Source organism: Herbaspirillum seropedicae (genome assembly GCF_001040945.1).
GTDB classification, from domain to species: Bacteria; Pseudomonadota; Gammaproteobacteria; order Burkholderiales; family Burkholderiaceae_D; genus Herbaspirillum; species Herbaspirillum seropedicae.
Genome location: NZ_CP011930.1, coordinates 1,358,656 through 1,473,998 on the forward strand (window position 1 = coordinate 1,358,656; position 115,343 = coordinate 1,473,998).

Consider the following 115,343-nt stretch of genomic DNA (forward strand, 5'->3'; position numbering starts at 1 on the left):
CGCAACCATGATCTTCGGCGTCGCCGCTATCGGCATGCAGGGTGCAGCGTTCGCTGCCGACCCGGCGGGCGCTCAGTACAAGGCCGACAAGAAGAAGGCCGATGCCGACTACAAGACCGCCAAGAAGAAGTGCGGTCCCATGAAGGGCAACGACAAGGACGTCTGCGAGAAGGAAGCCAAGGCCGCCCATGAGTCGGCGCTGGCCGACGCCAAGGCCAAGCGCAAGGGCGCTGAAGCCGACAAGGACGCCCGCAAGGACAAGAACGACGCCAACTATGACGTCGCCAAGGAAAAGTGCGACGCCATGAGCGGCGATGCCAAGGATCAATGCGTGGCCAACGCCAAGTCCAAGTACGGCAAGTAATCGCGGCGCCCCCTCGTCACTGATTTGTTGCGATGCGCGGGCGGCTGACCTGCCGCCCGGATCGCTTCCCTTTTTACTTCTTTAGGAGATCATCATGTCCCTGACCAAAATGTCCCTCACCAAGCGTTTCATCGGTTTCTTCCTGGCACTGTTCATGGTGTCGCTGGTGGGCTGCGCCTCCGGCCCGAACAAGGAAGGCACCGGCGAATACGTCGATGACGCCGTCATCACCACCAAGGTGAAGGCCGCCATCTTCAACGAGAAGGATCTCAAGTCCACCGAAATCAACGTCGAAACCTACAAGGGCGTGGTCCAGCTCTCCGGTTTCGTCTCCAGCTCCACTGCTGCGGCTCGTGCGACCGAACTGGCGCGCGGCGTCAAGGGTGTGGTCTCGGTGCGTAATGACCTGCGCCTGAAGCAGTAAGGGCAGGGAACTTGTGAGCGCGCAACCGGTCTGTTGACCGGTTCGCGCTTGTCTACTTCCAGAGCGCGGCGACCGCGTGCAGGCGAGCCGGTGCGTTCCGGAAGCAGACAGGTCAGGGGCAGTCAGGTATAGTGACAAGCCTACGCCACGGGCACTCGCAGGGAGTCCGCCCGCCTTGGAAGGGGCGGACCAGGGAGTGCAGGAAAGTGCAGCAGCAGTGAGGCGCCCCGCTTGCCGGCGCCGGTCTTCCGGGACCCGACTGGCAGCATGGCGGACCCATAACACAATAAAGTACTACCCAGGATAGCAGGCGGCGTCACAGGCGCCGGTATATCCATTCACCGCTCAAAATTGCCATGACAAAAATACTTGTAGTCGATGACCACGCGGTCGTACGGGCAGGTGTGCATCACTTCATTTCGGAAATTCCGTCGATGGAAATCGGTGGCGAGGCCAGCACGGCGGAGGAAGCCATCCGCCTGGTCCGCACCCAGGACTGGGACATCGTCCTGCTCGATATTGCAATGCCCGACAAGAGCGGCGTGGAGGTGTTGAAGCAGATCAAGCGCGAAAAGCCGGAGTTGCCGGTGCTGATGCTGTCGATGCACCCCGAGAGCCGCTATGCGGTCCAGGTGCTGCGCAGCGGCGCCTCGGGCTATGTGCAGAAGGAGGCGCTGGCCACCGAGCTGGTCAACGCCATCAACACCATCCTGCGCGGACACAAGTACATCAGTTATGGCGTGGCCGAGCTGCTCACCAGCGAGCCGGTGGATTCGGAAAAGCCGTTGCACGAGACCCTTTCGCAGCGCGAGTACGAGATCTTCTACAAGCTGGGGCAGGGCCAGGGCGTGACGCAGATCGCTGACGAGCTCTGCCTGTCGGTGAAGACCGTGAGTACCTACCGCTCGCGGGTCTTGCAGAAGATGAGCATGACCAACAATGCGGACATCATTTATTACGCGATCAAGAACAACCTGATCGACTGACACCCGGCGCATCCGGGCGGATGCCTGCCCGGCAGGTACGCCGGGCCCAGCAAGGAAACGTGGTACGGCGCATCATGGACGATACTCTCAACACCAGGCCCCAGCGCGATAGCGAAGGGACGCCCTTGCGCATTTTCCTGGTCGAGGATTCGGAAGATGTGCGGGACCTGATCGTGGAAAGCCTGGCCGAGATCGGGGGCGTGCGCCTGGTGGGTTATGCCGAGACGGAAATGGACGCCTTGCGCCATCTGCAGCAGCACAGCTATGACGTGCTCATCCTCGATATCCAGTTGAAGCAGGGCAACGGGATGAGCCTGCTGCAGGCGCTGGCGCGCTCCAATACGCGGCGGCAGAGCGAGATCAAGGTGGTGTTCAGCAATCACGTCAGTCCGACATATCGGCGGGTAGGAGTGCAATGCGGGGTTCAGCATTTCTTCGACAAGTCGTCCGAATTGCCCTTGCTGTGCGACCTGCTCGAAGAGCTGGCGCAGCAGCGGGCGGGCAAGGCCGGACGTACTTCATCGAGCAACAACTCGCCCCAGGGGCCGGCCCAGGCGGGCGGGATTTGAGGGGTGTAGCGCGTATGCGCTGCCCCATGTCGCGGCGCCAGGGCGGTTCGGCGCGCCCGCGATGACGCAGACCATCAGAAGCAGAGCCGGTGCTGGCGTGCCGCAGCGGCCGCACTAGAGGCACTAGAGCAAGGGATTTCCGACGATGCAGAAGAACAACGACGGCCTTCGTCCGTCCTCCGCCGATATCCAGAACAGCGCATCGGTCGAGTATTTCGCCGCGTCCCACGCGCATTACAGCAGCATGGCCACGCTGGCCATGGGGCTGGCCATGGCCGTGATCCTGCTGGGCCTGGTAGTGCTGCTGGCCAGCCTGCTGGGCGAGGAATACCGGCGCCTGCTCTCGGGCCTGCTGGAAATGCGCGAGATGACGGCGGTCGGCCTGATCCTGGGTGCTTCGGCCCTCTACCTGCGCTGCATCCACGGCGGTGCGCGCCGCTCCGGCTTGCGCCGCGTCGCCGCCGGCTTGTCCTGGATGCTGCTGGCGCTGGGGCTGGGAACGCTGGCGCATGGACTCATGTATGCGCTGGGCTGGCTGCCCATCGACCAGAACCATCCGCTGTCGCCCTTGGTGATTCCGCCCTTGCTCTCGCTGGGCTTCGTGGTCATGGCGGCGGTGCTGCTGCTGCAGGACTGGCGCATGCTGGGCGGCTACTATCCGGCTGAATATCTTTCCTTTGCACTGATCGGCCTGGCGGCCATTCCGCTGGTGGGCTACCTGTACGGGGTGAGTCAGTTCGTCTACCTGGATTTCCCCTTGCCGGTGTCGCTGCTGTCGGCGCTGGTCATGGCGCTGCTGGCCACGGCGCTGCTCATGGCGCGGCCGGCCCATCCGCTCATGGCCATCATCACCCGCATCGCCCCCGGTGGCCAGATGTTGCGCCACCTGCTGCCGCAGACGGTGTTCCTGCTGCTGGCCTTCAGTCTCTTGCTCAACTGGGGCATGACCCATGGCTGGATCCTGCCTGAGCTGCTGCTGCCGACGCTGACCCTGATCAATGGCGTCATCGTGCTGTTCATCTTCTGGGGTTCGGCCAGCCGTCTCGATAGCGAATACGGCGAGCGCACCCGCAATGCCCAGAAACTGGCCGAGACCAGCGCCTTGCTGAACGCCGTCAGCGAAAGCACCAGCGACCCCATCTTCGTGAAGAACCGCCAGGGCCTGATGATCTTCGCCAATCCTGCCACCTTGCACAAGCTGGGCAAGACCTGGGAAGAGACCATGTACCGCTCCAGCCGCGAGCTGTTCCTGGTGCCGGAAGAGGCCGATACCATCGATCGCGATGATCGCCGCGTGATGGCCTCGGGCAAGCCCGAGAAGCTGGAGCAGACCCTGCATCTGCCGGAGGGCGTGGTGACCTTCCAGACTGCCAAGGTGCCCTGGTTCGGCAAGGATGGCAGCGTCCAGGGCGTCATCGGCATCAGCACCGACATCACCGAGCGCAAGCAGGCAGAGGACGAATTGCGCCAGCGCGAAAGCCAGCTGGAAAAGACCGTCATCCAGCGTACCGCCTTGCTGCGCGAGCTGACCAACCACCTGGAGACGGTGCGCGAAGAAGAGAAGCGCGCCATTGCCCGCGAGCTGCACGACAACATGGGCGCCTCGCTGACGGCCTTGTCGATGCATCTGGAGGGGGTCTACCAGATCCTCCCGCCGGATGAAAAGTGGGCCGACCGCAAGGTCCGCATGCAAGGCCTGATGAAGTCGCTGGTGGCCACCACACGGCGTATCCAGACCGAGCTGCGGCCCAATACCCTGGACCTGTTCGGCCTGAAGGCAGCGATCTCCGAACAGCTCGATGAACTGCACGAGCGCACCGGCATTGCCTGCCATGCCAGCCTGCCCGATGAAGACGTGGAGGTGGGACATGAAATGGAAATTGCCATCTACCGCATGCTGCAGGAAATGCTCAACAACGTGACCAAGCACGCCAAGGCCAGCAAGGTGGACGTGATCCTCGATATCGATGAAGACCACGTGGCGTTGACCGTGCGCGACGACGGTGTGGGCATTCCCGAAGAGCGCCGCGACAACCACAAGACCTACGGCCTGCGTGGCCTGCGCGAACGCGCCACCTTCTTTGGCGGCGAGGTCGATATCCGCTCCACGCCCGGCAAGGGCGCGCTCATCACCATCAGCTTGCCGATCCGGCCTGAGTTGGTGCCCAGCGAAGCCTGAAGCTGCAAAGTCGCAAGTCGTTTCATCCTGCAAAGCCGCCTCAGGGCGGCTTTGTGCTTCCTGGCGGGGCGCGACGCAAGCGCCATTTTCCTTCATCCCTTTTCGATTATTCCTACGCCGGAAAGGGCGAAGCGCTGATGGGCCGCGCCCAGGCTCATCGCTACCATGGACTCATCGTCGCAGGACCCGCAAGGGCGCGGCGAGGGCCGATGGACGGGCATGGCATTGCCCCGGCGTCGCGCCTCCATTTTTCCTTTATCAGGCAGTCCAACCCCTACAAGGAGCGATCATGAACAAGGATCAAGTCAAAGGTAGCTTGAAGGAAGCCGCAGGCAAGGTGCAGGAAAAGACCGGTGAGCTGACCGGCAACAAGAGCCAGGAGCTCAAGGGCGCTGCGCGCCAGGTGGAAGGCAATGTGCAGAAGACCTATGGCGATGCCAAGGAAGCCGCGAAGGACTAAGGCCGCGCCAGGCTGAGGTGGCTGTGTAGGAAAAGTCCTACACGAGAATCGGAAAGCGCTGATTTTGTGGCGCAGCAATTTCCGCGACCATGTGCGCAATGGTGTGATAGAGCCGCGAAACGCAAAAGAGTTCTCGACTTGTCACACAATTTTTTGCTCACCGCCAAGAAGGGACCCCTGAAAGGGCAGACCATGAAAAAAATAGTCGGTATTTGCATGCTGGCCGCCACCTCGGCCTTCGCCCCCCACGTTTTTGCAGACACTGCGCAGACGGCCACCAGCGCCTCGCGCTGGTCGGTCCCGTCGATGGACCGGCACATGCCGGTGGATGCAGCCCGTTTGCACAAGCAAGGGCAAAAGAAATTCCGATACATGGACATGGCCCAGGGCAAGCGCTCCCGGTCCCTGCACAATGCCGTACTGGTGTACGGTGCAGGCGGACGGGACCAGGCAAGCGCCACGGCGCCGGTCTATCGTGATCAGCAGGAGCCTGCGCAGCGACCGCGCGTGATCATGCGCCCGTCGACCTGAGCGGTCCCTTGTCCGGTGCAGCTTGCTCGCGCCGACTCAACTGGATAATGAGGAGAGCTTCATGAAAACAATTCAAAAACTGGCGGTGACTTCGCTGGCCATCTTCGCTTTCTCGGCAATGACCGGCTGCAGCAACATGTCGCAACGTGACAAGAACACCGCCATCGGCGCCGGCGCCGGCGCCGTGGGCGGCGCTATCCTGACGGGTGGCAGCGGCCTGGGTACCGTGGGTGGCGCAGCAGTGGGCGGCGTGATCGGCAACCAGGTGGGCAAGTAAGCCCAGCCCCCAAGGTTCTGCCAGAACGGGAACCTGACTTATCGACCTGATCGGCTGCGCTAGGGCGCGGGCGGGCCAGATGTCAAATGAATAACGCCGCGACGAAGCAATTCGTCGCGGCGTTATTCATGTCGGGCCGCAGGATCAGGAGTCGTCCTTCAGGCTGCGCTCATAATCGTCATGGATACGCTTGGCGCGTGCGGTATCGTCCTTGCGGGCTTGCTGTGCTTCGTGACGGCAGGCGGCGGCCTTTTTGCCCTTGAGTGACTTGCAGGCAGCCAGGGCTTCGGCGTAGGCCGCAGCAGTTTCCTGGTTCAGGTTGCGCAGGCGCGCCTTGGGCGTATCGTCGGCTTGGTACCAGCGTGCAGGATCCGGGCTAGCCTGAGGCGTATCAGCAGCGTGGACCGCAGCTGTGCTGGAGAGGCCCAGCGTGGCCAGGCAGGACAAGAGGACCGGGGCGAGGAGCTTTTTATTCATCTGCTTGGGACTCCATTCACGTTACGGAAACGGCATCCCTGCAGGATGCCCAAAAAGAACACGGCGCGGACGGTGACCAGGCACCGTGCGCGCCGTGCTCCCCCCGCAACCCGGATGTTATCAGGCTTGCGCGGTCACGGGCAGGATTGATCCTGCCTATATCTTCCCTAGCAACAGCAGGATCAGCAGGATGATGACGATGGTGCCAGCGATACCGCTGGGACCATAGCCCCAGTTGCGGCTGTGCGGCCAGGCTGGGATCACGCCCAGCAGGATCAGGATAAGGACGATGAGCAGGATGGTGCCGAGGGTCATGGACGTTCTCCTTTGTTATTGATGGGTACGTTGGCTCGCCAGGCGAGCGATAGTGCTGAAGCATCATAGGTCCGGCAGGCCCACCGCCACGATCAGCGTGCATCGCAAGATGCTGTAGGAGAACGCGGCAAGTGCAGGTAGGCGGGCGGCGCGGGCAATACCGGGGGACGCCGCCATCTTGGTGCATGGCACAAATGAAGTGCGCAGCACGCCCGCGCAGAGCGCGCGCACCACGCGGGCGCGGCCCCGCGCCAATTTCCTGCGAACCCCTGCGAGCCACTGCGGGCGCGGCTTTGCGCCGGTCCGTCGGCTACTGGCACGCTCTTTGCTGAAAGGTGGTCAGAGCGCAGATAGTGCGCAGCAGGTGTGACCAACGGCGGTCGCGCCGTCCAAGACAAAGGCGTCTTCCGGCAAGGGTCCTCCATGCTGGAACACGCCTTTTTTCATTGTTGGCTTCCGATAATTCGACACGCATGGGGAAGGTTGCTATGGAATTCAAGGCTCACAACAAGGCTCACGACGAACCAAAAGATGCGGCTGGGATGGCGCGCGGCGAGCAGGTGGATGGCAAGCGCCGCACCCTGATACAGGGCGCAGGCCTGGCCGCCACCGGCGCACTGGGACTGGCCGGCAGGGGCGCCTGGGCCGCGGGTTCGGACAAGCCCGAGAAGGAGGAGGTGAAGATAGGCTTCATTCCGCTGACCGACTGCGCCTCGGTGGTGATGGCCTCGGTGCTGGGCCTGGACAAGAAATACGGCATCAAGATCATCCCCAGCAAGGAAGCCTCCTGGGCCGGCGTGCGCGACAAGCTGACCAATGGCGAACTCGATGCGGCCCATGTGCTGTACGGCCTGATCTATGGCGTGCAGTTGGGCATCGGCGGCCAGAAGAAGGACATGGCCGTGCTCATGGGCCTGAACCACAATGGCCAGGCCATCACGCTGTCCAGGAAGCTGGCCGACAAGGGCGCCGTCGATGGCGCATCGCTCTACAAGCTGATGCAGACCGACAAGCGCGAATACACCTTCGCCCAGACCTTCCCCACCGGCACCCATGCGATGTGGCTGTATTACTGGCTGGCCGCCAATGGCATCAACCCGATGAAGGACGCCAAGGTCATCACCGTGCCGCCGCCGCAGATGGTCGCCAACATGCGAGTGGGCAACATGGATGGCTTCTGCGTGGGCGAGCCCTGGGGGCATCGCGCCATTGTCGATGGCGTGGGCATCACGGCCACCACCACCCAGGACATCTGGAAAGACCATCCCGAGAAGGTGCTGGGCAGCTCGCTGGAATTCGTCAAGAAGTATCCCAATACCTGCCGCGCCATGATGGCGGCCATCCTCGAGGCCAGCAAGTGGATCGACGCCTCGTTGACCAACAAGAACCGCATGGCCGAGGTGATCGCCGACAAGTCCTACGTCAACACCAGCAAGGACGTGATCGACCAGCGCATCCTGGGCCGCTACCAGAACGGCCTGGGCAAGACCTGGGATGATCCCAACTACATGAAGTTCTACGAGGATGGCCAGGTCAACTTCCCCTTCCTCTCCGATGGCATGTGGTTCATGACCCAGCACCGCCGCTGGGGCCTGTTGAAGAGCGATCCCGACTATCTCGCCGTGGCCAAGGCCGTCAACCAGATCGATCTCTACAAGCAAGCCGCCGCCATGACCGGCACGCCCCTGCCCAAGGACAGCATGCGCAGTTCCAGGCTCATGGATGGCGTGGTCTGGGATGGCAAGAATCCAGCGGCCTATGCGCAGTCCTTCAAGATCAAGGTGTAACAGGGGTAAGGACGGGCAGGGCAGGTCGGGCGCGCCCAGGCGCGCGCCTCACAACGAAGTGTCATCAGCAAGGGGAAAGCGATGAGTGCAGTCGTCGAAAGCATCATGGGCGAGAACGCCAAGCCTGCCGGTCCTGCCGGCAGCCACCCACCGGCCGCCGTCAACAGCCAGGCGCCGGCCTCGCCGCCGGCCGCCATCCCAGCACGCAGGGCCAAGAAGCGTCTGGCCAGTGGCGGACTTTTCATGCGCGTGGCGCCGCCCTTGCTGGGGTTGGCCCTGCTGGTGCTGGTGTGGCAGATCATCGCCTTGAAGACCAGCAGCTTCCCCACGCCGTGGGTGACGCTCAAGGAAGCCGGCGTGATGTTTGCCGATCCCTTCTATCGCAACAGTCCCAATGACCAGGGCATAGGCTGGAATGTGCTCGCTTCGCTGCAGCGTGTCGGCACGGGCTTTGGCCTGGCTGCCCTGGTCGGCATTCCGCTGGGCTTCGCCATTGGCCGGGTGGAGTTTTTGGCGCGCATGTTCGGTCCCATCATCAGTCTCTTGCGTCCCGTCTCACCGCTGGCCTGGCTGCCCATCGGGCTGCTGGTCTTCAAGTCCGCCAATCCGGCGGCGATCTGGTCCATCTTCATCTGCTCGATCTGGCCGATGATCATCAACACCGCCGTGGGCGTGCAGCGCGTGCCGCAGGATTACATGAACGTGGCGCGTGTGCTGAACCTGTCGGAGTGGAAGGTGCTGACCAAGATTCTGTTCCCCTCGGTCTTGCCCTACATGCTCACCGGCGTGCGCCTGTCCATCGGCACCGCATGGCTGGTCATCGTGGCCGCCGAGATGCTGACCGGTGGCGTGGGGATCGGCTTCTGGGTCTGGGACGAATGGAACAACCTGAACGTGCCCCACATCATCATCGCCATCGTCGTCATCGGCGTGGTCGGCCTGGTGCTGGAGCAATTGCTGGTGGCGCTGGCCAAGGCCTTTACCTATGAGCAGGTCAACAACTGAAGCAGGGGATGAACATGGACAACATCAACGGCAAATTCATCGACATCCACGGCGTGGAGATGCTGTTCCACACCAAGAAGGGCGTCTTCCATGCGCTGCGCGAGATCAACCTGACGGTGGCCAAGGGCGAGTTCGTGACGCTGATCGGCCACTCCGGCTGCGGCAAGTCAACGCTGCTGAACCTGATTGCAGGTTTGTTGAAACCCAGCGAAGGCGTACTGCTGTGCGCCAACCGCGAGATCGGCGGCCCGGCCCCGGAGCGCGCAGTGGTGTTCCAGAACCATTCGCTGCTACCCTGGCTGAGCTGCTATGAAAACATCTACCTCGGCGTAGAGCGCGTCTTCGGCGCCACGGAAAACCGCACCCAGCTGCGCGACCGCACCCGCGCCGCGCTGGCGCTGGTGGGCCTGAGCGCTGCCGAGAACAAGCGTCCTAATGAAATCTCCGGCGGCATGAAGCAGCGTGTGGGCATCGCCCGCGCCCTGGCCATGGAGCCCAAGGTGCTGCTGATGGACGAGCCCTTCGGCGCCCTCGACGCGCTGACCCGCGCTCACCTGCAGGATGAATTGCTCAAGATCGTGGCCAAGACCGACTCCACCGTGGTCATGGTGACCCACGATGTGGATGAGGCGGTGCTGCTGTCGGATCGCATCGTGATGATGACCAACGGCCCCGCCGCGACCATCGGTGAAGTGCTGGAAGTCAAGCTGGCGCGCCCGCGTGATCGCGTCGTGCTGGCCCAGGACCCGGAGTACGGCCAGTACCGCACCGCCGTGCTGGAGTTCCTCTACCGCAAGCAGGCCCACCCGGCGCGTGAGGCCGCCTGAGTTGTCCCCGGTGGTCTGATGCCTGCAGCAATCCAAGCCAGTCTGAAGGAGCATGTCATGTCCAGCCCTGCCGTGATCGAGGCCATGCCTGAGCAGGCCAGCAGCACACCGGAAGCGGCCCCGTTGTCGGGCGAAGTCTTTGGCGCCCTGATCAATCTTTCCGGACGGCGCCGTTTCACCTCGCAGCGCCTGGTGCTGTATGCGGTGCTGGCCGCACAGGGCCAGGCCGGAGCCTGCAGCACCGCGCGCGAAGCGCTGGCGCTGTTTCGTAGCGCCCACAGCGCCTTGCTCAAGCGCTCGGGCGACTTGCCGGGGGTGTTCTGTCCGGAGCTGGAGGAAGTCTATTTCGGACGCCGTGGCGGTGACGCCCGCATCACCGCCTTCGCCGAACTGGCGCAGCGCACGCTCAACGCCATCGAAGACAGGCTCAAGAGCGCGCCCACCCTGCTGGCCGAACTGGTGCAGGAGACCACGCCGCTGCTGGCCGTGCTCAACGAGATCACGGCGGTCTATGAGGCGCAGTCGAAGAAGCATGCGCAACTGATGCGCCACCAGTTGCGCGGCATCATGACCGACATCGAGACCATCGCCCGCGAAGCCAAGATGGTGGCCTTCAACGCCCGCATCGTCGCAGCCCGTTCCGGCCAGGCCGGCAAGGAATTCTCGGTGGTGGCCGGGGTGCTCTCCAGCATCACCGGCGAGATCGACGAGCTGGTCAAGCAAGCCCTGAGCGGCGCGGCGACGTAAGGACGCTTACTTCGCCGGTTGCTTGCACGCCGCCCACGCCACCAGCAGCCACGCCGCCAGGAAGCCCACGCCGCCAAAGGGCGTGATGGCGCCCAGCATGCGCGTGCCGGTCAGCGCCAGCAGGTAGAGGCTGCCGCTGAAGACGACGATGCCCGCCAGCATCAGCACACCGGCCCAGCGCAGCGCCGCCCCGCCCAGGCGCGGCATCAGCAGGGCCACCGCGATCATGCCCAGTGCATGCATGACCTGGTAGGTCACGGCGGTATGCCAGATGGCCAGCATCTCTTCGGAAATCATTTTCTTCAGACCATGTGCGCCGAAGGCGCCGCAGCCCACGGCGATGAACATGTTCAATGCGCCCAGGGCGATCAGGGTGCGTTCTTTCATGGTGTTTCCTTCCGGGTTGGAGCGGCTTCTGTTGGCACGGAAGCCAGGTTCAGGCTGGCGCAGGGGCTGGCGATCAGAGGGGAGGGCGGCAGCGCTCGTTTAGGGGATCAGTAGGTGCGCAAGGCCTTGCCGAGACGGTATTCGTGCCTGAGCACGAACTGCGAGCTGGCGATCAGCCCCGACAGGCCCAGGATCAGCTGCGTGAGCGTATCGGGCGGCAAGACCCAGACGCTGCCCGCCGGCGCCGCCACATTGGCCGCTGCGCTGATGACCGGCGCGGCCCAGGAGGCTTCTTCGCTCACATCCAGCAGGATCTGGCCTTCAGGGGTGGTATGCAGGTAGATCTCGCCGCCCAGTTCCAGCGTGAAGCAGATGCCCTGGCCGGCGTTGACGGTATTGATCTTGTGGCGGAACACCACCGCTTGCAGTTCACGGTTATAGGTATCGATCCAGGTTTCCACCTCGTGCACGTTCTGCAGCACGATCCAGGGACGCGGTGCGGGGATGGTATCGCCAGCGACGGCGTCTTCGGGGAAGAGGGGTTCGGGGGCTTGCTCGGACATGGTCTATGTGGAGCCGGGCTTGGGGCTGGGGCTCCGGGTGGGTAGGGGGAAGGCAGCAGTATATCGGATCGGGATACGGATCACTGCCGCTCGTACCTTTGGAGGAGCGCCAAAGCGCGTGGCTCCAGCTGGCGAAGGGTATTGGTGGCGCCTCCATCCTTGCGCCGCGCGCACGGATGGGGCGTTCATTTGTCCGCTTATCGGGTCAGGGCGAATTCTGGATAGGTGATCTGGGCGTCGCCTTCCTTGGTCATGAGGGCCAGGCCCAGGTCTTGCAGGAAGGCATATTCTCTTGGCGTGCCGCCCTCTTGTGTGCAGGTCAATGTCGTGGCGCTGCCAGGCAAGGAGCGGTGAATCTGGTTGGCAGGCACTGTTGCGCCCGTCGTGCAGGTTTTGCTGATGGTCACCGGTTTCGCTTTCGGGTCATTTGTCCTTTGTACGCTGCTGCGTACGTGGAAGGTCTGGCCGGGGTCCAGGGTGGCTGGCAAGGACAGCGAGAGTTCGGTCGCTGCCAGTGGCGGCATGGGCGCCTTGTTCAGGTAGATCTGCGAGCCCAGTTCGGCCAAGCCGGACAGCGAGATGCGTTCCACATAGGACGAGGTGGTGTAATGCTCGCGGACGTGCAAGAGACCCTCCACGTTGTCGATTTCGATGATCGTCTTGAAGGGTTTGCTTCCCCCGTAGGAGAGCATGGTGACGATCTTGCTGAAGCGCGGACGCCAGACCGAACCCTGCGGCGCAGCCGCATCGACGGCGGCGATGACATTGGCGGGTGGCTTGCCGAGAACGGCCGGCGGGGGCGGTGGAGCAGGGAGTTCATCGGGCCCGAGATCGGGGCGTTCGGTCTTGAGTACCTGGGCGCTGACGCTGCCTTGCAAGGAGCAGGAGACGCGCGTGGCGTTCTTGTTGTTCTCCATGGGCTCCACGATGAAGGCACGTTCGATGGTATTGGCTGTAGGGACCGTGCCGGACCCGGTATGGACGGCACGCCAGCCCGAGTTGCCCGACCTGAGTTCGGTGCGCGCATAATCCGAGCCGCTGCCGCGCAGCCGGTCGGCGTCGCTGACCAGAGGACGTAGATTGCCGATGACGTTTTCGACGCTGCCCTCCACGACAAAGCCCCAGTAGTAATAGTGGCCCAGCTCCTCCATATCGCTGATCTCATCGAAATAACCGAGCAGCTTCAAGCCGCCGACGGTAATGGCCGGGTTGAAATCGACATGGTTGGCGGGAGCGTTCTTGCGGTCCTTGACTTTGATCCAGGCGATACCGTCCTTGCGTTCCACAGGCCCTATCGCCTGCTGGGTTGCTGTATCGCTGGCCAGGGCGCTGAAGAAGCTGCTGTTGCAGCGGGTGAATTCACGCAGGGTGTTCTCGGCCATTTGCGCTAAGGCTGGCGGGGCTAGCAGGCTGAAGGTGGCCATCAGTACTGAGGCCGCAAAAATGAAGCGTTTGGATGATGCAGACACGATGTTCTCTCCCCGGATGGGTTGTTGCTTTATGGAAATTCAAAACCTTACCGGATGAGAACGTGTTTTGCAATTGCTTGCACTATCTCGGATTGCGCACCATTGATCTATAGGTTTCAACGGGGCGGTCAGTATGTGTAGTTAACAAAATACACTTAACAAAAAATCAAATTCATATATCCATGAAATGCCCGTTCCCAATCATCAGTCGATCATGCTCCCTCTTCTCTGTTTAGCCGGCGTCTACGCGATCAAGAAAATCGATTCTGATTACTTCGACGGTGAGTAGCCCGTCCTTGATCTAGCGAAAGCTGTTGGCTGGCTTACCGAGTGTTGTATTTCGGTTTGCTATTAGAAGCAACGCACTTTGCAAATGCTTCATATTCAAGATATGCGACCCAGCCCATTTTAATGAGGTCTTGTTTGGATGGAGATACAACATTACATTCGATTGGCATTGCGGCGACAAACAGCTTTTTGTCCCACTGGTCGTAATGTTTGAGGTCGTCGAAAACGGCGTTGCCGCCACTATGCCCAGGTGTGCCTCGAATTGAGTTAAAGAACTGCTGCCAGCGCCCTATCAATCCCTGACGTGAATTGGTCATGCCGATATATGAAACATCTTTCCAGTCTGGTAATGATCCGGCTAGGTTCTTTTTTGTGATTGAGAGAAGGTAAATTCCCGGCATTTCAGACAGAGGAATATCCTTTCGATCCTCCCAAGAAAACCATGGGCAGAACTTCATTCTAGGGACTTTAATAGATCTCACAGAATTTCCTCTGCCTAATATTTGCGCCAATAAAAAATTAACCGATTATTTCAGTTTTTCCTTCTGACCGATTGCCCCGCACTTTAAACACTTCCCTGTTTTGAAACACTGATTTGAGCAAGGAGCTCCAGGAAGCCTATGGAGAAGTCATGCTGGAGCTGCGCGCCGGAAAAAATTGGCGTCCCTGTTGGGCGAGAATGCCCCGACCCAGTGACTGAAAGCTCTTGCTATTCACCTTCGAAATAGTCGGAGTCGATCTTTTTTATTTCATAGAGGCCGACTTGGGCGACGCCGACGTTGTGGTCGACCATCAGCTTTGCGAGTTGTCGTCCATCCAGCAAGATTATCTTGGAGCTGATGATGTTTGTGTATTCTTCAGCTTCACTTGAAAAGCTCGATGTCGTAATGAACACCCCTTTGTTTGCACGTTGTCCTTGGAGTGCACCCGCAAACTTCTGAATTTCTGGTCTGCCGACCGTTCCTTCCCATCGCTTCGCTTGAACGTAAATGACGTCGAGGCCCAAGCGGTCCTCTTTAATAATGCCGTCAATTCCGCCATCGCCGCTCTTTCCGACAGCACTCGCGGCATCCTGCCGAGAGCCCCCGTACCCCATGGACACCAGAAGATCAATGACCAGCCGTTCAAAAAAGGCAGGCGACATGGACCTCACCTGATCCAGGAGTTCTGCCTCAAGATTGCTGCGGAGGGTTTGGTAGGCAGCAGCCAAAGCATCTTCCGGAGTCTGGTCAGTGCTTGCTACTGTAGCGTTTGGAGCATCTGGTGTGTCGACCTCCTTCGTTCTTCGCCGCACTTGGAACTCACGGAACTCTTGGTATCGGCGCAGAAACTCGACATCGATTTTTACCGGTGGCTTAGATAACAGGTCGCTACCTCGTTCAGTGATCTGAAGTACTCCCCGTTTTGCCGATTGAAGTAGCCCTGCTTGTTTTAAATAAGTTCTTGCCCATCCGGCTCGATTATCGAAGAGTGGGGCGGTGCCACTTGGAAGCATTTCCGCACGTTGCGCATCGGTGAGGGAAAACTCGTCGGCTAACTGCTCTACCAGATCTCTGAATCGATGCTCTTTAGTATCGCCTGTTAAGCGAAGGAGGGGGAGCATGATCGACTGATAATCGGGAATGGTCATTTGTGAATATTATTGGGTTTGATTTCTAATCAATTGTAGCAGTGCTCTCTGCTCCCCCTCCGGCTCTTCATTGCCATCGCTAGAGCATGAGGCTTGGGTATCCATATGAGAATTCTATGCTGCGGACGGGCCCAGTCTCGCTCTCAGTAGCTGCACCGAATCGGCCGGAGCTCTGGGTATTCCAGTACCAAAATATCAGGTCCATAGAAGTCATGATGAACGGAGGGAGGAGGGAGCTGGATGCCTCGATGTCGCGCCAGATGGCGGATCACTAGCAAGCAAGCCGATAAGGAAAAACAAAAAGGGCTCCAGCGAACTGGAGCCCTTCTCATGTACTGCTGAATTTCTGGTAGGCCGTGCGGGACTCGAACCTGCGACCAACGGATTAAAAGTCCGCTGCTCTACCAACTGAGCTAACGACCCGAAAGACCGCTATTATAGGCAAACGCTATTGGCGCTGTCAACACATAGCCGCATGGTGATCACGGTCCCGCATCACCCGCCCAGGCAGCGCCTCTGCCAGCCCCTTACTTCAGCGACGCCATCCGTTCCTTGCCGGTCTGCGCGGCAGGGGTGTTGGGATACTTGGCGATCAACTGTTCCAGCGTCTTCTTGGCGGCGGCCTTGTCTTTCAGCTCAGCCTGCGAGCTGGCGATGTTGAGCAGGGCGTCAGCGGCCTTGGGATTGTCCGGATAGTTCTTCACCACCACCTGCTGCGCGGCAATGGCGCCCTTGTAGTCGCGCTGGGCGTACAGGGAATTGCCTTGCCAGTATTGCGCCGAAGGGGCGTAGCCGGACTGCGGATAGCGCTTCAGGAAGTCGGCAAACGCATTGGCCGCTCCCTTGTAGTCGCCACCCTTGAATTGCGACAGGGCCGCGTCATAGGCCTGCTGTTCGGAAACGCCCACGGCCACGGTCTGGCCATCCACTTGCACCTGCTGCGGCTCGAGCTTGCGCAGGCGTGCGTCCAGGTCGACGTAGAAATCCTTCTGACGTTGCTGGGCGTTGGTAATCTCGTTGGTCAACACTTCGATCTGGCCGCGCAGGGCCGCAATCTGCGATTGCAGGTTGTCGTTGCGATCGGAAAGCGTCAGGACACTGTTCTTGTCAGCCTTGTTGGCGACGTCGCGTTGCAGGGCTTCGATCTTGGACCGGATGTCCAGGATGGCCTTGCGCGCCTCGTCATCATCAAACAGGCCGGCACGGGCGGTAAGCGGTAAGAAAGCCGTGGCGGCCAGCAGAGCCGCCACGGTTACCGATTTCAGTTTGAAAGCGGTATGCATGACAATCACTGGTAAGCGATGTCAGCGCGACGGTTCTCGGCGTAGGACGCTTCATCCTGGCCCAGTGCCTTCGGCTTTTCCTTGCCGAAGGAAACCGCTTCCACCTGTGCGTCGGACACGCCCAGCAGCACCAGCGCCTTGCGGACGGCTTCAGCACGCTTCTGACCCAGGGCCAGGTTGTATTCTGCGCCACCGCGATCGTCGGTGTTGCCCTGGATGATGACCTTGCGATCCTTGTGCGCCACCAGGTACTTGGCGTGGTTCTCGATCACGGTACGGTATTCCGGCTTGACGGTGTAGCTGTCGTAGTCGAAGTACACGCTACGCTTGGCCAGCACGCCTTGCGGGTCGTTCAGCGGATCCACGGAGCCGGCGTTGACGGTGCCCACGGTACGGGTGTCAGCGCCGTTGCTTGCGCCGGTCTGCACGGGCGCGTTGGCCTTGTCGTCCAGCTTGGTCGACGAGCAGGCGGCCAGCAGAACAGCGCTGGAGACGATGAGAGCGAAGGTACTGATAGTGCGCATTTTGGATTTCTCCTTGTCGTGATGAAAGCAATACTGAATGGTTTTGTTGGACTTCTTTATTTCATGAACGGACCCCAGGTCGGCTCCCTGATATCGCCGGCCTGCGTCGTCAGACGCTGTTTGATGCGGCCATCGACGGAGACGACGGCCAGGGATCCGCGACGACCTGCTTCCGTCGCGTACATGATGTATTTGCCGTTGGGCGCAAAGCTGGGCGACTGGTCGCGGCTACCGTCGGACAGACGGATCTCCTGGCCATTGGTCAGGTCCAGTGCATACAGCTGGAACTGGCCATCGCGGCGCGAGATGAAGGCCAGCGTCTTGCCATCGGGCGAAATGCGCGGGCTGATGTTGTAGCTGCCGTTGAAGGTCACGCGCTGGGGCGAGCCGCCATCCAGGCCGACCTTGTACACCTGCGGGCCGCCGCTGCGGTCGCTGGTGAAGTAGATGCTGCCGCCATCGGGCGAGAACTGCGGTTCGGTATCGATGCCGGCGCTGTTGGTCAGGCGACGCAGGCCCGAACCGTCGGCATTGATCACGTAGACCTGGGTGAGACCGTCGCGGGTCAGGGCCACGGCCAGGCGCGAGCCGTCCGGCGACCAGGCGGGGGCGGAGTTGCTGCCCTTGAAGTTGGCCACGATGGAGCGCTGGCGGGTTACCAGGTTCTGGATGTAGACCACGGGCTTCTTCATCTCGAAGGAGACGTAGGCGACCTTGGTGCCGTCAGGCGACCAGGACGGCGAGATGATGGGCTCGTTGGAGCGCAGCGCCACCTGGGTGCCTTCACCGTCGGCGTCAGCCACTTCCAGGCGGTATTCGCCGCCGGACTTGGTCACGTAGGAGATGCGGGTGGAGAAGATGCCGGGAATGCCGGTCAGCTTCTGGTAGATGTCATCGGCGATCTTGTGCGCGGTCAGGCGCAGCAGTTGCGGCTGGGCGCCGATGGACAGGGCCGAGAGCTGGCTCGACTGGACCGTATCGAAGAGGCGGTAGCGCACGTCGAAACGGCCATCGGCCAGGCGCGTGACGCTGCCCACGGCCAGGGCGTTGGCGCCGCGCTTTTGCCAGTCGGCATAGTTGACGGCCGAGGAGTCCGAGAGTGCATCGCCATTGTCGATGAGCTTGAAGACGCCGCTGCGGGCCAGGTCCGCCTTGACCACCGAGGTGATCTGTTGCGGCGCCGACTCTTCACCGGGGAAGGCGGTGATGGCGATGGGAATCTGGGAGGCACCCACGCCGGTGATCTCGAAGCGGATCTGCGCCTGCGAGGCCGGGGCGAAGGACAAGCCGGCCACGGCGGCGGCCGTGGCGGCGAGGCTGGTCAGGTAACGGGCTTTAATCATCGTCTACTGATCTTTCGGATAATGGGTGAAAGTGAAGCTGGACGGCACCTTGTTGTCGGTGTCCGGCGGGAACGGCTGCGACTTCATGACTGCCGTACGCACCGCTTCATCAAAGCCGGGGACGCCCGAAGGCTTGTTCACGCGCACGCTGCGCACGGTCCCGTCCGGGAACAATTCGACAGTGTACTCCCCAGCAGGGTTTCCGCTCACGCCACTGTTGTCGAAGACCGTGTTGCTGCGGATCTTGGCGCGCAACTTGTTGGCGTAGTTGGGGCTGCCCTTGGGACCTTGCGACTTCTCGGCCGTGCCCGTGCCGCCGGTGGCGCTGGTGGCCTGGCCCATCATGCGTTTGAGGTCTTCCTGGCGACGTGCTTCAGCGGCCTTGGCGTCGGCGGCAGCCTGCTGCTGCTTCTTCTTGTCGGCAGCCTGCTTCTCGGCGTCGGCCTTCTTCTTGGCCTCGTCTTCCTTCTGTTTCTCTTCCTTGAGCTTCTTCTGCTTGTCGGCTTCGAGCTTTTCCTTCTTCTCGCGCTCGGCCTTCTCCTTCTCAGCCTTTTCCTTCTCAGCCTTGAGCTTTTCGGCCTTTTCCTTTTCCAGTTTCTCCTGCTTTTCCTGTTCTTCCTTGCGCTTCCTTTCCTTCTCCTTCTGCAAGGCGATATCGGGCTTCTCGACCTTGGGTTCGTCGATCACCTTGGGCGGGACAGGCTTGGGTTCCGGTTGCGGTTGCGGCTTGGGCGGCTCGACCACGGGCTGCGGTTGCGGCTCGGGCGGGGTGGGCAGCGGGGCGGCTTCCTTGTATTGCGGATCCCAGATCTCGGCTTCCACCGTCAGCGGTGTTTCGCTCTGCCAGCGGATGCCGATCCAGAAGAACAGGAACAAGGCCACGTGCATCACCAGCGCCAGCGTGATGGCGCGCCAGCGGCCGGGAGCCTTGGGGATGTTGTAGGGTGCGTTATCGCTCATATCACTCGGGTGTGCGCTTACTTGGTGGCCAGGCCGACCCGCGCAATGCCCTGTTTCTTGGCTTCCGAGATCACTTGCACGACCTCGTCATACTTGATGTCCTTGTCAGCCGAGATCATCACGGCCAGCTCGGGATTGTCATCGTGCAGCTTGCGCAGGCGCTCCGACAGGTCGGTCTTGCCAGTCACCGTCTCGGCCTTCTTGCCGCCGCTCTTAGGGCCATTGATGCGGATGGTGGCCTGGCTGTTGGGCTTGAGGGCGATCTCGATATAGTCCGAAGGCGGTTGCGTGGACTTGCCCGCCGTGGGCAGGTTGATCACGCTGGGGTTGGTGATGGGCGTGGCCACCATGAAGATGATCAGCAGCACCAGCATCACGTCGATGTAGGGCACGACGTTGATTTCTGACTTGAACTTGCGGGGACGGCCCCCGCGCATTGATGACCCAGCCATTAGCGTGCCTGACGTTGCAAGATGTTGGAGAACTCTTCGATGAAGCTTTCGAAGCGGATCGCCAGACGGTCGATGTCGTGCGAATAGCGGTTGTAGGCGACCACGGCCGGAATGGCGGCGAACAGGCCAATGGCGGTCGCAATCAGCGCTTCGGCAATGCCGGGAGCAACGGCGGCCAGGGTGGCCTGCTGCACATTGGCCAGGCCGCGGAAGGCGTTCATGATGCCCCAGACGGTGCCGAACAGGCCCACGTAGGGCGAGACCGAACCGACCGAAGCCAGGAAGGCCAGGTGCGATTCCAGTGCATCCATTTCGCGCTGGTAGGCCGCGCGCATGGCGCGGCGGGCGCCATCGAGCAGCAGGCTGGGATCGACGGCGCCGCCACGGGCCGCCACCGACGCCTTGGCCTTGGTGAATTCACCCATGCCGGCCTGGAAGATGCGTTCCAGCGCGCCGCCGGCACCACCGGCCTTGCGGCGGTTGGACAGGGCGTCCTGGTACAGCGCCGAGAGGTTGCCGCCGGACCAGAAGACGCGTTCGAATTCCTCGGTCTGCACGCGGGCGGCGCGGATGGTGAACATCTTGCGGAAGATGTAGGTCCAGCTGATGATCGAGGCCGACAGCAGCAGCAGCATCACCAGTTGCACCAGGACGGACGCGTTTGCGATCAGCGAAATGAAGGACAGGTCTTGTGTGACATTCATGGGAAAGTGTGGCGGCTTGGAGGCGGCGTTTGGATGGAAAGTCGAGAGTTAAAAATCTTTTGTTCAGTGAGCCTGCGGGCGATACGAAACAAAAGACGGTAAATAGAGACAGAAGTTTTCCCTGCGGCAGATCGTCCCAGCTGGCGAGAGGGGCCTGCAAGCAGGCGCGAATCTCTGAGCCATAAAGGCTCGGATGAGCTTTTCCGTTGACATCATGTGGTCTTCTTGAGGCAAGTCAGCAGTTCGTCAGGAATCGGGCGCGGCCGGAACGTGGCCTGGTCCACGCAGACGACGGTGATGCTGCCGCGGGCCAGCAGCCTGGGTTCGCCGTCCCCCGACGGCAGGCGCCAGGCCTCCTGGATGAATTGCATGGAGGCATTTCGAAGTTTTTCGACCACGACGGTCAGGCGGAGTTCATCGTCCAGGCGGGCCGGCGAGAGGTAGTCGACGTTGGTGTTCTTGACCACGAAGATGGCGCCGGTGGTCGCGGCAAGCTGCTGTTGCTGGAAGCCGAAGGAGCGCAGCCATTCGGTGCGGGCGCGCTCGAAGAACTTCAGGTAATTGGCGTAGAAGACAACGCCACCGGTATCTGTATCTTCGTAATAGACCCGGATCTTCCAGTCGAATGGACTACTGGCGGCACTCATATGCTTCTTGTTATTGGGAAATCTGCTGTGGCAGCGGAAATGGAGACAGAGGAAAAAGGATCAATCAATATTGCACTATTGCAATCACGCCCGTGACGACCGCAGACTTCTTGCGGCAGTCAGCAGGAAAGCAGGAAAGGGCAGAAGAGGCGTTCCTGCGGCACCGTGGCGGTTCCGGCAAAAACGCCATTCTACCTCATCCCTTATTGTTTGCGCTTGATGTTGAAGGGGCTGAAGCCCTGGCAGGTCGGCATCAGCTCCATGTAGTTGATGTTCACATGGGCCGGCATGGTGGCGACCCAGAAGGCTGCTTCCGCGATATCGTCTGCCGTCAGGGGCGTGGTGCCTTCGTAGACCTTGGCCGCTGCGCCGTCGTCGCCCTTGAAGCGCACGTTGGAGAACTCGGTGCCGCCGCACAGGCCGGGGGCCAGGTTGGTGGCGCGCACGCCGGTGCCGACCAGGTCGGCGCGTAGGTTCAGCGTGAACTGGTCAACGAAGGCCTTGGTCGCGCCGTAGACGTTGCCGCCCGGATACGGATAGGCGCCGGCCACCGAACCCAGGTTGATGATGGTGCCGCGGCCGCGCTTGACCATGTCGGGCAGCAGGGCGTGGGTGATGGTAACCAGGCCCTTGACGTTGGTGTCGATCATGGTTTCCCAGTCCGACAGCGCCACTTCATGGGCTGGGCCCAGGCCCAGCGCCAGGCCGGCATTGTTGATCAGGACGTCGACTTCCTTCCAGGCGCCGGTGAGGCTGGCCAGGCCGGTCTCGATGGAGGATTTGCTGGTCACGTCCAGCACCAGCGGCAACACCTTGTCGGCGCCCAGTTCCTTGACCAGGTCGTCCAGGCGCTCCTTGCGGCGGCCGGCGGCGATGACCTTGTGGCCATTGCCGGCGAATTTGCGCGCCATGGCGGCGCCGAAGCCTGCGGTTGCTCCCGTAATCAAGACGACCATCTCTTCAATCTCCTGTTGGTGTGGCGATGTGGCGTGGAACCGGCGCAGCCGGAAAGAAAAGGGAATTGTAGCCCAAAGCCGCTTTTTACGAGGGCGGGCTCGCTTTTCCCGCTGGTTTCGCTGGCATGGCGGGGTGTTGTCAGGACCGCAGGGTTCTTGCCCAAATCGCCTCGTTTCACTACAATGCGCTGACCATTTCGTCTCACGTGACTGGCGAAACGCCGGCAAAAGCCGGCCAAGATGGGGATCCATCGGGAAGCGTGAGATTTCAACAGCCGTGCGCCTGGGCAGCCGAATGGACAGTACGACTGAGGCTGCCCGCAATCCCATTCTATTTTCTGGCCCTCATTCGATTTCGGAAGTCGAGCTACCGGCATGTCCGCATCCTGCCGGTGACGCGATCTTCGGCCGCAGCTCATCAATTTGGAGAAATACCATGTTTGACAAGAACCAGACTCTCGCGAAAGTCGATCCCGACCTGTGGTCTGCCATCCAGAAGGAAAACGCACGCCAGCAGGATCACATCGAGCTGATCGCTTCTGAAAACTACACCTCGCCGGCCGTCATGGAAGCGCAAGGTTCGCAACTGACCAACAAGTACGCCGAAGGCTATCCGGGCAAGCGCTACTACGGCGGCTGCGAATACGTGGACGTGGCCGAGCAACTGGCCATCGACCGCTTGAAGGCCCTGTTCGGCGCCGAAGCCGCCAACGTGCAGCCGAACTCCGGCTCCCAGGCCAACCAGGGCGTGTTCTTCGCCATGTTGAAGCCGGGCGACACCATCATGGGCATGTCGCTGGCAGAAGGCGGCCACCTGACCCACGGCATGGCGCTGAACATGTCGGGCAAGTGGTTCAACGTGGTTTCCTATGGCCTGAACGACAAGGAAGAGATCGACTACGAGGCCATGGAGCGCCTGGCCCGTGAGAAGAAGCCCAAGCTGATCATCGCTGGCGCCTCGGCTTACTCGCTGCGCATCGACTTCGAGCGCTTCGCCAAGATCGCCAAGGAAGTCGGCGCCTACTTCATGGTCGACATGGCCCACTACGCCGGCCTGATCGCCGCTGGCGTCTATCCGAACCCGGTGCCCTTCGCCGACTTCGTCACCTCGACCACCCACAAGTCCCTGCGCGGCCCGCGCGGTGGTGTGATCCTGATGAAGGCCGAGCACGAGAAGGCCATCAACTCGGCCATCTTCCCGGGTATCCAGGGTGGTCCGCTGATGCACGTCATCGCGGCCAAGGCCGTGGCCTTCAAGGAAGCGGCTTCGCCGGAATTCAAGGCCTATCAGCAGCAAGTGGTGAAGAACGCCGACGTGCTGGCCAAGACCCTGATCAAGCGCGGCCTGCGCATCGTCTCCGGCGGCACCGAGTCGCACGTGATGCTGGTGGATCTGCGCCCGAAGGGCCTGACCGGCAAGGAAGCCGAAGCCATCCTGGGTTCGGCCCACATGACCTGCAACAAGAATGGCATCCCCAACGATCCGGAAAAGCCGTTCGTGACCTCGGGCATCCGCCTGGGCAGCCCGGCCATGACCACCCGTGGTTTCAAGGAAGCCGAAGCCGAGAAGGTCGGTAACTTCATCGCCGACGTGCTGGACAACCCGCATGACGCGGCCACCATCGAACGCGTCAAGGCCGAGGTGAAGAAGCTGACCGACGCTTTCCCGGTCTACGGCTGAATCCCGGCCTGAGCCCAGGCAGGCCGGCGCAGTGCCGTCGCGCCAGCTTGCCGGGGCAGCTCGATGTATTACCGGAAGGCGCCCGTTGTTGCGGGCGCCTTCGCGTATCTGCCTCTCGGTACACTGGATTGACCGGCGCGTTGGTGTCATCGTGCCTACCCCGGTGCCGCTGCCGGCAGGGCGGATCTGGTCAGGTCTGATCTGATCTGATCAGTCCGTCACGAAGTGCGAGGGCGCCGCCCTCTTTGTCTAGTCCAAGGGATTTATCGCCGCCATGAAGTGCCCATTCTGCAATCACGAAGACACCCCGGTGCTGGACACGCGCCTGTCCGAAGACGGCCACTCCATCCGCCGTCGTCGCCGCTGCGGCAATTGCGACAAGCGCTTCACCACCTATGAGCGCATCGAGCTGACCTTGCCGGTGATCGTCAAGAAGAATGGCAGCCGTACCGAGTTCGATCCGGCCAAGCTGCGCGGCAGCCTCATGCTGGCCTTGCGCAAGCGCCCGGTGTCCGCCGAGGCGGTGGACATGGCGATCCAGAGCATCCAGGACAAGCTGCTGCAGAGTGGTGAGCGGGAAGTGATGTCGGGTCAGATCGGCGAGCTGGTCATGCGCGAACTGAAGCGCCTGGACAAGATCGCCTATATCCGCTTTGCCTCGGTGTACAAGAGTTTCGAGGACGTCGCCGAATTCCAGGACGCCATCGCCGAGGTAGGGCAGGAGCGCAAGGGCGCCAAGCGACGCGACGATTAGCGTGCGCGGAACCCATCAATGAGAGAAGCGCACCCTTCTTGCGGTGCGCAGGCATAAAAAAAAACGGCTGCATATGCAGCCGTTTTTCTTGAATCAAGCCCCGCCTGTGCCGCTGTGCCGGCATCCTGAACCTGACGGTTCAAGTTGGTTGCAGTAGTTCAATTTCGGGTTCATCGGACTAGCGACGCTCACGCCCATCAAACGATCCCACAACCTATGCTCGTAAATGGTTCAAGGAATATATGGCAATCGCGAACACGGCAGGAGTACGAAGTCTAACGCATTCGCTGCCACGATCCAAGGCCTGTGTGAATTTTTCCCCGAGGATTTTGTAACTAGAACCTATTGAACCTATTGATGAAATGGGTTCTGGTTTTTCCTGCACGTCGCACCATGAAAAAATGGCTGCCCAGGGCAGCCATTTTGCATCGCCGATACCGATACTGACACCGGATGTCGCTGATGGGTCAGAACAGTTTTTCCTGCGGGGCAAGCGCCTGATCGACCACCTCGGTGATCGTGGCGATCTGCTGCTGCCACTGGGCCAGGGTCATGCCGGCGAACGGACCTTCATTGCGTTGCATGCTCAGCAACTCGGCAGCGATGCCCAGGCCCGCCATCACGGCAATGCGGTCGGTGCCCTTGATGCGCCCGGCGTCGCGGATGGCGCGCATCTTCTGGTCGAGATAGGCGACGGCGTGGTGCAGGGCGGCCTGTTCGCCCTCCTGGCACGCCAGGGTATAGGACTGGCCCATGATCATGGCCTGGATCTGGATGGTGCTCATGCGGCCTCCTCATTGGCGGGCGCCGCTTCTTCCTCGGCCACCGGCAATTGCGCCAGGACGGCAGAGACGCGCCGGTAGGCTTCGTCCACGCGGTGGTTGAGCGTGGCGTTGTCTTCGGAAAGTCCTTTGACTTTCCGGCGCAGCTCGGCGTTTTCCTCGCGCAGGCGTTGCGCCAGTTGGGCCAGCTGGGAGACTTTTTCAGCCAGTTGCAGGAATTCGGAACTCATGTGTTGAATGTTCGCAGGATGGGAATTGTGCTGACCGGCCTTATCGGTGTGGTCAGCAATCTTCAATTATAAGCCCATTGCACCGCGCCCAGAACAAGAAGGGACGCCAGGGCCGGCCGGAAGAGCTTGGTCCACGGTCAGCCGCATTGGTTCCTCCCGGATGCTGACGCGATGTCGCTCACTCGCCCCTGCGCACTGCCTGGCCATGCAGGCGCATATAGCCCTGCTGCAGCACGAAGTTGTCGAAGGCGGTCAGCAGCGGGTGGTATTTCTCGCTGTTGCGCTCCAGTTGCATCAAGGCATAGCCCACGGCTTCCAGCGTCGAGAGTTGTTCGGGCTTGTGCGATTTGCGGATGGTGTAGCGCGAGGCCGGCGTGTCGGACAGCACCAGGCGGGGCAGGGTTTGCAGGATGGGGTTCTCGAAGAGCATCTTGCGGCTTTTGCGCCAGGTGCCGTCGAGGATCACCAGGCGCACGCGCTGGAATTGCTCCTGTCCTTCCACCCTCATCGTGCGCGCGTCGAAGTAGGTGGTGGCCGAGGTGCTGGCGTCGTCCGTATAGAGCAGCACCGGATGGACCTTCTCGCTGGGGCTGACGTTGCGCAGCCGGGAAGGGCCATGCAGGAGCGCCTCCAGTTCGTCCGTGTCGAAGACCGAGCCGACCACCAGCTTGCTGGCCGGCAGGCTCAGGTGCAGCAGGCGCACGCTGTTCTTGGCATTGCCCACTTCCAGGGGATGTTGCAGGATCAGCACGTCGAACGCATGGTCGATGGGCGAGGTCCAGTGGCAGATGCAAGCCGTCATGGCGCGCTGGCAGATCGGGCAAAGCAGTCTGCGGGACGCGGGTTGAGCGTGTTGATCGAGCGGGGAAACCAAAATGATGGGCCTTCTTTAGGGTGCGCAATGGTTCATCTTGCTGCCGGCGAGCCCCTATTTGCGCTTTTCAGGCCACCGGCACGACAGTTCATCTCGGTAGGCTAGATTGATCCCTGCATCGTTCGACGTCAATCGACATTAAGCGAAGATACTCTCGATTTTTAGGGATATTGAAATGCAATTTTAACCAGAGTGAAGGCCGGCCCTTGTCGACGTCAATCGTTTGATACAAGCTGTAAGGCTTTGTTGACGCATAACACGCCTCACCCCTTACACTTTGAGATAATCTTCCCGTCCTCCGAGCCAGCGGGCCAGATGACGATCGACGATGTCCGGGGCGTGCTGGAGCAGCGCCTGGGCCGTATCGCGCGCCTTTTCCACCAGCCACTGGTCGGTGGCCAGGTCGGCGAAGCGCAGCATGGCTTCACCCGACTGGCGCGCACCGAGGAATTCGCCGGGGCCGCGGATGTCCAGGTCGCGCCGGGCGATCTCGAAGCCGTCCGTGGTTTCGCGCATGGTGGCCAGGCGCTGTTTGGCCGTGCCGCCCAGCGGCCCCTGATAGAGCAGCAGGCACACGCTGGCCGCCGATCCCCGTCCCACCCGCCCGCGCAACTGGTGCAGCTGCGACAGGCCGAAACGTTCGGCATGTTCGATCACCATCAGCGACGCATTGGGCACATCCACGCCCACCTCGATGACCGTGGTGGCCACCAGCAGATGAATGGCGCCCCGGCTGAAGCCTTCCATGACCATCTGTTTTTCCACCGGTTTCATGCGGCCATGCACCAGGCCGATCTGCAGGTCGGGCAGGGCGGCCGAGAGCGCCGCATGGGTGTCGGTGGCGGTCTGCAACTGCAGCGCCTCGGATTCCTCGATGAGCGGACAGACCCAGTAGATCTGCTTGCCTTCCAGCGCGGCGGCATGGACCCGTTCGATCACCTCGTCCCGGCGGTTCTGGTCGATCACGCGCGTGACGATGGGTGAGCGGCCTGGCGGCAGTTCGTCGATCACCGATACTTCCAGATCGGCGTAATAGGTCATGGCCAGGGTGCGCGGGATGGGCGTGGCCGACATCATCAACTGGTGCGGCACGGCCGGCGAGTCGTGATCGGCCGGGTTGAAGCTCTTGTTGCGCAAGGCCAGCCGCTGGCCGACGCCGAAGCGGTGTTGCTCGTCCACGATCACCAGCCCCAGGTTCTCGAATTGCACCGTGTCCTGGATCAGCGCGTGGGTGCCGATGACCAGCCGTGCCGCGCCGGACTCGATGTGCGCCAGCGCCTCGGTCTTTTCCTTTTTCTTCTGGCTCCCGGAAAGCCAGGCCACGCCGACATCGAGCGGCTCCATCCAGGCAGCGATCTTGCGGAAATGCTGCTCGGCCAGGATTTCAGTGGGCGCCATCAGCACCGCCTGGCAGCCGCTGTCGATGGCCTGCGCCGCCGCCAGCGCCGCCACCACCGTCTTGCCGCTGCCTACGTCGCCCTGCAGCAGCCGCTGCATCGGGAAGGACTGGCGCAGGTCGGCGCGGATTTCTTCCAGGACGCGCTGTTGCGCCCCGGTCAGCTGGAAGGGCAGGAGCCTGGTCAGTTCCTCGGTAATGCGTCCAGTCACCGGCAGCGCGCGCGCGCTCTTGGCGCGGCGCGCCGCCTGGGCGCGCTTGAGCGAGAGCTGCTGGGCCAGCAGCTCGTCGAATTTCATCCGTATCCAGGCCGGGTGGGATTTCTCGATGAGCGCATGTTCATCCACGTCCGGCGGCGGGTTGTGCAGCAGGCGCACCGAAGGCTCGAAGGCGGCCAGGTTCAGCGTGGCCAGCATCGAGGGCGGCAGCGTATCGCTCCAGTCCAGCCGGCTCATGGCGTTGGCAATGGCCTTGCGCAGGTAGGCCTGGGACAGGCCCTCGCCGGCCGGATAGACGGGGGTGAGCACGTCCGGCAGCGGCGCGCCCTCGTTGACCACCTTGTAGGAGGGATGGACCATCTCCGCGCCGAAAAAGCCGTGCCGCAATTCCCCGCGCACCCGCAGTCGCGTGCCTTCGGCCATTTGCTTGGTCTGGCTGCCGTAGAAGTTGAGGAAGCGCAGGGTGAGCTGGCCGCTGTCGTCGCCCACGGTCACGATCAACTGCCGACGCGGGCGGAACTGCACCTCGCAGGAGCTCACCACGCCTTCCACCTGCACGGTCTGCAAGCCGCGCATGGAGGCTTCGGCGATGCTCATGAGGCTGGTTTCATCCTCATAGCGCAGCGGCAGGTGCAGCACCAGGTCCATGTCGTTGTGCAGGCCCAGCTTGGCCAGCTTGTTTTCGGGCTTTGCAGCCGGCTTTGCAGCCGATTTTGCGGCGGTGGCCTTTTTCTTCGGGGCCGGCGGGCTGGTTTTCTTCGCGGTAGCGGGCATGCGGTCGGCGTTGGTTGGACGAGGAGCCATTGTGACTAGTCGCACGCGCATATGGGAAAAACGCGCAGACAGCGTAAAATAGCGGGTTACGCTATTTTACTGTGAATATTTACAGTATCAATCCCGCCGGCAACACTTCTTGCCCGGGAAGCGCCCTGGCGCAGCGCCACGAGCGCCGCCGCGCATCGCCTCCACCCATATTTTGCACGCATGTACTCTCTTTCCGACTTCGATTTCGAGCTCCCCCCCGAGCTGATCGCCCAGACTCCGCTGGCCGAGCGCAGCGCCTCGCGCCTGTTGCAGGTGCAGGGTGCGCAACTGACCGACCGCCGCTTTTCCGACATCGTCGATCTGCTGCAGGCCGGCGACCTGCTGGTCTTCAACGATACCCGCGTGATCAAGGCGCGCCTGTTCGGCGTGAAGGAAACCGGCGGCAAGATCGAGGCGCTGGTCGAGCGTATCCTCGATCCGCGCACCGTGCATGCCCAGGTGCGCGCCTCCAAGTCGCCGCCGCCCGGCACCCGCATCCGCCTGGCTGACGCCTTCGAGGTGACCGTCGGTGAGCGTTTCGGCGAGTTCTACACACTGCACTTCCCCGAGGATGCCTTCGCGCTGCTGGAGCAATACGGCAGCCTGCCGCTGCCGCCCTACATCGACCACGAGGCCGACGCCTACGACGAGACGCGCTACCAGACCGTCTACGCCAAGGAGCCCGGCGCGGTGGCCGCCCCCACCGCCGGCCTGCACTTCGACCAGGCCTTGCTGGAACAACTGGCCGCACGGGGCGTGCAGCAGGCCTTCGTGACCCTGCACGTGGGCGCCGGCACCTTCCAGCCAGTGCGGGTGGAAGACCTGTCGCAGCACAAGATGCACAGCGAGTGGTACACCATCCCGCCGGAAACGGTGGAGGCCGTGCGCGCGGCCAAGGCTGCTGGCCGCCGCGTGATCGCGGTGGGCACCACCAGCATGCGCGCGCTGGAGTCGGGCTCGCAGAGCGGCGCGCTCAAGGCCGGTAGCGACGACACGCAACTCTTCATCACCCCCGGCTATACCTTCAAGACCGTCGACCAGCTGGTGACCAACTTCCACCTGCCCAAGTCGACCCTGCTGATGCTGGTGTCGGCCTTTGCCGGCTATGAGCTCATCCGCGCCGCCTATGCGCACGCCATCGCGCAGAAATATCGTTTCTTCAGCTATGGCGACGCCATGCTGCTGACCCGTACCTGAGCAACCTGAACAAGAAACCCGAGAGCACCATGCTGGAATTCACCCTGCTGAAAACCGACGGAAAGGCCCGCCGCGGCCGCGTCAAACTGAACCACGGCACCGTCGAGACGCCCATCTTCATGCCGGTGGGCACCTATGGTTCGGTCAAGGCCATGTCGCCGCTGGAACTGAAGGAGATCAACGCCCAGATCATCCTCGGCAATACCTTCCACCTGTGGCTGCGCCCGGGCCTGGAAGTGGTCAGCAGGTTCGGCGGCCTGCACAAGTTCATCGGCTGGGACAAGCCCATCCTGACCGACTCCGGCGGCTTCCAGGTGTTTTCGCTGGGAGAGATGCGCAAGATCACCGAAGAGGGCGTGCATTTCGCCTCGCCCATCAACGGCGACCGCCTGTTCCTCTCGCCGGAAATCTCCATGCAGATCCAGCGCGTGCTCAATTCCGACATCGTCATGCAGTTCGACGAATGCACCCCCTACGAGATCGATGGCCGCCCCGCCACCCGTGAAGAAGCCGGCAAGTCCATGCGCATGTCGCTGCGCTGGGCCAAGCGTTCCAAGGATGAATTCGATCGTGGCGAGAATCCGAACGCGCTCTTCGGCATCGTCCAGGGCGGCATGTTCGAAGGCCTGCGCGATGAATCGCTGGCCGGGCTGGAAGAATTGGGCTTCGACGGTTTCGCCATCGGCGGCCTGTCGGTAGGCGAGCCCAAGGAAGACATGATGCGCGTGCTGGAACACGTGGGCCCGCGCCTGCCGGCCGACAAGCCGCACTACCTGATGGGCGTGGGTACGCCGGAAGACCTGGTGGAGGGTGTGGCCAATGGCGTGGACATGTTCGATTGCGTCATGCCCACCCGCAATGCCCGCAACGGCTGGATCTTCACCCGCTACGGCGACGTCAAGATCAAGAACGCCAAGTACAAGAACGATGACCGTCCCTTCGACGAGAGCTGCGACTGCTACGCCTGCAAGAACTTCTCGCGGGCCTACCTGCATCACCTGCATCGCGCCGGCGAAATCCTGGGCGCGCGCATGAATACCGTGCACAACCTGCACTACTACCTGCAATTGATGCAGGAGATGCGCGACGCCATCGACGCCGGCACCTTCCAAGACTTCGTGAAGAAATTCAAGGAAGACCGCGCCCGCGGCGTGGACTGATGAGGGCCAGCTGGCGCTGGCGCTAACGCGGGTGGGCCTGCCGGGCTTGCCCCGACAGGCGTTGCAACTGCTCCCACAATTGCGCCGGCGCAACCGGCTTGTGCAGCATCGGAATGCCGCTCTCGGCGGCCTCGCGCAGCCGCGCCGGCGCGGTGTCACCGGTGATGAGCAGGGCGCTGACCGGCTTGCCCAGCACGCGCCGCACGACAGCGATGGCGTCGGTGCCGTTGCTGTGCTGGCGCAGGCGGTAGTCGCTGATGACCAGCTCCGGCAGATGTTGCTGCGCCAGCGCCTCGGCCTGTTCCAGCGACTCGGCGCAGTGACAGCGGCAGCCCCAGTGTTCCAGCAGTTGCGCCATGCTCTCGCGCACGCGCTGGTCATCGTCGATCAGCAAGACCCGCAAGCCATGCAGATCATGCCGCACCGGCGGCGGTAGCGGCCGCAAGGCCGCCGCCAGGGAGGCGTCGTCCTGGCGCGCCAGGGGCAGCGTCAGGCGGAACACGCTGCCGCGTCCCGGGACCGATTGCACGCTCAGCGTAAGCCCCTGCAGGCGCGCCAGCCCTTGGGCGATGGCCAGGCCCAGCCCGAGACCCTTGCGATGGTCCCGCTCGGGATTGCCCAACTGGCGGAACTCTTCAAAGATCTCTTGCTGCTGGGCCGCAGAAATGCCGGCCCCGGTATCCCATACTTCCAGCCAGGCCTGCCCACCGCGCTGGCGGCAGGCCACCAGGATGCCGCCACGGTCGGTGTAGCGGATGGCGTTGGAAACCAGGTTGCGCAGGATCAGTTCGGTCAGCGAAGCATCGGCGCTGACCACCGCCCGGCTCTCGCGGCAGCGAAACACCAGCCCCTTGGCTTCGGCCTGCGCGGCCATTTCCTGGCTGATGCGGCCGACCAGCGCCTGTACCCTGAAGCGGGTGACCTGAGGCTCCACCACCCCGGCTTCGATGCGCGAATAATCCAGCAAGGTATGCAGCATGTCAGCGCAGTTGTCGGCCGCACGGCGCAGCTTGGCGACCACATCGCGCTGCATGGGGTCCAGCGGCGTCGTGTTGAGCACCTCCAGAAACAGGCCCTGCGCGTGGATAGGCTGGCGCAGGTCGTGGCTGGCCGCCGCCAGGAACTTGGACTTGGCCGCATTGGCCTGCTCGGCCTGGGCCAGCGCTTGCTGGGTCCTTTCGGATTCGTGCTGGAGCCGCCGGATCAGTTCGGTATTTTCATAGCGCAGCGTGATGGCCGCCTGGGCTGCACGCGCGCTGTTGCGCGCCTGCACCAGCAGCGAGGCCACGTAGAGCAGGGCCGCCGCGCTGAGCACCTGCAGCGAGGGATCGTGCATGATCCATACCCAGCCGGCCAGCATGCCCAGTTCCACGATGCAGAATGAAATGAAGACCGGCAGCACCGGGGAAAGGATGGACATCGAGTTGCCCGCCACCCCGGCCAGCACGCCGATGGCCAGGATGCTGCCGCCGGGACTGCCGGTGTCCAGGGCCACCGCCGCCAACGCGCCCCATGCCGCGCCGTCCAGGCCATGCAACAGCATGAGCCGGCGGCGCACCGCGCCGATCTGCTGCGGTGTGATGCTCATGGCCAGTATGCGCCGGGCATCGGCAAAATCGATCAGCTTGGAGACGATCACTCCGCCGGCCCAGGCCAGCAGCGGCCACAGTCCAGCGCGCTCGCCCAGGGCATAGACGATCAGCAGCGCCACCAGGATGCCGGGCACCACCGAGCTGCCCAGGTTGCCGCACAGCAGCCGGATCTGTTCCACCTGGATCTGGTGCGCCACGGCGTCTGGCGCAAGGGTGCCGGGACGAGGCGGGGAGGACGCGTCCATGGCCTCAGCTGACCAGGCCGCGCCGGCGCGCTGCGAAGGCCGCCTCGGCGCGGTTGTCCACGTCCAGCGCCAGGAGGATGGCCTGGACGTGGCCGCGAATGGTGTTTTCCGACAGGTTCAGCCGCCGCCCGATGGCCTTGTTGGTCAGGCCCTGGCTCAGCAGCCCCAGCACCTCGTACTGGCGCGGCGTGAACTGGGCCTTGTCATCGGGCTGGTCGCCGCGCAGGTTCTGGCAGGGCGTGAGCCCACCGCCGACCTTGGCGATCACGGCCATGATGTGTTCTGCCGTGGCCGCCTTGGAGACGAAGGCCGATGCGCCGCGCTGGAGCGCCTGGCGAACCGTATGGTCGGTGTCGTCGGCCGACAGGATGATGGCGGGCACGCCCGGCCATCTGCGCGCCAGCACGGCCATGCCGTCGATGCCGTTGAGCCCGCCCAGCTGGATATCGATCAACAGCAGGGTGGGCGCGTCTTCCTCGTCGCCTTGCAGGTGCAGCGCCTCTTCCAGCGAGGCTGCTTCGGACAGGCGCGCCTGCGGCAGGCTGTTTTGCAGCACCAGGCGCAGGCCGCTGCGAAACAGGGCGTGATCATCAATGATGAGGAGATGAGGCGTGGACATCGGCAAGGCATCCTCCCACAGTCCTTGTGACGGACTGCCGGTATGGTTGGGATTTTTATGCCGCGATTCTACGCCTTAATTCCGGCTGCCAGCTGTCAGCTGTGAACTGCCGACGGCCTCACATGATCTGGCGCAGCCGGCGGGTTTGGCGGCGGGGTTCAGCAGGGAGCGCCGCCTTGGGCGCGCTGACGGAGGGTTTCAAGGGATCGTGCGTCCAGCGCCTGCCAGGGAGAGGTCCCGGCGATGCGCATGGTCTGCGTCCACTCCTGCCAATCCTGGCCGGCCTGCTGGTACAGCACTAGCAGGTCGTGCGGCGCCAGTTGCAACTGCGCCAGCGCGGTCCCGGCCCGGGCTAGCGCCGCCTGGGCCTGCTGCGCCGGGCCGCAGCCCAGCTCAGCCATGGCCTGCGCCAGATGCAGGGTCCAGACGATCTCGTCCTGGCGCGTGGCGGCGATCTCGCCGATGACCACGGGGGTTTCATAGTGCAGCACGGCGTCGCAGAAGAGGTCGGGAATCTTCCAGTCCTGCATCAGCGCGGCGGCGATGTTGAGATGGTTGAAGCCGAACAGTGACTGTTCCATTGCCCGGCGGGCCGGCGCATCCAGGGCGCGCGTGAGCAGCGCCGAGTAGCCGGTCGGCTGCGCGGAGGCCAGGGTGAGCTTGCCGATGTTGGCCAGCAGGCCGGTGGTGAACATTTCGCCCAGCGGCGCTACGCGGAGCTGGCTGGTGACCGCCTGGGCGCTGCAGGCCATGGCAAAGCTGTGCGCCCAGAAGGCGGGCAGGCTGAAGTTGGCGCAGGAGGCCGGCGCCCGGGTTTCGGCCAGCGATAACGCCAGCGCCAGCTGGCGCACCGCCTGCAGACCCACCAGCAGGAGGCTGTCCATGCTCACCGAGGCAATCGGCCGCACCCGCTGGGCGTTGAGCACGTTGACGATGCGGATGATGCGCCCCGATAGCGCCGGATCGGCCTGCACCAGGTGGATCAGTTCGGCCATGTCCGGATTGTCCTGGGCGCACAGCCGCATGATGGTCAGGCGCACCCCGCCCGGTGACGGCAGGGCCTGGGCGCTGCGCAGCTTGTCAAACAGGGTCGGTTCGATGAAGGTCAGCATTCACTTTCCTTCCTGGTAGCGATTGAAAATCTCCAGCACCTCCTCCCACCCGGCGAAGAAAGCTTCCACGCAACGTGGGTCGAAATGGGCGCCGCTCTGCTCGCGCAGGTACTGCGAGGCCCGCTCCAGGCTCCAGCCCGGCTTGTAGGGGCGCGACGAGGTCAGGGCGTCGAACACGTCGGCCACGGCGACGATGCGACCGTAGAGCGGGATCTGTTCACCCTTGAGGCCATTGGGATAGCCGCTGCCATCCCATTTTTCGTGGTGGGTAAGGGCGATCTGCGAGGCTGTCTGCAGCAGCGGCGAGGGACTGGCCACCAGGATGTCGGCGCCGATGCGCGCATGCATGCGCATGACCTTGAGCTCCTCCTCGTCGAGCCGGCCCGGCTTGAGCAGGATGTGGTCGGGAATGCCCATCTTGCCGATGTCGTGCATGGGCGCGGCATTGAGCAGCAATTCCTGCTGCTGGCTGTCCAGGCCCATCCGGGCGGCGATGATCCTGGCGTAGTTGGCCATGCGCGTGAGGTGTTCGCCTGTTTCGGGATCGCGATAGCCGGCCGCGCGCGCGAGCAGATCCACCGAGTCCAACGCCAGCGTGTCGCTGTGGCGGACCTGCTGGTCCACTTGTTCGGAGAGGGTGTCGATCTTCTGGCTCATGGCCAGTTGCGACCTGCGCATGGCCAGCATGTTCTTGACCCGCGCCAGCAGCTCCACCCGGTTGACCGGTTTGGAGAGGAAATCGTTGGCGCTCATCTGCAGGGCGGTATGGCGCACCTGCAGGCCCATGTCGGCGGTGATCATGATGACCGGGGTCATTTCCTGCCCGGGCATGGCGCGAAAGCGCGAGAGGAAATCCAGGCCATCCATGCCGGGCATCATGTAGTCCAGCAGGATCAGGTCCGGTGCATGCTCCTGGCACCAGTCCAGGGCCTGGCGCGCATCTGCACAGGTGTCGATACGGGTTTGCGGCACTTGCCCCAGCATGTGCGAGAACAGGGACAGATTGGTCTTGTCGTCATCCACGATCAGGATGTTCATATTGCTCATAGGCCCCTCGTCTGGCTTGCTTGCAGGTGTTGGCACAGTTGTGCGAATGTCGCGGCGCAGGCCTGTGCCCGCGTGCGTGTCTGCGCCAGATCTCCCTGGCGCGCCGCCATTTCCATTTCCCGTCCCAGCTGGCCCAGCGCATCCAGGCCCAGGTTCATGCAACTGCCCGCCAGCCGGTGTCCCAGCGCCTGCACCTCGTCCAGTGCGGGTTCTTGATCCTGGCAGTGCGCCTGCAGCTCCTGCATCAGCGGGCTGGTGTGCTCGACAAACATGGCCAGCATCTCATGGGCCAGGGCGCGGTCTTGGCCAAACAGTTCCTGCAGACGGTCTTCATCGATCAGTTGCGGCGCCGCTGGCGCACTACCTGCCGACGCCGCGGACGGCGGCAGGTAGTGCGCCAGCATGGCCGACAGCTGCGAGCGCAGCAGGGGTTTTGTCAGGTAATCGTCCATGCCTGCTTCCAGGCAGCGCTCACGATCACCGGCCATGGCATTGGCAGTCATGGCCACGATCGTCGTATGGGCCAGCTCGCCTTGCATGCGACGGATGCGGCGCGTGGTTTCGTAGCCGTCCAGCAACGGCATCTGGCAATCCATCAGGACCAGGGCATAGCGGTGGCGCGCCAGCCGTTCCAGCGCCTCCAGGCCATTGGCGGCGATGTCGGCCGCATAGCCCATGGCGTTGAGCTGGTACACGGCGACCTTCTGGTTCATCACATTGTCTTCCACCAGCAGGATGTCGCGCTGGCCGGAGTGGCCCTGACGTGGCGTTGCCGGCGCGGCCATCCGGGCGTGCGGGCTGGTCTGGGCCTCCGCTGCGCTGTCGGTCACGCCTAGGGCGCGCAGCAACTGCTGCTTGCGCAGCGGTAACTGCAAGACTTCATGATGGGGTTTGCTGCCCGTATCCAGTCCATGCACGCCATGGTCAAGCAGCACCCGGCGCAGCGCCGGCCGTTCGGCCTGCAGCCGCGCCATGACCGAGACCGCATCCAGGTCCTGGACCTGGGTGCTGACGATGACGGCATCGATGCCGCTGGCGCTCGCGCCCGGGCCGGTCAGCGCCGCCAGTGCATCGCTGGCGCTGCCAAAGCGCAGGGTTTCCAGGGCGGCGCTGCGCAGGTATTCGTGCAGCATGGCGGCGCTGGCGTCATGCGGTTCGACCAGTGCAATGCGGCGCGGCCGGTCGGCGGCCGGCGGTTCGCTGCGGATCATGCCCGGGCCCGTCGTCACCGGGATGCCCAGTTCGAACCAGAAGCACGAGCCCGTCCCCAAGGCGCTTTCCACGCCGATGCTGCCGCCCATCAGTTCCACCAGGCGCTTGCAGATCGACAGGCCCAGGCCGGTGCCGCCATATTGACGGGTCACCGAGCTGTCGGCCTGGGCGAAGGGGGAGAACAGCCGACGCAGTGTGTCCTCATCCATGCCGATGCCGCTGTCGCGCACCTCGAAGCGGACGCGGCAGTGATCGCTCGTCACCTGCAGCGCCTGCACCCGCAACAGCACTTCGCCGGCGTGGGTGAACTTGAGCGCATTGCCCAGCAGGTTGAGCAGGATCTGGCGGATCCGTCCCGGATCGCCCACGAGTCGGGGCGGCAGGCGGCTGTCCAGATGGGCCAGCAGGCGCACCCGCTTTTCCCTGGCCTTGAAGGAGAGTGCTTCGGCGCTGGCCTCGACCACCTTGGCCAGGTCGAACTCGACCACGGCGATGTCCATCTTGCCGACGTCGATCTTGGAAAAATCCAGCACGTCATTGACGATGCCCAGCAGGGCATGGGCGGAATCCTCGATGGCCTTGGCGAACTCGGCCTGCTGGGTATCCAGGCGCGTCGAACGCAACAGGCCGGCCATGCCCAGCACCGCATTCATGGGCGTGCGGATCTCGTGGCTCATGGTGGAGAGGAAGGCGCCCCGGGTCAGCATGGCATGGTCGGCGGCTTCCTTGGCCTGTACCAGCTTCTCGGCAGTGCGCGCGTTTTCCCGCAGCAGCCGCAACAGGGTCAGCGCATGGATGCCCCAGATGGCCGCCAGCACCAGCTTCTGCCAGGCCGGCAGGGCGCCCTGTGCCAGTGCAACTGCCGCCAGCACGGCAAAGCAGGTCTCTGACACGATGAGCAACATGCGCCCCTGGCGCGCAGCCCTGCCGCCCGGACTGCCCGATGTGCATCGCATCACAAGATTCTCCCCATGGTTCCTCCCCCGTTGGCATGGGCATTCCGTGTGGTCCGGATGCCTGTTGCAATCAATTATAACGAATAATATTTATAATTATCGAAATTGGTTTATTTGTTTAGTGTCCATCAGGTCAGGGTGTCGGGAAAACCACGCGTATGACCGCATGCTGGTGATGCGCATCGTCCCGCCGTCACGACGTTTGCTACGGATTCCCGCTGACCGTTCTGGTTACAGTGACAATCTTACCAGAGAATGATAATAAATTAATTAATTTGTTTTATTCGTTTAAATCACTTAATATGGCTTCAGGATGTAAAACAAGGCAACGGCCACAACCACAACAATTCCCAGGAGCCGCCAATGAAGCGTGATTTCTCTTTGATATTGCCTGTTCGGCCTGCGCGGTCCGAATGGATCCGCTTGACCGGTCTGCTGGCCTTGCTTCTGATGAGCGCCCTGGCCTGGCAGCGGCCCCATGCGGCCACGGTCGGCAAGTTGACCATGTCGGCGCTGGTCTTCACGCGTTGCCAGGTGCGCGTCAATGTGGTCGATGGCATGGCAGCCGTCTCCAATCTCTGTGGCGCGGTCCCCAACGGCGCCCAGGATGGCCGCGCCTTCCTGCTGGTGGACCAGCAGGCGCGCTCGGTGCTGGTAGTTTACTAGCCTAGCCGGCCAGCCCTGGCAGCAGCACCGCCAGCACGACCAGCAGCACCACGGCCCAGGACGGCATGCGCAAGTACACCAGCGCGGCCAACGCGGCCAGCGCCACCAGCAGGTCGCGCAGGCTATGGATGGCGCTGGTCCAGACGGGCTGGTAGAGCGCTGCCAGCAACAATCCCACCACCGCCGCATTCACGCCCGCCAGCGCAGCTTGCATCGGGCCGTTGCGGCGCACGCTGTCCCAGAACGGTAGCAAGCCGATCACCAGCAAGAACGAAGGTGTAAAGATGGCCACCAGGCACAGCAGTCCACCGGCCACGCCATTGGGCCAGGACGACATCACCACGCCCAGGTAGGCGGCCAGCGTGAACAAGGGGCCAGGCACCGCCTGCGCCGCGCCGTAGCCGGCCAGGAAGACATCCTTGTCCAGCCATCCCGCAGGCACCAGCTCGGCCTGCAATAAGGGCAGCACCACATGGCCGCCGCCAAAGACCAGCGAGCCCACCCGGTAGAAGATGCTGGTCAGTTGCAGCCAGGAAGCCGGATGCCAGGCGGCCAGCGCAGGAATGCCCAGCAGCAGCCCCAGGAACAGCAGCAGGCAGGCGGCGCCCACGCGCCGGTTCAGCGTCGGCGGCAAGTCGTCCAGGCGGGCTGTCGGTACGCTCTTGAGCAACAGCCAGCCGGCCAGCGCTGCTGTGACGATGATGGCCAGTTGCGCCAGCGCCCCGCTCATCAGCAGCGCCGCCAGCGCCGCGGCCAGCGTGATCACTTGCCGCTGCAACCCCCGGCACAGACTCCCGGCCATGCCCCAGACTGCCTGGGCCACGATGGCCACGGCCACGATCTTCAGGCCATGCACCACTTCTGCCGAGAGCCAGTGCGCCTGCTGCAGCACCGACAGCGCCAATCCCATCAGCAGCAGCGCCGAGGGCAGGGTGAAACCCAGCCAGGCCGCCAGCGCGCCACCATAGCCCGCGCGCAGTACGCCGATGGCCATGCCGACCTGGCTGCTGGAGGGGCCGGGCAGGAACTGGCACATCGCCACCAGATCGGCATAGGCCGCCTCCGACAGCCAACCGCGCCGCGCCACGAATTCCGTACGGAAATAGCCCAGATGCGCCGCCGGTCCGCCAAAGGAGGTCAAGCCCAGGCGCAGGAAGACCAGGAACACCTCCCAGCAAGCCCCTGGCGAACCGCTTGCACGGGGTTGGTTGGCGGTAACGGAGTGGGGAGGCTGGGCGGGCATGGGCAGGGCCAAGGCGAAGTGGAGGGGGCGGATAGGGGCGGATATGGGCGCTATCTTAGAAGCGAGCACACGGAAAATGAAGCATTTTTCAGCAGCGGCGCAGGACCTGCAGCCCCCCGGTCCGGACAAAAATCCCCAATTTGCCCTTGATCTACGGCAAGCTGTCCCGATTTGGCGGTATAGCGCCTGCGCAATGCTAGAATGCAGGGCTATTTTTCAATCAACCTTTGGAGCCTTACGTGTTTATTTCCGACGCATACGCGCAAACGGCCGCAGCAGCCCCTGGTGGCGCGATGGGCAACCTGGCCAGCTTCCTGCCGATCATCCTGATGTTCGTGGTCCTGTACTTCCTGATGATCCGCCCGCAGATGAAGCGTCAGAAAGAACAGAAAGCCATGATGGACGCACTGGCCAAGGGCGACGAAGTCGTCACTTCCGGCGGTATGCTGGGCCGCATCACCAAGGTGGCCGATGGCTACATCACCATCGAAGTGTCGGAAGGCACCGAGATCATCGTGCAAAAGGGTGCGGTCACGACCCTGCTGCCCAAGGGCACCATCAAGGGCCTGTAAGCCGGCCTCACCGGTTCGGCCGGCGTGATCCGGCGAACCCATGGGCGCATCGCTGATGCGCCCATGTTGTTAGAACGGCGCGCAGGAACCTCGGGTTCCGTGCGCCGGTTCTGAACAGGGCGGCAGGTCCCTGCCTCCCTCTCCCGCAAGCAAGAAGCACAAGACCATGAATCGTTACTCTCTCTGGAAATACGCACTGATCGTCCTGGCCCTGCTGTTCGGCGTGATCTATACCGTCCCGAACTTCTTCGGCGAATCTCCTGCGGTGCAGATCAGCAGCGCCAAGTCGACCCTCAAGGTCGAGCCTGCCGTGGCTGGCCGTGTCGATCAGATCCTGAAACAAGGCAATCTCGGCGCAGAGAGTGTGGCGTTCGACAACAGCGGTTCGCAGCCCTCGGTGCGCGCCCGCTTTGCCACCACCGACATCCAGTTCAAGGCCAAGGCCCTGCTGGAAAAGGAACTCAATACCGACCCCAGCGACCCGACCTACATCGTCGCCTTCAACCTGCTGCCCAACACCCCGCAATGGCTGCAGAGCCTGCATGCCTTCCCGATGTACCTGGGCCTGGACTTGCGCGGCGGCGTGCACTTCCTGATGCAGGTCGACATCAAGGCGGTCCTGAACAAGCGCCTGCAGGGCATGCAGGCCAGCGTGCGCAGCCTGCTGCGTGACAAGAACATCCGCCACAGCGGCATCAGCCGTTCCGGTGACAGCATCGAGATCTCCTTCCGCGATGCCGACACCCGCAACAAGGCCCGCGCCGCCCTGGGCGAGCTGCAGGAAATGCTGCTGACCGACGCCGGCAGCGGCGATGACCTCAAACTCATCGCTACCCTGCGTCCCGAAGCCCTGAAGCAGACCCAGGAAGACGGCGTCAAGCAGAACATCAGCACTCTGTCCAAGCGCGTCAACGAGCTGGGCGTGGCCGAGCCGCTGATCCAGCGCCAGGGCGCCGACCGCATCGTGGTCGAGCTGCCGGGCGTGCAGGACGTCTCGCGCGCCAAGGACATCATCGGCCGCACCGCCACGCTGGAAGTGCGCATGGTGGACGAAAGCGTGGTGCGCGGTACCGAAGAAACCACCGCCATCCCCTTCGGTTCCGAACTGTTCAAGATCGGCAAGGGCGCGCCCGTGGTCCTGAACAAGGAACCGGTGCTCACCGGCGACTACATCTCCAACGCCTCGGCCAGCTTCGATGAAAACCACCAGCCGGCGGTCAGCATCGACCTGAACGGCGACGGCGGCCGCAAGATGCGCGAAGCCACCCGCGACAAGGTGGGCAAGGCCATGGCCATCGTCCTGTTCGAAAAGGGCAAGGGCGAAGTCCTGACGGTGGCCACGATCCGTTCCGAACTGGGTTCGCGCTTCCAGATCACCGGCATGGGTTCGCCCGAAGCCGCCAGCGACCTGGCCCTGCTGCTGCGCGCCGGTTCCCTGGCCGCGCCCATGGACATCATCGAAGAGCGCACCATCGGCCCGCAACTGGGCGCCGACAACATCAAGAAGGGCTTTGACTCGGTGCTGTATGGCTTCCTGGCCATGGCCATCTTCATGGTGATCTACTACCAGCTGTTCGGTTTCTTCAGCGCCCTGGCGCTGTCGGTGAACGTGCTGCTGCTGGTGGCGCTGCTCTCCACGCTGCAGGTCACGCTGACCCTGCCCGGTATCGCGGCGATCGCGCTGGCGCTGGGTATGGCGATCGACTCCAACGTGCTGATCAACGAGCGCATCCGCGAAGAACTGCGCGCCGGCAATTCGCCGCAGGCCGCCATCGCCGCCGGTTTCGATCGCGCGTGGGCGACCATCCTGGACTCCAACGTGACCACCCTGATCGCCGGCCTGGCGCTGCTGATCTTCGGTTCCGGCGCCATTCGCGGCTTTGCCGTGGTGCACTGCCTGGGCATCCTGACCTCGATGTTCTCGGCCGTGTTCTTCTCGCGTGGCGTGGTCAACCTCTGGTATGGCCGCAAGAAGCGCCTCTCCAGCCTGGCCATCGGCCAGATCTGGAAGCCCGAGGGTGAGGTGCTGACCACCTCCGGCAAGGCTTCGGCCAAGCGCGACGGCAAGTAAGCCGCGGTACGACGACATAGCAGCACAGCCAGAATTGAGCCGGCCTCCCCGATGATCGCGGGGCCGGCACCGAAAGGATAGTGATGGAATTTTTCCGCATCAAAAAAGATATTCCCTTCATGCGTCATGCCCTGATCTTCAATGCGATCTCGGCACTGACCTTCGTGGCCGCGGTGTTCTTCCTGTTCTCCAAGGGATTGCACTTCTCCATCGAATTCACCGGCGGCACGGTCATGGAAGTGGCCTACAACAAGCCGGCCGACCTGGAGAAAATCCGCAAGTCCATCGAAGGACTGGGTTACCGCGACACCCTGGTGCAAAGCTTCGGCACCGCCCAGGACGTGATGATCCGCCTGCCCGCGCAAGCGGGCGTGAATGCCAGCCAGCAGACCGAGAAGGTCAATGCTGCGCTCAAGGCCGATGATCCGGACGTGCGCCTGCAACGGGTGGAATTCGTCGGTCCCCAGGTGGGTGACGAGCTGGCCCACGATGGCCTGCTGGCGCTGGGCATGGTGGTGCTGGGCATCGTGATCTACCTGGCCTTCCGCTTCGAATGGAAATTCGCGGTGGCGGCGGTGATCGCCAACCTGCACGACATCATCATCATCCTGGGCTTCTTCGCCTTCTTCCAGTGGGAATTCTCGCTCACGGTGCTGGCCGCCATCCTGGCCGTGCTGGGCTACTCGGTCAACGAATCGGTGGTGGTGTTCGACCGCGTGCGCGAAGCCTTCCGTGACCGCCGCTTCGGCAAGCTTTCCCCGCCGGAAGTGCTGAACCATGCGATCACCAGCACCATGTCGCGTACCGTCATCACCCACGGCAGCACCGAAATGATGGTGCTGGCGATGTTCTTCTTCGGTGGCCCGACGCTGCACTACTTTGCGCTGGCGCTGACCATCGGCATCCTGTTCGGCATCTATTCCTCGGTGTTCGTGGCCGCGGCCCTGGCCATGTGGCTGGGCGTGAAGCGCGAAGACCTGATCAAGCCGGTCAAGGTCAAGGACGAGAACGGCGGCGCAGTGGTCTGATCCAGCGCTTCCCGCACGACGATGAAAGGGCCGCCGCGTACATGCTGCGGCCCTTTTTCATGAGAGGCCTATCCCGACGGGGCAGGCCGGACAACACCGCACTGAAGTATCGAACATGAACGCATCCATCGACCTCAACGACATCGACTATGAACGCCGCTTCGGCGGCGTGGCCCGCCTGTACGGCGCCGCCGCCCTGCAACGCTTCCGCCAGGCGCGGGTGTGCGTGGTCGGGGTCGGGGGCGTGGGCTCGTGGATCGTCGAAGCGCTGGCGCGCAGCGCCATCGGCCACCTGACCCTGGTCGACCTGGACAACCTGGCCGAATCCAACGTCAACCGCCAGATCCATGCCTTGACGACCACCTTGGGCCAGGCCAAGGTCACGGCCCTGCATGAGCGTATCCGGCAGATCAATCCCACCTGCGTGGTCACCGAGGTGGAGGATTTCGTCGATCCCGACAATGTGGAAAAGATGCTGGGAGGCGAGCGTTTCGATTACGTCATCGACGCCATCGACAACGTCCCGGCCAAGGTCGCCATGATCGCCTGGTGCCGCAAGAACGGCATGCCCATGGTCACCATCGGCAGCGCGGGCGGGCAGATCGACCCGACCCAGATCGAGATCCGCGACCTCTGCCGCACCGAGCAGGAACCGCTCTTGGCCAAGGTGCGCAAGCGCCTGCGCGCACAGCATGGCTTCCCGCGCGGGACCAAGAACAAGTTCCATATCGACGCCGTGTTCTCCACCGAGCCGCTGCGCTTTCCGGAACTGGCCGAGGGCGAGGCCTGCGAGATCGCCCCGGCGGAAGACATAGATGTCGGCGAAGACGCTGCCGACAGCACCCAGGCCGGCGTGACCGGCCTGAACTGCGCCGGTTTCGGTTCGGCCATGGTGGTGACGGCCAGCTTCGGCCTGGTGGCCGCTGCGCACGTCCTCAAGAAACTGGCCGAGCAGGCTGCTGCCCAGCCTTGAGCAGACGCTGGTTCAGTGGCCGCCGCCCTCATCGATGCGGTGCGCCGACACGCACAGCAGCACGCTGGCGGTGACCAGCACCATGGCGGCGATCTCCAGCAGGGTGGGCCAGCGCTGTTCCCACAGGAAGCCATAGAGCAGGGCGAACAGGGTTTCGAAGAGAATCATCTGGCCGATCATGGTCAGTGGCAGCAGGCGGCTGGCCTTGTTCCAGCAGGCATTGCCAAACAGCGAGGCGCAGATCGCCACGCCAGCCGACACCGCCGCGAAATGCAGCCAGTCGTGGCCCGGATGAGGCTGCAGCATGACCGTAAAGGCCGGTACGGCCACGAACAGCGAGAGCAGGCCCGTCACCACGCCGATCAGCAGATTCCAGTCATGCGCCGAGATGTGGTGCAGGCGCGCCAGCCAGCGGCTGTTGCCCACCGCATAGGTGGTCCATGAGATGAGCGCGGCCAGCGCGCAGAAGAATCCGATCACGCTATCCCTGGCTTGGCCCGCTGCCGACACAGAGAGCGATTGCCAGGCCACGCAGGCAATCCCGGCCAGCCCCAGCGCCAGCGACGGCACCAGCTTGCGCAGCGGGACTGCGCCTTCGCCCCGGCTGCCGATGATGCTCACCGCCACCGGCAGGAAGCCGATCACCAGCGAGGTCATGGCCATGCCGCCCAGTTGCACCGCGCTGGCCAGGAAGACGTAATACACCACATTGCCCAACAGGCTCAGCCACACCAGGGCACGCCACTCGTCCCGCCCCAGGTGCGGCAGCAGCCGGCGCAGGCGCGGTGCGATCAGCACGCCAGCGAAGAGGCCGTAGGCCAGGTAGCGCCCGGCGGTGAGTTGCCAGGGCGAGAAGCTGCGGGTCAGTTCAGGTGCAAGGAACACCAGGCCCCAGGCAGCGCCAGCCAGGGCGCTGTAGAGGATGCCTTGCAAGATCATGGGGGAACTCATCGGGGAGGGCCGGACAGCACCGGTCGCAATACTGGAAAGCGCGCAGTATGCCGCAGCATGCGCGGCCCGGCTTGTTGCAGGCTACGGAAATGTTGATCGACGCTACGGCGATGCGCCCATGCCGGCGGCGCTTGTCTGGGCGCCAACAGCAACGCCGGCACTGGGCCGGCGTCGTGTCTTTCGCTGCGCCAAGGACGGCGCCAGTGCAGGTCAGATGACGGTGCCGAACAGGCCCGCACCGATGAAGGCCAGCGCGACCACGCCGATGCCCATGGAGAGATAGGCCAGCACCGCCACGCCGGTGATGATGGTGGCCGAGGCCAGGACGATGGCCACTTGCAGCATGCCGGCGGCCATTTCCATCTTCTCGTACTTTTCCATATAGGCGTGGGCTTCGTGTTCCGCCTCGCGCGCCTTGTGGGCCAGCTCCTTCTTGCCTTCGCCGGACTTCTCGTCGCTGTCGTAGTGGGCGATGGCGTCGTCGAGCTTGGCGATGGCCGCATTGACGCGCTCATCCTTGGGGTTGCCCAGCAGGGTCAGCTGGGTCTTGGCCAGCTGCGCCGCATTGCCGCGCACCGACTTGGCCTGGAAGAAGGACCACAGGTTGGCCGCTTCCTGATGCTTCAGGATGACTTCGGTCTGGTAGGACTTGGACAGGGTTTCGGTGATCGCCAGCACCAGCGCCAGGATGGCGATGAGCAGGGCGAGCTTCTTGTTGCCGGAAGCGTGGGCATGCTCGGCGTGTTCCAGGTTTTCGGTGGTTTCCGTCATGGTGCTTTGTTGTGGTGTGAGGAAATAAGGGGTGGCCGCGCTGTGGCCAGCGAGTCATCAACGATTCAGATCGCGATCGGTTGACCTGAAGCATCACCGGACTCGTATTTTCCTTCTGATGATGGAGCCCGGATATATGCCGCCCAAAAGGGAAATTGTTCCCTCCCTGCAGGAAAATTCGCATTTCCTCACAAGCCTCCCTGACGGCCTGGTGCGCCGCAACGATGCAGGCTCATCTGTATTTGTCTACACTCCTTAGGCACAAATTCTGAACAGATGAGATTGTTTTTATCGACTGCCGTTATACAAAAAGACAATCACATAATGGTTTTTGATGAATTACATTAATGGTTCTTCGCAACAATGACCGGGACGCGACGAGGCAGGCCCCGCAGCACGGCGTCATGACGCCGTAGCAGGACGCAGCCAGCATATCGTCGCGACAAGCCGGCCGCGCATCAGGGAAGACGGTGTGCGCAGCCATCAGAACATGCCCGTTTCCCGGTCCGGACATGATGACCCCCGGGTCGAACAATAGGAGAGAACGTAATGTCGAACGAAGCCAAGTGCCCCTTCAACCATACCGCCGGCAGTGGCACCAGCAACCGCGACTGGTGGCCCAAGCAGCTGCGCGTGGACCTGCTGGCCCAGCATTCCTCCAAGTCCAACCCGATGGGCGAGGATTTCGATTACGCCGAGGCCTTCAAGAGCCTGGACCTGGCGGCGGTGAAGGCCGACCTGGCCAAGGTGATGACCGATTCCCAGGACTGGTGGCCGGCCGACTTCGGCCACTACGGCCCGCTGTTCGTGCGCATGGCCTGGCACAGCGCCGGCACCTACCGCATCGGTGATGGCCGTGGCGGCGCCGGGCGCGGCCAGCAACGTTTTGCTCCCCTCAACAGCTGGCCCGACAACGTCAACCTGGACAAGGCGCGTCGCCTCTTGTGGCCGGTCAAGCAGAAATATGGCAACAAGATTTCCTGGGCCGACCTGCTGATCCTGACCGGCAACGTGGCGCTGGAAACCATGGGCTTCAAGACCTTCGGCTTCGCCGGCGGCCGTGCCGACGTGTGGGAGCCGGACCTGGACGTGTACTGGGGCACCGAGAGCACCTGGCTGGGGGGCGATGACCGCTACGGCAAGGGCAAGGGTAGCAGCAGCCAGGGTGAGATCCCGGCTGACGCCCATCGCCATGGCCAGGAGCAGGCGCGCACCGCACCGGCTGGCCGCAACCTGGAAAACCCGCTGGCCGCAGTGCAGATGGGCCTGATCTACGTGAATCCGGAAGGTCCGGAAGGCAATCCCGACCCGCTGGCCGCCGCCCATGACATCCGCGAGACCTTCGCCCGCATGGCCATGGACGATGAAGAAACCGTGGCCCTGATCGCCGGCGGCCACACCTTCGGCAAGACCCACGGCGCCGGCGACGCCAAGCATGTCGGCCGCGAACCGGAAGGCGAGGACATGGACAGCCAGGGCCTGGGCTGGAAGAGCAGCTTCGGCAGCGGCGTGGGTGGCGACACCATCAGCTCCGGCCTGGAAGTGACCTGGACCCAGACCCCGGCCCAGTGGAGCAACTACTTCTTCGAGAACCTGTTCAAGTATGAATGGGAACTGACCAAGAGCCCGGCCGGCGCCCACCAGTGGGTGGCCAAGGGCGCCGATGCGGTGATCCCGCACGCCCACGGCGGCGCACCGCTGTTGCCGACCATGCTGACCACGGACTTGTCGCTGCGCTTCGATCCGGCCTACGAAAAGATTTCGCGCCGCTTCCTGGAACATCCCGAGCAGTTCGCCGATGCGTTTGCCCGCGCCTGGTTCAAGCTGACCCATCGCGACCTCGGTCCGCGTTCGCGTTACCTCGGCCCGGAAGTCCCGGCCGAAGAACTGATCTGGCAAGACCCGCTGCCTCAGGCTGAGGGCGCCCAGATCGATGCGGCGGATGTCGCCGCGCTCAAGGCCAAGGTGCTGGGCTCGGGCCTGTCGGTGCCGGAACTGGTGGCCACTGCCTGGGCTTCGGCGTCCACCTTCCGTGGCGGCGATATGCGCGGCGGCGCCAACGGTGCACGCATCCGCCTGGCCCCGCAAAAGGATTGGGCCGCCAACCAGCCGGCGCAGCTGGCCAAGGTGCTCAAGACCCTGGAAGGCATCCAGTCCGCCTTCAACCAGGGAGGCAAGAAGGTCTCGCTGGCCGACCTGATCGTGCTGGCCGGCAGCGCCGCAGTCGAGAAGGCTGCCCAGGATGCAGGCGTGGCCGTGGCCGTGCCGTTCCGCGCTGGCCGTGTGGACGCCTCGCAAGAGCAGACCGATGCAGCGTCCTTCGCACCGCTGGAGCCCATCGTCGATGGCTTCCGCAACTTCCAGAAGCAGCGCTATGCCGTGCGTGGCGAAGACATGCTGATCGACAAGGCGCAACAGCTGACCCTGAGCGCGCCGGAAATGACGGTCCTGGTCGGCGGCCTGCGCGTGCTGGGCAACAATGTCGGCGGCAGCACCAAGGGTATGTTCACCGACCGTGTGGGTGTGTTGTCCAATGACTTCTTCGTCAACCTGCTGGACATGGCGACCGAATGGAAGTCCACCTCGCCGGCGCAGGAAGAGTTCGAAGGGCGCGACCGCAAGACGGGCGCGGTCAAGTGGGCCGGTACCCGTGTCGACCTGGTGTTCGGCTCCAATGCCGTGTTGCGCGCCCTGGCCGAAGTCTATGCCAGCGCCGATGCCAAGGAAAAGTTCGTCAAGGACTTCGTGGCGGCCTGGGTCAAGGTGATGGAGCTGGATCGCTTCGACCTGAAGTGAGCTCAGGCAGGGCTTGAAGCTTGAGTGAAGCAGTAGCAGACGGCGGACCGCGAGGTCCGCCGTTTTTGCTTGGGCGGCAGGATCGATGCCGGCTGATGTCATCGGCGTGTCACGGGACAGACGCTATAGTGGCCGGCTTGAATCCTGTCTTCATCATTGATACGCGAGGCGCTTCATGGCCCTGAGCCTGGACGATGTGGCGGTGCTGTTTGCACGGCATGGTCATACCCAATACGCCGGTGAGCCGGTCACCCAGCTGGAGCACGCGCTGCAGACGGCCTTGCTGGCCGAGCAGCAGGGCGCATCGGCCAGTCTGATCGTGGCCAGCCTGCTGCACGACCTGGGGCATATGCTGGAAGACCTGGGCGATACGCCCACGCTGTCGGGTGTGGATGACTTGCACCAGTGGCGCATCCAGCCTTTCCTGCGCGGCCTGTTCGGCGACGAGGTGCTGGCGCCCATTGCCCTGCACGTCGATGCCAAGCGCTATCTTTGCGCCACCGATCCGGGCTACTTCGGCGCCTTGTCGGCGGATTCGGTGCGCAGCCTTGCCTTGCAGGGCGGGATCTTCGACGTCGAACAGGCGGCTGCTTTCATCGACCGGCCCTATGCCCGTGACGCGGTACGTTTGCGGCGCTGGGACGACCAGGCCAAGACAGCGGGCCTGGCCACGCCGGACTATCAGCACTTTTCCCAATACTTCCGGCACTGCCTATGCCCAGCCAGTGGTGCGGCGGCAGCTCACTCCAGATAATTCTTGCGATAGGACGCCGGCGTCACGCCGCGCAGTCTGCGCATGGCGTGCGTGAGCGCGCTCTGGTCGGCGTAGCCGCAGCGCTGCGCCACCTGGGCCAGCGGCAGGGCGCTGGTGCGCAGCAGCTGGCAGGCCTGGGCCATCCTGACCTCGGCCAGCCAGGCGCGGGGCGAGCTGTCCAGCTCGGCGCGGAACCACTCATGCAGGCGGCTGGGCGAAATCGCCGCCGCCTCGGCCATCTGCGCCACGGTCCAGGGATGGGCGACCTGCGCCTCTACCTGGGCCATCATGCGGCGCAGCCGCGAGAGCGCCTGCGGGGTGCGCTGCGCCAGGGTATCGAGCAGCAGCGGCACCCAGTGCTGTAGCATAGCCGGACTGCTGCGGGCCTGCGCCAGTGAGACCGCCATGAATTCCACCAGCTTGCCCGCGGCCACCGACAAGGGCAGGAAGGGGCGTTGCGCCAGTTGTTCCAGCTGCAGCGCGTTCACCGTCGCCGGCGCCAGGTCCAGCACCAGCGAACGGTTCTCGCCGCCAGCGCGGGTGGCGTGGCGCGCCCCCGGTTCGACGAAGGCCCCGGTGGCCGCGTCGGCCCGGCCCTCGCGCCCGCCGATGTCCAGCGCCAGATGGCCCGCCAGCGGCAGGACCAGTTGCGGGAAGTCATGGCGATGCGCCAGCGATTCGTCGCGGTAGCTGCGCAGGTGCAGCTGCGCCAGGGGAGGAGCGAGGTCAGGATGCGGCAGGCTCGGCAGGGACATGGCGCAGGCAGGGCAATCGGGATGCCGCCATGATAGCCGAGTTCTACAGACGGATCTGGTCGAAGCTGGTGATCCGCTGGCGCGCCTCGCCCACCTGGGGCTGCTGGCCGGCGGCGATGGTGTCGGCTTGGCGCACCAGCTTGCCGAAGTCCAGCCCGGTCATCCGCTCCACCTCGGGGACGGCCACGCGCCAATGGTTCACCTCCACCGAGGGCAGCGCCTGCGGCGCACCCAGGCTGTGCCGACTCTCCGACAGCAGCGCCGATTGGTCCGCCACCAGGGCGACCGCCTTGAGCCCCTGCTTGCCCTTCCAGACCACGATCTTGAAGAAGGACGATGGGATCTGCACCTCGTCGGCCCACAGGTCGACCTGGTCATTGAACACCGGTCCCTGGAAGACGCACAGCCGCCCCTTGGTGCTGCTGGCCAGCACGCCGTTTTCCAGGACATAGCGTTCCAGCCCCTGCCAGTAGACCGCGCTCTGGTTGAAGCGGAAATGCTGGGGCGAGCAGTTGGTGAAATGGAAGGTATCGGCATTGGCCCGCTCGGCCTCCTCGGGCGAGCCCCAGCTGGGATCGGAACGGCGCGTCAGATGACCGCGATCGAAGTAGTTCGACCAGGCGCCGTAGAAGTCCTGTTCCAACACCGCGCCGACGGGCACGCGCGGGTCGCGGAACCAGGCGTCACCTTCGGCGCCATTGACCCGGCCACTGCCGCGATCGACCTCCAGATAGCGCGCACCATCGATATTGGTGGCGGTGAAGGCGGCCAGGCGGCGCGGCTTGAGCAGCTTGATGCTGAAGTGCTCGTACTTCAGTTCGCCGTCGCCGTGGACGGCATCCTCAGCCAGCAGGGGGACGATCTGCGCGGCCAGCGTACCGTCCGGTTGAGGCAGCGGCACCTGTACGCCGGCGATGAAGGCAGGATCGTAGCCGCTGCGCTTGCTGTAGTCCGGATCGATGCGCAGGGCTTCCTGGGCATGCGTGGGGCGGGGAGGGGAGAGCCGACGGGCCTGCGGTTGCGCGGGGACGGGAGTGGATGGCGCTGCCGGTGATGACGCCGCCGTCGCCGTTGCGCCGGCGACCCTTACCGTGATTTCCAGGGGGATCGTCAACGTGGCGGCCTGCGCGTCCACCCCGGTGCGGGCGTCCGCGCCGCTGTCATTGCCTGTGCTCATGCTGGTCTCCTCTCTCGTGTCGGAAGCGGCTGCCGACGGCCAGGCCACAGCGGTGGCTGGCGTAGCAGCAGTCTGGTAGCTGAGGGCTTCCTGCAGCAGCGGCCGGGCTGCCTCGGGCAAGGTCGGCAGACGTTGCAGCAGGTCGCGGTAGATGGCGCTGATGCGGATGCCCTCGTTGACCTTGCGCGGCGTGTCCTGCGCCGAGGCGGCGTCGCGATAGGGCTCGCCCCAGTGATGCAGGGCGACCAGTTGCCAGTCGTCATTGAAGACCGGCGAGCCGGACGAACCCTGTTCGGTATCGGTTTCATAGAGCAGCGTGTGCTCGGTGCGGGCGGTCACGGTATTGTTGCGGATGCTGATCATCTTCAGCCAGCCGCCGGGGTGCTGGATGATGTTGGCGTTCATGCCGATGACGTGCTTGTCGGGCTGGTCCGACAGGGGGCAGAAACCGAGCATGTCGGCCGTGGCCGTTCCCGACTGGCGCTCACCCAGGGCGATGAGGGCATAGTCGAGCTGGTCACTGGCGGAAAACAGGGCCAGGCGCTGCGGCGCCAGCAGGAAGCTGGTGCTCGCCCGCGGCACGCCGCGTTCGTCCAGTTCGCGCAGGAAGCTCACGCGCGTGCCCCGCGCCGCAGCCAGGTCGGCGATCACGTGCTGGTTGGTCAGGAACAGGCGGGGACTGACCATGAAGCCGGTGGCGACCTCATTGACCTGGCCGCTGCTGACTTCGACATAGGCCACGGCGCGCGCCACCGCCGCGCCTTGCGCCAGGAAGCTGGCCCGCAGGAAATCCTCGGTATCGCCGATGATGGACTCAGGGCCGCCGCGCGCCCCCAGGTTGCGTTGCCGCAGGGCATAGGCGCGGGCGCGTTCGCTGTCGGGCTCGGCAGTGCGCCACTGGCCGCAGGCGACCAGCTCGCGCACACGCTGGCGCTGGCTGGCCGTGTCGGCTACGCAGGCGCGGAAATCCTTCAGGGCTCGCTCATCCATTTCGTCTCCAGAGACCGGCTTGGGGCGGGATGACCTTATGCCCTTCATATGACATCGGCATGACGTGAAGACGTCAATTTGTCGCCAAATGTAAGCGCAGGTGAGAGCACAAAAAAAGCCGCCCCGGTCTGCACCGGGGCGGCTGTACGCGTTGCGACTATGGTTGTCGCAGCGGGCGCGGCTTACTGCATATGCCAGCCGTGGCTGACCACCACCGACTGGCCGGTCAGAGCATTGGTCGGGAAGGCCGCCAGGAAGACGGCGGTTTGGGCCACGTCCTGGGTGGTGGTGAATTCGCCATCGACGGTGTCCTTGAGCATGATCTTCTTGATCACGTCTTCTTCGCTGATACCGAATTCCTTGGCCTGCTCGGGAATCTGCTTTTCCACCAGCGGGGTGCGGACGAAGCCGGGGCAGATGACATTGGTGCGGATCTTGTCCTTGGCGCCTTCCTTGGCCACCGTCTTGGCCAGGCCCAGCAAGCCATGCTTGGCCGTGACATAGGGAGCCTTCAGCGGCGAGGCCAGGTGCGAGTGGACCGAGCCCATGTAGATGATGGAGCCGCCGCGGCCCTGCTTGATCATGGCCTTCATGGCCGCGCGGGTGGTCAGGAAGGCGCCGTCCAGGTGGATCGCCAGCATCTTGCGCCAGTTCTCCAGCGACAGTTCGGCCACCGGGCTGATGATCTGAATGCCGGCATTGCTGATCATGATGTCCAGCCCGCCGTAGGTGTTGACCGCATCGGCCACACCCTTGTCGACCTGGGTTTCATCGGTGACGTTCATGGCCACGGCCATGGCGGTGCCGCCTTCCTTGACGATTTCCTCGGCGGTGGCCTTGGCGGCTTCCAGGGCCAGGTCGGCGATGACGACCTTGGCGCCCTGGCGGGCGTACTCGACGGCGATTTCCTTGCCGATGCCGCTGGCCGAACCGGTGATGAGAGCGACTTTATCCTTGAGTAGCATGATCTTCCTTTATTTTCGTTTGACGGACATTGCAAAGCGTAGCCGCCACCCCTGCTAGCGCTTCTTGCGCTTGGTCAAGGGTGGCGGCCATCGATCCATGGTTCGATGAAACCCTCATCGAAAGATTCCTCGGGGTGCTGGCCCCGCTTTCCTGTACTCGTGCAACGCCGTATCTCCTGATGGAGCGTCTCCGGGCGTGGCTTTGTCACGCCATTGTAACGCTGGGGCGCAGGTTGTTGCTGCGTCGCCAAAGTGACGGTAAAGGTCATGTTCGTGAAACATTCACTGGTTAGTCTGTGCAGCGTTATCCGGGGACATGGCCGTTTCCCGCGTTCCGGCGAGCAAGGTCTCGATTTGTTTCGGGGACGGCCCAGTTTTGAAGGAGAGCACAAGACAGGTCGGCAAGGTCCGGGGTAGCGTTTCCTGGCCGTGCCTGACGCCAACTGGCCGGCTCCTTCACTAAACCACCATAAAGGACCATGCATGAGACTGCTTACCATTCCTGCCGATGCCAACCCGAGTTTTTCCAAGCTGAGCTTGAGCCTCGCGAGCACCCCGGAAGAAGTGCGCGAAGTGCAGCGCCTGCGCTACAAGGTCTTCATCGAAGCGATGAACCTGTCGGCGCTGGCCAACCCGGAAGGCCTGGACAAGGATGAGTTCGACGACTACTGCGACCACCTGATCGTACGCGACAGCAAGACCCTCTCGGTGGTCGGCACCTATCGCGTGTTGAGCCCGCACGGCGCGCGCCGCATGGGCAAGTTCTACTCGGAACAGGAATTCGATCTCTCGCGCCTGGACAACATCCGCGGCGTCATCGCCGAAGCCGGCCGCGCCTGCATCCATCCCGACTACCGCAGCGGCGGCGTGATCATGATGCTGTGGGCCGGCCTGGCCGCCTACATGCGCAAGGAGCGCTGCGAATACCTGATGGGCTGCGCCAGCGTGAGCCTGGCCGATGGCGGCCACAACGCCGCCGCCCTGTACCACGCCTTCCGCGAAAAGAACATGGCGCCGCCCGACTACCGCGTCGCGCCGCTCTTGCCCTTCCCGCTGGAAGACCGCCAGACCGGCGTCGAACCGCAGATCCCGCCGCTGTTGCGCGGCTACCTGCGCAGCGGCGCCTGGGTGTGCGGCGAGCCGGCCTGGGATCCTGATTTCCACTCGGCCGACTTCTTCCTGCTGCTGCCGCTCTCCAAGCTCGACAGCCGCTACGCCCGCCACTACCTCAAGGATTCGAGGACTGCATGAAGCCACGCGAACAGTTCATGGAAAAAGCCCAGGGGCTGTTCGCCGACCTGGGCCCCGACCAAGACGCCGGTGACGAGGAAGCCAAGCGCGATCCGCTGCGCTTTCGCACCATCTGGATTTCCGATATCCACCTGGGCACCACCGGCTGCCAGGCCGAGCGCCTGCTCGAATTCCTGCGCGCCACCGAGTCCGATACGCTCTACCTGGTGGGCGACATCATCGACGGCTGGCAATTGAAGCGTCGCTGGTACTGGGACCAGTCCCACAACAACGTGGTGCAGACCGTGCTGAAGAAGGCCAAGAAGGGCACCAACGTCATCTTCGTGCCCGGCAACCACGATGAAGTGATCCGCCAGTTCATCGACCTCGACTTCGGCGGCATCAAGATCCGTGACGAGCTGGTGCACGTCACCGCAGAAGGCAAGCGCATGCTGGTGCTGCACGGCGACCGCTTCGACGGGGTGATCGCCTGCGCCAAGTGGCTGGCCTATGTGGGCGACACGCTCTACACCATGATCCTGAAGTTCAACCAGTGGTTCAACAGCTGGCGCGCCCGTGCCGGCCTGCCTTACTGGTCGCTGTCGCAGTACCTGAAGTCCAAGGTCAAGAACGCAGTGAACTACATCAGCTCCTTCGAGGATGCGCTGGCCGATGAGGCGCGCAAGAAGGGCCTGGACGGCGTCATCTGCGGCCACATCCACAAGGCTGAAATCCGCGACATCGGCGGCGTCACCTACTGCAACGACGGCGACTGGGTCGAGAGCCTGTCGGCCCTGGTGGAAGAACCCAGCGGGCAGTTGCGGCTGGTCTCCTGGCAGGAAATCATGCAGCTCAAGCGCGCCGGCAAGGAAGCCCGCACGGCCGCCCGCGAACTGGCCACGGCCTGAGCGCGATCAGGCCGGGCCAGGCCCGGCCGGCGGCGCAACCGTTTTATGTTTTATATCGTTTAAATTATTTATGCGCATTGCCATCATCAGCGACGCGGGCGAACCGCAAGTCAACGGCGTGGTCAACACGCTGCGCTCCACAGTGCGCTGCCTGCGTGCGCTGGGGCACGAAGTGTTGCTGCTGTCGCCGCGCGACTTCCGCACCTTTGCCTGCCCGACCTATCCGGAAATCCGGCTGGCCTACCAGCCCTATGCGCGCATCGCGTCGGCGCTGGAGAGCTTCCAGCCCGACTGCATCCACATTGCCACCGAAGGCCCCATGGGATTGGCGGCGCGGCGCTATTGCCTGCGCCGCAAGCTCAGCTTCACCACCGCCTATCACACCCGCTTCCCGGAATACCTGGCCGCGCGCAAGCTCTTGCCCAAGGCGCTGACCTACCGGCTGCTGCGCTGGTTCCATGGCCGCTCCGAAGCCATCATGGTGCCCACGCCGGCGATGAAGACGGCGCTGGAAGAGCAGGGCTTCAACAAGGTCGTGCTGTGGGGGCGCGGCGTGGATACCACGCACTTCCGTCCGGCCGTGGAAGACCACGCCTGCATCGACCGGCCGCTGTTCCTCTACGTGGGACGGGTGGCGGTGGAAAAGAACATCGAAGCCTTCCTCAAGCTAGACCTGCCCGGCACCAAGTGGGTCGTCGGCGACGGCCCGCAACTGGAAGAGCTGACCCAGCGTTATCCGGAGGTGCGCTTCCTCGGCGCCAAAGGGCAGGACGAACTGCCGGCCTACTACAACTGCGCCGACGTGTTCGTCTTTCCCAGCAAGACCGATACCTTCGGCCTGGTGCTGCTGGAGGCCATGGCCTGCGGCGTGCCGGTGGCGGCCTATCCGGTGGAAGGGCCGATCGACGTGGTCGACAATGGCGTCTCGGGCATCCTGCGTCACGATCTCCGCCAGGCTTGCCTGCAGGCGCTGACGCTGGATCGCCAGGCCGTCCACGCGCACGCACGTAGCCGTTCGTGGGAATCCGCTACCCAGCAGTTCCTGCAGCACCTGCATCTGGCGCGGCGTCCGGTGGCCGACAAGACTGCCGTCATCAAGCCACTGCGCGAGACGCACTGATACCTCCCCAGCCCCAAACGGCTGCGGCGGGTGTTCCGCTTTACACCAGCTCTGCAATGAGCGCATCGATGAAGGCCTTCCCGTTGCCGGGAGGGCCTTTGCTGATCCTGCGCATCTTTCCCGGCGATGCTTGAGCTTTCCTGAGCTTTACTGACCTTTACTGACAGAGGTCATACCATCTCCAGTTTCCCCGTTGGGCGGGACGCGCCCATGGCATCATCCGCATCCGTCGCCACTGCCGCCGGGTCGGTGGCGAAGTAATGGAATGGATTTTGCTAAACCTCAAAAGCAGCACTGATCACAGCACCTATAGTTGTGAATGCGCGCCGGGGGGGGGCGTTGCCATCAACGTCGGCAGAGACAGTAACAACCATAAGGGGGAATCATCATGGGGCAATTGTTGGCCAATCTGAAACTGTGGCAAAAGTTTGCCTTGCTGGGACTATTGGGCCTGGTGTTGTTCGGCGTGCCGACGACCTTGTACTTCAACAGCACCGAGCGGGTCATCCGCTTCAAACAGCAGGAAATCGCCGGCGTCGAACCGGTGCGCCGATTGCTGCGCAGCGTGCAGCTCATGCAGCAGCATCGCGGCATGTCGGCCGTCATGCTCAATGGCGCGGCCGACATGGCCGGCCCGCGCCAGGCCAAGGCTGCCGAGGTCGACCAGGCGTTGGCGGCGCTGGCAGGGGCGCTGGAAGAAGTCGGGCGTGACGACACCCGCATCCCGGTGCTGTTCAAGAATCAGCTGGCCGCCTGGACCAAGGTGCGCGACGCCGTAGCGAGCCGCTCGATCACACCGCCCGAGAGCTTTGCCGCCCATAGCGCGGCGATCGCGGCGCTGTTCGATCTCAACGAGCGCCTGCTGGACTACTACCACTACACCATCGATCCCGACTTCGACAGCACCCAGCTCATCAATGCCGCCTTCATCGCCATGCCGGCGCTGACCGAAGACCTGGGCCGGGCGCGCGCCCGTGGCGCCAGCCTCTTGCTCAAGAAGGAACTGAAGCTGGAAGAGCGGCTGGAACTGGTGGCCATGCTCGAACGCGCGCAGGAGCGTCTCAGTTCGGCGCGCAAGTCCTTCGCCAAGGGCGTGGCCGCCAATGCCGAGATCGGCGTCAAGCTGGGCAGCACCTTCGAGAAGGCCGATCGCCTGGGCAACGAGGTCATGAAACTCACGCGTGAACAGGTGCTGCTGCCGCAGGAGCTGAGCTTCCCGCCGGACGCCTACTTCAAACAATTCACCCTGGCCATCGATGAACAGTTCAAGGCCATCGGCGAAGTCACGGAAGTGCTGGCCGGCCAGCTGGATACGCAGAACGCCGCCCTGCGCCGCGAACAGCTCACGGTGCTGGGCGCCATCTTCGCGCTGGCCTTGCTGGTGGCCTGGCTGGGCGTGATGATCACCCGCTCGGTGACCCAGCCCATCCTTGCTTCGGTGGCCATGGCCGGTCGCGTGGCTGACTACGACCTCACCGCGCGCAGCGTGGCGCAAGGCCGCGACGAATCGGCCCAGCTGCTGGGTTCGCTCAACGCCATGACGGCCAGCCTGGGCGGGATCGTGGGCCGCGTGCGCACCAGTATCGAAGTGATCCAGCACGCCTCGCGCGAGATCGCTACCGGCAACGCCGATCTGTCGCGCCGTACCGAATCGCAGGCGTCCAGCCTCGAAGAGACCGCCAGCGCCATGGAAGAGCTGACCTCGACGGTGCAGAACAATGCCGAGAACGCCCGTCAGGCCGACCAGCTGGCAGGCTCGGCGTCGCGCCTGGCCGAGCGTGGCGGCGAGGTGGTCAGCAACGTGGTGCAGACCATGGACGAGATCAAGACCAGTTCGCGGCGCATCGTCGATATCATCAGCGTCATCGATGGCATCGCCTTCCAGACCAACATCCTGGCCCTGAACGCCGCCGTGGAAGCGGCCCGTGCCGGCGAGCAGGGGCGCGGTTTCGCGGTGGTCGCCTCGGAGGTGCGCTCGCTGGCCCAGCGCAGCGCCAGTGCGGCCAAGGAAATCAAGGAGCTCATCAGTGATTCGGTCGACAAGGTCGACGCCGGTGGCCGCCTGGTCGATGAGGCCGGCATGACCATGGGCGAGATCGTCAATTCGGTCCGCCAGGTGGCCGGCATCATGAGCGAGATCACCCAGGCCAGCCAGGAGCAGAGCACCGGCATCGGCCAGGTCAACGACGCCATCACCCAGATGGAAGCCATCACCCAGCAGAACGCCGCGCTGGTGGAAGAGGCCGCCGCGGCCGCCGAAAGCCTGCAGCAGCAGGCCGAGATGCTGTGGGATGAGGTTGGCGTCTTCAAGACCGAGGGCGCCGCCGGCGGCGCACCCGATGGCTTGCCGCCTGTTGCCCCCCGCTCTGCTGCACTGAGGCTGGCGCCCGCCTGATGCCCTGATGCACCGCGCTGGTGAGTGTGGCGCGACGTTGGCGATGCTCCCCCCGGCCTGTCCGCCGGGGTGTTTTCCCTGGTGGTGCAGCAGGTCATCGACACGCCCCGAAACGGGGCGTGGTCATTTTCTTAAGTATGCAAAACAAACATGAGTGCATGCCCACAAAGCATTGGCTCGCCCGCGCTCCGCTCTTCTAATATGCGCCACGCCCGCTTGCGCTGAGCATCCGATTGCGGCTCCGGCAAGGCAGACGACTGCAAGTACCCTGCGCCGGCAAGCTGGACCAGAACAACAATAGACAAGTCGGAGAAGCGCCTGTGGCCCGCATCGGATGGGGATCCTGTGCAGGGTGCTTGCCTTTGCTGCGGGACTGCTGAGAGGGCTTGGGGGCGAGCGGCGCGCAGCGGGCATGAATCATGCTGAATCACTGCCACAGGGAAACAAAAAGAGACGCACCGGCCGGCACGACCAGCCGGCACAACAAGCACACACACCAGACGCGTAGCGATACGGAAGAGCACACCCATGATCCAACGTTTGAAGATCGGCAGCCGCCTGGCCTTCGGTTTTTGCCTCATCCTCCTGCTGGCCACGGCCATCCTCCTCATCGGCCTGTGGCGCATGGCCGAGCTGGAAGCGGCCAGCGAATATGTGATCGACGAGAAAGTGGCCGCCATGACGGCCGCCCTGAACATGCGCGAAGCCGGCAGCCAACTGGCGCTGGCCCTGCGCAAGGTGGTCACGCCCACCGACGCCGCTGAAGGCAAGGCCGAGGATGCGCACCTGAGCAAGATCCTGCAAGCCTATGCCGGCTTTGAAAAGCAGATCACCGAGCTGTCACCGGCTGGGCGGGGCAAGGAATTGCTCACCGCCGCCAGTGGCCAGAGCAAGCAACTCTTCCCGATCGTCGAGACGATCCGCCAGCAGGTCGCCAGCAACAACTACTTCGATGCCGCCCAACTGCTCAAGAGCGATTTCCTGCCGGCCCATGACAAGTGGATGGCCAGCGTCGGTGCCTTGGCGGCGTTCCAGCAAGAAGACATGAAAGCCGCCCATGCCGAGGCCAAGGACAGCTACCGCAAGGCGCAGATCGGCATGCTGCTCATGGGCGTGCTGACGCTGGGTCTGGGCTTCTTCTTCACCTTCGTCATCACGCGTTCCATCGTCGGGCCCTTGAAGCGCGCCGGCAATATCGCTGAGACGATTTCGCGCGGCGACCTCACGCAAGACTTCCACGATCACGGTCGTGATGAAGCCGCCACCATGGTCAACGCCCTGGAGGCCATGCAGACCAATCTGGCCGCGACCCTCAACGAGGTCAAGGAGAGCGCCGCAGTCATCGCCGTGGCCTCGCACGAGATTGCACGCGGCAACGTGGACCTGTCCAACCGCACCGAATCGCAGGCCTCCAGCCTGGAAGAAACCGCCAGCTCCATGGAGCAGCTGACCTCCACCGTGCAGCAGAACGCCGAGAATGCGCGCCAGGCCAACCAGCTGGTGGTCTCAGCCTCGGACTACGCCACCAAGGGTGGACGCGTGGTGGGCGATGTGGTCGCCACCATGGGTTCGATCAAGGAAAGCTCCAGCAAGATCGTCGACATCATCGGTGTGATCGATGGCATTGCCTTCCAGACCAATATCCTGGCGTTGAACGCAGCGGTGGAAGCGGCACGCGCCGGCGAGCAGGGGCGCGGCTTTGCCGTGGTCGCCTCGGAAGTGCGCGCCCTGGCACAGCGCAGCGCGGCTGCCGCCAAGGAAATCAAGGGCCTCATCAGCGATTCGGTGGAGAAGGTCGATGCCGGGGGCAAGCTGGTCGATGAAGCCGGTGCGACCATGAGTGAAATCGTCACTTCGGTCAAGCACGTGGCCGACATCATGGGCGAGATCACCGCCGCCAGCCAGGAGCAGAGCGCCGGCATTGCCGAAGTCAATCACGCCATCACCCAGATCGACGAGATCACCCAGCAGAACGCCGCCCTGGTCGAACAGGCTGCCGCCGCCGCCGAGAGCCTGCAAGAGCAGGCCGATGTGCTGGCGCGGGCGGTGGCGGTATTCCGTCTGAAGACCGCGCAAGCGCAGGGCAGCATCCCGACGCCGCCGCCCGTGCCGGCGCCGCCTGCGCCCCTGCGCACCGTCAATACGCCAGCGGCGGTTACCGCGACCCGTCCGGTGGCCAGCCTGCCTGCGGCCGCACCGGCCAAGCGCAAGCCTGCGGCGCTGACGCGGGATGATGAGTTCGAGGAATTCTGATTGGGCCGGCTGGCGTTGATGTGACCGCCAGCTCGCCAGAGACAGAGATCGGCAAGCAACGCCACCGTCCCCAGGACGGTGGCGTTTTGTTATCTTGCTGACCGGCAAGCACAAACGGTGAGAATTTAAGATAATCTGCAAGTTGCCGTTAAGCTATACCAATTGCAGCAGACGGGTCGCATCATTCCGGAAAAGGGGAGGAAGGGCGACAGTCTGCGCGGCCAGGGGAAGAGCATCGCGTCGGGGGCTGGGCAACACAGAGAGCCTCGGATGACGAGCGTGCGCCAAGACATGCGCCCTGGGAGAGCCCTATGGCACATCCTCTTCATCCACCGGAATCCATCCATGTCCATCAAGAACCTATCGATCAAGGCGCAACTGGCCATTGCCATCCTTGTGCTCGCCGCCCTGCTGGTGGCCATTGGCGCCTCGGGCCTGCTCGGCATGTCGGCCGCCGTCAGCATCAACGCCCAGCTGTCCCAGGAGCGCCTGCCCAAGACGGTGGCGGCCGACAACACGCTGATCTGGATCGGCCGCCAGCGTACCTCGCTGGATCAGGCCGCGCTCACCAATGATCCCGCCTGGGCCGAACGCATGTATGGCATGGACGCCAATGCGCGCAAGGAAGCCCTGCAGTGGTGGGGCAAGTACACTGCGCTGCCCCAGACGGAAGAAGGGCGCGTGCTGGTCAAGAAAGTCTCCGACGGCATCGACAAGACCGAACAGGAACTGACCCGCTTCGCCGAGGTGATCAAGGCAGGCGACCGCCAGGCCATCGCCGACCAGGCGCGCAAGGTCGGCACCATCTATACCGCCATGCAACTGGATGGCCAGGCCTTGAGCAAATATGAGACCGAGCAGGCGGCCCAGAGTGCAGGCGCATCCATGGCCCGCTACGAAGCCTCGCGCAACTTCTCCATTGTCGCCATCGTGGCCGGCCTGCTGCTGGCCTTCTACAGCTGGTGGTCGCTGCGCCGCGCCATCGGCGAACCGATGCAGCGCGCCCTGCGCCATTTCGACGCCATTGCTTCGGGTGACCTGACCGAGGCGGTCCACGTCCATTCCCGCAATGAGATGGGACAGCTGCTGGAAGGCCTCAAGCGCATGCAGGAAAGCCTCTCCCGCACCGTGCAGGCGGTGCGCAGCGGCAGCGACGCCATTTCCACCGCCACCCGCGAGATTGCCTCGGGCAACCTGGACCTGTCCTCGCGCACCGAACAGCAGGCGGCCTCGCTGGAAGAGACCGCATCGAGCATGGAAGAGCTGACCAGCACCGTCAAGCACAACGCCGACAACGCCCGCCAGGCCACCACGCTGGCCGTCAACGCCTCCACCATCGCCGCCGATGGCAATGCCGTGGTCGGCCGGGTAGTGCAGACCATGGAAGAGATCCGCGCCAGTTCGGCCAAGATCACCGACATCGTCAGCATCATCGATGGCATCGCTTTCCAGACCAATATCCTGGCCTTGAACGCAGCGGTGGAAGCCGCGCGCGCAGGCGAGCAGGGGCGCGGCTTTGCCGTCGTCGCCACCGAAGTGCGCGCGTTGGCGCAGCGTTCTTCCAGCGCCGCCAAGGAAATCAAGGAACTGATCATGCACTCGGTCGACCGCGTCCAGGCCGGTTCGGAGCTGGTGGGGCAGGCCGGTGACACCATGAGCGACGTCATCAACGCCGTGCAGCGCGTGACCGACATCATGAGCGAGATCTCGGCCGCCTCCAACGAACAGAGCGCCGGCATCGACCAGGTCTCGCACGCAGTGACGCAGATGGATGAAGCCACCCAGCAGAACGCTGCACTGGTGGAGCAGGCCAGCGCCGCGGCCAAGTCGCTTGAGCAGCAGGCCCAGGCGCTGATGCAGGAAGTGGCGATCTTCCGCGTCAACGGCGCCGGGCCGACGGTAAAGCCGCCTGCGGCTGCCGCGTCCAGGGCGACGGTCAAGCCGGCCGCCAAGCCTGCGATGAAGCCGGCATCGGCAGCGCCAGCGGCGCCTGCCACACCCACTGCACCCGCCGCGCCCGTGGCCAAGGTTGCCCCCGCAGTGAAGCGCCCGGCGCTGCCAGCGGCGCCGGCGGCTGCCAAGCCGGCCGGCCGTGGCGTTCCGGCCGGGGATGAGGGAGATTGGGAAACCTTCTGATTGCTCCGATTTTCCTGAGTGTCCTGAGTGTCCTGAGATTGCGCGGCGGATGAACATCAGTCCGCCCGGAAACAAATAAGAAAAATAAGAAAAATAAAAAAATAAGAAATCAATAAGATAAAAATGAAAACCGCCGCGACCAGCCATGCCGGTCGCGGCGGTTTTGTTTGTGCCGGGAGGGTGGGGAAGCAGCGTCCCGCTCAGCGCGGGTGATGCTTGCCGCTGGTGGCCAGCAGCTCGGGCGCGATCACGGCCTTGAGGTAATTGGTGGTCACGTCACCACGATCACGCTGGGCGATCCACCAGACATTGGCCTTGCGCAGCGACCATTCCTGCGGCTGGCCGCCGATCAGTTGCGAGGCGACCAGGCCCAGCGTGGGCTGGTGGCCCACGATGAGCACCGGTTCGCGACTTTCGGGCCAGTTGGCTGCGCGCAGCAGATCCTCGGCGCTCATGTTGGGGGCCAGGTCGGCCACCACCTTGTACTTGCGCTTCAAGGCTTCCACCGTCTGCAAGGTGCGGGTGGCCGGGCTGACCAGGATGCGGCAACTTTCCGGCAGGTTGCGGTCCAGCCATTCCGCCATCTTGGCGGCCTGCTTGTGTCCCTTGGGGGTGAGGGCGCGTCCCTCGTCAGGTTCGCCCAGTTCGGCTTCGGCATGCCGCCATAGAATCAGGTCCATCTCAACTCCTCAGGTAAGCCGCCATGGCGCCGCCGGTCCATCGTTCACTCTTCCGGCGGCGTAGCCGGGATGCCCAGCGTGTTCATCAGGTATTGCTGGGCGTTGAAGGTCTGCTGCCTGCTGCGTGGCTTCTTTTGCGTATAGACGCCGTTGATGTCCAGGTGCCAGGAATGCGTATTGTCTTTCAGGTAGGGATTGAGACCTTCGGAAATGACGCGTTTCTTCAGGCTCTTGTCCAGCACCGGGAAAGCCACTTCGATGCGGCGGAACAGGTTGCGGTTCATCCAGTCGGCGCTGGCCAGGTAGACATCATGCGCCAGGTCGTTGCGGAAATAATAGATGCGCGAGTGTTCCAGGTAGCGACCGATGATGGAGCGCACCTTGATGTTCTCGGACAGGCCCGGCACGCCCGGACGCAGGGCGCAGGCGCCGCGCACGATCAGGTCGATCTTCACGCCATCGGCCGAGGCGGCATAGAGGGCCCGGATCACCGACTCGTCCAGCAGCGCATTCATCTTGGCGATGATGCGCGCCGGCCGTCCCTCGCGGGCGATCTGTCCTTCGTTGCGGATGGCGCGGATGATCTCCTTCTGCAAGGAGAACGGCGCCAGCCACAGATGGGTCAGGTTGCGCGGCTTGGTCAGGCTGGTGAGGTGAATGAAGACCTCGTTGACTTCGGCGGTGAGCTCCTGGTTGGAGGTCAAGAGCCCAAAGTCGGTATAGAACTTGGTGGTGTTGGGGTGGTAGTTGCCGGTGCCCAGGTGGGCGTAGAAGCGCAGGCCCTGGTCTTCATCACGGCGGATCACCAGCGCCAGCTTGGCGTGGGTCTTCAGCCCCACCACGCCATAGACCACCTGGGCGCCCGCCTGCTCCAGCTTGACCGCCCAGTTGATATTGGCCTCTTCATCGAAGCGCGCCATCAGTTCCACGATCACCGTCACTTCCTTGCCGTGCTGGGCCGCGTAGATCAACGCCTCCATCAGGTCCGAATTCATGCCGGTACGGTAGATGGTCTGCTTGATGGCCAGCACGCCCGGATCGTGGGCCGCGGTGCGGATGAAGTCGACCACCGGCTGGAAGGACTGGAAGGGGTGGTGCAGCAGCACGTCCTTCTTGTCCAGCGCAGCGAAGATGTTCTCGCTGGCCAGTTGCGGCGGCAGCGTGGGCGAGAAGGGCGGGAAGCGCAGCTCCGGCTGGTTGACCAGGTTGACGATCTCGCCCAGGCGCACCATGTTCACCGGGCCTTGCACGGCGTAGAGACGGTTGCGTTCGATATTGAACTGGTTCAGCAGCAACTGCGCCAGGTGTTCCGGGCAATTGGCCGCCACTTCCAGGCGCACGGCCACGCCGAACTGGCGGCTCTGCAATTCGGTCTCCAGCGCCTGGCGCAGGTTCTTGACCTCTTCTTCATCGACCCACAGGTCGCTGTTGCGGGTGACGCGGAATTGCGAATAGGCGGTGATGTCGCGCCCCGGGAACAGGTCGGCGATATGCGCGTGGATGACCGAGGAGAGCAGGCAGAACGACGACTGCCCCTTGGCCGAGAGATGGTCCGGCAGCTTGATCACTCGCGGCAGCACGCGCGGGGCCTTGATGATGACGATGCCGGTGCCGCGTCCGAAGGCGTCCTTGCCCGAGAGCTCGATGATGAAATTGAGACTCTTGTTATGGACCTGCGGGAAAGGGTGGGCCGGGTCCAGCCCGATGGGCGTCAACAGCGGCCGCACATGCTGTTCGAAATACTGTTTCACCCAGGCGCGCTGGGCGTCGTTGCGGTCATCATGACGCAACAGGTGGATGCCGTTGGCGGCCAGCTGCGGCAGGATTTCCTCGTTGAGCAGTTCGTACTGGCGCGCCACGATACGGTGGCATTCGGCGCTGGTGCGCTCGAGCGCCGCGCGCAGCTCGGGCGGGTCGATGTTCTCGCCCTCGATGCGGTTGGCCAGCAGGCTGGCGATGCGCACTTCGAAGAATTCGTCCAGGTTGCTGCTGCAGATGCACAGATACCGCAGGCGCTCCAACAGCGGCACGCTGTCGTCCTCGGCCTGGGCCAGCACCCGGCGGTTGAAGGCAAGCTGCGAGAGTTCGCGGTTAAGGTAGATCGTATTAACGGGAAGATCAGGTTGGGTACTGCTTTCCGGTTTTACTTTTCTGGTCATCAAGAGTCCCTGTCCATCCAGTTTGAGCGGGCAGTGTATTGAGGAGGTATGACGAGTTTATGACAAGTATTATGACGCTTTGTCATTTTTTCTCAGCAGAAAATATCATATTTTCGATGCAATGAATGCAAGATCCCTGTCCCCGTCAGCTGACTGACCAACGCTGCAACAGAACTGTCAGGAAAGCCCCTCCAGCCCCAGCCTGCGCCCCTTTCCGAGCTGCTTGATGGTGCTCGGAATACTTTCCTGCAGGAAATTATGACCTGCCCGAAGATGACAAGTTTGGGTCATAAACTCGTCACATTAGCTGGTTAAAGTTCGCCCTGTCTCAGAAGTCATCCCTCCCACCGTGATGTTTCTTGCTGACGTCCTCTCTCAAAATCATAGGAGTAGTTGAAATGGGGTTTAACCAACTGATCAAATCTGTTGCAGTCGCAGTGGCCGGCGCTTTCGCTTTCAGCGGTGCCGCTCATGCAGCAGAAATCACCGGCGCTGGCGCCTCCTTCCCGTACCCGGTCTACGCCAAGTGGGCTGAGCTGTACAAGGCCGCTACCGGTAACAGCCTGAACTACCAGTCCATCGGTTCCGGTGGTGGTATCAAGCAGATCAAGGCCAAGACCGTCGACTTCGGCGCTTCCGATGCACCGCTGCCGCAAAATGAACTGGCTGAAGCCGGCCTGACCCAATTCCCCGCCGTGGTGGGTGGCGTGGTCCCCGTGGTCAACCTGGATGGCGTGACCCCGGGTCAGATCAAGCTGTCGGGCCAAGTGCTGGGCGACATCTACGCCGGCAAGATCACCAAGTGGAATGCTCCCGAAATCACCGCCCTGAACCCGGGCGTGAAGCTGCCTAACGAAGACATCACCGTGGTCTACCGTTCGGACGCTTCGGGCACTTCCTACGTCTTCACCTCCTACCTGTCCAAGGCCAACGCCGACTTCAAGAGCAAGATCGGCGCCGGTACTGCAGTGAAGTGGCCCACCGGCGTGGGTGGCAAGGGTAACGAAGGCGTTGCCGCCAACGTGCAGAAGGTCAAGGGCGCCATCGGCTACGTCGAGTACGCCTATGTCAAGAAGAACAAGCTGAACTACACCCAGCTCAAGAACAAGGACGGCAACTTCGTCTCCCCGGACGATTCCTCCTTCAAGGCCGCGACCGCCCACGGCGACTGGGCCAAGACCCCGGGTTTCGCTGTTGACTTCACCGACGCTGCCGGCAAGGAATCCTGGCCGATCTCCAGCGCCACCTTCATCCTGCTGCACAAGGAACAGGCTGGCGATGGCGCCAAGGGCAAGGAAGTCCTGAAGTTCTTCGACTGGGCCTACAAGAACGGTGGCAAGGTCGCCGCTGACCTGGACTACGTGCCGCTGCCGGACTCGGTCACCAAGCTGGTGGAAGATTCCTGGAAGAGCAACGTGAAGGACAGCAGCGGCAAGGCCATCTGGTAATCCAGTAGTGCCCAACCGCGCCGGGCTCGCGGGGCCCGGCCAAGCAAGCCTCTCCCCACGGAGCATTCGGGTCATCGCAGCGAAAACGAGCAACTCTGGAGATCAGAGCATTCGCGGCGATGGCCCGTTTTAATGGTGAATTCAAATGAGCGCTAATTATTCCACCACGGCAATGTCGAACACCGAAGTCAAAAAATCCACGACAGATACGGAAAGCGCACAGGTCGCGCGCGAGAAGTTGATGGCCGTCATGCGCCGCCAGCGCTTGCAGGATTTCTTTTTCCACAAGATCACCCTGATCTTCGCCCTGTCCGTGCTGCTGATGCTGGGCGGGATCATCGTTTCCCTCATCATCGGCGCCGCCCCGGCCTTCCAGGCCTTCGGCCCAGGCTTCATCACTCGCGTCGAATGGGATCCGACCAATAACGAATTCGGCGCCATGATCGCCATCGTCGGCACGCTGTCGACCTCGATCATCGCCTTGCTGATCGCCTTTCCGGTCAGTTTCGGCATCGCCCTGTTCCTCACCGAGATCTGTCCCGCCAAGCTGCGTCGCCCGCTCGGTACCTGCGTGGAACTGCTGGCCGGCGTGCCTTCCATCATCTACGGCATGTGGGGCCTGTTCGTGTTCGCGCCGCTGTTCTCCGAATACGGCCAGCCCTTCCTGAAGGCCACGCTGGGCCAGATCCCTGGCATCGGCGTGCTGTTCTCGGGCCCGACCATGGGTATCGGCATCCTGACCGCCGGCCTGATCCTGTCGGTGATGATCATCCCCTTCATCTCCTCGGTCATGCGCGACGTGTTCGAAGTGGTGCCGGCAGTCCTGAAGGAATCGGCCTATGGCCTGGGCTGCACCCGCTGGGAAGTGGTGCGCAAGGTGGTGCTGCCCTATACCAAGACCGGTGTGGTCGGCGGCGTCATGCTGGGCCTGGGTCGCGCGCTGGGTGAAACCATGGCGGTCACCTTCGTGATCGGCAACTCGCACCGTCTGTCCTGGTCGCTGTTCTCGGCCGGCAATTCGATTGCCTCCACCCTGGCCAATGAAATCGCCGAAGCCTCCAGCAAGCTGCACGTGTCCTCGCTGTTTGCGCTGGGCCTGATCCTGTTCGTCATCACCTTCATCGTCCTGTCCGCCGCCAAGATCATGTTGATGGGCATGACCCGCAAGGAAGGAGCCAAATAATGAGCCAGACCGTACAAGCCGGCGTACAACACGCCGATCAGGCGCAAGCCATGAACCCCGTCTACCGCAAGCGCCTCATGCAGCATCGCATGGGCATGCTGTTCTCCTTCCTGGCCATGGGCCTGGGCCTGTTCGTGCTGGCCTGGATCCTGTTGACCCTGGTGTTCAAGGGGGTGGCTGCGCTGAACCTGGGCCTGCTCACCGAAAACACCCCGGGTCCGGGTGACGCCGGCGGCGGCCTGTTGAACCCCATCGTCGGCTCGCTGATGATGGTCGGTATCAGTACCCTCATCAGCACCCCCATCGGCATCCTGGCCGGCGTCTACCTGGCGGAATATGGCGAGGAAAGCAAGCTGGCCCAGGTGACCCGCTTCGTCACCGACATCATGCTGTCGGCGCCGTCGATCGTCATCGGCCTGTTCATCTACGCGATCTATGTCGCCAACGTCGGCCACTTCTCGGGCTGGGCCGGCACCTTCGCCATCTCGCTGATCGCCATTCCCGTGGTCGTGCGCACCACCGACAACATGTTGAAGCTGGTCCCCAGCGGCCTGCGCGAAGCGGCCTTCGCCCTGGGCGCTCCGCGCTGGAAGGTGGCCATCATCGTGCGCCTGCGCGCCGTCAAGGCGGGCGTGGTGACCGGTGTGCTGCTGGCCGTGGCGCGTATCTCGGGCGAGACCGCACCGCTGCTCTTCACCGCCCTGAACAACCAGTTCTTCAGCACCAACATGAACCGTCCGATCGCCAACCTGCCGGTGGTGATCAACCAGTTCGCCATGAGCCCGTATGACAACTGGGTCTCGCTGGCATGGGGCGGCGCCTTGCTGATCACTTTCAGCGTGCTGCTGCTCAACGTGCTCTCGCGCACCCTGTTCAAGCAACAAATCCCCGGCTAATTCTCCAAGTGACCGACATGACTACTGCTCATCAAATGGCAAGCCACGCTTCGACCGCACCCGCCAACGCCGCTGCACCCCAGAAGGCCACGCTGGAAGTCTCGCAACTCAATTTCTACTACGGCGGATTCCAGGGGCTCAAGAACATCAACCTGAACATCTACGAAGGCAAGGTGACCGCCTTCATCGGTCCCTCGGGCTGTGGCAAGTCCACGCTGCTGCGCACCTTCAACCGCATGTATGACCTCTACCCCGGCCAGCGCGCCGAGGGCAAGATCATCTACGCCGGCAACAACATCCTCGAACCCGGCCAGGACCTCAACATGCTCCGCGCCAAGGTCGGCATGGTGTTCCAGAAACCGACGCCGTTCCCGATGTCGGTGTACGACAACATCGCCTTCGGTATCCGCCTGTATGAAAACCTGCCCAAGGGCGAAATGGACGAGCGCGTCGAATGGGCGCTCAACAAGGCGGCCTTGTGGGGTGAAGTCAAGGACAAGCTGCACAAGAGCGGCCTGTCGCTCTCTGGCGGTCAGCAACAGCGTCTGTGTATCGCACGCGGTGTGGCGGTCAAGCCGGAAGTGCTGCTGCTGGATGAACCGACCTCGGCGCTGGACCCGATCTCGACGGCCAAGGTGGAAGAGCTGATCGGTGAGTTGAAGAACGACTACACCATCGCCATCGTGACCCACAACATGCAGCAGGCGGCGCGCTGCTCGGATTACACCGCTTATATGTACCTGGGCGAACTGGTGGAGTTTGGCGAGACGGACCAGATCTTCATGAATCCGGTGCGCAAAGAAACCCAAGACTACATCACCGGCCGCTTTGGCTGATCGAACCGTCGTCTCGGCTACTGCGCGCTCCGATTTCGCGTCTGCGATGCTCGCCGTACGCCTGTACGGCTGCGCTTCTCGACGCGAACTCGAAGCGCTCGCTACGCCGATACGACGATTCCACAGAGTAGTCAGGGCACATATTTTTTTAGAAATTCTTTTTAGGGACGTCATATGACCGGCGATCATTCCTCCAAACAGTATGACCAGGATCTGGAGCAGATCCGCTCCAAGGTGCTTGCCATGGGCGGCATGGTGGAACACCAGTTCCAGGACGCGATTGCGGCTTTCCGTAGCGGTAACCTCGAAGTGGCCAACCGCGTCATGAAGGACGATGAGGCGGTCAATCGCCTGGAAGTCGAACTCGATGACGCCTGCAGCCACCTGATCGTGCGCCGCCAGCCTACCGCCAATGACCTGCGTACCGTCATGGCGACCATCAAGATCATCACCGACCTGGAACGCGTGGGCGATGAGGCGACCAAGATCGCGCGGACTGCGGTCCACCTGCACAAGCGTGGCATCGGCCTGATCTCGCATTACGAAACCGTGAGCCTGATCGCCGAACAGGCCATGGACCAGCTGCGCAGCGCCCTGGATGCCTTTGCCCGCCTGGATGACCAGCAGGCGCTGGAACTGATCAAGGCCGATGAACGCATCGACCATGGCTTCCGTTCCATCACCCGCAGCCTCATCACCTTCATGATGGAAGATCCGCGCACCATCTCCGGCTCCATCGATACCCTGTGGGTGGCCAAGGCCATCGAGCGTATCGGCGACCATGCCAAGAACATCGCCGAATACGTCGTCTACGTGGTCGGCGGCAAGGATATCCGTCATACCGACTTCGGCTCGGCCAAGGCGGTCCAGGAAGAAGACTGAGCACGACGGCGCCGGTGGGGGCAGCAGGGGAATGCTGCCGCTACCGGATTGCGGAGGGGAGACCCGCGATACTGCTATAAGCCCTATACCCATGACCACTATCCTCATCGTCGAAGACGAACCCTCCATTGCCGAACTGATTGCCTTCACGCTCAAGGAGGCAGGCTGGTCCAGCTTCGTCGTCTCCAATGCGGCGGCGGCCTGGGACTTCGTCCAGCATCGCGCGCCGCAATTGGTGCTGCTGGACTGGATGTTGCCGGACCGCAGCGGCCTGCACCTGCTCTCGCGCATCCGCGCCGACCGCCAGCTGCAGCAGCTCTCGGTCATCATGCTCACCGCCAAGAGCATGGAAGAAGACAAGATCGCCGGCCTCGACAATGGCGCCGACGACTACATCACCAAGCCCTTCTCGCCGCGCGAACTGACCGCGCGCATCAAGGCGCTGCTGCGCCGCAAGAGCCCCGAGCACGCGCAGGAAGTGATGTCGGCCGGCCCCATCACGCTCGATCCGGCCAGCTGCTCGGTGAGCCTGTCGGGCGCGCGCATCGATATCGGCCACGCCGAATACAAGCTCCTGAAGTTCTTCCTGGCCCATCCTGACCGCGTCTTCTCCCGCAGCCAACTGCTGGACCGCGTCTGGGGCGACCATGTGGTGATCGAGGAGCGCACCGTGGATGTCCACGTGCTGCGCCTGCGCAAGGCCCTGCGCGATGCCGAGTACCTCATCAAGACGGTGCGCAGCGTGGGCTACATGCTCTCCACCAAATAAGCCCGAACACGACCCAAGCCAAAGCCAAAGCCGCCCGCATCAGCCATAATCACGCGACAATTACAAATTCGGCGCGCGGGCGCTTGCAAGATCTAACTGCCAAATCAATGAGTCCTCAACTATTGTTCTGGATTCCCGCTGTATTGCGCCTGGTGCTTTGCCTGGCCGGTGCGGGAGTCGTCGGTTTCTTTTTCGGTCCCATCGCAGGCCTCGTGACAGCGGTGCTGGGGGTGGGCGCGATGATGATCACCCATCTGCATTACCTGTTGCGCCTGTCCACCTGGCTGGATGATTCGGGCCAGTCGCGCCTGCCCGACGGCTGGGGCGCGTGGACCGACGTCTATGCGCGGCTCTACCGCATGCGCCGCGACGACGAAAAGAACCAGGCCGAACTGGCCGAGTGGCTGGCGCGCTTCCGCCAGGCCATGAGCCTGCTGCCCGATGGCGTGGTGATCATGGACGATGTGCTCTTCCTCGAATGGTGCAATCCGGCCGCCCAGCAGCATCTGGGCCTGAAGCTGGACCGCGACAAGGGCATGCGCGTGACCAACCTGATCCGCAATCCGGCCTTCATCGACTACATCATCCTCGGTCGCTACGAACAGCCGCTGACCATGACGCTGCATGAGCGCAAGCTGATCATCCAGATCATCCCCTTCGAAAACCGGCGTCAGATCCTGGTCACCCATGACGTGACCGAGTCGGAGCGTATCGACATGATGCGCCGCGACTTCGTGGCCAATGCCTCCCATGAATTGCGCACGCCGCTGACGGTGATCAATGGTTTCCTGGAGATCGCCCTGGCCCAGCCCAATCTGGAAGAGGGCACACGCATGGCGCACCTGAAGTTGATGACCGAACAAGGCCAGCGCATGCAGAACCTGATCGATGACATGCTGACCCTCACGCGGCTGGAGTCGATCGACTATCCCCTGCGCACCGAGGTGCTGCGCGTGCGCCCGCTGCTGGAGCGCATCGCCGAGGAAGGCCGCGCCTTGTCGGCCGGCAAGCACGAGATCGTGCTGACCATCGACGGTCCCGACCTGAAGGGCAATGCCGAGGAATTGCGCAGCGCCTTCACCAACCTGGTCACCAACGCCGTGCGCTATACGCCCGAGGGCGGCCGCATCAGCCTGCGCTGGCAGAGCGATGAGCAGGGCGCGCATTTTGCGGTGCAAGATACCGGCATTGGCATCAGCCCCGAGCATATCTCGCGCCTGACCGAACGTTTCTACCGCGTCGACAAGAGCCGTTCCCGCGAAACCCAGGGCACCGGCCTGGGCCTGGCCATCGTGCGCCATGTGCTGCTGCGCCACCATGCCACGCTGGAAATCGCCTCCGTGCCAGACCACGGCAGCACCTTCACCGTGCATTTCCCCTCGACCCAGACCATCCAGGACTATGCCCAGACGCCCTGATTGTGGATGCCTGACCACGGCCCATGCGATTTAGAAAGGATGCTTCGGCATCCTTTTTTCTTCTTTGAAGCGGTGTTGGGCGCGTAATAATGCGCTGTATCGTAATACTGACGCCTCGTCAGTAAGTACAAATACGAATGCCTTGCCAAGGTGCAAGTAGGAACAATATCGCACCGCAGGAATCGGCGCCGGCCACCGGGAATCAACGGCGCCTTTTCTTCAAGCTGTCTTCTGACACCAGCAGTTTTTTTCGCATCGACGAAATGAGGGATGTCTGACATGAAGCACGGCCATCTATCCAACCGATCAACCGGTCAACCGATGACTTGACGGCGCCGCGCTCAGGAAATCCCTGATCGCGGTTCCTGACATGTGCTTGCACACTCAGCGTACGCCCCCCTGTTGCCTGCGGGCAGCCGAGGAGCCTGCGCTCGTCGCCGATCAGTATTTTTGCCCAGAGAGAAAAAAATGCGCTACTTCGCCAACATGAAAATCGGTCGCCGCCTGGCCCTGGGTTTTGCCGTCATCCTGGCCGCCGCCAGCGTGGTCGTGGCCCTGTCGATCTGGCGCCTGCAAGGCATCGCCGCCGCCACCGACGAAATGATGCACGAACCCCTGACCAAGGAGCGGCTGGTCTCGGACTGGTACCGCACCATCCACACCAGCGTGCGCCGCACCACCGCCATTGCCAAGAGTTCCGATCCCAGCCTGGCAGCCTTCTTCGCCGACGATGCCGCCGCCGCCAGCCGCATGTCGACCGAGCAGCAGAAGGCCATCGAAGCGCTGATCGAGTCGGACCAGGAAAAGGCCGTCTTCACCAAGCTGGGCGAGGTGCGCAAGGATTACATCAAGTACCGCGACGCCATCTCCAAGGCCAAGGCCGAGGGCCGCACGGAGGAGGCCGCCCAGATCCTGGCCGGTCCCTTCGATGTGGCCGGCAAGGGCTATCTCGACCTGCTGCAGCAATTGCTGACGCTGCAACGCGCCAATATCGACCAGGTCGCGGCCCACATCCAGACGGTCTACCGCGAGAGCCGCAACCTCATGCTGGCCCTGGCCTTCTTGCAGGTCGTGCTGGGCTGGTTGTTTGCCCGCACCCTGGCGCTGGGCATCACCCGCCCGCTGGAACAGGCGGTGGAGGTGGCTGAAGCCGTGGCCGCCGGAGACCTCACCCATCGCATCGACGAGCGCCTGGCTGCGCGTGGCGATGAGACCGGCAAGCTCATGCATGCCCTGCACGCCATGACCGGCAATCTCGCCCGTATCGTTGGCCAGGTGCGCGGCGGCACGGATGCGATTGCCACCGCCTCCAAGGAAATCGCCACCGGCAACCTCGACCTGTCGGCGCGCACCGAACGCCAGGCCGGCGCGCTCGAAGAGACCGCCTCGGCCATGGAAGAACTGACCTCCACCGTATCGCAGAACGCCGATAACGCGCGCCAGGCCAACCAGCTTGCCGCCTCCGCCTCATCGGTGGCGCAGCAGGGCGGGGAAGTGGTATCGCAGGTCATTTCCACCATGGGCTCGATCAACGAGTCCTCGCGCAAGATCGTCGACATCATCAGCGTCATCGACGGCATCGCCTTCCAGACCAACATTCTGGCCCTGAATGCCGCAGTGGAAGCCGCCCGCGCCGGCGAGCAGGGCCGGGGCTTTGCGGTGGTGGCCTCGGAAGTGCGCTCGCTGGCCCAGCGCTCGGCCTCGGCCGCCAAGGAAATCAAGGCCTTGATCGACGACTCCGTGGCCAAGGTGGGCTCCGGCAGCGAACTGGTCACCCGTGCCGGCAGCACCATGGATGAAGTGGTGGCCAGCGTGCGCCAGGTCGCCGACATCGTCTCCGAAATCAGCGCCGCCAGCAGCGAGCAGAGCGATGGCATCAGCCAGGTCAACCTGGCCATCACCGACATGGACCAGACCACCCAGCAGAACGCCGCCCTGGTCGAAGAAGCAGCCGCTGCCGCCGAAGCCATGCAGGAACAGGCGGCGCGCCTGTCCGAGGTGGTCAGCCAGTTCAAGCTGCTGGGGCAGGACCAGATCGCCTACGCCCCCCGCAGCGCGGTCGATATCACGCCGCCCTTGCCGGCCTTGCGCTGAGCCGCCTTCGGTAAAAAAATTACCCGCCTGTGTGGCGGGCAATTTTTTTCCGGAAGCAATCCGGCAGTTGCACAAATGATTTATATCATTTGCGCTCGATGCAGCGATTGCCTCAGTAGGTCGCGCGACCGCCGGAGAGATCGAACACCGACGCCGTGGTAAAGGAATTTTCTTCCGACACCAGCCAGGCCACCATGGCCGCCAGCTCCTCCACCTTCACGAAGCGCGCACGCGGGATCTTCGAAAGCATGTAGTCGATATGCGCCTGGGTGCACTGTTCCAGGATGCGGGTCTGCGCCGCCGCCGGGGTGATGGCGTTCACCGCAATGTTCTTGGTGGCGGTTTCCTTGCCCAGGCTCTTGGTCAAGGCAATCATGCCAGCCTTGGCCGCGCTGTAGGCCGAGGCGGTCGGATTGCCTTCCTTGCCGGCGATGGACGCGATATTGACGATGCGTCCATAGTTCTGCGCGATCATCCGTTGCACCACTACCTGGTTGACGTAGAACGCGCCATTGAGGTCGATATCGATGACGCGGCGCCATTCCTCCGGGGAATACTCCGCCACCGGATTATTCTGTCCAGCAATACCGGCGCTATGCACCAGGATATCGATGGACTGGGTCAGTTTCTCGGTGGCCTCGATGGCTTGCTGCACCTCGGCCTGGCTGGAAATATCGACCTTGACGGTCTCCACATTGCCCAGTGATTCCAGCTTGCGGCGCGCCTCGGCCAGCGCCTTCTCGTCCATGTCCCACAGCACCACCTTGGCCTTGCCCTGCAACAGGCGCTCGGCCACGGCATAGCCAAAGCCCTGTGCACCACCGGTGATGATGGCGCTACGGCCCTGGAAATCGTAGTGATTCATTGTCTCTCCTTCCCTGGTTCGGTCATTGGATGGCGCAGGCCGCGTGGGCCTGCGCATTCTTGTTCTTGTTCCGGATGGGTGACGCAGCGCTGCCGCAGGGGCAGCGCCAGGCATTGCGCCTGTGCCAATGCCTTATGCGTCGATGGTCTTCTGCTCTTGCTCGCCCAGACCGTCGATGCCCAGACGAATGGTCTGGCCAGCGCGCAGGTAGACCGCTTCCGGCTTGACGCCCATGCCCACGCCCGGCGGCGTGCCGGTGGAGATGACATCGCCCGGCTGCAGGCTCATGAAGCGCGACAGGTAGGACACGATATGCGCCACGTTGAAGATCATGGTGCTGGTATTGCCGTTCTGGTAGCGCTTGCCATCCACTTCCAGCCACATGCCCAGCTTCTGCGGATCGGCCACTTCATCGCGGGTCACCAGCCAGGGCCCGATGGGGCCGAAGGTATCGCAGCCCTTGCCCTTGTCCCAGGTGCCACCGCGTTCGATCTGGTATTCGCGCTCGGAGACGTCGTTGACCACGCAATAGCCGGCCACGTGGGACATCGCATCCTTCTCATCGATATAGCTGCCGCCCTTGCCGATGATCACGCCCAGTTCCACTTCCCAGTCGGTCTTCTTGGAGCCGCGCGGGATCTTGACGTTGTCATTGGGGCCGACCACGGCCGAGGTCCACTTGTTGAACACCACCGGTTCGGCCGGGATGGGCAGGTTGGATTCGGCGGCGTGATCCGCGTAGTTCAGGCCGATGCAGATGAACTTGCCGATATTGCCCACACAGGCGCCGATACGGGGATTGCCTTCCACCACCGGCAGGGTGTTGAGGTCGAGCTTGCGAATCTTTTCCAGCGAGGCATCGTCCAGCACGGCGCCGTTGACGTCCTTGATATGCGCCGACAGGTCGCGAATCTTGCCAGCCTGATCCAGGATGCCGGGCTTTTCCTGCCCAACCGGGCCGTAACGCAGTAATTTCATCGTGTTTCCTTGAAGAAAGGGTTGTCTCGGATCGGCGCCGATGCCGGCTTGCGGCTGGTGCAGGTGCTGCAGCCAGGGCACGCAAGGGCGTGGGGTCGCCTGTCGTTTGGAAGTTGGATATTACCAGTTTATTGGTAAGACCAATAGGCCAATGGGTGAGTTTTCAGGTCATGCGCCGTGCAAGCTTGGTTGATCTGCCCTGGAAACTTCTCCCACTTTCGGAGGGCGAGGGCACCCCAGCATGCCATCACCGTCATGTTCCAATGCTGGCCGGCGGCCAACCACTAGCGCTCCGTGCATAGGATGAAGTGCGCTTGACGTCTTCTGCACGACATCGCTAATATGATGCTCATCATGCAGAGCAAGCCTACCCGCAAACAAGTCAGCCACGACCGTATCGTCGATGTCGCCTCGCGCGCCATCAGGCGGGCGGGCGCCAATGGTGTCGGCGTGGCGGACATCATGAAGGAGGCTGGCCTCACCCATGGCGGTTTCTATGCGCATTTCGAATCGCGCAACGCCTTGGTGAGCGAAGCGATGAGACATGCCTGGCAAGACACATCGCAGGCGTTGATGAACGCGATGGCGCGGCGGGTGGCGGCGGGCGAAAGTCGTTTCGCAGCGCTGGTGAATTGCTATCTGCATGACAGTCATCTGGAGAAAGTCGAACAGGGTTGCGTGATCGCCGCCTTGTCTTCTGAAATGACGCGTCTGGATGAGGCGGCTCGCGGCGATGCCAAGCGGCTCGTCGCCCAGTTGATCGCGCTGGTGCGTTCATGCTTGCCGCCAGGCTGCGATCCGGCTAACGGCGCAATAGTGGCCTCAACCATGATGGGGGCATTGCAATTGGCGCGGACCTTGGGCGGCAAGCAAGGGCGTGAGTTGCTGGCGCTGGCCAGAAAGCAGTTGATAAATCAGTTCGATCCGGTTTTGTCTTGATCCGTCGCCTTCACCTTGACGACGCATCCCTCCGTTGAGTTTGTCCTCTTTGTCGCTGACAGCCTCATTTTGCTTATAAATATGATGGTCATCATAAAGGTCTGATTCATGAAAATCGCTGACTCCACCGTTCTCGTCACCGGCGCCAGTCGCGGCATAGGTCTTGCCCAACATCGCGGGAATTGCCGCATCTGCATTCAATAGGAGATACCAGTGACACAGCCGATGTTTGTCCTCGTGCAGTTCGATGTAAAGGACTTCCCCACCTATTTCGAGCAATACGGTTCCCTGATGAAGGCCGAGGTGGAGAAGTTTGGCGGAGCGTTTCTTGCCGCCACAGGGGATGCCGTGGCGCAGGAAGGCCAATCCAGCGGCAACTTCACCGCCCTCATTCGCTTTCCTTCTCAAGAAGCTGCGGCCGAAATGTATGCGTCGCCAAGCTATGCACCATTGAAGGCCAAGCGCATCAACGAGCTTACGAATAGCGGGAATGTGATTTTCCTGCCGGGACTATGAAAATAGTGTCTCCGTTCAACCCGCTATCCCAACCCTGACCATCAGCACGAGAGAGGAAGACATGGACGCCGAAAAACAAGCCAGTGTATGGACAGATCAGCAGGCCGCCGCACTCCAGCGCGAGCGTGACGGCGGCGGCGCGCTCGGCGTGGCCCGAATGGAACAGATCGCCGGCAAGAGCGGGATGGAAATCCTCAGTGCGATGATGTCCGGAGCGCTGCCGTCGCCGCCGATGAACGAGACCATGAACATGACCCTGTTGGAACTTGACGAGGGTAGCGCCGTATTCCAGGGCATCCCGCTGCTGCGCCACTTCAACCCGATGGGGACGGTGCATGGCGGCTGGTTTGCCACGCTCCTGGATTCTGCGCTGGGTTGTGCTGTGCAAACCACGCTGCCGGCCGGGCAGAGCTATACGACGGTAGAACTGAGCGTCAATATCGTACGGGCAGCTTCGCAACAAACCGGACCGCTCCGCGCGGCTGCCAGGGTCTTGCATCGGGGCAGTCAAATGGCCACAGCAGAAGCGAGCATCAAGGATGAGAGCGGCAGGTTGTACGCCCATGCAACCACGACCTGCTTTGTATTCAAGGCTCCCGTAGATTGATTGCAGCTGCAGCGATCCGCGGGCTGATGTTGCGTCGATATCACCCATCTTCGAAGAGCATGCGGCTGTCCTGCGGGGGGGGGCGGCTTATCTGCCCCTCCGCCAGATTCATGGGTTTCACTCAAGCTTAAAGCAGTTCATTCGAAGGCAACCATTCAGGTTCATACGCCCCCAGTGCGCGCGCCGGATAACGCCATGCCAGCGGCGCGCCCTCGATCTGCACCGGTGGCAGCAGTCGCGCCGCCGGTCCCCACGACGTCGGTTCGACGTGCGCGCAGCGATCAACTGGCGTTTCCGCCGCGAACCCGCTCACCTCGCGCATGGGCTCCGTGCGCAATTGCAGGACCGCTGCAGTACGCGCCAGCGAGGCGCGCACTTCGATTCCCACCCCTCGCGTCATTCTCAGCGTCAATCCCCGCAGCGCTGCGGCCGCCATCAGATAGCCCGTCGCATGGTCGATGGCCTGGACCGGCAGATTGACCGGTGCAGCGCTGCCCATCACTCGCATGCCGGCCTCGGCGATGCCGGTGCTCATCTGGATGAGGCTGTCGAAACCGCGCCGGCACTGCCATGCACCGGACCAGCCATAGGCATCGAGCGAGACATCGATCAGTGCGGGATTGAGTTCGCGCCGTTGCGCAGCGTCCAGGCCGAGCTTGGCGAGCGCATCGGAACGATAACCGTGGACAAGGATATCGGCATGGCCCATCAATCGCCGCAGCGTATCGAGGTCGGCCGGGTCTTTCAGATTCAGCCGCGCACAGCGCTTTCCCAGGACGACTTCCGGCACCGTGTTCGGTTCTTCCCACCCATAGGGATCGATGCGCAACACTTCGGCCCCCAGGCCGGCGAGGAAGCGGGTGGCGACAGGACCGGCGAGAATGCGCGTGAGATCGAGCACGCGGATTCCACGCAATGGCCGATCCCGCGACGGCTCCCATGCGCGCGTACTGACGCGGGCCCCGGTCGCGACATGCAGCAAGGGCTCGGCGGCGACCGCCTTGCCTTGCGGGTGCGCGGCCCATTCCTCGCGGGAATACATCACAGCAGCACAACCACCGCGCGCGACAATGGCCGCTTCCAGCGTGTCGGCGTCCCAGCCTGCCACCGCTTGCCGCACCGATTCCTGATCCGCCGCGCAGTCGAGCACGGACAGCGCGGCCTGGCGGTGATGCGGCGCATTGGTGTGCAAGCGGATCCAGCGATCACGCGCCCGATAATTGCCGGCGATCGCGTCCCATAGCGGCGGCATCGTCCATCCCAGCGGATGCAGCGACGCGCCAAACCAGAGCGAGGCCATGCGCCGGTCGACGTGAACCGCCGGCAAGTGACCGGTCGAGGCCTGCAGCAACTCGGCTGCCGCCGTTGCGGCCGCGCCAATGGCCGCTGCGGCCAGGTCGGTTACCCGGAATGCGGACACCAGCTCCCCGGTTCCACCAAAGCCGCACGTCGCGGCCAACGCGGGAGCGCCTCCCAGGGCTGTCCAGAATTCCCGCAGATGCTGCGACGCAGCTTGTGTCACTTGATCGTTCTCCATTTTGGCCTCGACTGGTTCAGGTGTGACAAAGATCGGATCGTTTGAATTTGCTGTCAACGTTGATTATCCTGATCAACCAATCAAACGATTCCCGTCCCTCACGATGTCGAACTACCTCAACTCGACCGAAGCCGCTGCACGGCTCGGTGTGTCCCGGCAAACGCTGTACGCCTACGTCAGCCGCGGCCTGCTGCACGCGGAGCCCGGCGCCACGGCGCGCGAGAGCCGCTATTTCGCCGCCGACGTCGAGCGCGTCGCGGCACAGCGCGCACACGGACGCAAGCCCAAGGAAGTGGCGAAGGCCGCGCTGAACTGGGGTGCTCCCGTGCTCGAATCGAGCATCACCTTGATCGATGGCGGACGGCTCTTCTATCGCGGCGTGGATGCACTCAGCCTGGCTGAGCATGCCAGCCTGGAGGAGGTGGCGGCCGGCCTCTGGCAATGCGACAGGCGGACTGCCTTTGGTCCTCACGGCGCCGCCTCTCCAGCAGTCTTGCGAGCACTCTTCCGGCACTACGGCGATCAACGGGCGGAGGAAGTCCTGCTGCCGCTTTTCGCCGTGGCCAGCGACGATGCCTCGACCGCCATCTGGCAGAAGGCGGTCGAGCGCCAGGCGCAGGGCTGTGGCGACCTGGTGCGGATTCTGGCGGCATGCCTGCTGCGGACCCGTCCCGACACCAGCCCGATCCACGTGCAATGTGCGCGGGCATGGGGCGTGGGGCGTGCGGGGGGCGAGCTGATCCGGATGGCGCTGGTGCTCTGCGCCGACCACGAGCTCAATGCGTCCAGCTTCACCAGCCGCTGCGTGGCCTCGACGGACGCCAGTCTGCGGGCAGTGGTGATCGCCGGCCTGGCAGGGCTGTCTGGCGGACGACATGGTGCGACTACGGGTCGCGTAGAAGCGTTATGGGATGAACTCGGCACGCGTGACGTCGACAGGAAGATGCGCGAGCGGCTCTCGAGAGGGGACGATCTGCCCGGCTTCGGGCACACACTCTATCCGGATGGCGATCCACGGGCGAGCTATCTGCTCTCCCAGATCCTGCCGCGCCATTCTCCCTGGGCCGCCATGATCGACGCCGGAATCACCCTCACGGGCCAGAAGCCCTCGGTGGATTTCGCCCTGGTGGCGCTGCGCAGGCATCTGAGGCTTCCGGTGGGTGCAGCGTTCGGCCTGTTTGCGCTCGGTCGCTCGATAGGGTGGATTGCGCACGGACTGGAGCAGCGCGAGCAGCACCACCTGATCCGGCCCCGTGCGGTGTACATAGGACCGCAACCTGAAGATGGCCAAGCCGAGCCAGGGCGGCCGCGATCACGCGCACGCTCGGCAGGCCGGCAAACACAGCAAGGCAGCGTGCCGAAAGGCGATCTGCCTGCTGGCTTTTTCAAGACCCGATAGGGCTCAACTGCCACCTGTCACCTGACACCTGACCACTGAAAGGGATAAGGAAATGGAACGCTGGATCCTCTATGCATTTGTTTCAATGGCTTTCGCGGGTTTCACCTCGGTGATCGCAAAGCTGGGATTGACGGGCATCTCAGCCGATCTAGGCTTGGCGATCCGGACCTGTTTCGTCTTTGTCTTCGTATTGCTCTTTGCCGCTGCCGTTGTGCCGACATCCCAGCTGGACATGCTGACGTGGAAGAACTTCTTCTGGCTCGGGCTGTCGGGCGTCACCACCGCAGCTTCGTGGGTCTTCTATTACAAAGCCATCAAGTTGGGAGACGTCTCCACAGTAGCGTTGATCGACAAAGGGAGCGTAGTCGTCGCTGTGCTGCTGGCCTGCTGGATACTCAATGAAGCGATCACACCCGCGAAGCTGGCAGGCGCTGCATTGATTGCCGGTGGCTTGTTGGTGATCGCTCGCGGCTGAGCCCGGTGTCTGAGGACAGCACCAATCCAACCTGACCTGCTGCCGGCGCTGGGAGATGATGCCATCGTCCTGGATTGATATTCTTGCTGCTTATGGGAAGCTCAAATAAGTCATTTGAAATCAGCCCACAGCACTGCTTCAATACCCTTCATGGAAGCCCCCATGACCCAGGAGAAGCAGATGAATTCAGAAAGTGGATCGGCCGCCCTTCGCATTCAGGAAGCTGATGCCAGCCGTGGCGTCCATGCGCGCCTGAGCTATCTGTCCAGCCATTCGCGCGACCCGGTCAGCTATGCATTCACGCCACCGCCCGGCACGCCCTGGGAAAGCGCGCAATACGACCAGCAAGAGTGCTTCATCGCCGATGCCGGCGTCTATTCAGGACTGGGCATCGACACCAACGGCTTTGCGCTGTTGGATGCGCCCACCGCCTTGCGCAACCCGGACGATGCCGACGAGATCACCGCCCTTTGCTATGCCGAGGCCATCGAGATCGCGCTGGCGGTCACCGGCGGCACCCATGCCTACGTCTTCGATCACCTGGTGCGCGAGCGCGACCCGGTGCGGGCGCCGCTGAACTTTGGCCGCACCACGCGGGGCGCCACGCCAGCGGCCAATGGGCGCATCCACAATGACTATACCGAGGTGTCAGGGCGGCGGCGTCTGTCGATGATCTTGCGGGATTCCGACCTGATCCCTTTCGTCCAGCATTTTTCCATCATCAACATCTGGCGCACCCTGCGCGGCGTGGTCGAAGATACACCGCTGGCGCTGCTCGATGCGCGCAGTGTGGCAAGCCAGGACCTGGTGCGCGGCGAAGTGCGTTATCCCCACCGGAACGGCGAGATCTATCTGGTGCGTAACAATCCCGCACACCGCTGGTTTTATTTTCCACAGATGGATCGCAGCCATGCCCTGGTGTTCAAGCAATACGATTCCCGCACCAGCGGCGTAGCGCGCTTTATCCCACACACGGCCTTCGATCTTCCGGCCATCCCTGCCGATGCGCCTTTGCGCAAGAGCCTGGAGATGCGCTGCCTGGTGGTCCACGCATGAACGGCCCCGCCAAGCTGATTGAATACTGGTTCGACTTCGGCAGCAACTACAGCTACCTGAGCACCATGCGCATCGAGCAGGCGGCGCAGCAGGCCGGTGTACGGGTGGTATGGCGTCCCTTCCTGCTCGGGCCGGTATTCCAGGAACTGGGCTGGAGCACCTCACCGTTCGTGTTGCAGAAAGAGAAGGGGGCCTATACTTGGAAGGACATGACGCGCCAGTGCAGGAAGTACGGTTTGCCGTGGACCATGCCCAGCCGCTTTCCGCGCGCGGCGGTGCTGGCGACCCGGGTGGCGCTGAGCTTTGAGGATGCGCTCTGGATGTCCAGTTTCTGCCGCCTGGTCATGCACCTGAACTTCGCCGAGGATAGGGATATCGACAGTGTCGAGACGATCAGCGAAGTATTGCAGGCGCTGGGCCTGCCATTTGCCGAGATCATCGCCGAGGCGCAATCGGAACCCAATCGCGCCCGGCTGCGCGAACAGACCCGACAGGCCCGCACACTCGGCATCTTCGGCGCACCGACCTTCTTCGTCGGTGATGAGATGTTCTGGGGTAATGATCGCCTCGACGATGCCTTGGCCTGGTGTGCCGGCGATGCGGGTGTCAGCCGATGAGGCTGCGGCCGGCCCTGGCCTGCGCGCAGATCCAGTTGGCGATCAACTGCACCTCGCGGCGCGGCGATGGCTCTGCCTGGATCAGCCAGTAGGCGTAGCCGTCGTCGCCTTGGGTGCGTGGATCAGCCAGCAAGACCAGTTGGCCGCCCTCCAGCTGCGGCGCGATCAGTTCCAGCCGCCCCAGCGCCACACCCTGGCCGGCGAGGGCCGCCTGGATCACCATGTCGTACTGGTTCAGGCGCAGCATGCGCGCCTTCTTGCTGATCGTGCCGAGCTTGCCAATCTTGCCGGCCTTGCCCAGGGATTCATGGTCCAGCCAGGACTTCCAGCGCAGGTGCGGGTTGGCCTGGTCGAATTCCAGCAGCGTGGCGTCGGCAGGCAACTTGCCGTTCTTGAGCAGCAAGGGATGGGCTACCGGCGCCACTGATTCGCCGAACAGGCGGATCGCATCGGCGGGGGCATGGACGCGCCTGGTATAGCGCAAGGCCAGATCGATGCCTTCGTGGCGCAGGTCTATCGTGCTGTCGCTGGCGGCCACGCGCACGTCCACGCCCGGGACTTGCTGCTGCAGCCGCGACAGACGCGGCAAGAGCCACAGTCCGGTCATGCCGATGCTGGCGGTGATGGTGACCGGCCGCGCCGCCTGGGCCGCGCGCAGCTCGCCCAGACTGTCCTGCAATTGCAGCAGGGCGGCGTCGGCGCTGCGGAAGAGCCGTTCGCCCATGGGCGTGAAGGAGATCGAACGATGATGTCGCTGCAGCAATGGCGTCTGCATGTACTGCTCCAGCAACAGCACCTGCCGACTGACCGCCGATTGCGTCAGGAACAGGTCTTGCGCGGCCAGCGTGAAGCTCATGCGGCGACCCACGGCGACGAATCCGCGCAGCAGATCCAGGGGCGGCAGCTTGGCAAGGGGAAGGCTCATGGCAGTCTCGGCAGGGCAGGGAAGAGCTGCTATTGAAGCATAGTCCCGGGCTGGCGTGAGAGCGCCGGCGGAAATTTTTCACATGCGTAGCGGGAATGTGAGGTTCTACCGAATTCACTTGAGCCTGCGCCCGCCACGTAGTCAAATTCAGCATTCTTTCTTCATCGGCTCCTTTACGAGATAGGCCTTCCATGCGTATTGCTACTGTCAATCGAAAACCCTGGCTGGTGGTGCTGGCCGGCGCCGCCATCATGATTCACTTGAGCCTGCGCCCGCCACGTAGTCAAATTCAGCATTCTTTCTTCATCGGCTCCTTTACGAGATAGGCCTTCCATGCGTATTGCTACTGTCAATCGAAAACCCTGGCTGGTGGTGCTGGCCGGCGCCGCCATCATGAGCATGGCGTTAGGGTCGCGCCAGACCTTTGGCCTGTTCATCAGCCCCTTGTCGTATGACCATGGCTTGCCGGTGACCCTGGTGGCCTTTGCCATCGCCTTGCACAACCTGGTTTGGGGCGTCGCCCAGTCGCTGGCCGGGGCCCTCACGGATCGCCATGGACCGGCGCCGGTGGTGGCGTTCGGGGCAGTGTGCTATGCCATCGGCCTGGCGCTGACGGCGCTGGCGCCCAATGGGGCGGTCCTGGTGCTGGGCATGGGCGTGTTCATTGGTGTGGGGATCAGCTGCACCAGTTTCGGCGTGGTGTTGCCTGCGGTCGGGCGAAGCGTGCCCGCTGAACGTCGCAGCAGCGCCATGGGCCTGGTCAGCGCCGGTGGTTCGCTGGGCCAGGTGCTGATGCTGCCGTTGGTCCAGGGGCTGCGGGCCACGTCGGGCATGAGCCTGGCCTTGATGGTCCTGGCCTTGTTGGTGCTGGCGGTAGCGCCGCTGGGCCTGGCGCTGGCCCGCACCGGCCCGGTCGCAGCCGACGCGCCACGATTGGATTACTCGGTGCGCGAGGTGATTGCGCAGGCCACCGCCCATCGTGGCTACCAGTTGCTGACGCTGGGATTCTTTGCCTGCGGTTTCCAGCTGGCCTTCATCGCCACGCATCTGCCCGGCTATCTGGAACTGTGCCACATGCCCATGGGTCTGGCGGCGACCGCGCTGGCGTTGATCGGCCTGTTCAATATGGCCGGCAGTTGGGCCTGCGGCTGGCTGGGTGGACGTTACCGCCCGCAGCGGGTGCTGGGCTGGCTGTACCTGGTCCGCAGCACGGCCATCGGCCTGTTCTTCATCGCGCCCAAGAGCAGCCAGTCGGTCACCCTCTTTGCCGCCGTCATGGGACTGACCTGGCTGGGGACGGTACCGCTCACCACCGGTCTGGTGGCGCGCCTGTTCGGCACGGCGCACATGGGCACGCTCTTTGGCGTCTGTTTCCTGAGTCATCAGGTGGGTTCCTTCCTGGGGGCATGGCTGGGCGGATGGATGCTGGAAGTGACGGGATCGTATTCCCTGCTGTGGATGGCGACCTTCGTGGTGGGCATCGTGGCGGCGCTGCTGCACTTTCCCATCGAAGAAGCCGATGGACGCCGAGGGGGCGGCCGCCTGGCCAGGCATTGATATTGATATTGATGCGCTGGTCCGGCGCTTCCGGCAGATCGAGCGCATCGTCATTGGCCGGCCGGCCTGACACCCTTCGGTAGGCCGTGCGCCTGCCGCATCGGGCGAGCCTATCTCGTCTCAAAAAAATACGGAGGTGTTGTAGATAAATCATTAGGTATATCGAAATACGTGCGTTTGTTATTGCAAATCATTATCATTCGTAATTCTTCGGGTGTCGTCCTGAAGATTTCCCAATTTTTAGAAGAAATAAACGGCGGAGGTTCGCCAGTATTTTTATTGGACCGAATGTAATGAAGACCCATCAAGCCCCCTCGCTCTTTGTGCGCGACCTGCGTATCACCACGACCGCTCTTGCCTCGCTGGCGATACTGGCTTTTCCCGTAGCAGGCCTGGCCCAGCAGGCAAGCCCATCGGATGGACAACCCGGCCTGGAGCCCATACAGGTCAGCGGAGACTGGCTTGGCACTGGCCTGGAGAGTAGCGTTAAGACTTATCCGGGAGCGCGCACCGTGGTGAAGAAGCAGGAGATCGAAAGCACCGGCGCTGTCAGTATCGGTGACGCGATGCGCCGCATTCCCGGTGTGCAGTCCAGCGACAACTCTGGCACCGCTGGCAGCGCCATCGCGCTCAACATCGGTGTGCGCGGGCTGGCCGGGCGCTATTCACCGCGCTCCACCATCCTGCTGGACGGCATTCCCATGGCGGTGGCGCCCTATGGTCAGCCGCAACTATCGTTCGCACCACTGAGCCTGAACAATATTGAATCGATCGACGTCGTCCGTGGTGGCGGGGCCGTGCGCTTCGGTCCGCAGAACGTGGGCGGCATCATCAATTTCAAGACGCGCTCCATCCCGACGACGCCCGGCATTTCCGGCGACGCTGCGGTGCGCTACAACAGTTACGGCCAGGGCGGCGGCAATACGCAGTACACCGCCTTTGCCGGCGGTCAGGCGGAGAACGGCTTCGGCATGGCCTTCCTCTATTCCGGCCAGGAAGGAAGTGGTTGGCGCGACAAGAGCGATGAGCACCTCAATGATTTTGCGCTGAAGATGCGTTACGAGATTTCGCCGACCTCCGAGCTCTACGCCAAGATCAACTACTATGACGTGCTCAGCCGCACGCCCGGCGGGCTCAGCGTTGCCCAATACGCCGCCGACCCGTTCCAGAGCACACGCCAGCGCGACAATTGGGGTGGAACCCGCAAAGGCTTTGATGTGGGCTATCTCAACACGATATCGGATCGCCAGGAATTCGAGATCCGTACCTACTTCAGCCAGGCTACCCGCCAGAGCACGTTGATCAATCCGGCCGGCACTCGCCTCTCGCATCAACCGCGCAACTATGAAACGCTGGGCATCGAGCCGCGCTACACGCAGCGCTTTGCATGGGGCGGTACCACGCACGATGTCACCGTGGGCTATCGCTATGTCCGTGAGCGCGGCGATGACAATGTCTATAGCGAAGCCGTCCTCACTGGCGTGCTCAGTGGATTCACCCAGTTCCAGAACAGCACCGATGCCCATGCCGGCTACATCGATGACAAGATCGCCTTCGGCAAATGGCGCATTACGCCGGGCCTGCGTTTCGAGCATGTCCAGTCGACCCGCTATGACGTAGCCAATAACGCTTCCTACCAGGTGTCCAACAACAAGCCGCTGCCCTCGATCAATGTGGCCTACCTGCTTACCGAGCAGTTGACCTTGTTCAGCAACTACAACACTTCCTTCGGTGTGGTTCAGAATTCGCAACTCAACACCATGTCATCGGCCAATCCGCTCTCGCCCGAGCTGGCCAAGACGATCGAAGGAGGGGTGCGCTGGAAGAGCGCGCGGGCATCTGCAGAAGCGACGGTGTTCCATATCGATTTCGACAACCAGATCGTCTCCGTCCAGGGTACGAATCCAAGCGTCTTCCGCAACATCGGCAAGACCCAGCATGACGGTATCGAACTGGCGATGGACTATGCCTTTGATCAGCAGAGTGTCTTGAAGGGATGGTCGGTCTACGCCAACTACACCTACACCCGCGCCTTGCAGAAGTCGGGTGCAAATCCGGGCAAGGACTTGCCGTTCTATGCCCGCACTACCGACACAGTGGGCACGCGCTTCAAATCGGGACCGTGGGGTTTCAATCTGTCGACCACCCATCAAGGCCGTCAATTTTCCGATGAAGCCAACACCATCGCCGAAAGCGCCGACGGCAGCATCGGGGAAATCCCTGGTTTCCGCCTCTGGAATGCCCAGGTGGATTGGAAAGTGCCGGGCACGAAGGGCTTTGATGTCTTTGCCGGCATCAATAACCTGACCGACCGTCGCTATTTCACTCGGACCACCGATAACAACCTGGGCAAGCTGGTGGGCGCACCGCGTACCGTCTATGTGCAGGGGCGTTATTCATTCTGATCCGCGGCCCGCAGAGAAACGCTCAGGACGTCGCCGCTCTCCCGAAGGCGTGGGAGCGGCGAATGGTCTGGGATGGCAGTTCGCAGAACAAGGCCCGGTAATCCTCTGCAAAGTGGCTCAGATGAAAGAATCCCCAACGTGAGGCGATATCGCCTATCGTGATCTGTTCCGCAGAGGTCGACATCAATGCCCGTCGTACGCCGTTGAGCCGCACGCAGCGCAGATAGTTGCGGGGCGTCGTCTCGGTCACGGTTTGAAAGCTGTTCTGCACCGTGCGCCGGCTGACCTGCATTTGCTCGCACACCTCGAAGATGCTGGGAACATTGATGGCATCGTTCATGGTCTGCCGATGCAACTTGTCGACGATGTAGCTGCGTATCGTGCTGATCTGCCGGCTGGCGCCACAGTCGGGCGCCGACAGCAGCGCCAGCAATTCGGCCAACAGGGAAAGCTCCAGTTCCTGCTCGTGTTGCGGGTGCTGTCCGTGTCCATCCTCGATGGATAGCATCGCCCAATAGAATATGTTCAGCAGCCGCTCGCGGCAGGCGTGCAAGTCCTGGGAGGCGACTTTCACGACGGGCTGCTTCATCAGCGCAACAATCCGTTCCGGACTTGCCGTGTGCTCAAGCTGCGCCTCAAAAAGCGCGCGGTCGAAGGTGATGGCGAACAAGTCCGTGTCGATGGGCAGGTGACACATGAACTCGTCTCCCCCCCTGCAAGAACAGCATGCAGTGCTCATCCACCTCGCGGCCCTGTACATGCGCCTTGCCGGGCGCTGCGACAGGAAAGGCAAAGCACACCTGCTCTCTGGGCGCTTCCCCCTGCTGCACCACACGCTGATTGATGCGCTCGCGAAAGACGTGGCAGCGGGGCGTGGACAACTGCAGCAGCGAGCTTTCCACCTTGCCCGCCGAAATCTGCGCATAGTGCAGATTCCATGGACTGATCGCAGCGGCGTGCTCATGCACATCCTGAAAACGAAGAACGCTTTGCAACATGGTCTCTCTCCAAGGTGAGCAGCGCCTTCATCGATAAGCGCAGCCCAGTCTCCTAGCATCTAGCGTGCCTGATCTTATGCATGGCGTCGATGACGGCGGGCTGCGAGCATCGGCTTGCCGTCACCCATCACCACTCATTCCGCAATCAAGCGGGAATGACGTCATTTTTTTTGCGACTTTATCTCAAAGCAAAAAAACAGCAAATAATTTTTTACTTATTTGTGTTTTTTATTGCTTCTTTTGATCTTGGTGCAATCTTTATTTTTTTGCACAAGTTTGATGCGGCTGCTGTTTTTAGCGCCGTGCTCTTGGCCGCCCGGCATTTGCGGTGGCCTGTTTCATATGCCGATTGGGGTTACCCCGGCGCAGTCGCCAGGGCCAGAATCCAGCTATCCATTTTTCTTCACTCCTTCTGGATCACACGCCAATGAAGACTACTTCGGACGGACATCACATCAAGGCCGGATGCGCACCCATTCACGGCCTACCTTCCCCGGCTGCCTTGAGCAGCAAGATTCCCGATGGCAATGCCTACGATGTGGTCGTCGTCGGTGCTGGGTTTGCCGGACTGACCGCTGCCCGCGAACTGGGGTCCAGAGGCCTGCGAGTGGCCATTGTCGAGGCGCGTGACCGCATAGGCGGGCGCACCTTCATTGCCGAGCAGAATGGCCAGAAGTACGAAGTAGGGGGCACCTGGGTGCATTGGGGCCAGGCTTATGTATGGAATGAACTCCATCGCTATGGACTGGGCATCTCCGAATCGATCAGCGGCACGCCTGAGAGCATCAGCCTCTTGACCTCCCAGGGATTGGAAACGGATAGCGCCGAAGCGATGGGAAAGGATCTGTCTGCGGCCTTGCAATTGTTTTGCGATGTCGACGGCGCGCGTGGCGAAATCGCCTTCGCCAATCCACATTGTCCGGACCCGGTCGCCGATCGCTTCGACAGCATCAGCCTGGCCGAGCGGCTTGCGCAGATCGAGCTGTCAAGCCGCCAGCGCGCACTGCTGGAGGCATTTGTCACCATGAATGCGGCGACCGATCCTGCCAAGGGCGGCTTCTATGATCAGCTGCGCTGGTGGGCGCTGGGCGAATATTCCACGGAGGCGCTGCTCAAGCGTCTGGGACGCTACAAGATCGCCAAGGGAACCTCGGCGCTGGCGCTGGCCTTGCTCAAGGATTCCAAGGCCGATCTGTTCGTCGGTGAGCCAGTCTCCGAGATCACGGCGAGGGCCGATGGCGTACGGCTTCAGGCCAGGAATATCTCGCTGCAGGCCAAGTCCCTGGTGGTGGCCGTTCCCATGAATGTACTGGGCGACATCCGCTTCACCTCCGGTCTTCCACAGGCCCGTGAGCAGGCGCATCGCCAGCGCCATGTCTGCGCCGGCACCAAGTTCATCGCGCAGGTGGACCGCAATGTGGGGGCCTGGATCGGCTTTGCGCCGTATCCCAATGCGCTGACCATGGTCATCTCTGACCGCGTGATCAACGGAAAGTCCCTGCTGGTCGGATTCGGCCCGGATGACAAGATCGATCTCACCGATATCGGCCAGATCCAGAGCGAGCTGCGCAAGTTTCTGCCGGACATCAACGTGACCGAGGTACTGGCGCACGACTGGATCAATGACCCTTATGCCAAGGGTGGATGGACCTGGTTCGCGCCCAACCAGACCACCCGTCACCTGGCGTCGCTGCAGGCCTCGGCGCCGCCGCTCTTCTTTGCCAATACGGATTGGGCCAGCGGCTGGCGCGGCTTCATTGACGGGGCCATCGAAGAGGGTATCCGGGCCGCCCGCGAGGTAGGAGAGTTCCTGTCTCCGCAGGCTTGAAGCTAGGCAGTAGTGCGACATCCACTTTACTTTGAAAGGAATGACATGAACCTGAATCTGAACCTGAACCAGGCCATCGAGAAGCTGCAAACCTTGTGCCGTCAAGGAGATGCCGCCGTACTGCATCGCGAGATGTTCTGCGCGGACTGCAGCATCAACGGGGAGGGCACGCCGGTCATCACCGTTGGCGGCGACTTGCTGCCGATGCTGACCGACATGCTCAAGATCACTCCGCACCTGTCCATCCGTTCGGTGCGCACGGTGGCGATCAATGAAGGCGCGGCCATCACCTGGCTGGAATGGACTTCCCCTCCCGCCGGCGGCGCCGGCGATCAGATTGCGATGCGTTCCTTGACGGCATGGCGCAAAGAGCAGGATGGTTGGCGCATTGCGGCCGATATGTATGGTTTCGGGCCGTTTGCCGGCAACTGAGCAAGCTCAGCCAAACCGAGCCAACCACGTTTCTTGCTTGCCGTTTCAAGGAGTCCCGGATGTCTGCACCAGCCCGTTCAACGCCTGACCACACCGGTCTGAAGAAAGATGCCATCGGCTGGTTCGGCATCTTCCTGATGGTGATCACCACCAATGGTCCGCTTACCTCGATGGGAGGCGGCGTACCAGTGAGCATCACCCTGGGCAACGGCATCGGGCTGCCGGGTTCCTACGTCGTCGTGTGTCTGGCCTACCTGCTCTTCGCCATCGGCTTTTGCGCGATGACGCCTTACGTCGAGAATGGCGGCGCATTCTATGCCTACATCACCAAAGGTCTGGGCAGCGTCGCAGGAGTAGGCAGCGCCTGTATCGCCGTGTTGTCCTATATCTCCATCCTGCTGGCCTGTTATGCGATGCTGGGGCATTTCATGCAGGTCATGATGGCCGCGATGGGCATTGCTGCGCCATGGTGGATCTGGGCGCTGGTCTGCGCCGTGCTGGCCCATCTGCTATGTGTACGTGGCATCGAGTTCAGCGGACGCCTGCTGCTGTTGTTGATGTTGTGCGAGGTGGGCGCCATCCTGGGCGCGGATGTGCTGGAGCTGTTGCGCCAGCACTTCACTGGCGCCGTGGTTTCCTTTGCTCCGTTCTGGCCGCAGTCGGTTTTCACGGCGGGCTTCGGACCTTCCCTGATCTTTGTCGTCGCCTCCTTCATGGGATTCGAAACGGCCGCGATCTATGCCCAGGAGGCGCGCGATCCGCAACGTTCGGTGCCACGCGCGATGTACTTTTCGATCGTCTTCATCGGCGTGTTGTACGCAGCGTCCATCTTCCTGATGCTCAATCATTTTGGCGTGGATCACGCGGTACAGGTCGCGGCAAATGACCCCGGAGGAATGTGGCTGTCCATGTTCCAGACCCTGGCAGGACCGACCGCCGCCAGGATCGGCGCGGTCCTGGTCATCACCAGCCTGTTCGCTGCGGTACTGAGTTTTACCAACGTGGTAGCCCGTTACTGGCATGCCTTGTCGATGCGCGGGCTGGTCTGGACAATGCTGTCCAGGACGCATCCACGCCATCGTTCGCCCTATGTCGCCTCGGCCATCACGATGTGCATTTCCTGTGCCTTGATCCTGATGTGCGCGATGGCCGGCTTGGACCCGATGCTGCAGGCATTGCCATGGGCCAGCGTTCCATCGGCCATCGGCGTGTTGACTTGCCAGGTGCTGGCTGCGCTTGCCGTGGCCAGTTTCTTCAGACGTCACCAGAGCTCCGTATCCGCCTGGCGCGGCCTGGTTGCGCCAGTGTGCAGTGCCGTGGTGCTGCTGTATTTCCTGTGGCAGATGATCGCCCATGTGCAACTCCTCTCGGGTTTGCCTTCCGTTCCCAGTTACCTGCTTGCGGTGAGCATCCTGATCGCCGGAGGGCTGGCTTCCTTCTATGCCTGTCGTCTCCGGCGAAGCTCTCCGGACGTATTTGCACGACTTTCGGAATTGGTGAAGCAGCAGTAGATGGGCTCTTGTTCAGATCCGGAGGACCCTTTGAAACTCAGAAGCTATGCCGTATCCCCGCCATCATCCCGAACTGGTTGCCGCCCGGTGCGGGATTGGCGGTCCCCACGCTGCCGCCGGCGCTGACGGAAAGATTGGATTGGCCGCGATTGTCGATGAAGCCGCCGGTGAGATAGAGCGCAGTGCGAGCCGACAGTGAGTAGGTGGCCCGCAAGGCGCCCAGCCAGGCCTTGTTGGCGCTGTCGTCGTAGTGCAGGTAGTAGAGCTGGCCAGCCAGGTTCAAGGTTGGCGTCAGGTCATAGGACAGGCCGGCGTAGTACAGCTGGCTCTTGGACAGCGCGCTGCCCTGGTTGTGTCTCAGCGAGCCGCCGATGCCGACCTTGAGCCGGTCGGCCTTGATATAGGCGCCCAGCAACATGCGGCTGTCGCTCAACTGGCTGCTGGACAGCCCCGCCGCCGCTCCCTTGCCGCCGCGCAGCGTGTCATAGGCCAGCGAAGCGCCCCAGGCGGCGGTGTCGTACTTCACCATCAGCGACCACTCGCGACAGGCCAGACTGTCGCCCGCCTGCTCGCCCGCACAGTTGGTACCGGCCGGATTCTGGCCGGCGTTGACGGTGTCGCGTCCGAAACTGTAGGTCCCGCCCAGCGTGAAGGCGCCGAAGCTGCCCCGGTAGGCGATGGAATTGTCTGCGCGCGCGTTGGGACGATAGTTGTCCAGTGCATTGGCGCCATAGACATTGGCGCCCAGGATGTCGGAGTCCAGCGTGGCCCACAGCAGCATGGTGGCCTGCCGACCGAAGCTGACCTGCCCCCAGTGATCGCTCAAGCCCACGTAGGCAATGCGTCCGAACATCCGGCCGCCCTGGTTGAGTGCTCCCGAATCGGGAGCGAATCCCGATTCCAGCATGAACACGCTGCGCAGGCCGCCGCCCAGGTCCTCGCTGCCGCGCAGCCCGATGCGGGAGGGCGTGGTTGCGGTGAGATTGGGGACGCGTAGCAGGCCCTGCTGGCCTGCGCCGACGTTGCTGACGTTGCTGACGTATTCCACGCCCGTGTCGATGATGCCGTAGAGCGTCACCGACTGTGCCTGGGAGAGCGTTGCGCTCATGGTTAATAGCGCAGCGATGATAGCCTTCAATGCCTTCATGAATTCCTCCTGATGGATGTGCTTGGTCTTGTTCAGATGCGAGGATGCGGGCTGGCACGCAGGCGTTCGTCCTGGCCGGGCGTGAGCGTGCGCGGGCCGCGTGCTGTGCGGGCCGTTGCCAGCAAAAAATGGGGATGGTCAGCGTCAGGGGAGGGCGATCCGATGGCGACGCAGCGCCTCCCCGGTGCTTGCAGACTAAGGGGAGATTTCTTCCAGCGAGCGGTTGGTGGTCTCGATCATTCGCCACGCCGCCAGCAAGCCAAGGACGGTGACGCCGGCGAACATCAGGAACACCGTGGCAATGCCATGTCCGGCCAGGACCACCCCGACCATCGCCGGCGCCGCTGCAGAGGCGGCGCGCAGCCAGGAGGTCGCCAGTCCGGTGCCGATGGCGCGCATGCGGGTCGGATAGATTTCGGGGGTATAGAGATACAGCAGCACCGTCGTCGTTCCCATCACCGCATAGGCCGAAGAAGCCAGGAACATCACCGACCAGGCGCTTTCGGCCTTGAGTACGCCCAGCAAGGCCAGTAATGCGCCACTGAGGATGAAGCTGGCAATGGCCCAGCGCCGGCGGCCCACGCGGTCGATCAGCAAGGCGCAACCCAGCACCGCACAGGCGCTCAGCACATTCGATACCGAGGCCATGCGCAGCGACTCCTGCAGCGGCAGGTGATAGACGGTCTTGTAGAGGCTGGGCAGCCAGTTGTTGATGCCATTGGCCACGAAGTAGGAGCTGGCCCACAGCAGCCAGACGATGATCGTGCGACCGCGATAGACCGGAGAAAACAATTCCTTCCACGAGCCGCGCTGGCGTTTTCCCGCGCCGGCAGCCAGTGCGTTGATGCGCTGTTCGATGGCTTGCTTGTCGGTCTGCGCATCGAGGTTGCGTTTTGGGGTGCTGGCCTCGAGTGTGCGGATGAGCTTTTCTGCATCATCCAACCGGCCACGCGCGATCAGCCAGCGCGGCGATTCGGGCAGGCGCGTGATCAGCAGGGCCACCAGGATGCCGGGGATGCCGCCCACCAGGAACATGTATTCCCAGCCAAAGCGCGGCACCAGAAAGGCTCCCACCTGCGCCGCCGCCAGCAGGCCCAGCGGGAAGATCAGCTCATAGAGGACGAAGAACTTGCCGCGGCCATGGGCCTGTGACAGCTCGTTGATGTAGGTGGCCGCTACCGGGACTTCACCACCCACGCCGATGCCCTGGAGGAAACGGCACAGGAACAGCATATGGAAGCTGCCCGTGAGTGCACAGACGATGCTGAGCACCGACATCAGGCCGACCGTGACACTGGCGCTGGGCACGCGACCGTAGCGCTCGGCCATCCAGCCGAAGAACAAGGCGCCGATGACCTGGCCCAGATAACCGGAGGCGATCAAGAGACCGATCTGCGCCGCCGACAGTTGCCACAGCCCCACCAGCACCGGCAGCACGAAGGCCAGCGAGAGGGCGTGGAAGGCGTCGAACAAGGTGGCGCTGCCCATGATGATGCGGGCCTTGGTGTGCCACCTTGAGAAAGGTACGTTCTCGATACGGAAGAGCAATCCTGCGGCGCGGTGCGCATCGTCGGATGTCAGCAGTCCCTGGCGGGCTGCCTGTGCGCGCGTGTGCGCGGCCAGCGTAGTCATAGTGTCTCCATGCTTTTTTCTGTTGCAGGCCTGTTCCGGCCAGTCTTCCTTGTCAGCCTCTGGGGGCGATCAAGGCCATGGTCACAGCGTAGTCACTGGCACGCCATCGCCGGCCAGTGCTCGCTGTGACGCCGTGCGCCGCCCCTTTTTTGGAGGGGCGCGGACCGATCAGATCATCTCGGCAGAACGCAGCGCCTTGGCGATCTCGACATCGGCGCCGGGCTCCAGCGGCAGCAGCGGGGAGCGCACCGTGGCGTGCTCGAGGATACCGCGTGCCACCAGGGCATGCTTGAGCGCCACCGTCCCTTCCATGTGCGAGCCACGGTGGTAGACGTTCTTGGTCACAGGCAAGAGCTTGTCATGGATGGCGCGGGCCTTGCGGTAATCCTTGGCCTTGCCGGCAGCGATGAGGTCGATCAGTAGCTCGGGGGCGATGCTGCCATAGCCGACCAGGGCGCCATCCACATCGAACATGGTGTGCAGCAGGTATTCGTCGTGGCAGGTCAGGATTTGCAGGTCGGGACGTTCGCGGCGCACGACCGGGATCTCGGTGTCCCAGCGGCGCATGTTGCGCACGCCATTCTTCATGGCGAACACGCCGGGCAGGGCGGCGATGTCGAGCTGGGTTTCCAGGTTGTAGGTGGCCTTGGTGGCGTCGGGGTACTGGAACAGGATCAGCGGCAGGCCGCTTTCTTCGTAGATGGCGCGGTAGCGGTCTTGCGGCGCGCCTTTCTGGTAGCCGAAGCGCAGCCAGCCGTGCGAGGGATAGACCAGGCCGGCGGCGGCCCCGGCCTTGACGGCGCGCTTGGCTTCTTCCGCGGCGACCTGGGTGCCCTCGAGCGTGATGCCGGCGATCACGGGGACCCTGCCATCCGTGGACTTGACGAAGCTCTCGATGACGGCGGCTTGCTCGGATTGCGACAGGAAGGTGCCTTCGCCAGCGTGGCCCAGCACCACCAGTCCTTTGACGCCATCGAAGCTGCCCAGCCATTTGCCCAGGCGCATGATGGCCGCGTGGTCGACGGCGCCGTCGCGGGTGAAGGGGGTCACGGGGGCCGGGACGAGGCCGCGCAGGTCGATACTCATGTTGTCATCCTTTCGTTGTATGAATGTTTTTCTTGTCCTCCTGCAACAGCAAAGAGGCCCAAGACGCCCGCTGGGCCTGCACTCTGGCAGGGCCGGTGGCAGCGGGATGAGGCCAAGTGTAGGGGCGCCCGAGTCATGCAGGAAGAGCGTAAAGGGGCATTTCAGATATACTGGGTCGACATATCCGATGGAGGACGACGCCATGCATTACGCTGCCTGGAAGCTCTTTGTCGAAGCACTGGAATTGGGAAGTCTCAGCAAGGTGGCCTTGTTGCATGGGACCACCCAGCCCCACATCAGCCGGCAGATCGCCGAGCTGGAGCAGCAATACGGCGGCCGGCTGTTCCAGCGCAATGGCCGGGGCGTGATTCCGACCGAGCTGGGCATGCGGGTAGCGCCGCGGGTGCGGGCCTGGCTGGCCACCACCGAGCAGTTGACCAATGACATCCAGTCGGCCGCCGGCACGCCCATTGGCCGCGTGCGCATGGGCATACTCCCTTCGGCTGCGCATCCCCTGGTCAGCACGCTGTACCAGCAGATCCAGCAACGCTATCCGCAGATCCAGCTGAGCGTGCGCGAAGGGCAGGGCGCGCAGCTCGATACCTGGCTCGACAATGGCTATGTGGACCTGGCGCTGCTGTTCCGCCATGGCGCCAACGCCAAGAACGGCGATCTCTACATCACCAAGACCGATACCTACCTCGTGGGTGCGCCCGACGATCCGCTGGTGCAGGGGCCCACGGTTCCTTTCGCGTCGCTGGACCGGCTGCCTCTGGTGTCGTTCTGCCGCCCCAACAGCTGGCGCGACCGCCTGGACCACCTGAGCATCGAGCATGGCATCACACTCAATGTCCAGATCGAAGCCGATTCCCTGAGCATCCAGGAGCACCTGGTGGAAAACGGCGGGGTCTATGCCCTGCTGGGGCCTTACGCGATCGCCAGCGCGGTGCGCAAGAACCGCCTGAAGGCAGCGCGGATCATTGCGCCGGAGATCACCCGCCACATCGCATTGGCCATGTCGCGTCATGGCGAGCTGACCCTGGCATGCCGTACCGTCATGCAGCTGATCAAGGAGTTGGCGCAAGACCGCGTGGACATCGCAGGCATTCATTGAAGGAATGCATGTCACTTGTAACTCTGCCGTGGCGGCCTGGTGGCGTTCTCGTTACGTCCTTGGCAGGTCATCCCGGCATTCCCTTTTCGAGAAGCGGGAAAAGAGAGATTGACGGCGGCACCGATTTTCTGCGAAATTGCGCAGCAGATTGCGTCACTGCAACATCACGATATCAACACCACAACATCAAAACATCAAAACATCAAAGGGCAAGCGATATGGGGATCACATCGTCGGGGCGCAGGGAGGTGCGGCGCGGGGGCAAGGGCATGCTGCTGGGACTGGGATGGTCGGCGCTGATGTTGGCGTCGGCGGCGGCCTGGGCGCAGCAGGATGGAGCGACCCAGGCGGCCATCGTCAAGGTCATGCGCGGCGAGGTACAGGCCCAGCGCGAGGGCAAGACGCGCCCGCTGGCAGTGGGCGAACGGCTCTACGAGGGGGACCGCGTGCTCACCGCCGCCGCCAGTTCGGTCGGCTTCACGCTGCGCGACGATACCCTCATCTCGCTGGGACCCAACAGCCAGTTCCTGCTCGAACAGTTCGTCTTCAATGAAAAGACCGATGAAGGCAATATCGCCGTGCGCATGGTCAAAGGGACCCTGCGCTACGTCTCCGGGCTGATCGGCAAGCATGCGCCGGAACGCCAGCAGTTTTCCACGCCCACGGCCACCATCGGCATTCGCGGCACTGATTTCATCGTCGAGGTGGCCGGTGAATAAGAGCCTGATCCTGGCCGCCCTGGCGGTCCTGCTGGCTGGCTGCGCCGGCCCCCGCGAACGATTCCTGCTGCTGCCCCAGCCCGATGGCTCGGCCAGCAGCATCGTGGTCAAGACCGCCACCGGCGAAACCGCGCTTGCCACGCCCTATGCATCGGTGGAGACCGCCGGCGGCAAGGTCGACAAGACCCTCACGGTGGCCCCCGCCGATGTGGAAAAGCGTTATGCCGACGTGCTGGGCAGCCTGCCCGCGCGGCCGCGCAGCTATGATCTCTTGTTTGAACTGGGAACGGATCGCCTGACCCCGGCCTCGCAAGACGCCCTGAAAAAGGCGATCGCTGAAATCAAGGACTTCCCCGCAGGGGAATTCGTCCTGACCGGCCATGCCGACAATATCGGCAGCGAAACCAACAACGATGCCCTGTCGCTGCGCCGCGCCCGCCTGATCGAACGCGAACTGCGCCGTGCCGACGTCAAGGCGCTGAGCATCGAAGTCATCGGCAAGGGCGCACGCGACCCGCGTGTCCCGCAGAAGCGCGGCGTGGCCGAACCCCGCAATCGCTTCGTCGAGATCAAGATCCGCTGAGCCAGGGGCGGACCTGGCTGAGCCGGTCCGCCTGTTCCATGATCAAGCCTCAGGCACGACCAGCCTAGCCGGGCCGGACGTATCGGCTCAAAAGGTCGCCCAGTCCTCTTCCTTGGCCGCTTGTGCGGAGGCTGTGGCGGCCTTGTTGCCCAGGCGCTTGGGTTCGCTACGTGGCGCGCCTGCAATGGTCTTGGGCGCGGTTGGCGTGATCGTGCGCGGTGCATCCTGCATGCCGATGGCCGTGTGTCCCAGGTTGAAGATGCTCACGATCTGCGCCAGCGCATCGGCCTGATCCTGCAAGGCGCGCGAGGCTGCTGCGGCTTCTTCGACCAGCGAAGCGTTCTGCTGGGTCACGTCGTCCATCTGCATGATGGCCTGGTTGATCTGTTCGATGCCCGCCGTCTGTTCCGTGCTGGCCGCCGAGATCTCGCCGATGATGGAGGTCACCTTGCCGGCGTTTTCGACGATGCCGCTCATGGTCGTGCCAGCCTGATCGGCCAGGCGCGCGCCGACGGTGACCTTGTCCACCGAATCTTCGATGAGCGCCTTGATTTCCTTGGCCGCTGCCGCCGAGCGTTGCGCCAGGTTGCGCACCTCGGTGGCGACGACCGCGAAGCCGCGTCCCTGCTCGCCGGCGCGGGCCGCTTCCACGGCGGCGTTCAAGGCCAGGATGTTGGTCTGGAAGGCAATGCCGTCGATGACGCTGATGATATCGGCCATCTTCCTGGAGGATTCATTGATGGCGCTCATCGTGTCGACCACCTGCGCCACCACCTCGCCGCCTTCCTGCGCCACCGTGGAGGCGGTCGCGGCCATCTCCTTGGCGTTCTGTGCGTTACTGGCGTTGTGCTTGACGGTGGAGGTCAGCTCTTCCATCGAGGAGGCCGTTTCTTCCAGGGCGCTGGCCTGTTGTTCGGTGCGCGCCGACAGGTCCAGGTTGCCGGTGGCGATCTGGCGCGAACCGGTGGCGATGCTTTCGCTGCTGGTGCGTACCGTCTGCACCACCTTGCGCAGCGAGCCCTGCATCATGTGCATGGCGCTGACCACGCTGCCTTGGGCGGCGTGGCTGATGTCGATGTGGGTGCTCAGATCGCCGGAAGCAATCGCATCGGCGGCAGCGGCCACGTCGCGCGGTTCGCCACCGAGCTGGCGCGTCAGGTTGCGCGAGATGAACAGGCCCAGCGCGATGCCGAAGAGGACGCCGCCAAAGGTCAGCACCAGCAACAGGGTGCGGATATGGGCATAGATGAGATCGGTTTCGTCATTGAGCCGGTCAGCGTTGTCCTTCTTGACTTCCATCAGCTTGAGCATGTTCGCCTCGGCTTCGTTGGCCAGCGGCCGCACCGAAGAGAACAGCCGGCTGGTCGACTGGCGCGCATCGGCGAGCGGCTCCTTGCGCAACTCCTCGGCGGTCTGCATGACGGCGTTCTTGTACTTGGTAAAGGCCTCCCTGGCCTTGGCCACCAAGGCCTTGCCCTCGGGGGTGACGAAGCGTTGTTCGGCTTCGTTCAAGGCGAGGGTGGTATTGTCCAGACGCTTGGTGAGGTCGTTGAGGCTGGCCTCGCGTTCGGCCGGCGACTCTGCCAGGATGGCCGTGCGGATGGCGCGGTTGGACGAACTCAGGTCCAGCGTGGCCTGGGCAGAATGGCGCAGGCCCACGACCTGCAGCTCGTACATCTCGGTGGCCAGGTCGTTGATCTGGCCTGCCTTGATGATGCCGAAGGTACCGATGGTCGCGCCGATCAAGGCGACGATCATGAAGCCGCCGATGAGTTTGTGACTGACTTTCAGATTGGTGAACCAGTTCATTCCTGCCCCTTTTTTATCAAAGTGAGTTGCAATGCGGCGGGCGTGCCGTCGGGCCGCCCTGCGCATGTGGTCTCGGCCAGACCGCGCTGGTGCGGGGAACTGTGGATCATCGCAAACGGGGAAACGGGATCTGCCTGGCCAGAGCAGGGAGGTTGAGGCGGGAGCGAGAGGAAGTTCGGGCCAGGCGTTATCCGTAATCACCGTCGACGTACGATCTTTTGTTCTTCTCGTGTCTGGCCTTGCGGACTTTATTACAGATGAGTCCCAGCGTTTAGCCCCTTATTAATACAAAGACTGTTTGGTAAATCAGTCGAATAAAGATGGCCGGGCAATTTTCGAGCTGTTCGCCAGCTGGGCTTGCGCAAGAATCAATGCTTGCCATTAACCGGCCGGACGCAGGTTCAACCCCGTCATACGGGGATGGAGGTCTGTTGATGGTGTACTGCAGTCAACTATTTTGGCTACATTGACTATTAAGAAAAATTAACTATTAGTGTAATTTTCTCGACCTAATCAAGTGACAACTCCTGTATTACATTCCGGTTTCGATGAGCTTGACCATCAACGCACAACATGCTCGCAGGCAAGCTTGCGCATGCGCGCGGGGAATCTTGCGAGAGACGGTGCTGTCTGGTCAGAGGCGGACAAGCTCGTCCTTAGCCTGATGCGCCGTTGCGCCGCAAGCTCGGGGCCGCTTGCTCACGAGGCGCAGCGGTTCACGATCAATCAACAAATGCTATTCCGTACAATCAGTCATTCAAGGGAATAAGTTCATCCATATCATGTTGCGATAAAGAAACTCGCATTGCATCGCAGCCAGGATTGGGCTGCGCGGCATCAGCACATTCAGTCAATGAGAAAACTTGGAATAGATGATTTAGCACGAATGGCGACGTTTGCGCGGGTAGTGGAGCTGGGAGCTTTCTCGCGCGCCGCCAAAGCCCTGGGCCTCACCACTTCATCGGTCAGTCAACATGTCAGGGCGCTGGAATTGTCATTGCAGGCAACGCTGTTGAACCGCTCCACCCGCAAGCTCAGCCTGACCGAGGCCGGCACGCTCTTCTACAAGCACTGTGCCCATATCGTCACGGCCGCCAGCGAAGCCGAGCAGAGCATCGCCGTGCTCAACAACGAGATGGTGGGCGAGGTGCGCATTGCCGTTTCCAGCTTCATGTCCACCAAGTACCTGATCCCGGCGCTGCACGATTTCATCAGGCACAACCCCAAGGTGAGGCTGCGCCTGGAGGTGGCCGACAACAACGTCGACCTGATCGAGCAGCGCATCGACCTGGCGCTGCGCGCGGGTCGCAATCGCCAGCCGGGCGATATCTTCCTGGGGCGGTTCTCGGATGTACTGTGCGCCTCACCCTCCTACCTGGCAGTGCGGCCGCCTATCCATTCGCCGGTGGATCTGTTGCATCACGATTTCCTGCTGTTCAATCCGCATGGCGAACCCTGCTTCCTCGAATTCTCCAATGCCGCCAGCGGCACGGTGAGGGTGCGGCTGCAGCCGCGCATCAGCGCCAATCATGCGCGCTCGCTGCGATATCTGGCGCTGGACGGCCACGGCATCACGCGCCTGCTGGAATGCAAGATCGACGATGACCTCAGGGCCGGGCGCCTGGTCCAGGTCTTGCCGGACTGGACGCTGGGCGGCTTCGACGTCTATGTGACGGTGCGCCACCGCGACAACATGCCGCTCAAGGTGAGGCAGTGCCTGGAGCATATCCAGCATTACTTCGAGGTGGTTCTTCCTCTCAACGCGGTGGCGGCGGCGCCGGCCTGAGTTGTCTGCCTGGACCAGCCTTGCGGGCGTGCGGCGTGCGGCGGGTTGGTCTTGTTTCTGATCCTCTCATTTCCTCTTTTTTTGGCGTCCAAAATGATGCCTTATTATTAATAATTCCCTTTTCAGGAGAAATATTTTCCCGATTTTCGGGAAAAAATAGCCGATTCATTCCTTTTCGATATTGCTTTGCGGCAAAACGCATCGTTACAATTTGTTTCACTTGGTAAACACTTTGTGAGCTTTGGGGAACATTTGCGATGAAATGCCGCCTCCACCGGGGGATTGTCGGACTGAGTTTCAGCCTGTGCTGCGCCGCCTTTTCGCTGCCCGCTGTCGCCCAGGTCGCCCAGAACAGCGACGCTGAGGAGCTGCGCCGCCGCGCCCAGCAAGAGGCGCAGGAGCGGCAACGGCAGTTGCAGCAACCTTCGGTCTCCTTGCCGCGCCAGCGCAGCGACGAGGATCTGCAGTCCTATACGCTCGCCCCCGAGTCGCTGTGCTTCCCGGTGCAGCGGGTGACCCTGGCGTTCCCTGAGCAGGTCAGCGAGGCGGTCAGGCGAACGGGCGGCTTTGCGCTGCAAATGGATCCGTTTCATTTCATCCAGACCTATCTGGCCGGCTATGCCGGCAGCTGCCTGGGCCAACAGGGTATCGAGACCATCCTGCGACGGGTCACGGGGCAGATACTGGAGCGTGGCTACAGCACCACCCGCGTCGGCATTGGCCAGCAGGACCTGAGTACGGGACAGCTCAGCATCACTCTGGTGCCCGGCATCATCCATGCCATCCGTTTCAAGGATCCGGCTATCACAGCTTCCTATCGTTCCGCCTTTCCTACCCAAGCTGGCGCGCTGCTCAATCTGCGCGATCTCGAGCAAGGCCTGGAACAGATGAAGCGGGTTGCCAGCCAGGACGTGGACATGCAGATCCTGCCCACCGATGTTCCTGGTCAAAGCGATGTCGTGCTGGAGGTGAAGCGGATCAAGCCGTGGAAGCTCACACTGAGTCTGGACGACAGCGGCGCGAAGTCCACTGGCAAATACCAGGCAGGCATCAACCTGGCCATCGATGACCTGTTGGGCATCAATGACCTCTTCAATGCCGGTTTCAGCAGTGACGCTGACCGCATGGGGCAAGCGCGCGGCACCACCGGAAACAATTTCTCCTATTCGGCGCCGGCGGGTTATTGGACCTTTGGCGTGAGCGGCAGTACCTCGCGCTATCACCAGAGAATCGCCGGTCTGTTCCAGACCTTCGTCTCCAGCGGCCACTCCGAGAACCTCGAGGTGCGGGTGCAAAAGCTGTTCCAGCGCGACGCGCAGCAGAAGAACTCGCTGCAGCTGCGCATCGGCAAGCGCTGGAGCCGCTCCTACATCGATGACACCGAAATCGAAGTCCAGCGTCGCAACACCACCTTCGCCGAACTGGGCTGGATGCACCGTCATTATTTTGGTGACGTGCAACTGGACGCAACCCTGGCCAATCGCTGGGGCGTAAGCTGGTTCAATGGCGCCGCCGATGCACCGGACCGTCTCTCCGATGGCCCCACCTATCGCTACAGCATGCAGACCATCGACGCCACTGTGGTGGCGCCATTCAAGCTGGGCGGCCAGTCGCTGACCTATGTGGGCACGTTGCGCGGCCAGCACAGCCGGTCGCGGCTGTACCTGACCGACCAGTTCGCCATCGGCAGCCGCTACACGGTGCGTGGCTTTGATGGTGAGCTGACACTGGCGTCGGAAAGCGGTGTGTTCCTGCGCAACGATCTCGAGATCGCGCTGGGCAGCACCGGTGCGGCCCTCTATGCCGGCCTGGACGCCGGGCGCCTGTATGGCCCCAGTGTGGCCAATCTGCAAGGCGACACGCTGGCCGGTGCGGCCATCGGCCTGCGCGGCGCGGTCAGCGGTTTGCACTATGAGCTTTTCGCCGGCTGGGCGCTGGTCCGGCCTGAGCAATTCCAGACTGCCATGCCGGCGGCTGGCTTCAATCTGATCTACCAATTCTGAATACGCTGCGCGCGCAGCGGGAGGAACCCATGAGCAAGCATATGATCGATACGATCCACTTCCAGTCTGGCCGCCATGGCGTGCTACGCCGGGCGATGGCGGCCTTGATGATCATGCTGTGCGTGGTGCCACCGGGCTATCCGCAGATCGTCGCCGATCCCAATGCCGGCGCTGGCAAGCGTCCTGTGGTGGATAACACGGCCAATGGCCGCCCCCTGGTGCAGATCGCTACTCCGAGCGCCGCGGGTGTCTCACACAACCAGTACTCCCAGTTCAATGTCGGACCCAATGGCGCCATTCTCAACAACGCGCGCGATGTGGTGCTCACCCAGCAGGGCGGTTATGTGGGAGCCAATCCCAACCTGCAAGGTGGCGCCGCCAGGGTCATTCTCAATGAGGTGACCAGCACTTCTCCCAGCCAGCTGCGCGGCTATACCGAAGTGGCCGGCCAGCGCGCCGAAGTCATCATCGCCAATCCCAATGGCATCAGTTGCGATGGCTGCGGCTTCATCAATACCAGCCGCGGTGTACTGACCACCGGCGTGCCGCTGTTCGGCGGCAACGGCAGCCTGGAGGCTTTCCGTGTTTCGCGTGGCGCAATCCAGATCGGCAGCGGCGGCCTCAACGGCGCCAATACCGATCAGCTCGACCTCATCGCCCGCAGCGTACAAGTCAACGGCGAGCTCTGGGGCAACCGGCTTAACCTGGTGACGGGGGCCAATCGTGTCAATTACGGCGATCTCGGTCTGAGCGTTATCGCCGGCGAAGGCAATGCGCCAACGATCGGCGTGGACGTCGCGCGCATGGGGGGAATGTACGCGCAGAAGATCATGCTGGTGGGCACCGAGAACGGCGTGGGCGTGCGCAGCCTGGGCACCCTGGCGGCGCAAGCCGGCTCCTTCACCCTGAGCAGCCAGGGCCAGATCGCGCTATCGGGCAAGACCAGCGCCAGCGACGACATCGTACTCAAGAGCGCGGTCGGCACCAGCAATGACGGGGTGCTCTATGCCGGCAGAAATGCCCAGCTCCAAGGCGGCGTGATCGAGAATGCCGGGACCTTGTCGGCGCAGGGCAATCTCGATATCACCGCTGCCCAGCTTCGCTCGACCGGTACCTTGGCGGCGGGGGTAGACCAGGCCGGTAATGTGGCGCAGGCCGGTAACCTGACCGTGACGGCCAGCGGCGACGTTCTCGCCACAGGCGTGAACCGCGCCGGCGCCGATCTGCAACTGGTCGGCGGCAAGATCGATCTATCCCATTCCAGCAGCAGCGCCGGGCGCAAGCTCGGGGCACAGGCGAGTGACGCCCTCACGCTCGGCGGTGCGACGGTGGAGACGTTGGCCGGTGATCTGGAACTGGGTGGCGCGACGATCACGCTGGACGGCGCCAAGCTCACCAGCAGCGCTGATGCCCGGATCAATGCGGTGGCCGGCCTGAGCAATCGTGGCGGCGAGATCACTAGCGCCGGCGCCATGAATGTCACAGCGGCCAGCGTGGACAACAGCGCCGGCATGATCAGCGCCGCCACAGGTGGCGCCGGCGTGCTGTCCTTGCGCAGCGCCGGCAGCATCAGCAATGGGCAAGGGCGCATCGCCGCTGGCGCAGCGTTGAATCTGGCGGCGGCATCGATACAAGGCCAGGGCAGCGTGATTGCCAATGGCGATGCCACGCTGAGCTTGCAGAGCCTCAACAACGAGGCGGGCAGCCTGATCCAGTCCAATCGCGACCTGCGCATCACCACCAGTGGCGCAACCGGTAACCAGGGGGCGCTCAAGGCAATCGGTGCACTCAACTTGACGGCCAGCCAGATTGACAATGCTGCCGGCGGCGACATCAGCGCGGCGGCGACCACCTTGCAAGCGCTCAATGGTGACATCAACAATGCCGGCAAGATCGGCGGCAACACCATCGCCACCACCAGCAATGCGCTCAACAACCAAGGTTCCATGATCGGTGGCGATGTCACCATCAATGCCGACCGCCTGAACAACAGCGGCGCTGCCGCCGCCATTGCAGCGACCAACAGCGTGCAGGCCTTTGTGCGCAGCGCCCTGACCAACCAGGACAATGCGCTCATCTACAGCCTCGGCAAGCTGGTCATTGCCGCCGACGCAACACAAAGTGCGGCGGGGGACTACCTGCACCGCACCGGAACATTGACCAACTCCTCGGCCACCATCGAAGCCGGCGGCGACCTGGCCGTGAGCGCCGATACCATCGTCAACAAGCGCAGCACGCTGGTGATTGCGCGCGATATCTTCGATGGCACCGAATCCTGGCAGAAGTACAACTACTACTGGCGTAGCTGGGGCTCGGGCATGAGCGGCCCCGACAGCGCCGGCCTGATGGCAGCGGTCACGCGCACCTTGCCCTTCAATGATGCCAGCGCGTTCGGCTCGCGATACGGCAGCATCCTGCAGCTGGATCTTTCTTCGAACCGGGCGTTGGTCCAGTTCCAGGGCAGCAACCAGCTGTGGGTGTCCTACAAGGCCATCAAGCAGAACGCCGATGGCAGTTACGACATGACCTTCTATGAAGGCAAGAACTGCGATGGCAGCACGCTCTGTCCTTACCAGCAAATGGTATGGCGCGAGTACACCGGCAGCCGGGTGCAGGATCAGTTCGATCCGAGTCGCTACACCAGCCCGGCCGAACTCAAGGGCATCGGCACCAATGGCGAGAGCGCCTACGATTTCCGTGAGCGCAGCTATAACGGTTCGAACTACCACGACGCCATCACCGCCATGAGCGACGCCGCCAAGCTCAATGCCTCTGGCCGCATCACCATCAATACCGCCGCGCTGACCAACGACGCCAGCGATATCATCGCCGGCGGGGCGCTGACCATCAACGGCGCCAACGGCAGCGCCGCCAGCGGCGGGGTAGTCAACAACATCGGCTACTCGATCAACCGCACCGCGATCGGCACGGCGGTGGATCACTACGACCGCCACGTCGGTCACCACACCTACACGACGCTGAACCTCACCGAGGTGACTGCGCTGCAGACCATCGATGCGAACATCCAGTCCAACCAGGCCGTCTCGATCAGCGCGCAGAACCTCAACAACACCACGGTCGGGGCGGCCACCGTTCCCACCAGGGCCGGTGGCGTGGGTCACGCCAATATCACCCTGCCGGCTGGCGGTCTGTTCACGGTGCGTCCTGAGCCAGGCCAGCGCTATCTGGTCGAGACCGACCGCCGTTTCACGGACTACAAGACTTTCCTGGGCAGCGACTACATGCTGGGCCGCCTGACCATGGATCCCTCCATGACCCAGAAACGCCTGGGTGATGGCTTCTATGAGCAGAAGCTGATCAATGACCAGATCGCCCAGCTGACCGGCAAGAAATTCCTGGATGGCTACACCAATGCGGAAGCGCAGTACAAGGCCCTGATGGATAGTGGCGTGGCCAGCGCAGCCAGCTTCAAGCTGACTCCCGGCATTGCCCTGAGCGCAGACCAGATGGCGGCGCTCACCAGCGATATCGTCTGGATGGTCGATACCGAAGTGACCCTGGCCGACGGCAGTCGTCAGCATGCCCTGGTGCCCACGGTTTACCTGGCCCATGGCGGCAGCGCCACCTTGCAGGCCAGCGGAGCGCTCATTGGCGGCAGGGATGTCACGCTGGCCGCTGATACCGTCAACAACAGCGGTATCGTGCGCGCCGAGGACAAGCTGGCGGTGGCCGCCCGCGATATCAATAATACCGGCGGTGAGCTGCGCGGCGACAAGGTGGACGTGCTGGCCACCGAGACCCTCAACATCGGGACCGACTTCCAGAACTATGGCCGGCAGGGCAGCGTCACGGGCCGCCAGGTCAGCCTGGCCGCCAATGACATCAACATCATCGGCGCCAAGATCAAGGCCGACGATACGCTCAAGCTGGCTGCCCAGAACAACCTGACCATCGCCGCGGCAACCGCCCAGCACGATGTCAAGCTGACCTGGAGCGGCGCCGGTGAGCGCGAAGAGAATCACGGCATGATGCGCAACGGCGGCGTCACCGCCCAGCTGCAACAAGCCTTGGGCAGCACCATCGAAGCGGGAGGCGACGCCAGCTTTGCGGCTGGCCGCAATATCGCCGTGCGCGGCTCTTCCATCGACGTCAAGGGCAATGCAGCCCTGCTGGCCGGTGGTTCGGTCGAGGTCAGCGCGGTCAAGACCGCCACCGACAGCGTGGTCACCGGGCGCAGCGACCGCTACGACCTTAACGTGGTGGGGCACACGGAAAACCTTACCACCAGCCAGATCGCTGCCGGCAAGGGCCTGAGCATCGTCGCCAGCGGTCAGAATGGCAGTGGTGATATCACCCTGGCCGCCAGCCGCCTGTCGAGCAAGGAAGGTGAAGTGACCCTCAATGCAGCAGGCGACATCAGCATCGGCGCGATGCAGAAGAACAACGATAACCGCATCGACGAACGCGGCGGCAAGGCGTGGATGAAGACCCACGATAGTTCTTCCGTGGCCGCCGGCAGCCTGATCGAAGGGGAGAAGGGTGTCAACCTCATTGCCACCGGACGCAGCGACGCCAAGGTCAGCGTGGCGGGCAGCGATATCTACAGCAACGGCACCATCGCCATCCAGGCCAAGGGCGATGTCACCGTGGCGGAGACCCGTTCCAGTTCCGATGAATGGCAGCAGGCGCATTCGGAGAGTAGAGGCTTCCTCTCGCGCAGTTCTTCCGACCGGACCGACCAGGTGCGCCAGGATATGGCCAACGGCAGTACCCTCAGCGGCAACAAGGTGGTCATCGATGCCGGCAGGAACATCGCCGTGCGCGGCAGTGAGGTGGTCTCCACCGAGCTGACCTCGCTGCGTGCAGCCAATGACGTGAGTATCACCACCACGCAGAACTTCACCGAACAGTCCCATTACAAGGAGGATCGCAAATCCGGCCTGATGGGCGCTGGCTTTGGCATCAGCATCGGCAGCCAGGGCCAGATGGCCAACGGCAATGGATCCAGCGTGACCAACAACGCCAGCACCGTGGGCAGCGTCAACGGCAACGTCAATATCATCGCCGGCAATGCCTTCCGCCAGATCGGCAGCCAGGTGGTGGCGCCCCAGGGGGATATCAACATCCTGGCCAAGTCGGTCGATATCGGTGCGGCCTACGATGCCTCGGTCTATACGCAGGAAAACAAGTTCAAGCAGAGCGGGCTGACCCTGGCCATCAACAGTCCGGTGATTTCGGTACTGCAGACCGGCCAGCAGCTCATCCAGGCCGGTCAGAAGACTCCCGACAAGCGCATGCAGGCACTGGCCGCAGCGACCCTGGCCAAGAACGCCTATGACGCTGGCGCCGCGCTGATCGACAAGCCGACCGACACGAGCGGAGTCAAGATCACGCTGAGCCTGGGCAGTTCGCAGAGCAGCAACAAGGTCACGCAGGCTTCCAGTCAGGCCGTGGGGAGTACCGTGGCTGCTGGTGGTGCGGTCAATATCGTCGCCTCCGGCGGTCCGCGCAGCGATATCAATGTGGTAGGCAGCGCCATCAGTGCCGGCGGCGACGTCAGCCTGGTGGCCGACCACGAGATCAATCTGTTGGCGGCCCAGAGCGCCTACAGCCAGCATGGCAACAACAACAGCAGTGGCGCCAGCATCGGCATCGGCTTTGCCATGGGCGGCAGCCAGAACGGATTCACCTTGGAACTGGGGGCCAATCGGGCGCGCGGCAACCTGGATGGCGACGACCTCGTCAACAAGGCCAGCACCATCAGCGCCGGCAACCAGGCCAGCCTGATTTCGGGCGGCGACACCAACGTGCGCGGCTCTACGGTCAGCGCCAAGACGGTCGCGGCGGCCATCGGCGGCGACCTCAATATTGAGAGCCTGCAAGACAAGAGCACCTACGGCAGCAAACAGAGCAGTGCAGGCGTGGGGCTAAGCTTATGCATTCCGCCGTTCTGCTATGGCGCCAGTTCGGTCAGCGGCAGCCTCTCCGGTTCCAAGGCGAAAGGGGATTACCAGAGTGTGGTGACGCAGGCGGGAATCAAGGCGGGTGATGGTGGCTTCCGCCTGGTGGTCGCTGGCAATACCGATCTGAAGGGGGCGGTCATCTCCAGTACCGCCAAGGCGATCGAAGACGGCAAGAATTTCTTGCAGACTGGTACGCTGACCTACAGCGATATCAGCAACCACGATGCCTACGAAGCCAGCGGCTATTCCGTCAGCGGTTCGATGAGCAGCCAGTTGGGTGACCAGAGCAAAGCCAAGACAGAAGCCGACAAGGCAGCAGCCAATTCACGTACCGGCCCTGGCGGCAGCCCAGGGTACTCCGATACCGGCGGCAGCCAGTCCAGCGTGACGCGCTCAGGAATCAGCGGCGGTACCGTCATCATCACCGATGAACAAGGTCAGAAAGCCGCCACCGGTCAGAGCGCCGAACAGATCCTGGCGTCGCTCAATCGCGATGTCGATTCCAGCAAGGATTCCAGTGGAGCCTTGAGCAAGGCATGGGATGGTGAGGCCTTGCGTCAGCAGGTGGAAGCGGAAGCGCAGATCCGGCAGGCATTTGGTCAGACCGTTGCCAAGTCCATTGGCGACTATGCCGATACCAAGGAAAGAGACCTCAAGAACGCCGCCAAGCAGGCCGAGCAGGATGGCGATGCGGAGCAGGCAGCGAAACTGCGCGCAGAAGCTGCCCGTTGGGGGGAGGACGGCACCGCTCGAGCTGCCGTGCACGCTGCCGCCGGCGCGCTCTCCGGAGGACTGGCCGGGGCCGCCAGCGCGGCTGCGGTCAGCAAGCTCATGCCCTCGCTGGCGGAGCAGATCAAGAAGATGGGCTTGCCCTCTGAACTGGAGGGCGTGGTCGCCGCTGCCGCAGCAAGCGGGTTGGGAGCGATCATTGGCGGAAGCGCCGGCGCCGCCACTGCGGTCACCGTCGATTTGAACAACCGCCAGTTGCATCAATCCGAGCGTGCTCTGCTGGCCAAGCTGGCCAAGGAAAAAGCTGCGGCTGTCTGCGGCCAGGATGCTGACTGCACGACGCGGCAAACCTTGTTCTGGTCGGACATGCTGGAGCGGGTGGCCAATGGCAAGGTCGATAATGTCGAGGCCGCCAAGAACATGGACTATCTCGCCAAGCTGGCCAATGCATCGGCGGCGCCGGACAGCGAGGGGGCACGCGGTGGGCTGGAAGCCTACCTCAATGCCTGGCGCAGCGCCGAGGCATTGTTGCAGCCTTATGTCGGAACACCCATCGTGACCAACGGAGTTCCCGCCTTTGGCGACGGGTCGGCACAGACCTATTTCTCTGCAACCGAAGCGCAGCGTAGCGACCGTTTCTTGAATACCTTCCTGGGCAGTTTCCCTGACCCGCTCGCGGCGGGGCGTCCAGAACGCGACGCTGATCGCGTGGACCGCTTCCTGGCGCAGAACGGAAGTGCGCTGAAAGATTACTTCTTTGAAGAGAACCTCCTTGGAGGAAAACTTGCTGCCAAGACCCTGGGGCTGTTGGGTCGTTTGCTGGGCAACGAGACTGACCTGTTCTTTGCGGGGACGGTCAGTCCCTCGGCCAAAGGTTACATTGGTGTCGGCAAGGTGACGATGGAAGGTTATTCGGTGAAACTGAGCAATGCTGAAATGTCGCTGCTTCAGCAAATCGATAAGCTGGAAACCACCAAGGCACAAGGCGAATTGAGAGAGATGGTTTCGGATTTTTATTTTTCTCGGAATGGATACAAGAGTTTTGATGGAAAATGCGGAGTGAATTGTTTCGATGGCGTCTATCTCAAGGGCAACACCGTATTTATTAACGAGGTCAAGCCTTTGTCCAACAACGGTTCGATCTCCCTTAACGGAGATACGCCAGGACTACCGACACAGATGACCGATGCCTGGATCAGGAATGCAGCGGATCGCCTTGAACAGACCGGAAGAAGCGACGCGATTAAGACAGCGGAAATGATCCGGAGCGCATTGAGTGACGGCAGACTGGTTAAGGTCGTGACTGCGGTCGATTCCAAGAGCATCACACTTATCAAGCTTGCGAGAGACTAGATGAACGGCAACCTTCAGGATTCCATCACCACACTCCTTCGGATTCGCGAGCGCGAGCTGCCAGATGTGCTTGAGCGGATTTATTTCCGCAGAAACTCCAGTAATTTGAACGCCGTGATGTTGGCGGTGGAGTCCCACGCTCTGGCCATGGGCATGTATGGCTTTTATGTCGAAGGTGACACCGCCAAGCTCAAGCAGTGGTTTCACGTCGCCGCGAGAGTGCGTCTGGCGGATCCCCCACGCGATCTTGGCCCGGGCTCGTGGCTGTTACATGCCCTGCTGAGCGACAACGAAGCCACTATCCAATTGGCAGCCAAGGCCAGTAGCGCCGAGTTACGCAAGAGTGGCGCCAATCCGCTTTATTCTGCTTTTCACCACCGGATGATCCAGTGGGCCATCCTGGGCGAGGACGAGCTGCTGCGGCAAAGCATTGCCAAGCTGGCCAAGAATGGGGAAAAGAAGTATCGCAAACCGGCAGCAGCGGGAACGGATTTCTATTCGCTGCTGCTCGCCCGAGATCATGACGGTCTGACCCGTCTGATCCATGAAAGCGCGAAGATCAACAGCGCCGATCCCCTGTTCGAAGACGCCATGTCACACGTGGCCGTATTGCAGACCAAGCTGTGCTGGCGGCGTGGCATCGAAGTCCAGATCGATAGCC

The 115,343-nt window shown here is 62.8% G+C and carries 98 protein-coding genes, 1 tRNA gene, 1 other RNA gene, 1 pseudogene and 1 riboswitch (2 of these 102 only partly in view); of the genes and pseudogenes, 57 read left to right on the plus strand and 44 right to left on the minus strand.

Going from position 1 to position 115,343, the window contains the following annotated elements:
- From ACP92_RS05975 to osmB, 8 genes are all read left to right on the plus strand, one after another.
- On the plus strand, positions 1–364 hold the 3' portion of the coding sequence (locus tag ACP92_RS05975; RefSeq protein WP_013233221.1) for a hypothetical protein. It extends 14 nt beyond the left edge of the window; the window shows 364 of its 378 coding nt (coding positions 15–378); its start codon lies off the left edge, out of view; its stop codon occupies positions 362–364.
- A gap of 94 nt (positions 365–458) precedes the next feature.
- The gene (locus ACP92_RS05980) at positions 459–788 is read left to right on the plus strand and encodes a BON domain-containing protein (protein WP_013233222.1); all 330 of its coding nucleotides are present in this window, start codon (positions 459–461) and stop codon (positions 786–788) included.
- Between the two features lie 356 nt (positions 789–1,144).
- Entirely contained in the window at positions 1,145–1,774 is a 630-nt protein-coding gene (locus ACP92_RS05985) for a response regulator (RefSeq protein WP_006464715.1), read from the plus strand.
- A gap of 74 nt (positions 1,775–1,848) precedes the next feature.
- Positions 1,849–2,343, plus strand: a complete 495-nt coding sequence (locus ACP92_RS05990) for a response regulator (protein ID WP_171941783.1) — start codon at positions 1,849–1,851, stop codon at positions 2,341–2,343.
- A gap of 145 nt (positions 2,344–2,488) precedes the next feature.
- Positions 2,489–4,522 carry a PAS domain-containing sensor histidine kinase gene (locus ACP92_RS05995; RefSeq protein ID WP_013233224.1) on the plus strand — a complete coding sequence of 678 codons (2,034 nt, stop codon included), beginning with the start codon at positions 2,489–2,491 and terminating at the stop codon, positions 4,520–4,522.
- A 289-nt stretch (positions 4,523–4,811) separates the two neighbouring features.
- Positions 4,812–4,982: a CsbD family protein gene (locus ACP92_RS06000; RefSeq protein WP_013233225.1), complete on the plus strand. Its 171-nt coding sequence runs from the start codon at positions 4,812–4,814 to the stop codon at positions 4,980–4,982.
- Positions 4,983–5,135: 153 nt separating this feature from the next.
- A complete protein-coding gene (locus ACP92_RS06005) occupies positions 5,136–5,513 on the plus strand; it encodes a hypothetical protein (protein WP_231944443.1) in 378 nt (125 codons plus the stop codon).
- A gap of 61 nt (positions 5,514–5,574) precedes the next feature.
- Positions 5,575–5,790, plus strand: a complete 216-nt coding sequence (gene osmB, locus ACP92_RS06010; RefSeq protein WP_013233227.1) for an osmotically-inducible lipoprotein OsmB — start codon at positions 5,575–5,577, stop codon at positions 5,788–5,790.
- Positions 5,791–5,934: 144 nt separating this feature from the next.
- On the opposite strand, the gene ACP92_RS06015 is transcribed toward osmB, so the two are convergent.
- Both ACP92_RS06015 and ACP92_RS24215 read right to left on the minus strand, forming a co-directional pair.
- Positions 5,935–6,267, minus strand: coding sequence for a hypothetical protein (locus ACP92_RS06015; RefSeq protein ID WP_013233228.1), 333 nt, complete (start codon positions 6,265–6,267; stop codon positions 5,935–5,937).
- A 156-nt stretch (positions 6,268–6,423) separates the two neighbouring features.
- Positions 6,424–6,582 carry a DUF3309 family protein gene (locus ACP92_RS24215; protein WP_017453079.1) on the minus strand — a complete coding sequence of 53 codons (159 nt, stop codon included), beginning with the start codon at positions 6,580–6,582 and terminating at the stop codon, positions 6,424–6,426.
- A 542-nt stretch (positions 6,583–7,124) separates the two neighbouring features.
- Between ACP92_RS24215 and ACP92_RS06025 the strand changes: the two genes are divergently transcribed.
- From ACP92_RS06025 to ACP92_RS06040, 4 genes are all read left to right on the plus strand, one after another.
- Positions 7,125–8,369: a CmpA/NrtA family ABC transporter substrate-binding protein gene (locus ACP92_RS06025; RefSeq protein WP_013233230.1), complete on the plus strand. Its 1,245-nt coding sequence runs from the start codon at positions 7,125–7,127 to the stop codon at positions 8,367–8,369.
- A gap of 81 nt (positions 8,370–8,450) precedes the next feature.
- Positions 8,451–9,374, plus strand: coding sequence for a nitrate ABC transporter permease (gene ntrB, locus ACP92_RS06030; protein WP_013233231.1), 924 nt, complete (start codon positions 8,451–8,453; stop codon positions 9,372–9,374).
- A 14-nt stretch (positions 9,375–9,388) separates the two neighbouring features.
- The gene (locus ACP92_RS06035; protein ID WP_041311584.1) at positions 9,389–10,201 is read left to right on the plus strand and encodes an ABC transporter ATP-binding protein; all 813 of its coding nucleotides are present in this window, start codon (positions 9,389–9,391) and stop codon (positions 10,199–10,201) included.
- Positions 10,202–10,258: 57 nt separating this feature from the next.
- Positions 10,259–10,948, plus strand: coding sequence for a methyl-accepting chemotaxis protein (locus ACP92_RS06040; protein WP_013233233.1), 690 nt, complete (start codon positions 10,259–10,261; stop codon positions 10,946–10,948).
- Between the two features lie 6 nt (positions 10,949–10,954).
- Here the strand turns inward: ACP92_RS06040 and ACP92_RS06045 are convergent, their stop codons facing one another.
- The 14 genes from ACP92_RS06045 to ACP92_RS06105 form a co-directional block, all read right to left on the minus strand.
- The gene (locus ACP92_RS06045; protein ID WP_013233234.1) at positions 10,955–11,335 is read right to left on the minus strand and encodes a DUF423 domain-containing protein; all 381 of its coding nucleotides are present in this window, start codon (positions 11,333–11,335) and stop codon (positions 10,955–10,957) included.
- Positions 11,336–11,442: 107 nt separating this feature from the next.
- Positions 11,443–11,898, minus strand: a complete 456-nt coding sequence (locus ACP92_RS06050; RefSeq protein ID WP_013233235.1) for a hypothetical protein — start codon at positions 11,896–11,898, stop codon at positions 11,443–11,445.
- Positions 11,899–12,095: 197 nt separating this feature from the next.
- Complete coding sequence (locus ACP92_RS06055; protein ID WP_156181735.1) at positions 12,096–13,280, minus strand: hypothetical protein; 1,185 nt, start codon at positions 13,278–13,280, stop codon at positions 12,096–12,098.
- Between the two features lie 410 nt (positions 13,281–13,690).
- The gene (locus ACP92_RS24510; protein ID WP_156181737.1) at positions 13,691–14,113 is read right to left on the minus strand and encodes a GIY-YIG nuclease family protein; all 423 of its coding nucleotides are present in this window, start codon (positions 14,111–14,113) and stop codon (positions 13,691–13,693) included.
- A 251-nt stretch (positions 14,114–14,364) separates the two neighbouring features.
- Positions 14,365–15,285 (minus strand): restriction endonuclease, encoded by a 921-nt coding sequence (locus ACP92_RS06060; protein ID WP_013233237.1) that lies wholly within the window; start codon positions 15,283–15,285, stop codon positions 14,365–14,367.
- A gap of 347 nt (positions 15,286–15,632) precedes the next feature.
- Positions 15,633–15,708 (minus strand) — tRNA-Lys (locus ACP92_RS06065).
- A 104-nt stretch (positions 15,709–15,812) separates the two neighbouring features.
- Positions 15,813–16,568 carry a tol-pal system protein YbgF gene (gene ybgF / locus ACP92_RS06070; protein WP_013233238.1) on the minus strand — a complete coding sequence of 252 codons (756 nt, stop codon included), beginning with the start codon at positions 16,566–16,568 and terminating at the stop codon, positions 15,813–15,815.
- A gap of 5 nt (positions 16,569–16,573) precedes the next feature.
- Positions 16,574–17,092 (minus strand): peptidoglycan-associated lipoprotein Pal, encoded by a 519-nt coding sequence (gene pal, locus ACP92_RS06075; protein WP_041310320.1) that lies wholly within the window; start codon positions 17,090–17,092, stop codon positions 16,574–16,576.
- A 56-nt stretch (positions 17,093–17,148) separates the two neighbouring features.
- The gene (tolB, locus tag ACP92_RS06080) at positions 17,149–18,435 is read right to left on the minus strand and encodes a Tol-Pal system beta propeller repeat protein TolB (protein ID WP_013233239.1); all 1,287 of its coding nucleotides are present in this window, start codon (positions 18,433–18,435) and stop codon (positions 17,149–17,151) included.
- Positions 18,436–18,438: 3 nt separating this feature from the next.
- Positions 18,439–19,395, minus strand: a complete 957-nt coding sequence (gene tolA / locus ACP92_RS06085) for a cell envelope integrity protein TolA (RefSeq protein ID WP_013233240.1) — start codon at positions 19,393–19,395, stop codon at positions 18,439–18,441.
- A 17-nt stretch (positions 19,396–19,412) separates the two neighbouring features.
- Positions 19,413–19,847: an ExbD/TolR family protein gene (locus ACP92_RS06090; RefSeq protein WP_013233241.1), complete on the minus strand. Its 435-nt coding sequence runs from the start codon at positions 19,845–19,847 to the stop codon at positions 19,413–19,415.
- Positions 19,847–20,551 (minus strand): protein TolQ, encoded by a 705-nt coding sequence (gene tolQ, locus ACP92_RS06095; protein ID WP_013233242.1) that lies wholly within the window; start codon positions 20,549–20,551, stop codon positions 19,847–19,849. The genes ACP92_RS06090 and tolQ overlap by 1 nt, the downstream gene beginning before the upstream one ends.
- A 212-nt stretch (positions 20,552–20,763) precedes the next feature.
- Positions 20,764–21,198 carry a tol-pal system-associated acyl-CoA thioesterase gene (gene ybgC, locus ACP92_RS06100; RefSeq protein ID WP_013233243.1) on the minus strand — a complete coding sequence of 145 codons (435 nt, stop codon included), beginning with the start codon at positions 21,196–21,198 and terminating at the stop codon, positions 20,764–20,766.
- A gap of 203 nt (positions 21,199–21,401) precedes the next feature.
- Positions 21,402–22,154 (minus strand): SDR family oxidoreductase, encoded by a 753-nt coding sequence (locus ACP92_RS06105; protein WP_013233244.1) that lies wholly within the window; start codon positions 22,152–22,154, stop codon positions 21,402–21,404.
- A 196-nt stretch (positions 22,155–22,350) separates the two neighbouring features.
- Positions 22,351–22,450: riboswitch (ZMP/ZTP riboswitch) on the plus strand.
- Positions 22,451–22,590: 140 nt separating this feature from the next.
- Between ACP92_RS06105 and glyA the strand changes: the two genes are divergently transcribed.
- Positions 22,591–23,835 (plus strand): serine hydroxymethyltransferase, encoded by a 1,245-nt coding sequence (gene glyA, locus ACP92_RS06110; protein ID WP_013233245.1) that lies wholly within the window; start codon positions 22,591–22,593, stop codon positions 23,833–23,835.
- 274 nt (positions 23,836–24,109) lie between these two features.
- Entirely contained in the window at positions 24,110–24,589 is a 480-nt protein-coding gene (gene nrdR, locus ACP92_RS06115; RefSeq protein ID WP_013233246.1) for a transcriptional regulator NrdR, read from the plus strand.
- A gap of 93 nt (positions 24,590–24,682) precedes the next feature.
- Here nrdR and ssrS read toward each other — a convergent pair.
- The 5 genes from ssrS to recG all read right to left on the minus strand — a co-directional run bounded on the left by ssrS (position 24,683) and on the right by recG (position 28,863).
- A non-coding RNA gene (gene ssrS, locus ACP92_RS24220) (6S RNA) lies at positions 24,683–24,859 on the minus strand.
- Between the two features lie 197 nt (positions 24,860–25,056).
- A complete protein-coding gene (locus ACP92_RS06120) occupies positions 25,057–25,374 on the minus strand; it encodes a cell division protein ZapA (RefSeq protein ID WP_013233247.1) in 318 nt (105 codons plus the stop codon).
- A complete protein-coding gene (locus tag ACP92_RS06125; RefSeq protein WP_041310324.1) occupies positions 25,371–25,601 on the minus strand; it encodes a hypothetical protein in 231 nt (76 codons plus the stop codon). Before ACP92_RS06125 ends, ACP92_RS06120 begins: the two co-directional genes overlap by 4 nt.
- Positions 25,602–25,779: 178 nt before the next feature.
- Entirely contained in the window at positions 25,780–26,475 is a 696-nt protein-coding gene (locus ACP92_RS06130) for a tRNA-uridine aminocarboxypropyltransferase (protein ID WP_013233248.1), read from the minus strand.
- A 270-nt stretch (positions 26,476–26,745) separates the two neighbouring features.
- Complete coding sequence (gene recG / locus ACP92_RS06135; RefSeq protein WP_041310328.1) at positions 26,746–28,863, minus strand: ATP-dependent DNA helicase RecG; 2,118 nt, start codon at positions 28,861–28,863, stop codon at positions 26,746–26,748.
- Between the two features lie 210 nt (positions 28,864–29,073).
- Here recG and queA point away from each other — a divergent pair, with 210 nt between their 5' ends.
- A complete protein-coding gene (queA, locus tag ACP92_RS06140) occupies positions 29,074–30,090 on the plus strand; it encodes a tRNA preQ1(34) S-adenosylmethionine ribosyltransferase-isomerase QueA (RefSeq protein ID WP_013233250.1) in 1,017 nt (338 codons plus the stop codon).
- A 29-nt stretch (positions 30,091–30,119) separates the two neighbouring features.
- The gene (tgt, locus tag ACP92_RS06145; protein WP_013233251.1) at positions 30,120–31,250 is read left to right on the plus strand and encodes a tRNA guanosine(34) transglycosylase Tgt; all 1,131 of its coding nucleotides are present in this window, start codon (positions 30,120–30,122) and stop codon (positions 31,248–31,250) included.
- A 22-nt stretch (positions 31,251–31,272) separates the two neighbouring features.
- Here tgt and ACP92_RS06150 read toward each other — a convergent pair whose 3' ends face one another.
- The 5 genes from ACP92_RS06150 to ACP92_RS06170 form a co-directional block, all read right to left on the minus strand.
- On the minus strand, positions 31,273–33,087 hold the full coding sequence (locus tag ACP92_RS06150; RefSeq protein ID WP_013233252.1) for an ATP-binding response regulator: 1,815 nt from the start codon (positions 33,085–33,087) through the stop codon (positions 31,273–31,275).
- Between the two features lie 4 nt (positions 33,088–33,091).
- Positions 33,092–33,706: a response regulator transcription factor gene (locus tag ACP92_RS06155; RefSeq protein WP_013233253.1), complete on the minus strand. Its 615-nt coding sequence runs from the start codon at positions 33,704–33,706 to the stop codon at positions 33,092–33,094.
- Between the two features lie 158 nt (positions 33,707–33,864).
- A complete protein-coding gene (locus ACP92_RS06160; protein WP_013233254.1) occupies positions 33,865–34,818 on the minus strand; it encodes an HDOD domain-containing protein in 954 nt (317 codons plus the stop codon).
- Positions 34,819–35,856, minus strand: coding sequence for an HD domain-containing phosphohydrolase (locus ACP92_RS06165; protein WP_041310331.1), 1,038 nt, complete (start codon positions 35,854–35,856; stop codon positions 34,819–34,821).
- 5 nt (positions 35,857–35,861) lie between these two features.
- Positions 35,862–37,982, minus strand: a complete 2,121-nt coding sequence (locus ACP92_RS06170) for an ATP-binding protein (RefSeq protein WP_244273910.1) — start codon at positions 37,980–37,982, stop codon at positions 35,862–35,864.
- 474 nt (positions 37,983–38,456) lie between these two features.
- Between ACP92_RS06170 and ACP92_RS06175 the strand changes: the two genes are divergently transcribed.
- Positions 38,457–38,699: a hypothetical protein gene (locus ACP92_RS06175; protein WP_085943895.1), complete on the plus strand. Its 243-nt coding sequence runs from the start codon at positions 38,457–38,459 to the stop codon at positions 38,697–38,699.
- Position 38,700: 1 nt separating this feature from the next.
- Here ACP92_RS06175 and chrA read toward each other — a convergent pair whose 3' ends face one another.
- Entirely contained in the window at positions 38,701–39,942 is a 1,242-nt protein-coding gene (gene chrA, locus ACP92_RS06180; RefSeq protein ID WP_048348672.1) for a chromate efflux transporter, read from the minus strand.
- 293 nt (positions 39,943–40,235) lie between these two features.
- Here chrA and yajC point away from each other — a divergent pair, with 293 nt between their 5' ends.
- The 4 genes from yajC (at position 40,236) to tcdA (ending at position 44,586) form a co-directional block, all read left to right on the plus strand.
- Positions 40,236–40,514: a preprotein translocase subunit YajC gene (yajC, locus tag ACP92_RS06185; protein WP_048348508.1), complete on the plus strand. Its 279-nt coding sequence runs from the start codon at positions 40,236–40,238 to the stop codon at positions 40,512–40,514.
- Positions 40,515–40,680: 166 nt separating this feature from the next.
- Entirely contained in the window at positions 40,681–42,585 is a 1,905-nt protein-coding gene (secD, locus tag ACP92_RS06190) for a protein translocase subunit SecD (RefSeq protein ID WP_013233259.1), read from the plus strand.
- An 83-nt stretch (positions 42,586–42,668) separates the two neighbouring features.
- Complete coding sequence (secF, locus tag ACP92_RS06195) at positions 42,669–43,613, plus strand: protein translocase subunit SecF (RefSeq protein ID WP_013233260.1); 945 nt, start codon at positions 42,669–42,671, stop codon at positions 43,611–43,613.
- 115 nt (positions 43,614–43,728) lie between these two features.
- Positions 43,729–44,586, plus strand: a complete 858-nt coding sequence (tcdA, locus tag ACP92_RS06200) for a tRNA cyclic N6-threonylcarbamoyladenosine(37) synthase TcdA (protein WP_013233261.1) — start codon at positions 43,729–43,731, stop codon at positions 44,584–44,586.
- A 12-nt stretch (positions 44,587–44,598) separates the two neighbouring features.
- Here the strand turns inward: tcdA and ACP92_RS06205 are convergent, their stop codons facing one another.
- Positions 44,599–45,537: a DMT family transporter gene (locus ACP92_RS06205; protein ID WP_013233262.1), complete on the minus strand. Its 939-nt coding sequence runs from the start codon at positions 45,535–45,537 to the stop codon at positions 44,599–44,601.
- Positions 45,538–45,747: 210 nt separating this feature from the next.
- Positions 45,748–46,308 (minus strand): DUF4337 domain-containing protein, encoded by a 561-nt coding sequence (locus ACP92_RS06210; protein ID WP_013233263.1) that lies wholly within the window; start codon positions 46,306–46,308, stop codon positions 45,748–45,750.
- Between the two features lie 549 nt (positions 46,309–46,857).
- Here ACP92_RS06210 and katG point away from each other — a divergent pair.
- Positions 46,858–49,104, plus strand: a complete 2,247-nt coding sequence (gene katG / locus ACP92_RS06215) for a catalase/peroxidase HPI (protein WP_013233264.1) — start codon at positions 46,858–46,860, stop codon at positions 49,102–49,104.
- 175 nt (positions 49,105–49,279) lie between these two features.
- Entirely contained in the window at positions 49,280–49,858 is a 579-nt protein-coding gene (locus tag ACP92_RS06220; protein ID WP_013233265.1) for a phosphonate degradation HD-domain oxygenase, read from the plus strand.
- On the opposite strand, the gene ACP92_RS06225 is transcribed toward ACP92_RS06220, so the two are convergent.
- From ACP92_RS06225 to ACP92_RS06235, 3 genes are all read right to left on the minus strand, one after another.
- A complete protein-coding gene (locus ACP92_RS06225) occupies positions 49,846–50,613 on the minus strand; it encodes a helix-turn-helix transcriptional regulator (RefSeq protein ID WP_013233266.1) in 768 nt (255 codons plus the stop codon). The genes ACP92_RS06220 and ACP92_RS06225 overlap by 13 nt on opposite strands.
- Before the next feature lie 43 nt (positions 50,614–50,656).
- The gene (locus ACP92_RS06230) at positions 50,657–52,780 is read right to left on the minus strand and encodes a DNA/RNA non-specific endonuclease (RefSeq protein WP_013233267.1); all 2,124 of its coding nucleotides are present in this window, start codon (positions 52,778–52,780) and stop codon (positions 50,657–50,659) included.
- Between the two features lie 182 nt (positions 52,781–52,962).
- Positions 52,963–53,745 (minus strand): 3-hydroxybutyrate dehydrogenase, encoded by a 783-nt coding sequence (locus tag ACP92_RS06235; protein ID WP_013233268.1) that lies wholly within the window; start codon positions 53,743–53,745, stop codon positions 52,963–52,965.
- A gap of 483 nt (positions 53,746–54,228) precedes the next feature.
- Between ACP92_RS06235 and ACP92_RS06240 the strand changes: the two genes are divergently transcribed.
- The 6 genes from ACP92_RS06240 to ACP92_RS06265 all read left to right on the plus strand — a co-directional run bounded on the left by ACP92_RS06240 (position 54,229) and on the right by ACP92_RS06265 (position 63,787).
- Complete coding sequence (locus ACP92_RS06240) at positions 54,229–54,996, plus strand: GNAT family N-acetyltransferase (RefSeq protein WP_013233269.1); 768 nt, start codon at positions 54,229–54,231, stop codon at positions 54,994–54,996.
- Positions 54,993–55,883 (plus strand): UDP-2,3-diacylglucosamine diphosphatase, encoded by an 891-nt coding sequence (locus tag ACP92_RS06245; RefSeq protein ID WP_013233270.1) that lies wholly within the window; start codon positions 54,993–54,995, stop codon positions 55,881–55,883. The genes ACP92_RS06240 and ACP92_RS06245 overlap by 4 nt, the downstream gene beginning before the upstream one ends.
- Before the next feature lie 70 nt (positions 55,884–55,953).
- Positions 55,954–57,003 carry a glycosyltransferase family 4 protein gene (locus tag ACP92_RS06250; protein WP_013233271.1) on the plus strand — a complete coding sequence of 350 codons (1,050 nt, stop codon included), beginning with the start codon at positions 55,954–55,956 and terminating at the stop codon, positions 57,001–57,003.
- A gap of 388 nt (positions 57,004–57,391) precedes the next feature.
- Entirely contained in the window at positions 57,392–59,398 is a 2,007-nt protein-coding gene (locus ACP92_RS06255) for a methyl-accepting chemotaxis protein (RefSeq protein WP_013233272.1), read from the plus strand.
- A gap of 528 nt (positions 59,399–59,926) precedes the next feature.
- Positions 59,927–61,651: a methyl-accepting chemotaxis protein gene (locus ACP92_RS06260; RefSeq protein ID WP_013233273.1), complete on the plus strand. Its 1,725-nt coding sequence runs from the start codon at positions 59,927–59,929 to the stop codon at positions 61,649–61,651.
- A gap of 345 nt (positions 61,652–61,996) precedes the next feature.
- Positions 61,997–63,787 carry a methyl-accepting chemotaxis protein gene (locus ACP92_RS06265; protein ID WP_013233274.1) on the plus strand — a complete coding sequence of 597 codons (1,791 nt, stop codon included), beginning with the start codon at positions 61,997–61,999 and terminating at the stop codon, positions 63,785–63,787.
- A gap of 200 nt (positions 63,788–63,987) precedes the next feature.
- Here ACP92_RS06265 and ACP92_RS06270 read toward each other — a convergent pair whose 3' ends face one another.
- Positions 63,988–64,467 carry a SixA phosphatase family protein gene (locus tag ACP92_RS06270; protein WP_013233275.1) on the minus strand — a complete coding sequence of 160 codons (480 nt, stop codon included), beginning with the start codon at positions 64,465–64,467 and terminating at the stop codon, positions 63,988–63,990.
- 44 nt (positions 64,468–64,511) lie between these two features.
- On the minus strand, positions 64,512–66,626 hold the full coding sequence (gene ppk1, locus ACP92_RS06275) for a polyphosphate kinase 1 (RefSeq protein WP_013233276.1): 2,115 nt from the start codon (positions 66,624–66,626) through the stop codon (positions 64,512–64,514).
- Positions 66,627–67,024: 398 nt separating this feature from the next.
- On the opposite strand from ppk1, the gene pstS reads away from it, so the two are divergent.
- From pstS to ACP92_RS06315, 8 genes are all read left to right on the plus strand, one after another.
- On the plus strand, positions 67,025–68,074 hold the full coding sequence (pstS, locus tag ACP92_RS06280; RefSeq protein ID WP_013233277.1) for a phosphate ABC transporter substrate-binding protein PstS: 1,050 nt from the start codon (positions 67,025–67,027) through the stop codon (positions 68,072–68,074).
- Between the two features lie 172 nt (positions 68,075–68,246).
- Positions 68,247–69,257, plus strand: a complete 1,011-nt coding sequence (gene pstC / locus ACP92_RS06285) for a phosphate ABC transporter permease subunit PstC (RefSeq protein ID WP_041310337.1) — start codon at positions 68,247–68,249, stop codon at positions 69,255–69,257.
- Positions 69,257–70,153, plus strand: coding sequence for a phosphate ABC transporter permease PstA (pstA, locus tag ACP92_RS06290; RefSeq protein ID WP_013233278.1), 897 nt, complete (start codon positions 69,257–69,259; stop codon positions 70,151–70,153). The genes pstC and pstA overlap by 1 nt, the downstream gene beginning before the upstream one ends.
- 35 nt (positions 70,154–70,188) lie before the next feature.
- Entirely contained in the window at positions 70,189–70,989 is an 801-nt protein-coding gene (gene pstB, locus ACP92_RS06295) for a phosphate ABC transporter ATP-binding protein PstB (RefSeq protein ID WP_041310339.1), read from the plus strand.
- A gap of 174 nt (positions 70,990–71,163) precedes the next feature.
- The gene (gene phoU / locus ACP92_RS06300) at positions 71,164–71,871 is read left to right on the plus strand and encodes a phosphate signaling complex protein PhoU (protein WP_013233280.1); all 708 of its coding nucleotides are present in this window, start codon (positions 71,164–71,166) and stop codon (positions 71,869–71,871) included.
- A 91-nt stretch (positions 71,872–71,962) separates the two neighbouring features.
- On the plus strand, positions 71,963–72,640 hold the full coding sequence (locus ACP92_RS06305) for a response regulator (RefSeq protein ID WP_006464987.1): 678 nt from the start codon (positions 71,963–71,965) through the stop codon (positions 72,638–72,640).
- Between the two features lie 107 nt (positions 72,641–72,747).
- Complete coding sequence (phoR, locus tag ACP92_RS06310) at positions 72,748–74,058, plus strand: phosphate regulon sensor histidine kinase PhoR (RefSeq protein ID WP_013233282.1); 1,311 nt, start codon at positions 72,748–72,750, stop codon at positions 74,056–74,058.
- Between the two features lie 468 nt (positions 74,059–74,526).
- On the plus strand, positions 74,527–76,152 hold the full coding sequence (locus tag ACP92_RS06315; protein ID WP_013233283.1) for a methyl-accepting chemotaxis protein: 1,626 nt from the start codon (positions 74,527–74,529) through the stop codon (positions 76,150–76,152).
- Positions 76,153–76,264: 112 nt separating this feature from the next.
- On the opposite strand, the gene ACP92_RS06320 is transcribed toward ACP92_RS06315, so the two are convergent.
- Both ACP92_RS06320 and ACP92_RS06325 read right to left on the minus strand, forming a co-directional pair.
- On the minus strand, positions 76,265–77,017 hold the full coding sequence (locus tag ACP92_RS06320) for an SDR family NAD(P)-dependent oxidoreductase (protein ID WP_013233284.1): 753 nt from the start codon (positions 77,015–77,017) through the stop codon (positions 76,265–76,267).
- A gap of 132 nt (positions 77,018–77,149) precedes the next feature.
- Positions 77,150–77,995, minus strand: a complete 846-nt coding sequence (locus tag ACP92_RS06325; RefSeq protein ID WP_013233285.1) for an ureidoglycolate lyase — start codon at positions 77,993–77,995, stop codon at positions 77,150–77,152.
- A 342-nt stretch (positions 77,996–78,337) separates the two neighbouring features.
- On the opposite strand from ACP92_RS06325, the gene ACP92_RS06330 reads away from it, so the two are divergent.
- The 3 genes from ACP92_RS06330 (at position 78,338) to ACP92_RS06340 (ending at position 80,057) form a co-directional block, all read left to right on the plus strand.
- Positions 78,338–78,934, plus strand: coding sequence for a TetR/AcrR family transcriptional regulator (locus ACP92_RS06330; RefSeq protein WP_013233286.1), 597 nt, complete (start codon positions 78,338–78,340; stop codon positions 78,932–78,934).
- 213 nt (positions 78,935–79,147) lie between these two features.
- On the plus strand, positions 79,148–79,450 hold the full coding sequence (locus ACP92_RS06335) for a DUF1330 domain-containing protein (RefSeq protein ID WP_013233287.1): 303 nt from the start codon (positions 79,148–79,150) through the stop codon (positions 79,448–79,450).
- 61 nt (positions 79,451–79,511) lie between these two features.
- Positions 79,512–80,057 carry a PaaI family thioesterase gene (locus ACP92_RS06340; RefSeq protein ID WP_013233288.1) on the plus strand — a complete coding sequence of 182 codons (546 nt, stop codon included), beginning with the start codon at positions 79,512–79,514 and terminating at the stop codon, positions 80,055–80,057.
- A gap of 127 nt (positions 80,058–80,184) precedes the next feature.
- Here the strand turns inward: ACP92_RS06340 and ACP92_RS06345 are convergent, their stop codons facing one another.
- Positions 80,185–81,594, minus strand: a complete 1,410-nt coding sequence (locus tag ACP92_RS06345; RefSeq protein ID WP_013233289.1) for a CoA transferase — start codon at positions 81,592–81,594, stop codon at positions 80,185–80,187.
- Positions 81,595–81,697: 103 nt separating this feature from the next.
- On the opposite strand from ACP92_RS06345, the gene ACP92_RS06350 reads away from it, so the two are divergent.
- The 4 genes from ACP92_RS06350 to ACP92_RS06365 all read left to right on the plus strand — a co-directional run bounded on the left by ACP92_RS06350 (position 81,698) and on the right by ACP92_RS06365 (position 85,141).
- Positions 81,698–82,993 carry a citrate synthase family protein gene (locus ACP92_RS06350; protein WP_013233290.1) on the plus strand — a complete coding sequence of 432 codons (1,296 nt, stop codon included), beginning with the start codon at positions 81,698–81,700 and terminating at the stop codon, positions 82,991–82,993.
- A gap of 52 nt (positions 82,994–83,045) precedes the next feature.
- Positions 83,046–83,468 (plus strand): EamA family transporter, encoded by a 423-nt coding sequence (locus ACP92_RS06355; RefSeq protein WP_013233291.1) that lies wholly within the window; start codon positions 83,046–83,048, stop codon positions 83,466–83,468.
- 180 nt (positions 83,469–83,648) lie between these two features.
- On the plus strand, positions 83,649–84,524 hold the full coding sequence (locus tag ACP92_RS06360) for a CmcJ/NvfI family oxidoreductase (protein WP_013233292.1): 876 nt from the start codon (positions 83,649–83,651) through the stop codon (positions 84,522–84,524).
- Positions 84,521–85,141, plus strand: a complete 621-nt coding sequence (locus tag ACP92_RS06365; RefSeq protein ID WP_013233293.1) for a 2-hydroxychromene-2-carboxylate isomerase — start codon at positions 84,521–84,523, stop codon at positions 85,139–85,141. Before ACP92_RS06360 ends, ACP92_RS06365 begins: the two co-directional genes overlap by 4 nt.
- Here the strand turns inward: ACP92_RS06365 and ACP92_RS06370 are convergent.
- On the minus strand, positions 85,131–86,066 hold the full coding sequence (locus tag ACP92_RS06370; RefSeq protein WP_013233294.1) for a LysR family transcriptional regulator: 936 nt from the start codon (positions 86,064–86,066) through the stop codon (positions 85,131–85,133). The genes ACP92_RS06365 and ACP92_RS06370 overlap by 11 nt on opposite strands.
- 333 nt (positions 86,067–86,399) lie before the next feature.
- On the opposite strand from ACP92_RS06370, the gene ACP92_RS06375 reads away from it, so the two are divergent.
- Complete coding sequence (locus tag ACP92_RS06375) at positions 86,400–87,623, plus strand: MFS transporter (RefSeq protein WP_013233297.1); 1,224 nt, start codon at positions 86,400–86,402, stop codon at positions 87,621–87,623.
- Positions 87,624–87,916: 293 nt separating this feature from the next.
- Complete coding sequence (locus ACP92_RS06380) at positions 87,917–90,028, plus strand: TonB-dependent receptor family protein (RefSeq protein ID WP_013233298.1); 2,112 nt, start codon at positions 87,917–87,919, stop codon at positions 90,026–90,028.
- Positions 90,029–90,050: 22 nt separating this feature from the next.
- On the opposite strand, the pseudogene ACP92_RS06385 reads toward ACP92_RS06380, so the two are convergent.
- Positions 90,051–91,026 (minus strand): annotated as a pseudogene (locus ACP92_RS06385) (helix-turn-helix domain-containing protein).
- An 80-nt stretch (positions 91,027–91,106) separates the two neighbouring features.
- Between ACP92_RS06385 and ACP92_RS06390 the strand changes: the two are divergent.
- The 4 genes from ACP92_RS06390 to ACP92_RS06405 all read left to right on the plus strand — a co-directional run bounded on the left by ACP92_RS06390 (position 91,107) and on the right by ACP92_RS06405 (position 94,797).
- A complete protein-coding gene (locus ACP92_RS06390) occupies positions 91,107–91,457 on the plus strand; it encodes a hypothetical protein (protein ID WP_156181741.1) in 351 nt (116 codons plus the stop codon).
- 71 nt (positions 91,458–91,528) lie between these two features.
- On the plus strand, positions 91,529–92,854 hold the full coding sequence (locus ACP92_RS06395; protein ID WP_244273912.1) for a flavin monoamine oxidase family protein: 1,326 nt from the start codon (positions 91,529–91,531) through the stop codon (positions 92,852–92,854).
- Between the two features lie 45 nt (positions 92,855–92,899).
- The gene (locus ACP92_RS06400; protein WP_013233301.1) at positions 92,900–93,286 is read left to right on the plus strand and encodes a DUF4440 domain-containing protein; all 387 of its coding nucleotides are present in this window, start codon (positions 92,900–92,902) and stop codon (positions 93,284–93,286) included.
- A complete protein-coding gene (locus ACP92_RS06405; RefSeq protein WP_240727336.1) occupies positions 93,214–94,797 on the plus strand; it encodes an APC family permease in 1,584 nt (527 codons plus the stop codon). Before ACP92_RS06400 ends, ACP92_RS06405 begins: the two co-directional genes overlap by 73 nt.
- 37 nt (positions 94,798–94,834) lie before the next feature.
- On the opposite strand, the gene ACP92_RS06410 is transcribed toward ACP92_RS06405, so the two are convergent.
- The 3 genes from ACP92_RS06410 to ACP92_RS06420 all read right to left on the minus strand — a co-directional run bounded on the left by ACP92_RS06410 (position 94,835) and on the right by ACP92_RS06420 (position 98,662).
- On the minus strand, positions 94,835–95,944 hold the full coding sequence (locus tag ACP92_RS06410; protein WP_013233303.1) for a porin: 1,110 nt from the start codon (positions 95,942–95,944) through the stop codon (positions 94,835–94,837).
- Positions 95,945–96,139: 195 nt separating this feature from the next.
- Positions 96,140–97,576, minus strand: coding sequence for an MFS transporter (locus tag ACP92_RS06415; protein ID WP_013233304.1), 1,437 nt, complete (start codon positions 97,574–97,576; stop codon positions 96,140–96,142).
- A 168-nt stretch (positions 97,577–97,744) separates the two neighbouring features.
- Positions 97,745–98,662, minus strand: a complete 918-nt coding sequence (locus ACP92_RS06420; protein WP_013233305.1) for a dihydrodipicolinate synthase family protein — start codon at positions 98,660–98,662, stop codon at positions 97,745–97,747.
- 202 nt (positions 98,663–98,864) lie between these two features.
- Here ACP92_RS06420 and ACP92_RS06425 point away from each other — a divergent pair, with 202 nt between their 5' ends.
- The 3 genes from ACP92_RS06425 to ACP92_RS06435 all read left to right on the plus strand — a co-directional run bounded on the left by ACP92_RS06425 (position 98,865) and on the right by ACP92_RS06435 (position 101,078).
- Entirely contained in the window at positions 98,865–99,776 is a 912-nt protein-coding gene (locus ACP92_RS06425) for a LysR family transcriptional regulator (RefSeq protein ID WP_013233306.1), read from the plus strand.
- Positions 99,777–99,994: 218 nt separating this feature from the next.
- A complete protein-coding gene (locus ACP92_RS06430; RefSeq protein ID WP_013233307.1) occupies positions 99,995–100,495 on the plus strand; it encodes a FecR family protein in 501 nt (166 codons plus the stop codon).
- Entirely contained in the window at positions 100,488–101,078 is a 591-nt protein-coding gene (locus ACP92_RS06435; RefSeq protein ID WP_231944446.1) for an OmpA family protein, read from the plus strand. Before ACP92_RS06430 ends, ACP92_RS06435 begins: the two co-directional genes overlap by 8 nt.
- Before the next feature lie 87 nt (positions 101,079–101,165).
- Here ACP92_RS06435 and ACP92_RS25165 read toward each other — a convergent pair whose 3' ends face one another.
- Entirely contained in the window at positions 101,166–102,887 is a 1,722-nt protein-coding gene (locus ACP92_RS25165) for a methyl-accepting chemotaxis protein (RefSeq protein ID WP_013233309.1), read from the minus strand.
- An 886-nt stretch (positions 102,888–103,773) separates the two neighbouring features.
- Here ACP92_RS25165 and ACP92_RS06445 point away from each other — a divergent pair.
- Positions 103,774–104,673, plus strand: coding sequence for a LysR family transcriptional regulator (locus tag ACP92_RS06445; RefSeq protein WP_156181743.1), 900 nt, complete (start codon positions 103,774–103,776; stop codon positions 104,671–104,673).
- Here the strand turns inward: ACP92_RS06445 and ACP92_RS24515 are convergent.
- Positions 104,645–104,893, minus strand: coding sequence for a hypothetical protein (locus ACP92_RS24515; protein WP_156181745.1), 249 nt, complete (start codon positions 104,891–104,893; stop codon positions 104,645–104,647). The two genes, ACP92_RS06445 and ACP92_RS24515, sit on opposite strands and share 29 nt — an antisense overlap.
- A gap of 37 nt (positions 104,894–104,930) precedes the next feature.
- Here ACP92_RS24515 and ACP92_RS06450 point away from each other — a divergent pair, with 37 nt between their 5' ends.
- The 3 genes in view from ACP92_RS06450 to ACP92_RS06460 are tightly spaced (at most 29 nt apart) and all read left to right on the plus strand, a layout consistent with a single transcriptional unit that may run on beyond the window.
- Positions 104,931–106,676 (plus strand): ShlB/FhaC/HecB family hemolysin secretion/activation protein, encoded by a 1,746-nt coding sequence (locus ACP92_RS06450; RefSeq protein ID WP_013233314.1) that lies wholly within the window; start codon positions 104,931–104,933, stop codon positions 106,674–106,676.
- A gap of 29 nt (positions 106,677–106,705) precedes the next feature.
- Positions 106,706–114,682, plus strand: coding sequence for a two-partner secretion domain-containing protein (locus tag ACP92_RS06455; protein ID WP_013233315.1), 7,977 nt, complete (start codon positions 106,706–106,708; stop codon positions 114,680–114,682).
- On the plus strand, positions 114,683–115,343 hold the 5' portion of the coding sequence (locus tag ACP92_RS06460; protein ID WP_013233316.1) for an immunity 49 family protein. It continues 149 nt past the right edge of the window; only the first 661 of its 810 coding nucleotides appear in the window; its start codon is at positions 114,683–114,685; its stop codon lies beyond the right edge, outside the window. It begins immediately after the preceding gene.

Coding starts and splice junctions, on each gene's coding strand:
- ACP92_RS05980 (WP_013233222.1), top strand. CDS start 459: ATGTCCCTGACCAAAATGTCCCTCACCAAGCGTTTCATCGGTTTCTTC.
- ACP92_RS05985 (WP_006464715.1), top strand. CDS start 1,145: ATGACAAAAATACTTGTAGTCGATGACCACGCGGTCGTACGGGCAGGT.
- ACP92_RS05990 (WP_171941783.1), top strand. CDS start 1,849: ATGGACGATACTCTCAACACCAGGCCCCAGCGCGATAGCGAAGGGACG.
- ACP92_RS05995 (WP_013233224.1), top strand. CDS start 2,489: ATGCAGAAGAACAACGACGGCCTTCGTCCGTCCTCCGCCGATATCCAG.
- ACP92_RS06000 (WP_013233225.1), top strand. CDS start 4,812: ATGAACAAGGATCAAGTCAAAGGTAGCTTGAAGGAAGCCGCAGGCAAG.
- osmB (WP_013233227.1), top strand. CDS start 5,575: ATGAAAACAATTCAAAAACTGGCGGTGACTTCGCTGGCCATCTTCGCT.
- ACP92_RS06015 (WP_013233228.1), bottom strand. CDS start 6,267: ATGAATAAAAAGCTCCTCGCCCCGGTCCTCTTGTCCTGCCTGGCCACG.
- ACP92_RS24215 (WP_017453079.1), bottom strand. CDS start 6,582: ATGACCCTCGGCACCATCCTGCTCATCGTCCTTATCCTGATCCTGCTG.
- ACP92_RS06025 (WP_013233230.1), top strand. CDS start 7,125: ATGGCGCGCGGCGAGCAGGTGGATGGCAAGCGCCGCACCCTGATACAG.
- ntrB (WP_013233231.1), top strand. CDS start 8,451: ATGAGTGCAGTCGTCGAAAGCATCATGGGCGAGAACGCCAAGCCTGCC.
- ACP92_RS06035 (WP_041311584.1), top strand. CDS start 9,389: ATGGACAACATCAACGGCAAATTCATCGACATCCACGGCGTGGAGATG.
- ACP92_RS06040 (WP_013233233.1), top strand. CDS start 10,259: ATGTCCAGCCCTGCCGTGATCGAGGCCATGCCTGAGCAGGCCAGCAGC.
- ACP92_RS06045 (WP_013233234.1), bottom strand. CDS start 11,335: ATGAAAGAACGCACCCTGATCGCCCTGGGCGCATTGAACATGTTCATC.
- ACP92_RS06050 (WP_013233235.1), bottom strand. CDS start 11,898: ATGTCCGAGCAAGCCCCCGAACCCCTCTTCCCCGAAGACGCCGTCGCT.
- ACP92_RS06055 (WP_156181735.1), bottom strand. CDS start 13,280: ATGGCCGAGAACACCCTGCGTGAATTCACCCGCTGCAACAGCAGCTTC.
- ACP92_RS24510 (WP_156181737.1), bottom strand. CDS start 14,113: ATGAAGTTCTGCCCATGGTTTTCTTGGGAGGATCGAAAGGATATTCCT.
- ACP92_RS06060 (WP_013233237.1), bottom strand. CDS start 15,285: ATGACCATTCCCGATTATCAGTCGATCATGCTCCCCCTCCTTCGCTTA.
- ybgF (WP_013233238.1), bottom strand. CDS start 16,568: ATGCATACCGCTTTCAAACTGAAATCGGTAACCGTGGCGGCTCTGCTG.
- pal (WP_041310320.1), bottom strand. CDS start 17,092: ATGCGCACTATCAGTACCTTCGCTCTCATCGTCTCCAGCGCTGTTCTG.
- tolB (WP_013233239.1), bottom strand. CDS start 18,435: ATGATTAAAGCCCGTTACCTGACCAGCCTCGCCGCCACGGCCGCCGCC.
- tolA (WP_013233240.1), bottom strand. CDS start 19,395: ATGAGCGATAACGCACCCTACAACATCCCCAAGGCTCCCGGCCGCTGG.
- ACP92_RS06090 (WP_013233241.1), bottom strand. CDS start 19,847: ATGGCTGGGTCATCAATGCGCGGGGGCCGTCCCCGCAAGTTCAAGTCA.
- tolQ (WP_013233242.1), bottom strand. CDS start 20,551: ATGAATGTCACACAAGACCTGTCCTTCATTTCGCTGATCGCAAACGCG.
- ybgC (WP_013233243.1), bottom strand. CDS start 21,198: ATGAGTGCCGCCAGTAGTCCATTCGACTGGAAGATCCGGGTCTATTAC.
- ACP92_RS06105 (WP_013233244.1), bottom strand. CDS start 22,154: ATGGTCGTCTTGATTACGGGAGCAACCGCAGGCTTCGGCGCCGCCATG.
- glyA (WP_013233245.1), top strand. CDS start 22,591: ATGTTTGACAAGAACCAGACTCTCGCGAAAGTCGATCCCGACCTGTGG.
- nrdR (WP_013233246.1), top strand. CDS start 24,110: ATGAAGTGCCCATTCTGCAATCACGAAGACACCCCGGTGCTGGACACG.
- ACP92_RS06120 (WP_013233247.1), bottom strand. CDS start 25,374: ATGAGCACCATCCAGATCCAGGCCATGATCATGGGCCAGTCCTATACC.
- ACP92_RS06125 (WP_041310324.1), bottom strand. CDS start 25,601: ATGAGTTCCGAATTCCTGCAACTGGCTGAAAAAGTCTCCCAGCTGGCC.
- recG (WP_041310328.1), bottom strand. CDS start 28,863: ATGCCCGCTACCGCGAAGAAAACCAGCCCGCCGGCCCCGAAGAAAAAG.
- queA (WP_013233250.1), top strand. CDS start 29,074: ATGTACTCTCTTTCCGACTTCGATTTCGAGCTCCCCCCCGAGCTGATC.
- tgt (WP_013233251.1), top strand. CDS start 30,120: ATGCTGGAATTCACCCTGCTGAAAACCGACGGAAAGGCCCGCCGCGGC.
- ACP92_RS06150 (WP_013233252.1), bottom strand. CDS start 33,087: ATGGACGCGTCCTCCCCGCCTCGTCCCGGCACCCTTGCGCCAGACGCC.
- ACP92_RS06155 (WP_013233253.1), bottom strand. CDS start 33,706: ATGTCCACGCCTCATCTCCTCATCATTGATGATCACGCCCTGTTTCGC.
- ACP92_RS06160 (WP_013233254.1), bottom strand. CDS start 34,818: ATGCTGACCTTCATCGAACCGACCCTGTTTGACAAGCTGCGCAGCGCC.
- ACP92_RS06165 (WP_041310331.1), bottom strand. CDS start 35,856: ATGAACATCCTGATCGTGGATGACGACAAGACCAATCTGTCCCTGTTC.
- ACP92_RS06170 (WP_244273910.1), bottom strand. CDS start 37,982: ATGTTGCTCATCGTGTCAGAGACCTGCTTTGCCGTGCTGGCGGCAGTT.
- chrA (WP_048348672.1), bottom strand. CDS start 39,942: ATGCCCGCCCAGCCTCCCCACTCCGTTACCGCCAACCAACCCCGTGCA.
- yajC (WP_048348508.1), top strand. CDS start 40,236: ATGGGCAACCTGGCCAGCTTCCTGCCGATCATCCTGATGTTCGTGGTC.
- secD (WP_013233259.1), top strand. CDS start 40,681: ATGAATCGTTACTCTCTCTGGAAATACGCACTGATCGTCCTGGCCCTG.
- secF (WP_013233260.1), top strand. CDS start 42,669: ATGGAATTTTTCCGCATCAAAAAAGATATTCCCTTCATGCGTCATGCC.
- tcdA (WP_013233261.1), top strand. CDS start 43,729: ATGAACGCATCCATCGACCTCAACGACATCGACTATGAACGCCGCTTC.
- ACP92_RS06205 (WP_013233262.1), bottom strand. CDS start 45,537: ATGAGTTCCCCCATGATCTTGCAAGGCATCCTCTACAGCGCCCTGGCT.
- ACP92_RS06210 (WP_013233263.1), bottom strand. CDS start 46,308: ATGACGGAAACCACCGAAAACCTGGAACACGCCGAGCATGCCCACGCT.
- katG (WP_013233264.1), top strand. CDS start 46,858: ATGTCGAACGAAGCCAAGTGCCCCTTCAACCATACCGCCGGCAGTGGC.
- ACP92_RS06220 (WP_013233265.1), top strand. CDS start 49,280: ATGGCCCTGAGCCTGGACGATGTGGCGGTGCTGTTTGCACGGCATGGT.
- ACP92_RS06225 (WP_013233266.1), bottom strand. CDS start 50,613: ATGTCCCTGCCGAGCCTGCCGCATCCTGACCTCGCTCCTCCCCTGGCG.
- ACP92_RS06230 (WP_013233267.1), bottom strand. CDS start 52,780: ATGGATGAGCGAGCCCTGAAGGATTTCCGCGCCTGCGTAGCCGACACG.
- ACP92_RS06235 (WP_013233268.1), bottom strand. CDS start 53,745: ATGCTACTCAAGGATAAAGTCGCTCTCATCACCGGTTCGGCCAGCGGC.
- ACP92_RS06240 (WP_013233269.1), top strand. CDS start 54,229: ATGAGACTGCTTACCATTCCTGCCGATGCCAACCCGAGTTTTTCCAAG.
- ACP92_RS06245 (WP_013233270.1), top strand. CDS start 54,993: ATGAAGCCACGCGAACAGTTCATGGAAAAAGCCCAGGGGCTGTTCGCC.
- ACP92_RS06250 (WP_013233271.1), top strand. CDS start 55,954: ATGCGCATTGCCATCATCAGCGACGCGGGCGAACCGCAAGTCAACGGC.
- ACP92_RS06255 (WP_013233272.1), top strand. CDS start 57,392: ATGGGGCAATTGTTGGCCAATCTGAAACTGTGGCAAAAGTTTGCCTTG.
- ACP92_RS06260 (WP_013233273.1), top strand. CDS start 59,927: ATGATCCAACGTTTGAAGATCGGCAGCCGCCTGGCCTTCGGTTTTTGC.
- ACP92_RS06265 (WP_013233274.1), top strand. CDS start 61,997: ATGTCCATCAAGAACCTATCGATCAAGGCGCAACTGGCCATTGCCATC.
- ACP92_RS06270 (WP_013233275.1), bottom strand. CDS start 64,467: ATGGACCTGATTCTATGGCGGCATGCCGAAGCCGAACTGGGCGAACCT.
- ppk1 (WP_013233276.1), bottom strand. CDS start 66,626: ATGACCAGAAAAGTAAAACCGGAAAGCAGTACCCAACCTGATCTTCCC.
- pstS (WP_013233277.1), top strand. CDS start 67,025: ATGGGGTTTAACCAACTGATCAAATCTGTTGCAGTCGCAGTGGCCGGC.
- pstC (WP_041310337.1), top strand. CDS start 68,247: ATGTCGAACACCGAAGTCAAAAAATCCACGACAGATACGGAAAGCGCA.
- pstA (WP_013233278.1), top strand. CDS start 69,257: ATGAGCCAGACCGTACAAGCCGGCGTACAACACGCCGATCAGGCGCAA.
- pstB (WP_041310339.1), top strand. CDS start 70,189: ATGGCAAGCCACGCTTCGACCGCACCCGCCAACGCCGCTGCACCCCAG.
- phoU (WP_013233280.1), top strand. CDS start 71,164: ATGACCGGCGATCATTCCTCCAAACAGTATGACCAGGATCTGGAGCAG.
- ACP92_RS06305 (WP_006464987.1), top strand. CDS start 71,963: ATGACCACTATCCTCATCGTCGAAGACGAACCCTCCATTGCCGAACTG.
- phoR (WP_013233282.1), top strand. CDS start 72,748: ATGAGTCCTCAACTATTGTTCTGGATTCCCGCTGTATTGCGCCTGGTG.
- ACP92_RS06315 (WP_013233283.1), top strand. CDS start 74,527: ATGCGCTACTTCGCCAACATGAAAATCGGTCGCCGCCTGGCCCTGGGT.
- ACP92_RS06320 (WP_013233284.1), bottom strand. CDS start 77,017: ATGAATCACTACGATTTCCAGGGCCGTAGCGCCATCATCACCGGTGGT.
- ACP92_RS06325 (WP_013233285.1), bottom strand. CDS start 77,995: ATGAAATTACTGCGTTACGGCCCGGTTGGGCAGGAAAAGCCCGGCATC.
- ACP92_RS06330 (WP_013233286.1), top strand. CDS start 78,338: ATGATGCTCATCATGCAGAGCAAGCCTACCCGCAAACAAGTCAGCCAC.
- ACP92_RS06340 (WP_013233288.1), top strand. CDS start 79,512: ATGGACGCCGAAAAACAAGCCAGTGTATGGACAGATCAGCAGGCCGCC.
- ACP92_RS06345 (WP_013233289.1), bottom strand. CDS start 81,594: ATGGAGAACGATCAAGTGACACAAGCTGCGTCGCAGCATCTGCGGGAA.
- ACP92_RS06350 (WP_013233290.1), top strand. CDS start 81,698: ATGTCGAACTACCTCAACTCGACCGAAGCCGCTGCACGGCTCGGTGTG.
- ACP92_RS06355 (WP_013233291.1), top strand. CDS start 83,046: ATGGAACGCTGGATCCTCTATGCATTTGTTTCAATGGCTTTCGCGGGT.
- ACP92_RS06360 (WP_013233292.1), top strand. CDS start 83,649: ATGAATTCAGAAAGTGGATCGGCCGCCCTTCGCATTCAGGAAGCTGAT.
- ACP92_RS06365 (WP_013233293.1), top strand. CDS start 84,521: ATGAACGGCCCCGCCAAGCTGATTGAATACTGGTTCGACTTCGGCAGC.
- ACP92_RS06370 (WP_013233294.1), bottom strand. CDS start 86,066: ATGAGCCTTCCCCTTGCCAAGCTGCCGCCCCTGGATCTGCTGCGCGGA.
- ACP92_RS06375 (WP_013233297.1), top strand. CDS start 86,400: ATGCGTATTGCTACTGTCAATCGAAAACCCTGGCTGGTGGTGCTGGCC.
- ACP92_RS06380 (WP_013233298.1), top strand. CDS start 87,917: ATGAAGACCCATCAAGCCCCCTCGCTCTTTGTGCGCGACCTGCGTATC.
- ACP92_RS06390 (WP_156181741.1), top strand. CDS start 91,107: ATGGCGTCGATGACGGCGGGCTGCGAGCATCGGCTTGCCGTCACCCAT.
- ACP92_RS06400 (WP_013233301.1), top strand. CDS start 92,900: ATGAACCTGAATCTGAACCTGAACCAGGCCATCGAGAAGCTGCAAACC.
- ACP92_RS06405 (WP_240727336.1), top strand. CDS start 93,214: ATGGCGCAAAGAGCAGGATGGTTGGCGCATTGCGGCCGATATGTATGG.
- ACP92_RS06410 (WP_013233303.1), bottom strand. CDS start 95,944: ATGAAGGCATTGAAGGCTATCATCGCTGCGCTATTAACCATGAGCGCA.
- ACP92_RS06415 (WP_013233304.1), bottom strand. CDS start 97,576: ATGACTACGCTGGCCGCGCACACGCGCGCACAGGCAGCCCGCCAGGGA.
- ACP92_RS06420 (WP_013233305.1), bottom strand. CDS start 98,662: ATGAGTATCGACCTGCGCGGCCTCGTCCCGGCCCCCGTGACCCCCTTC.
- ACP92_RS06425 (WP_013233306.1), top strand. CDS start 98,865: ATGCATTACGCTGCCTGGAAGCTCTTTGTCGAAGCACTGGAATTGGGA.
- ACP92_RS06430 (WP_013233307.1), top strand. CDS start 99,995: ATGGGGATCACATCGTCGGGGCGCAGGGAGGTGCGGCGCGGGGGCAAG.
- ACP92_RS25165 (WP_013233309.1), bottom strand. CDS start 102,887: ATGAACTGGTTCACCAATCTGAAAGTCAGTCACAAACTCATCGGCGGC.
- ACP92_RS06445 (WP_156181743.1), top strand. CDS start 103,774: ATGGCGACGTTTGCGCGGGTAGTGGAGCTGGGAGCTTTCTCGCGCGCC.
- ACP92_RS06450 (WP_013233314.1), top strand. CDS start 104,931: ATGAAATGCCGCCTCCACCGGGGGATTGTCGGACTGAGTTTCAGCCTG.
- ACP92_RS06455 (WP_013233315.1), top strand. CDS start 106,706: ATGAGCAAGCATATGATCGATACGATCCACTTCCAGTCTGGCCGCCAT.